Here is a 113,197-nt window from a genome sequence, read left to right on the forward strand (position 1 = left end):
GATGATGGAGCGCTGCACGCCCGGCATGACATCGCGCTGAACCGTGGTCTCGAAGGCAACAAAGCGCGCGCCGGATTGCACGCCGACCTTGGCCAACACCTCGGACAACTGCACGCCATTCCACGGCACCACCATCGACCACGCCTCGACACAGCGGAACCGATAGATGCGCTCTTCCACGCTCAGACCATCCAACAGGTCCGCCAAAGAATAGGTGCCGGGGCGATCGACCATGCCATCCACGGTGATCGACCAGGGGCTGGTGACCATTGCGGCCGCATGGGCGGCGGGGTCGTCCTTGTTCCAGCCGAATTCGTAGAAGTTATTATAGGTGGAGATTTGCTCCAAGGTGTTCGGCTCCAGCGCCTGCGCCGAGGCTTGACGGCCCAACACGCTGGCAGCGCCCAGCCCCCCCAACCCCGCCAACACGGCACGGCGGTTCAGGAATACGCTTTTTGGCGTCACATCGTCTCGGGTCAGGTCGTTGGTCCAGCGAAAGGCCATGTCAAACTCTCCTTGCAGCACCAGAGGCGCGGTTGTGGGTGGGGGGCATCGCCCCTGCCCGGTTGGGGCTTCATGTAACGTTACGCGGCCAAACGGCAAAAGTTTCACGGTTCCGGCGCTCAGCAGCCTCATTTTCCATAAACTGTTTGTGACTTGAAAAATTTTCGGCGCGTGGCTTAGGCCGGATTTCGCGGGTTTCAAGGCCGATCCAGCCCGCTAGGACGATGATCCAACCCGGCACGTCCTGCGTTTCCTCTGTGATGCTGACACAAGCATCCTCAACCTCAGAGGACACACCATGTTTCGCACGACCACACTTGCTTTGATCACCTCGACCGCCCTTGTTGGCACCGCCTTCGCCGACGGTCATTCCTCGGCCCCAACGATGGATATCGTGGATACCGCCGTTGCAAACGGAAATTTTACCACGTTGGTTGCCGCGGTTTCCGCCGCTGGTCTCGTTGACACGCTCAAGGGTGATGGCCCCTTCACCGTGTTCGCACCCACGGACGCGGCCTTTGCCGCCCTGCCCGAAGGCACCGTCGAGGCTTTGTTGAATGACATCCCGACCCTGACCGGCATTCTGACCTATCACGTCGTCCCCGGTGCCGTAATGTCGTCGGATCTGACCGAGGGCATGACGGCACAAACCGTCAACGGCCAGTCGGTCACCTTCACGCTGGACGGTGGCGCGATGATCAATGGAGCGCATATCACCATGGCCGATATCGAAGCCTCGAATGGCGTCATCCACGTCATCGACGCGGTGATCCTGCCGGAATAAGTCAGGCTCTCTCCCAAGCTTGGCTTCCACTCGGGTGGCGCGGACAATCGCGCCACCCTTTTCTATGCGCGTCCGGGCATCGCGGCCCCGGCCGCCATCAGATGCCGCCTCAGCGCCGCCACGCCACGATTTCGCGCCTGCGCATTGGTGCTGATCGCGACATAGCCGCGCGGCAGCGCCTCACCCACGCCGCCGATGCAGCGCAAACGCCCGGTCGCCAGATCATCCGCCGCCAGGTGATCCGGGATCAAGGCCACGCCCAAGCCCGCCCGCGCGGCGGCGGCGGCCAGCGCCGTTGTGCCCACCCTCAGGCCAACCGATTGATCCGGCACACGCCGCACCCCCTGCCCGGCAAAATGCTGCGCCCAATCTGGCTGCACGCCATAATCGCGCCCCCAATCGGTCTGAATCAGCAACTCGTCCGGCAGCGCGGGCAGAGTGGCCTCTGGCCTCCAGTCAAAGGCCGCGACTGCAACCAGCCGATCCACAAACAGGGGTTCCACAACATGATCCGGGTAATATTGCGCGCCATAGGTCAGCCGCACATCAACCCCGTCCCGCGCGAGGTCCACCGGATCATCCTCGATACGGATATCCAGCTGCGCGCGCCCGGCAAAGTCCCGCAAATTCGGGATCAGCCAGAGTTCAGCCAAGGACGGCAGAACCGAAACCAGCAAGCGCGCGCGCCGGGGGGCGGCCTGCAACGCGCGGGTTGCTGTGCGCAATTCACTCAGCGCATTTTCCACGCTGGGATACAGGGTGCGCCCTGCATCCGTCAGCATGATCCGGTTGCCTTGCCGCAAGAACAATTGCCGCCCCAAGCGGCCCTCCAGCAGCTTCACCTGCTGACTGACAGCGGCGGCGCTGACGCCAAGCTCTCGCCCGGCATTCACGAAACTCCCGGCGCGGGCGGCAACCTCGAAGGCTTGCAATGCGTTGAACGGCAGGTGATCGGGTTTCAGCATAAGTTTTCCTATGGGGTCCCCAAAATCTAGACCCGTTGCTTTCCCGCTGTCCAGTGCCCGATACTGCGCGACAGGAGGAATGCACATATGCGCTACATCTTAAATCTCGACACTTATCCTCTGGACAAACCGCGCAGCGCCGAATGGCAAGCGCTGGTCGCGCGCTGCCGCGCGGATCTGGCGGCGCATGGCATGTTCAACCTGCCGGGCTTCATGCATCCGAACGTGGCGAAAGACGCCGCGCAAAGCCTGACGCTAAAGTTTCAGACCGAGGCCTTTCGCCATGAGCGCGCGCACAACATCTACTTTCTGAAATCCATCCCCGAATTGCCAGACGATCACCCGGCGCTGACGCTGTGCAAGACGTCAAACGACACGCTTTGCCTGGATCAAATCACCGACAGCCCGATGGCGCAGCTTTACGCCTGGCCCGAATTCGCCGAATTTCTGGCCGCGACGATGGAGAAACCCGCACTCTATACAATGGCCGACCCCTTGGCGGGCGTGAATGTCATGTCCTACCGTGAGGGCCAGTCGCTGAACTGGCATTTTGACCGGTCCGAATTCACCACGACCTTGCTGCTGCAAGCGCCCCAAAAAGGCGGCGACTTCATCTACCGCACGGATTTGCGGCGCGACGATGATCCGAATTATGACGGTGTGGCGCGGCTTCTGACAGGCCAGGACCCCGACGTGCGCAGCCTGACCTTGACGCCGGGCACCCTGAACGTCTTTCGCGGCAAGAACACTCCGCACCGGGTCGGCGATGTGAAGGGGCCCGTGTCACGGGTCATCTCGGTCTATTCCTTCTTTGAACGCCCCGGCGTGGCGTTTTCCGAAGACGAACGCCTCGGCTTTTACGGGCGCGCACAATGAGCGTGGCCGTTTTCAAAGACGATCGCAAAGCGACCTATCTGAACGCCGAGGGGGCCGACCGCCCGCTCTTGTCGCCGATCCCCGACGATGTGCTGCACCGCGCGCGGATGTATCGTCTGGGCCGATTGCGCGCGCAGATGGCGCGTGACGATGTGGCGGCGCTGCTGCTCTATGACCCGGTGAATATCCGCTACGCGTTTGATTGCTCCAACATGCAGGTCTGGACCGCGCATAACCCGATGCGCTACGCGCTGATCCTCGCCGATGGCCCGGCGATCATGTTCGAGTTCAAAAGCTGCGAGCACCTCAACATCGGCTTGCCCGGCATCGACGAAATCCGCACCGCAATCACCTATATGTTCATGGCCCGCGGCGATAAGGCCGAAAGCTACACCGAGGATTGGGCCAACGAGATCGCCGATCTGGTCAAAACCCACGGCGGCGGGAACAAACGTTTGGCCGCCGACAAACTCGACACCTTCGCCTGTCAGGCGCTGGCATCGCGCGGTATCACGGTGGTCGAGGGCACGCCGCTGACCGAAGTGGCGCGCGCGATCAAATCCGACGACGAAATCGCGTTGATGCGCTGGACAATCCGGGTCTGCGAGGCCGGCATGGCGCGGATTTACGATCACTCCACCCCGGGCGTGACGGAACGCGAGTTATGGGCGCATCTGCACTTTGAAAACGCGCGCTCGGGCGGGGATTGGCTGGAAACCAAGCTGCTGACCGCCGGGCCGAACACCAACCCCTGGTACAAGGAATGCAGCGACCGCCCGGTGCAGGCGGGCGAGATGATCAGCTTTGATACCGATATGATCGGCCCCTACGGCTATTGCGCCGACCTCTCGCGCAGTTGGGTCTGCGGCTATGGACCGATGAACGACACGCAAAAGCGCCTGTATGCGACGGCGCTGGACCAGATCAACCATAACCTGACATTGGTGCAGCCGGGTCTGGAGTTTGCCGAGTTCAACGCGAAAAGCTGGCGCATTCCTGAACAACATGTCGACTATCGCTATTCCTTGGCAGCGCATGGCGTGGGCATGGCTGACGAGTGGCCGGTGATCCCGTTGCATGTGGATTGGGACAACCGCAGTATGTCAGGACGGCTGGAACCGGGGATGGTGGTCTGCATTGAATCGCTGATTGGCGAGGCCGGGTCCGAGTTCGATCAAACTGGAAACGCAGGTTCTGGTTACGGAAAACGGCTCGGAGCGCCTTGACAGCTTTCCATGGGAAAAGGTCTAGCCCCGCGCCGCCGCCACCGCATCGAGGGCGGCCTCCACATCGGCCGCCGTGGTGCGGTGGTTGGCGATGGCGGCGCGCAAACAGGTCACGCCACCGATGATCGTTGTCGAAAACACCGCCGTGCCATCCAGTTGCAAGCTTTGCGCAATGCGGGTGTTCAGCGCGCTCTGGTCTGCCACAGACCGGCTCGCATCCGCGGTGAACACGCATAGATTCGAGATCACCGGGGCCAGCAGTGTCATCGGCGCACGCGCCTGAACCCCCTGCCCCATGATCGAGGCCATGCGGCACGTCCGGGAAATCGCAGCGCCCAACCCCTCGGCACCGTGGGTCTTGATCGCGGCCCAAACCTTGAGCGCCCGGTTGCCGCGTGACAGGTCGAGGCCGTAATCGCAAAACCACGGCTCTCCACCGCCAAGCCCGGCGTCTTGCGCGGCCAGATAGGACGGGCGCGCCGCAAAGGTCGCGCGGTGCTCGGCCTCGTTGCGGATCAGGACCAGACCCGCATCATAGGGCACGAACATCCATTTGTGGAAATCACAGGCGATGGAATCGGCGCGCTCGATCCCGTCACTCAGCGCGCGCCACGGCGCTTCGGCCAAGCGGGTCCAGGCCCCGTACGCCCCATCCACATGCAGCCAGACCCCGGCCTCAGCCGCCAGATCGGCCATCGCGTTCAGGTCGTCGAAATGCCCCGTATCCACCGACCCCGCCGTCGCGATCAGGGCAAAGGGCGTGAAGCCGGCGGCGCGATCCTCGGCCAATAGTTGTTCAAGCGCGGCCCTGTCGCCGCTCGGCACCAGCCGCAGCGCCTCATGCCCGAGGCCCAGCACCTCCATCGCTTTTCGAGCCGCATTGTGAAGCCCGTCAAAGGCATAGGCCGTCAGCCGTGCCCCGCCCTGCCCCTTGGCGCGCACCTCGGCCCCCAAGGCCCGCACCCGTGCGCAAGCCAGGGCGATCAGCGTGGCTTGCGACGTGCCCGCAACCAGAACCCCGCTTGCCCCCGGTGCAAACCCCATCACGCCGCGCGCCCAGTCGATCACCGCGCGCTCCATCTCGACCGCGCCATGTGCGCGACCGCCCAGATTGGCGTTCATCGTCGCCGCCACCATTTCCGACATCAGCCCGCTGGCCAGGCCTGTGCCATGAACCCAGCCCCAGAACCGGGGATGCGTGTTGCCCGTGCCATAGGGCAGCACCGTATCGCGCAAGATCGGCGTCAGGGCTGCGACATCGCCCAAAGGCGCACCGGTCAGCGCGTAACCCGCGCGGATCTCGTCGGGCACCGGCTGCCAAGGGTGCTCGGCGGCCTGTTCCAGACGATCCACGCAGGCATCCAGCAACTCATGCGCGGCGCGGCGAAACGCATCCCAATCGGCGGGATCAAGGGCGGAGCGGGTCATAACCCTTTCACCGCCGTATACGCCGCGCGATAGCGGGCATGGGTGTCGGCGAAGGCTGCGCGCAAACGTTGATCCGGCTCGATGCGGCGCGCAATATCGGGCGGCGTGGCAATCTCGGCCCGCGCACCCGTTGCCGCCATGATCGCCAGCCGCGCCGCGCCCAGGGCCGCGCCGAATTCGCCCTGCGCCGGAACATCCAGCGGAAAGCCCAGCGCGGTTGCCAGAACGTGCAGCCAGTATGCCGAGCGCGCGCCGCCGCCGATGGCAAGGCAGCGCTGGATTGTCGTCCCGGTCGCCGCCAAGGCGTCGCGGCAATCGGCAAAGGCAAACGCCACCCCCTCAAGCACCGCGCGCGTTGCGGCCTGTGCGTCGGTTGCATGTTCCAGATTCAGGAACTGCCCGCGAATTTGCGCGTCGTTATGCGGCGTGCGCTCGCCACCCAGATAGGGCAGGAACAAGGTCCGCGACGGGGCCCGCAAGTCGCCGAGATCTGCGGTCAATTCTGCCGCCGACCGCCCCGTCAGGCGCGAGAGCCATTGCAGCGCATCCGACGCCGCCAGAATCACGCCCATCTGGTGCCATGTCCCCGGCAGCGCGTGGCAGAAGGTATGCACCGCAGTGGCCGGGTCCGGACGATAGCCGTCATTGGCGGCAAACAACACACCGGATGTCCCGAGGCTCAGAAACGCCGTTCCATCCTGCACCACACCCGCGCCGATCGCCGCCGCCGCGTTATCGCCGCCACCCCCGGCCACGACGACGGGCGGCAGGCCCAGCGCCTGCGCCAAGGCACCCCGCAACCGGCCAGAGGGTTCCGACCCCTCGACCAGGCGCGGCATCTGATCTCGGGTGAGGTGGCTCTTGGACAACAAGACCTGCGACCAGTCGCGCCCGCGTGTGTCCAGCCAGCAGGTTCCGGCGGCGTCCGACATTTCGGCGACATAGTCGCCCGTCAAGAAGAACCGCAGATAATCCTTGGGCAGCAACACCTTGGCAATGCGCGCAAAAATCTCGGGCTCGTGGCGGCGCACCCACTCGACTTTGGGGGCGGTGAAGCCGGGAAAGACGATGTTGCCGGTGATATCGCGAAACGCCGGGTCGGCGTCAAAGGCCTGGGCCTCGGCAAAGCTGCGGGTGTCGTTCCAGAGCATACAGGGGCGCAGCACTTGTCCGTCGGCATCCAGCAATGTCGCGCCGTGCATATGCCCTGACAGGCCGATCCCCGTGAGGGTTCGGCAGTCATTCTGCGCCCGAATGGCGCGCAGCGCGTCCCTTGCGGCTTGCACCCACGCGGCCGGGTCTTGCTCGGACCAACCGTCGTGGCGGCGCTGAACCGTCAGCGGAACGGTATGCTCGGCCAGCAGCCGCTGGCGCTCATCAATCAAGATCGCCTTGAGCGACGAGGTTCCCAGATCAAGACCGATAAACATGTCAGGCCGCCGTGTGTTCACTGCATTTTCGTAACGCCAGCCTAGCCGATTTGCCGCCGCCCGAAACCTCATTCACGCGTCATAAACCCGATATCAGCGCCAAAACCACGCTGATCGTCACACAAGAGGCCGTCGTGCTGGCCAAAAGCGCCGTTGACGTCACGGCGCTCAGCCCAAAGGGGGCCGAAAGGATCGGATAAATCGTCACCATCGGCATTGCGGCGAACAGTATGCCAATCGGGATCAGCGTCGGCGGGACGCCCGGCACGAGCATCAGCATGAGCGCAACCAGTGCTGGATGCACAATCAACTTGCCAACCGAAACCGCACCCGAGCGCCGCCAATGCCCACTGAACGACATGCGCGCGACGGTCCCGCCGATGATGAACAAGGCCAGCGGTGCGGCGACCCCCGCCAGCATCCCCACGGCTTTCTCCACGGGCTCTGCCACCGGCACTCCGGATATCCGGATCAAAACCGCGACACCGACCGCAATGATCAGTGGATTGCGCAGGATCGCCAACACGGCGTTGCGCAGCAATTCTGACAGGCGCGCCGGTTTGTCACCGGCGGCACTGGCGGCGATCATCGGCAAGGGAATCGTGACCGCGCATTCAATGACCACCGTCATGGCAAACACGACCGCCGCGTCAGCGCCAAAGAACAGGCTGGCAACCGGAAACCCCATATATCCACTGTTGGAATTCGCCATCCCCATCGACAGGATCCAGGAATCTGGACGGCTTTGGCGCAACAAGAGCCGAACTGCGGTGACCCCCAGCAGCAAGGTTGCAACCGACCCCAGCAAATACGCCCCGAAAAACGACAGATCGAGCGCCGTCTCGGTGCGCGGGAAGGCAATGGCCGAGATGATCAAGGCAGGCATACAGATTTTCAACGCAAACTGGCCAAGCCCGGCGATATGAGCGCCGTCGATATACCCCCAGCGCACCGCCACGACCCCCAGCAGGATCAGCAGGTAAATCGGAAATGTCGTGCTCAGAATATTCAGCATGATCCGCCCTGTGATCCTGATTGTTTTATAGCCCGTCGCAAGCGGATGACCTTGACGGTTTATGCCATGGGTTTAAGGCTGACAACAACACCCCGAACCGAAAGCGCGCCGCATGGATTTTCTGACATTGATCGCCCCCACCGAGCTGGGCGGCGCGCTGACAGTGGCACTTCTGGCCGCCAGTTTCGCCGGGTCGTTCATCACCATCGCCTTTGGCATTGGCGGCGGCGTCATGTTGCTGGCGATCATGGCCAGCCTGATGCCTCCGGCGGCGCTGATCCCGGTTCACGGCGTCGTGCAACTGGGTTCCAACACCGGGCGCGCCTCGGCCATGTTTCGCCACATCCATTGGCCCGCGTTGGGCTGGTTTGGCGTCGGCGCTTTGGCGGGTGTGGCGCTGGGATCGGCGCTGGTCGTGAACATTCCCGCCGCCTTGGTGCAGATCGGCGTCGGCGTTTTCGTCATCTGGTCGGTGATTTCCAGACCGCCCGCATGGATGAAACGATGGCCGGTGATCACCGGGGCGCTGACCTCGTTCCTGACAATGTTTTTCGGCGCGACCGGCCCGTTTGTCGCCACCTACACCCGCGCGCTGAACCTTGGGCGCCACGGCTACGCCGCCACCCAGGCGAGCCTGATGGTCATGCAGCACAGCCTGAAATCACTGGCCTTCGGGTTTCTGGGGTTTGCCTTTGCCCACTGGGTCTGGTTTTGCACGGCCATGATCCTCGCCGGCTTGGCGGGCACATTCACCGGCCGCCTGGTTCTGGACCGAATGACAGACGCCCGGTTTCAAAAATTCCTGAACGCAATCCTGATTCTGATAGCCCTGCGCCTGATCTGGTCGGGCTTTCACGCACTTTGATTGCCAATCCAAAGACGCGGGCCGTGTTGGCCCGCCTCAGGTGCGATTGCTCGGTGCCTCAGAACGGCAGCCCGACGTAATTTTCTGCCGCTGAACTCAGGGCCGCGTCGGAACTGAACAGATACCCGATTTCCGCCGAGCGCAGCTTTTGATCAAACGCGGTCGTGTCGGGGAACGTGTGCAACAGCGAGGTCATCCACCAGCTGAAGCGCTGCGCTTTCCAGACCCGCGCCAAGGCCTTTTCGGAATAGCTTTCCAACCCGGAACCATCGCCTTTCAGATAATGATCCAGCATCCCGTGATAGAGATAGTAGATATCCGACGCGGCGGTGTTCAAACCCTTGGCGCCGGTTGGCGGCACGATATGCGCGGCGTCACCGGCCAGGAACAGATTGCCATAGCGCATCGGTTCAGCCACGAAAGACCGCAAGGGTGCAATGGATTTCTCGATCGACGGCCCGGTTTCCAGGCGCGCGGCGACATCGTCCGGCAGACGGGTTTTCAACTCATCCCAGAAGGCATCATCCGACCAATCCTCGACCTGATCGGTCAGCGGCACCTGGATATAATAGCGGCTCAACACCTGACTGCGCAGCGAGCACAGCGCAAATCCACGGTCGCTGCTGGCATAGATCAGCTCTGGGTTCACCGGTTTCGTGCGGCTCAACACGCCCAGCCAGCCGAACGGATACACCTTCTCGTATTCGCGCAGCACATCCTTGGGAATCGCCTTGCGGCTGGGCCCGTGGAACCCGTCCGCACCAATCACGAAATCGCAATCAATGCGCACGATGTCATCGCCGCTGCGATAGGTCACATAGGGCGGCGTTGCCTCGTTGAGGTTGTGCAGCGCCACATCCTCGACGTTGTGAATGACCTTGCCATTCATCTTGTCGCGGGCCTCATACAGGTCGCGGGTCAATTCGGTCTGGCCATACACCACAACCGACGAACCGCCGGTGTGTTTCTCCAGATCAACCAGCCGCATTGTGCCGTTGTCCGAGATGTAAAATCCGTGATGAATCTCGCCTTCCGCATCCATGCGCTCACCGCATTGAGCCTCGCGCATCAACTCCACAAAGCCGCGCTCCAACACGCCCGCGCGGATCCGGCCCAGCACATATTCGCGACTTTGGCGCTCCAGAACGATGGTCTCGATCCCCTTGAGATGCAGCAATTGCGAAAGCATCAAGCCCGAGGGACCGCCGCCAATGATACAGACCTGAGTTTTCATTCGTTCCTCCGAAAGTTGCCGTGAGTCAGCATGAGCATGTTGCGGGCAATAGGATACCCGGTACGGCTGGTTGTATAGGGATGGCCACGATCAATCCTGACACTCCAGCAGCAATGTCCCCGCCGCCGTGTTTGAAATCGGGATATGATAATTGCGCGTGATCTCGGTGACGTTGTCGCCCAGCGCGCCGCGCATCATCATCCACATCAGGAATTCGGTGCCCTGCGCACCGGCCTTTTCGACCAGTTCCATGCGGGTGATCTTGGTCAGCACCTCGGGGTTGTGCACGATATTTTCCAGGCAATACTGGTCGAAGTCCTTGTTGATGAAGCCCGCGCGTTGCCCATCAAGCTGATGGCTCAAGCCCCCGGTGCCCAGGACGACAATCTTGGCATCTTCGGGAAAGGACCGCAGCGCCTTGCCCAAGGATCGCCCGAAATCCAGCGCGCGTTTCAGCGTCGGAATCGGGTGCTGCACCGTGTTGGCCGAAATCGGCACGGCGCGCGGCATGTCGGGGTTGTGCGGCGCGCCGGGCCAGAACAGTTGCATCGGCACGACAAACCCGTGATCCACCGCCAGTTCCTGACACGAGGTGATGTCGAATTCATCGGCTACCATCGATTCAATGATATGCCAGCTCAGTTCCGGCGCGCCGGGGAACGGATCGAGTTCCGGCAGGCCCCAACCCTCATCCTCGCCCTTGTATTCATGCGCCGCCCCGATCGCGAAAGTCGGCATCTTGTCGAGGAAAAACCCCAACCCGTGATCATTATAGATGTTGATCACATAGTCGGGCTTGTTCGCCTTGATCCATTCGTGAATCTTCGGGTAACCATCGAAAAACGGCTTCCAATACGGGTCATCTTGCAGGTTGCGCTGAATTGCATTGCCCACTGCGGGAATGTGGGAGGTTGTGATACCGCCAAGAATTTTCGCCATTAACAGTCCCTCCTCACGCTTGTTTTTGCAGGAAATCTTTGAATTCTTCGGTCGTCATGCCGGTCTGCATGCCGCCCACATCCTGCACGCCCAGCTTGAAAATTCCGGCGAATTTGGCGAGGTAATAGATGTTTCCCCCCGCCGCGATCATGCCCAGAATGTTGCGGTCGCGGATTGCGGTTTTCTGTTCATCGTTCAGGCCGAATTTCGCCATGTAGCCCCCTTCATCGGCGACAAAGGCGTCACGGCAATCCTTGCGATTGAAGGAATAGCACATCTTGTTCAGCGCATAGCCCTTCATGGCCTGCGTGCCGTCAAAAATCGTGGTGCCGGGAATATGGGTGTGGTGGTCAAGGCCGGGCGAGTCGTGCATGGCGTCCTCCTGCTATTGCGCCCAATACAGACGCATGGGGTTGTCCACGAGAAGCTTGCGCTGCTGCTCGGGGGTTCGCGCGATTTTCGGGATGAAATCGACCAAAGCACCGTCATCGGGCATGTGGGATTTCAGGTTCGGGTGTGGCCAGTCGGTGCCCCAGAGCACGCGGTCCGGGAAGGCCTCGACAATGGCCTGCGCAAAGGGAATCACATCGTCATAGGGCGGCCCGGCGACGGTCAGACGCTCTGGGCAGGTGACCTTGCTCCAGATCCGTGCGTTGTTGGCCATCAGGTCGATGAAGCGCTGGAAATCCGGGTGATCAACGCCCTTGCGCACATCGGGGCGGCCCATGTGATCGACGACAATGATCCCCGGCAACGTGTTCAGGAACGGCACCAGCCGTTCGAGATCGGCGGCCTCGAAATAGACCACCGTGGACCAGCCGAATTCCTGGATCTTGTCGGCAATGCCCAGAAACACCTCGGGCGGAGTGGCATCGACCAGACGTTTGACAAAGTTGAAGCGCACGCCGCGGATCCCGGCCTCGTGCATCTCGGCCAGTTCCGCGCGGGTGATGTCGGCACCGACACTGGCAATGCCGCGCGCCAGGTCGCCCGCCGTGCGACAGGCATCCATCACCGCACGGTTGTCCTTGCCGTGGCACGTCGCCTGCACGATCACATTGCGCGCGAATCCCAGATGATCGCGCAACGCAAACAACTTGTCCTTGCCCTGATCGCCGGGGGTGTATTTGCGCTCGGGCGCATAGGGGAACTGGGCGCTGGGGCCGAACACATGGCAATGGGCATCAACCGACCCGGCCGGCAGAACGAAATCCGGCACCTTGGGGTTGGGATGAACGACAAGCCAGTCGGCATCCATTGGCTGCGGCTGATTGGTCATGGTGGGCACCCTTTTCGATACGTCGCGCATTTTACGGGCAGGCCAAACCGGTTTGGCGTCCGGTCACCGTTGTGCATGCCCCTCTGACGCAGCATCATGCGGCAGGTCGCCGGGTTTGCCTATTCCGTTCTGAGGCTCTAGAATAAGTTTTTTCTATTTGGGTGTGTTCCGTGACCCCTGATTTACCCAACATCCGCCATATGCGTGTTTTTCTGGAAACCGTTCGAACGGGCTCCGTGTCGCTCGCGGCGGACCTGTGTTCGCTGTCGCAACCCGCGGCGACGCAGGCCCTCGGTCGGCTTGAGGCAGAGGTTGGAACACCGCTGCTGACCCGGCGTGCGCGGCGTTTCTGCGTGACCCGGTGCGGTGATTTGTTCTTGCAGCGCGTCGCGGCAGCGCTTGAGCATTTGCACACCGGCGCGCGCCTATCGCTCAGGGGGCCGCGTGACGGTGGCGCCCGGCGGATGCCCTATGATCACCGTGTGACCTCGGCGCAGCTTCGCACCTTGATCGCGGTGGCCAATGCCGGCAGCTTCACGATTGCCGCGCGCGCGCTTGGCCTGTCGCAACCCACCGTGCACCGCGCCGCGCGCAGCCTCGAAGACGTCGCCGGAGTCCCGTTCTTTCAAGCCACCGCATCGGGCGTCGAGTTGACCGCGGCGGCGCAAGCCTTTGCGATGGGGGCCAAGCTGGCGCTGGCCGAAATCCGGCAAGGGTTCGAGGAAATCAGCAAGGAATTGGGCCATGATCGCGGCACCTTCATCTTGGGCTCGTTGCCCTTGGCGCGCACCACAATCGTGCCGCGTGCCATCCACGCCCTGATCTCCGGCACGACGGGCGTGCAGGTGCAGGTCATTGATGGTCGCTATCCAGAGCTGCTGCGCAGCCTGCGCGAAGGCGATCTGGATTGCCTTATCGGCGCCTTGCGCCACCCCGCGCCCGCCGATGACGTGACCCAAGAGCCCTTGTTTGACGACGAACTTGCCATTGTCGCGCACCCTGGCCATCCGCTTGCGGGCAAACGCGGCCTGACTTTGGCCGATACCCTGGCCTATCCTTGGGTCGCGCCGCCGAAATCCACGCCCGCCGGCACCTATCTGTTCGAAACCCTGCGCATCGAGCAACAGCCACAAACCCCGGTCCGGGTGGTCTCCTCGTCGTTGGTCACGCTGCGCGGAATTCTGGCCGCAGGAGAGTATGTCTCGATCATCTCGCGCCATCAGATCAGCGTTGAGGAAGCCGACCGCCATATCGTGCCGCTGGATGTGCCATTGGCCAACAGTCACCGGACAATCGGCCTGGCGTACCGCAGCAGTTGGCGGCCGACCGAAACCCAGTCCCAGATGCTGCAGCACCTGCGCGAACAGGGGGCGGCGGCGGCACAAAAGATGCACAACGGATGAAGAATAGCTTTTTTCAATGACACCCGGCCCAATTCAATTGGCCAGATCCGCCACCGCGCCTGTATAAACACCGCAGACTGTGGGCCGATTGCGAACCATCTTGGATTTCAACTGGCAAGGCGCAAACAACAGGGACCCCCATGACCGACAAAGATTACGAAGACATTCCGGGCACATTCGTGTTTGACGCAGACCGCTCGCGCGAAGGTTATCACCTGAATCAATTCTGCATTTCGCTGCGTTTGCAAAAGAACCGCGATGCGTTCAATGCGAACCAGGAGGCGTATCTTGACAGCTACCCGATGACGCCAGAGCAGCGCGCCGCCGTGCTGGCCCGCGACTGGAACCTGCTGCTCGAACTGGGCGGGAACATCTATTACACCTCGAAACTGGCCGCGAATGACGGGATCAATTTCCAGAACCTCGCGGGGCTGATGACCGGCATGGGCGTTGACGCCTACCGCGAGATGATGCTGAACGGGGGCCGCTCGATCGAGGGCAATCGCTACAAATCCGAATGGGAGAAGAAATAATGGCGCGTATCACCGCAGGCGTCGGGGTCAGCCATGTGCCCGCCATCGGCGTCGCCATGGACACCGGCATCACCGAACAACCCTATTGGCAGCCGGTGTTCAAAGGCTTTGAATTCTCACGCAAATGGATCGCCGAGAAGAAACCGGACGTGGTGTTTCTGGTCTATAACGACCACTGCACCGCGTTTGACGCCTCGTGCATTCCCACCTTCGCGCTGGGGGCCGCCGCTGAATTCCAACCCGCCGACGAGGGTTGGGGCCCGCGCCCGGTGCCGGTGGTCAAGAACCACCAGAAACTCGCCAGCCATATCGCGCAATCGCTGGTGCTGGATGAATTCGACATGACCATCATGAACGAGATGGAGGTGGATCACGGCCTGACCGTGCCACTGTCGATCATGTACGGCGAGCGCGCCCCGGACGACGAATGGCCCTGTCTGGTCATCCCGCTGGCGGTCAACGTGGTGCAATACCCCGCCCCCACCGGCAACCGCTGCTACCAGCTTGGCAAGGCGATCCGCCGCGCGATCGAGAGTTTCCCCGAGGATCTGAATGTGATCATTTTCGGCACCGGCGGCATGAGCCACCAGTTGCAATACAAGCGCGCCGGCCTGATCAACCCGGAATTTGACACGATGTTCCTGGACAAGCTGACCTCGGATCCCGTCGGCCTCAGCAAGATGCCGCATGTGGATTATCTGCGCGAAGCCGGGTCCGAGGGTGTCGAGATGGTGATGTGGCATGTGATGCGCGGCGCGTTGGACGAGGACGCCGTCGAGGTGCATCGCCATTACCATGTGCCCGCCTCTAACACGGCCGTGGGCCATATCATCCTTGAGAATAAAACGAAGTAAGGGAGGCAGATCATGCGGATTTGTGTTGCAGGCGCTTACGGGGCCTTTGGTATCAAACATCTGGACGCGCTCTCGGCGATTGAAGGCGTCACCGTCACCTCGGTCATGGGGCCGACCCGCGCCAAGATCGACGCAATGGCCGCGCAGCGCGGCATTGGCCATGCGGCGACCGATCTGGCCGAATGTCTGGCGCGCGATGACGTCGACGCGGTGATCCTGGCGACGCCGACCCAGTTACACGCCGAGCAGGCGATTGCCTGTATGCGCGCGGGCAAGCCGGTGCTGATCGAAATCCCGATGGCCGACAGTCTTGCGGACAGTCAGGAAATCGCCCGCGTGCAGACCGAAACCGGGGTGCTGGCGATGGCGGGTCAGGTGCGCCGCTTCAACCCCTCGCATCAGTGGATTCACAACAAGATCAAGGCGGGTGAGCTGAAAATCCAGCAGATGGATGTGCAGACCTATTTCTTCCGCCGCTCGAACATGAACGCCAAGGGCGAGGCGCGGTCCTGGACCGACCACCTTCTATGGCACCACGCTTGTCACACGGTTGACCTGTTCCAATACCAGACCGGCGAAGTCGCATCGCAGTGCTTCGGGCTTGAAGGCCCGCACCACCCGGAACTCGGCATCGCGATGGACATGGCAATCGGCATGAAAACCCCATCCGGTGCGATCTGCACCCTGTCGCTGTCCTTCAACAACGACGGCCCGTTCGGCACGTTCTTTCGCTATATCTGTGATAACGGCACCTATCTGGCACGCTATGATGACCTGTTCGACGGCAATGAGACCCCGATCGACCTGTCCGGCGTCGCGATCTCGAACAATGGGATCGAGTTGATCGACCGCGAGTTCATCAGCGCCATTCAAGAGGGCCGCACGCCCAACGGATCGGTTCACGAGGTTCTGGCGGCGATGGAAACCCTGGATCGGATCGAGAAAAGCTTCACCTGATGCACTTCACCTGTTAAGGAAAGGGCGCTCCCCATAGGGCGGCGCCTTTTCCATGGGCGCATCCAGGAAAGAACATGCGCCTATGACCACCCACCCCTCCGCCCGTGCAACACTCGCATTGCTGCCGATCATTGGCATTCCGGTTTTCCTCGCCTTTGCCAATCAGACGATGGTCTCGGTGGCCTTGCCAGAAATCGGCAGCGATCTGGGCCAATTGCGCCGCCTGCCGTGGCTGGTGATGGGGTATCTGATGGCGCTGACGGTTGCCGGGCCGTTGTATGGCGTGCTGGGCGACACCTACGGGCGCGCGCGGATGCTGCAATCGGCGCTGCTGGTCTATATAGCGGGTTCGCTGGCCTGTGCTTTGGCAAGTGATCTGACGGTGCTCTCGTTTGGCCGCGTGATCCAGGGGCTTGGCGGTGGCGGGCTGATGTCGCTGGCGCAAGCCTTGATCGCCGATGCTGTCCCGCCGCGCGAACGTGGCCGCGCGCAGGGCTATGTGGCGATGATCAGCATTCTGGCCTCGACCGCCGGGCCTCTGGTCGGCGCGTTGATGGTCGAAACCCTGGGCTGGCGCAGCTTGTTCCTGGTGACCATCCCGCTGGCTGGCCTGGCGATGTTCCTGCTGCATCGTCGCAAGATCCCGCGCGGTGAGGTGCGCAACGCCCGGTTTGACAGCAAAGGGTTCTTTGCCCTTCTGGCGCTGGTGATCGGCGGAACGGGTGCCATTGAAATGGGGTCCGAGGCGGGCTTGAGCCTTGTCGTCGTGGCCTGTGCCGTTTTGGGGCTCGTCGGGCTCATCACCTTGTTCCCCACGCAAAAACGAGCCGCCAACCCGCTGTTTCCACCAGAGCTTTTCGCCATTCCGGCGGTGCTGAGGGCGGCGCTGATGTCCGCCTTTCACGGCGCCGCGCTGGTCGGGTTGATCACCATCATCCCGCTGTTCCATGCGATCATGCGGTCGGATGGCGCTTTTGAAACGGCGATGTCGATGCTGGCGCTGACCATGACCCTGGGGCTTTCGGGGTTCGTGACCGGCAACCTGATCACCGCAACCGGACGCACGGCGCTTTTCCCCTCGATCTCGCTGATTGTCGCCATCGCCGCGATCATCTTTCTGGCGGTGTTTGGGGCCGACCTCAGCCGATGGCTCCTGCTGGCAACCTATTCGGTTCTTGGCCTGTCGTTTGGCACTGTCATGGTTGTCGTCAACACCACGATCCAACAAGAAGCGCCAGACAAACATCGCGGCAGGGGCGGCCGGAACGGTGACCTTCTTTCGGTCCATTGGAGCGGTGATCGGCACATCCTTGTCAACGTCGGTCCTGTTCCTGCTGGCCCCGTTCGAGACGGGACGCGGCGCAGGCGCGGTTTTGTCAGGCTCCATCACGCTCAATCCCGAGGTCACGCACGCCTGGCAATTTGCCTTTGCCGCCGGGTTCGGCAGTATCGCTTGCTTTGTCCTGGGCTCTTGGTTCATGGCGCTCACGACGCCCTCGCGGCGCGTCGAGTGGCAATAGGGCCAAATCACTCCCGCCCGCATAGCGGCAAAGGACCGCAGCCCAAGATGGCTCGACAACACGGCGCGGTTTGACTACCCAAACCCCGAAATACACGATGAAACTCAGGGAGCAGACAATGCCACATTTTCACAGCTCGGACTATCAGGTCAGCTTCGGTGACTGTGATCCTGCGGGAATTGCCTATTATCCCAATATGTTCCGCTGGGTGGACAAGACCTATCACGACTGGCTGCGCGGGTTTGGCGGTCACGCCCATCTGTGCGCCGAACTTGGCGCCGTCGGTCTGGGGCTGATCGACCTCAAGGCGCAATTTCGCTCGCCATTGCGCGACGGCGATCACCTGCAGGTCGTGATGATCGGCATGGATTGGGGCACACGCTCACTTTTGATTTCCTATCAGGGCCTTGTCGGCGAACGACTGGCCTTTGAAGCGCAGGAAACGCGCGGCGTGTTCGTGCAAAAAGACGGCCGCCTGTCCGCCGCGCCAATGGCGGCCTTGCGCGCGCTGGCGGGGCAGTAAACCACCCCCGCCGCGCTGCCCGCGCACGTCTTTTTGCGGCGAACAAAGACTGGTCAGTCTGCCCGACTTGTTCCACACTACCGCTCAAAGTGAGGAGGCATCGCATGACCCATTCCCCCGCGACAAACGGCACCGGCTGCCCCATTCACGCAGGCGCATCGACTTGCCCGGTCTCTGAGTTGGCCGCAGATTTCGATCCGTTCGGCGATCTCTATCAGGCCGATCCCGGCGAGGCGCTGCGCTGGTCGCGCGATCAGCTCCCGGTTTTTTACGCCCCGAAACTCGGGTATTGGGTCGTCAGCCGCTATGATGACATCAAAGCCGTGTTTCGCGACAACCGGGTCTATTCGCCGCGCAACGTTCTGGAAAAGATCACCCCCGCGACACCTGAGGCGATGAAAATCCTGCAAAGCTACGGTTTCGCCCTGAACCGCACCCTGGTCAACGAGGACGAGCCCGCCCATATGGAGCGCCGCCGTGCGCTGATGGATCACTTCCTGCCGGAGAATCTGGAACCCAAGCAAGAGATGGTCCGCCGCCTGACCCGCGAAAAAATGGACGCGTTCATCGAGTCGGGCCGCGTCGATCTGGTTCAGGCGATGCTTTATGACGTGCCGCTGAACGTGGCGCTGCATTTTCTGGGCGTGCCGGATGACGAAATCGCCAAGATGAAAAGCTTCTCGGTCGCCCATGCAGTCAACACCTGGGGGCGCCCGACGCCGGAACAGCAAATCGGCGTGGCACATGGGGTCGGCAAATTCTGGCAATACGCGGGCAAGATCATCGAAAGGATGCGCGCCGAGCCCGATGGTCAAGGCTGGATGCACCACACGATCCGCATGAACGCGAAAATCCCCGAGGTTGTCACCGACAGCTATGTGCACTCCATGATGATGGCGATCATCGTGGCGGCGCATGAAACCACCTCGCTGGCCTCAGCGAATATGGTCAAAACGATGCTCAGCCACCCGCAGGCCTGGGCTGATGTGTGCGCTGATCCCTCGCTGATCCCCAACGCGGTCGAGGAATGCCTGCGCTATCGCGGCTCGGCGATTGCCTGGCGGCGCGAGACCACCTGTGCCACGCGATTGGGCGGCGTCGATCTGCCCGCTGGGGCCAAATTGTTGATCGTGCAAGCCTCGGGCAATCAGGACGAGCGGCATTTCGAGGATGGCGACACCTTCGATATCTACCGCGACAATGCGCAGGATCACCTGACTTTCGGCTATGGCAGTCACCAGTGCATGGGCAAGAATATCGGCCGAATGGAGATGCGGATCTTCCTCGAGGAACTGACCCGCCGCCTGCCCCATCTGAAACTTGCCGATCAAGAGTTTCGCTACCTGCCGACAACCTCGTTCTGGGGGCCTGAAAAGGTCGTGGTCGAATGGGATCCGGCGCAGAACCCCGAGCGCACCAACCCCGACCTTCGCACCATCCACCGGCACTTTCCGGTCGGTGCCCCGGTGCGCAAGGACATTGCGCGGCGCGTGACGGTTGACGCGGTGCGGCACGAGGCCGAGGGCATTCTGGGCCTCAGCCTGCGCGGAGCCGATGGCCGCGCCCTGCCGAAATGGAGCGCGGGCGCGCATGTGGAACTGGTGGTCGATGGCTTTGACCGCAAATACTCGCTGTGCGGCGCGCCCGATGCAAAGGGCTACGATCTGGCCATTCTGCGCGAGGACGCCGGACGCGGCGGATCGCGCCATATCCACGAAGTCGTGAAACCGGGCGCGGCGCTGAAACTGCGTGGCCCCAGCAACCTGTTTCGGCTCGATCCTGACGCATCGCACTATGATCTGGTTGCGGGCGGCATCGGCATCACGCCGATCCTTGCGCTGGCGGATCAACTGCGGTCCCTGGGGCGCGCGTATGCGATCCACTACGCCGGGCGCACCCGCGCGACGATGGCTTTCCTGGACCGGCTTGCGCGCGATCATGGTGATCACCTGACGGTGTATGCCGGCGACGAAGGCCAGCGCGCCGACCTTGCCGCCCTGGTTGCGGGCCTGCCCGCGGGCGGTCACATTTACGCCTGTGGCCCCGAGCGCATGATCACCATGCTGGAGGATCTGACCGCCGATCACCCCGAAGGCACGCTGCATTTTGAGCATTTCTCGACGCAGGTGACAGGCCTCAACCCCACCAAGGAAACCGCGTTCGAGGTTGATCTGGTCGATTCGGATCTGACCGTCTCTGTGGCCGCCGACACCACCTTGCTGGATGCGCTGCGCGCCGTGGGGATAGATATCGCCAGCGACTGTTGCGAAGGGCTGTGCGGCAGTTGCGAAGTGACGGTTCTCGAGGGCGACATCGACCATCGCGACATGGTGCTGACCCGCGCCGAACGGGCGGAAAACGCACGCATGATGGCCTGCTGTTCGCGCAGCAAGGCGGGCTGGCGGATCAAGCTGGCGCTTTAGCGCGGGCGGGCGCAAGCGAAGGCCACGATCATGCGTGTTTATGAGAATATCATCAGCGACCGGGGCTCTAAATATGCGGTGTCCGGCGGCGTCTGCACCTCAGGCGACGAGGCTGCGGATTTCGTGAAAGCCTTGAAACGCAACAAAAAGTTCAACAAGGCGACGCATAACACCTGGGGGCTGTTGACCTGCGACGGCCCCCTCAAGAATGACGACGGCGAAAGCGGCGCGGGCATGGTCATCGTGCGGATGCTCGAACGCGAGGGCCTGCAAAACCACATCATTGTCGTGACGCGCTGGTATGGCGGCAAACATCTGGGTGGCGACCGGTTTCGGCATGTGCAGGACGCCGTGCGTCACTACCTGTCCACGCTCACCCCGACGCCACCGTCCTAAGCGCCAAGCTCGCCCATCCGCGTCAGCACGCGTCTGCGCGCGGCGGCGCTGTCATGATCGCCGACCGCCACCAGCGGGGCCAGACGGCGCATCAACGCGTCCTCATCCGGGGCGCGTTGATGGTCTACCAGCACCACATGCCAGAGCGCCTCCATCAACGTGATGCGTTCTTCCTCGGACATGGCGTTCTTGATCACCCGCGTGAAGCGCACGCTGTCGGCGGCTTGCTGCTGGATCGCATCGGCTTCGTCATGCAGGGTCTGTGCCTGTGCCGACGACAGGGTGAACATATCCTGCAACAGCCGCAAGACGGCGCGTCGTTCGTCCTGGTCATAAATATCATCGGCGCGCGCGGCTTCAATCAGCAGCGCCGCCACGGCAACTTCCAACGACACGTCGGCTCGCGGCGCTTCATGCGTTCGGAACAGGTTTCTGAGTACATCAATCATGGCGCGCAATATGTCGCCAAAACCACGCGGCGTCCAGCGCGCAGAGCCAAGGTGCGCCGCGTGTGCCGGAGCGAAAGTCAGAAAACATGCGCGCGCCCGCCGCCAACCAACCGTTTGTCGGCTTCCGTCACGCCTGATTGGTCGCCAGAATGGACCGATCCCGGAACGCCAATTGCGTCTGCGCCAACAAGAACAGCATGTCGGCCTTTTTGCCCAGAACCGCAGAGTCCGGGCTTGCCCAGAGATTGTTCACTTCGTGCGGGTCGGCGGTCAGATCATACAATTCGCCCAGCGATGATTGCTCGAAGATGCTCAGACGCCAGCCGTCATGGACCAGCGTCCTGATGCTCGTTCTGGCGTCGGGATCGCGGTAAACTCCCATACCCGGATCCTCGATCAGCACCGGCACGTTGCCCCGCGCCGCATCAAACAAATCGCCGCCTTGCATGCCAACCGGCACTTTCAGACCGGCCCGTTGCAGAATGGTCGGCGCGAAATCAATGGCGCTGCCCTGAAGCGTGGTGGTCTTTCCGGGCGGCATTGCCGGATCACGCCAGATGAACGGCACTCGAATCGCACCTTCGCTGTGAACGCCGTGTTTCAGAACCGTTCCATGATCGCCCATATAATCGCCGTGGTCGGACATGAAACAGATGACGGTCTCGTTGTTCAGGCCTTTCGCGGTCAGGGTCTCCATGATCTTTCCAACCGCATCATCGACCATCGAAATCGAGCCATAGTTCAACGCGAGCATCCGCCTCATGTGCTCGGCGTCGGGGTGGAACGGCCAATAGGCGTCAGGCTGCGCGTCGCCAATCGCATAGGCCTCCAGCATTTCCGCCGGCAAGTCATTGCGATCTCGGGTTTTATTCTCAAACGAGGGCGGCAGGGGCATGTCGGCCGGGTCATACATGTCAAAGTATTTGCCGGGCGGCGTGAAGGGATGATGCGGGTCGGGGAACGACACCACCAGCAGGAAAGGCGCGTCATCCGCCTGCTCCAGAAACGCGGTTGCCTCATCCTGAATATAGGCGGTGGGGTAGAGCGCTTCGGGCAATGCGGTCCGCCAGATCTGCGGCTGAGCGTCGGCGCCGTCCACGGCATTCGCCCGACCGCGAGGATCAGGTGCGCCATGCAAGTGGTCGCGCAACCAGCCCGAATAGTGCCCTTCGACCTGATCGCCATGACCGATGCACAGCCGCACATGGTCGAATCCGTAATAGGGCAGCGGCAGGGTTTGGTCCGGGTTCTTGGCCCAGGACGCGCGCACTTCGCGGCGATAGTCCGGTCCGGCGCGTTGTGTTCTGAGCGCCAGCATGACCGAGTCAGGCAGTTCCGCCCCCTGCCCCGTCGGATTGCGCGGCGGCGTCGGAATATCGGTGACATTCTGGAAATGCGCCTTGCCAACCAACGCTGTCCGATACCCCGCCGCGCGCAGCACATCCGCATAGGTCGTGCTGTCCAGCCCCATCGGGATACCGTTCTGGCGGCAGCCGTTCACCGAGGTCATCTGCCCGGTCATCAATGCCGCGCGGTTCGGCTGGCAAATGGGGGTGGTGACATAAAACTGATCAAACCGCGTACCGGTGGCCGCCAAGCTGTCGATATGCGGTGTGCGCACGATCGGATTGCCATAGCAGCCCAGATGGTCGGCGCGCTGTTGATCCGTCATGAAAACGATGAAATTCGGGCGTTTCTGTTGTGTCATCTGATCAGGTTCCGAAACTCTGCGACCGGTTTCTTGGGGCCCCACATCCGGGCCGCAAAGCGATGCTCGCCCGCGATATAGATGTCCGACGCACGCAAGGCGTCAAACCACGCCTCGACCCGTGGCAGGCCGCGAAAACAGCCGTCTTCCTCGAGATACACCAACCGGTCAAAAATGCCCGCCAGCGCGATTTCCGCAAGGGTCAGACGCGCACCGCAAATCCACGGCCCGTCAAACAGGCCAAGATCCTGCTCCAGCCGCTCAAGGAATACCCGCAGACCCCGGCGGGCGGCGGCGTCCTTTGCGTCATCGCGCGGGGCGGTCAGGCGGCGCAGATAATCCTGCGCCTTCTGCTGGTCGGGGTGGCGATGCGACCACTGCGTCAACTGCGCCAACCCGAACCCTTCAACGCGCAGTTTCATCATCGAGTTGAAACTGAGCGTCACGATATGGCCAAACAGGTGGTCTTGCTCGATGAACATCCATTTGCGCATGATCGACGCCTGATAGGCATCCTCGGGGCGCAAAGGTGGCTCGGGATAGGCATCATCGAGGTATTCAAGGATGACATTGGACTGCGTCACAACCCGGCCGCCATCGACCAGTGTCGGCACGATGCCATCGGGGTTGAGGGCCAGATACGCGGGCTGAAAATGGTCGAATTTCCAGCTTTCGATAAACACCTCATCCCACGGCAATGCCTTTGCCGCCAGCGCCATGCGAACCTTCATGCAACAGGGGCTGTCACCGAATTGATGGAGCTGGCGGGTGGTCATCGGAACATATACGCGACCGGCCATGTCACCAGTTGCGGCACAAAGAACAGGATCAGGATCGCCGCAAGGTCACACAGGATGAACGGCATCGCCGCGCGGTAGATCTCGTTCATCGTCGTGCCGACGGGGGCCACGGCCTTCATCACGAACAGCGCACCGCCCAGTGGCGGCGAGGTGGAGCCGGTCTCGATCGCCACCAGATACATCGCCGCAAACCAGATCGGATCAAAGCCGAATTGCAGGACAACCGGAATGAAGATCGGCAGCGTGATCAGCATGATCGGCAATGGCCCCATGAACATGCCCAGAAAGATCACCGCGCCGATCATCGTCAGCACAATGGCGCTGGGGCTGATATCGAGCGAAATGATCGCATCGACCATGCCAAAGGTCGCCCCGGTATAGGCCAGAAGCTGCGTGAAGGTGACCGCGCCCGACACGATCAGCAGCACCATGACCGAGATATTGGCGCTGCCGAGGATGGACTTCGAGAACACATCCCAGGTCAAGCGCCGCTTGGCGGCGGCCAGCGCCAGGGTGGCAAAGGCACCGGTCGCCGCGGCCTCGCTCGGCGTTGCCCAGCCAAGGAAAATCACGCCGACCACCGAAAACACGACAAAGCCCAGCGGCAGGATATTGACCGCCGTCGCATGCAGTTTTTCTGCCATCGGAACCGGCTTCACGTCGAAAGGCGGTGCAAGATGCGGCTGAATTGTCACGCGGATATAGATGTAGAGCACATAGAGCAGCGCCATCAGCAGACCCGGCACGATGATGCCGATCAGCACACGCCCGATGGACAGTTCCGCCACCACGCCCAGAACCACGGCCAGAGAGCTTGGCGGGATCATGATCGCCAGACCCGCAGAGCCCAGAATGGGACCCAGCGACATCGGCTTCTTGTAGCCGCGTTTCTCCATCTCGGGCACCAGCGACGAGCCCAGCAGGGCAATTGCGCCCATCGAGTTGCCGGTCAGCGACGAGAACAACACGCCCCCGCCCACGGCCATGAAGGCCAGCCGCCCGCGCAGCTTGCCGAACCATTTGTCCAGCGTGTCCATCAGGTCGATGGCGATGCGGGACTGGAACATCCCCTCGCCCATGATCATGAACAACGCGACCGGGACAAGCGTGAAGCTGGTCAAGGCGTCGATGGTGTTCATCACCACCTGCCGCACCCCGGATTCGCCTCCCAGCAGCAGAAAGGCACCGACAATGTTCACCGCAAGAAACGAAAACGCGACCGGAAGGCCAAGCATCATCAGGAACAGCAACGGGCCCACGATGATGGCGATGACGTAATACCATTCTAGCATTAGAGACCCTTTCGCCGGATCGCGCCGACACCCTGAAACAGAAATTGAACCGCCATCAGAAACATGCCGAGCGGCAGCGCCGGGGTAATCCAGTAGCGTGGCGGCGCCATAACGGTTGTCGCGCGAACACCGGTGTCGATCTGGTCGAGCATCACGTCGATGCCGATCTTCGTCAGCACCACGCAGATGGCAAAGCCGATCACCGAATTGATCACGCGCAAAATCGCCTGCCAGCCCAGCGACAGGCTGAGATGCAGCAGATCCAGTGTGACATGCATGTTCTTTTCGAGCAGGTAAGGTGCCCCAAGGAAGGTGATATACAAGAGCGAGTATTCGCTGACCTCGATCACCCACAGGCGCGAGGTTCCGACCACCGCCCGCGAGACGACCTCGAAGAAGATGATCGACGCGGCGAAGAACAGGATACCCGCGCCCAGGATCGCCAGCCAAAGGTTCACCCGACTGAAGAACCGTACGACACTGTCATAGGCAGAGGGCATCTGAAGGTCTCCTTATGAAAAGATGGGGCCAGGTCTTTGGCCCCATCATTGGAGTTTGGAACAGCAGGATCAGTCGACCAGCATGCCGCGCAGTTCGGCGGCAACGTCCTCGCCGGCTTCGGTGGCAATGACCGACCAGGCGGAGTCGAGTGCGATCTCGCGCAATTGTGCCGAATCCTCGTCGGACAACTGGATGACCTCGAAACCGGCGGCCTCCATCTCGACGACACCCTGTGCGACATCGGTCGCCCAGATCTCATCAATCCGCGGTGCCAGATCGTCGCGCACGAAGGCGATGATGCGGGTTTGCAGGTCGGCGGGCAGCTCGTTCCAGGCATCCTGATTCACCAGGATCGGGAAGCCTGCGCGGTAGACGCCCGGATAGACGACATGCGTCACCACACCCTCGAATTGTGCGGCCCAGCCGACGGTGCCGCGCATGAACCCGTCAATCGCGCCGCGCTCCATGGCGGTGTAAATCTCGCCCATCGGCAGAACCAGCGGCTCTGCGCCCAGCGCATTCACCAGCGGCAACAGGGTCGGGAAAACGCGAATGCGCAGGCCCTGGATATCTGCCAGCGTTTCAATGGGGGTGTTCAGGAACAGATGGAACGCAAGGTCGGTGGCCGGAACTTCGCCCAGAAACACCAGATTCCGCTCGGCGTGCAATTCCGTCATCCGCTCGTAATAACCGGTTGTGCGGATCTCGTTGTAATCCTTGAACGACAGGTTCATCGTCGAGGATGCCGGAACCAGACCGGAATAGTAGCTCGGGCTGGTGAAGGTCATGTCCATCGCGCCGTTGCGCACCGCTTCGGCCTGACCGAACGGCGGCATGACCTCGGGGCCACCGCGCCAGTTGATCTGGAATTCGCCGTCGAATTCTTCATTGATCTCGTCGATGAACATCGCGAACCCGCGCGAGATATCAGCCTGACGTGGGGACAATGTCACCGCGTTCATCGTGTATTCTTCGGCAATCGCGGCCCCACCGATCATGGTGATTCCAGCCGCAACAACGGCGGATTTCAAAAACTGTTTCATAGTCTCTCCCTTGGTAATTTCTTCAGCCCAACGCGACGGACCAGGCATCATAGCCATAGACCCAATCCGCGTTACCACCTTTTTTCAGCCAATCATTGGCCAATGAGTTTGCCTGCACTTGCGCCGTGCGCGGTTTGCGAGCAGCCTCATACCGCGCAAAGGCCGCTTCAACGCCGTCCGGTGTGACACCGTCCAACGCGCGGGCCAGAACGACAGCATCCTCAATTGCCATGCAGGCCCCTTGTGCCATGAACGGTACCATCGGGTGTGCGGCGTCTCCCAAAATCGTGGCCCGGCCTTTTGACCAGGTGTCCATCGGCTCACGCACATGCAGCGCCGACTTGGTGACCTCGTCACAGGCCTCAAGAAGCGCGCGCGCATCGGGGTGGAAATTGCTGTATTCGGCGCGCAATTCCTCGACATCGCCAGGCAGCGTCCAGCCCTCTTCGGTCCAGCCCTGCTGCGGCGTGGTTGCAAAAACAAAGATTTCTTCGCCAAGAGTCAACGGAAAAGTCACGATCTGCTTCTCGGGCACCTCGCCCCACCATTTGGTGAAGGCATCGGTGTCGGACAGGCCAGCCGCCTTGCTGCGCGGGAAGACCGAGCGGTAGGACACGATGCCGGTAAATTTCGGGTCATCCTTGCCGAACAGCGCCGTGCGCACGGCGGAATGGATACCATCAGCGCCGATGACAACATCAAACTCCTGGCGCGAGCCATCGTCAAAAATTATCGTCGCGCCGTCATCGGTCAGCTCGACGCTTTTGGCCGACATTCCGGGGTGAACGCAGTTTTCGGGCAATTGGCCCTGCAGCGCTTTCAGCAGATCGGCACGGTGAATGGTCAGCTGCGGTGCGCCGTATTTCTCTTCAGCGGCGGTGCTCATCGGCAGGCGCGAGGTTTCCTCGCCGGTCACGCCGTCGCGGCTGATGCGAAAGGTCGGGCGTGCGGCGGTCTTGCGCAGGTATTCACCGACGCCAAGCTGATCGAGTGCAAAAACCGCATTCGGCGTCAGGTTGATATCGGCCCCGACCCGGTTGAATGCGGGTGCTCGTTCAAAGACCTGCACATCGTGCCCGGACTTGCGCAACGCAATGGCGGCACTGAAACCGCCAATCCCGCCCCCACAAACTCCAATTTTCAACACACCCATTCCCAGCTCCTTGTTCTTTTATGAACGATATGTTCAAATATTATCGTAGGGATCCGCGTGGGTCAAGAAAATGGTTGCGAAATCGGTTGCACTTGCTGGCTTTCGTGTGTTTGTCCATAAAAACAGTATGTTGAACTTGCTTGAACACGCTAAGACATTGATGTCCAAGTGACGTTAGGGGGAACATGGTGGTCGATCCACAGAAAACAGAATCAGCGCTGTATTCCGTTCCGCCCGTCGAACGCGCCCTGAGCTTGCTACGCCACATCGGCGACGGTCACAGATGTCGCAACCTGAACCGGACATCTGCGGAACTCGGCATCAATCGTACCACGCTGATCCGTCTGATTCATACGCTGGTGGCCAATCGCATGATCGAAGAGATCGACGAAGGTGCGGGATATCGGCTTGGACCCGGCCTGATCAGCCTCGCGGCGCAGGCTATTCACGGTCGCGATATCGTACAGGTCTGCCAGCCACTGTTGGCGGAACTGGCGCACAAGACCGGCATGTCCGCCCATCTTGGCATCCTGGATGGCACAGACCTTGTGTATCTCAGCCGCGAAACGCCCAACACACACCTGATCAGCAACATGCGCCCCGGCTCACGTTTGCCCGCATATACATCTTCCGCGGGACGCGCCATTCTGGCCGAGATGACCGACGACGCCATTCGCGCGCTCTTTTCGGGTGTGGATCTTGAGCGGGTTACGGCAAAGACACCGCAGTCTGTCGAGGCCATTCTGGCGCAAGCCCGGCAGGACAGGCAGGCGGGCTTTGCCTGGAGCGAGGGCGGGTTCGAAGCCGGAATCGGCGCCTGCGGGGCGGTGGTGCTGGACCATCGCGCACGACCCGTCGGGGCGATCAATGTCGCCGGCCCGGAAAATCGCTTTGTCGAGGAGGGAAATGACCGCCCGGGGCCGATCAGGGACGCCGTGCGTTCGGTCGCGAGACAGGCGTCGATGGGCCTCGGCTATGTCGTGGGGGTACAATGAAACCTGCGCGCCCATGCACTCACCACCCCTGACGGCCGGTTTCGCCCGGATAACGCGCTGACAGGTTATCCCGTCAACGCGCGTATCCGGTGATGCGGTTCAGCGCTTCAGTTTCGAAACAGGGTGATCATCGGGGTAAGTCGGCGTGACGGGCTTCGGGTTGCCAATCATCACGCACATCAGCGCCTCTTCGATGCCCTCATTGCGCAGGCCGCGATAAACCCCCGGCGGCACCGAGATCAGGTCGCGCTCGGTCAACACGGTTTCGACTTTCTCGCCGTTGTGCTCGACAAAGAGGCGGATCTTGTGGCCCTTGAGAATGAAGAACACCTCTTCCGCATCGCGGTGAATGTGCAGCGGGCCTTCGCAGCCAGCCGGAAGCACCATGGTCGAAAAGGTGAAATTCCCAGCGGGAACCACGTTGTCATCGCTCGCAACACCCGTTGCACCCGTGCCGATATAGCGCATTTGAGCGCGCTTGTATTTCGGATCGTAATCGGCCTGAAACTTCAGCGCGTTCCAGTCCAGCGTGCGGGTCTCGTAGCGCGCAACACGGCTCTCGACCCACTCACCCAGCGACTTTCCCGCCGGAATCTCGACATCGCTTGGCTCGATGGTGGGGAATTTCTGTGGCGTTGTCATGGTACTCTCCAATGAAAGTTCATATATGAACGTTGTGTTCAAAATGATGTTTGCAGCTTTTGCAGACCAAGTCAAGTGACAGCACGTCACCGCCGCAAAAGGCGATCAGCAGGGATTGTCAGCCCGACCGATCCGGTCCGGCAATTGATCCGAAAGGGTCAACATCAGCCAGAGGGACAAGGCTGGAAACCTTGGACCTTTCAAACGCCAGCGGGATCGTTACTCTGGAATCCGCCCAGCGTTTTGCGCCGCAAGCAGGGGCAAGAGACAGCCCTGTGAAAACGCAGGGATTGCCGTGTGCGATGAAGCCGCCGTCATCGACCCGCACGCATCACGCCTGTCGCCAACGCGATCAAGCCTCATGGAGGGGCGCTGACGGTTTGCGCGGCCGCGAAGCACGGTGAGCGGGGCCTGTCGCTGTTGGTCACGCAAGGTCATCGTCTGCACCAAAACAGCGCAGGGTTTTCTGACCACAGGACGGCCGTTCAGCCCGCGGATGCAAGACCCTTGCCAGACCATTCCGCACCCGCCGGGCCGCGCACAAAGCCATCGGACAACCGCCCGCCCGGCACCCTTGGCGCAAGCAGCGCTTCGAGATCGGCCGCCGTCAGGTCACCCGTGAGGCGCGCGGCATAGGCCTCGCAGATCTCCAGGAAATGCGTGCTTTGCGGCGACAGACGCAGCGCATTGACACCGGCCTCGCGCAGCACCTCGATCTGATAGGCCATGCTGGCGGTGCTCTGGCTCAGGGTCTGCACGCCGTTGACCACCAGAAATTTTTGCCCGTCCAGGGTCTCCACATCGCGCCCATCGGGGTCCAGCCCGCAGACAAACTGGCAGCTATCCTTGGCGTGGTCGTGCAGTCGTGCGTGATAACACCGCCCCGAGATCGCCAGAGGCAAGCGGCCATGCCCCCAGACCTCGATGGCGACACCCAATTCGGCACCCAGCCGCGCCAGAACGGCAATCAACTCCAGCGGCAGCTCGGGCGGCAGGCAGACCCGCTGTGCCCCGCGCCCGGCCAGCCAGCGCAACGTGCCCTCGTTGTAGACGTTGATCAGCGGGCCCACCCAGAACGGTGTCTTGGCGGGCAAAGCGTGCAGCCCGGTCAAGTCGTTCACCTCGATCGGCAGGCCGATTTCCCGCAAGGCGGCCGTGGCCTTGCGCTCGCGTTTCAGGGTGACCAAGGCCAGCGTCGTGATCGCCACCGCCTTGCCCGCCGCCAACAGACCCTCGACTGCTGGCGCGATTTCGTCTTGCCAGAACGGCAGGCGTTTGGAGCAGACGACCTCGCCCAGAACCACGCGAGAGACGGGAGCCGCGGCGAGGCTGTCGTAAAAGCTGCGCACCACGGGCGCGTCCCAGAAAAACGGGTTGGGGCCGACTGTCAGATCCATAGCGGGTCTCATCTCCATGTCTTGGCATAGGCGCCGGTCGTGGCGGCCTGACCTTCGCTGAGACTGGCCATGACACCCTCGGGCATCGGACGACCGGCCGGCATGGGCCTCGATCGCCGCGCGGAAATTGCGCACCACTTCGGCGACATAGGCGCGGCTGCGCTGGCGGCCTTCGATCTTGAGCGCCGTCACCCCGGCCTTGGCCAGCGCCGGGATCAACGTTGTCGCATCCAGACTGACCGGATCCTCGAACACATGCCCGGTTTGCTCGCCCGAGGTGAAACACCCCTTGCACAGCGTCGGATAGGGCGCGGGCTGATCCTTGGCGGTGCGGTGAATGGTGAACCCGCCCAGACGCGCGGTCAGGCCGCCGGGTTCCTCGGCATAGTCGACATGGCTGGCCGGTGAACAGACGCCGTTCATGTTCGGGGATTTCCCGGTGGCATAGGACGACAACGAGCACCGGCCCTCGGCCATCACGCACAAGCCGCCGAACACGAACACCTCGGTTTCGACGTCGATTTCGCGGTTGATCGCGGCGATTTCTGGCACCGACAGGACGCGCGGCAACACCACCCGTTTCACCCCAAAGGTTTCGGCGTAAAAGTTGATCGCATCGGGGTTGGCCGCGGCGGCTTGCACCGACAGGTGACGGCGCAGCTTTGGGTGATGCTCGGCGGCATGGGCCAGCAGGCCGATATCGGCCAGGATCACCGCATCGGCCCCGGCGGTTTCGGCATCGGCAATCGCGCGATGCCACAGGGTTTCCGACCCGGCATGCGGAAAGGTGTTGATCGCCACCAACACCTTCGAGCCGCGCGCATGGGCGTAGGCGACGCCCGCCGCCATTTCCCCACGGTCGAAATTCAGGCCGGGAAAGTTGCGCGCATTGGTTTCATCAGCAAAGCCACAATAGATCGTCTGCGCCCCGGCCTCGACGGCAGAGCGCAAGGCGGCGGGGGTGCCGGCGGGGCATACCAGTTCCATCATGGCGCGGCTCCTGCGGGATTATCCATGCGATGCAGCGCCAATCCGCTAAGGCGTTCGGCCAATCGCCAGCAGCCGGGTGATCAGCGGCGCCAGAGGCTTGAGCAGAACCGCCATCTCGACCGTCAGATCCAGTTCGGCGTTGTCGATGGCGTTGCGCAGTGCCAGCCCGGCTGCGGTATCGCCCTCGATCACCAGATCGCGCGAAAAGAACAGCGCGTCACCGTCAAGACTGCCGTGCAACATGCCCAGAAACGCCGCGGTCAGGCCCGCGATTCGCGTGTCATGGCGTGGCGGAGAGCGGCGCGCATGGGCCGTCACGCGTGGCCGCGAGGTGCCCGGCTCCAACAGCAGCAGGAACGGAAGGTCGGTCAGGTCCAGCAGGAAACGGCGCGAGGCATAGTCGCCAAGCCGCCGTTGCAAACCGGGGTGGCGCTGCATCAATTGTCGCGTCAAGGACGTCAGCAGAGTACTGATCGGGGCCAGTGGCAACGACCGCACGGCCAGCGCCAAGGGGCGCGGCATAGGGGGCAAAACAGGCGTGCTCATCATGTCCTCATGCAAGTCAATGGCGGCAGACTAGAAGACCGCTGCGTCGTCGGGATTGATCTATATCAAGTCATATCCATTTCCGGACTGCTATCGGTCGCAAACACGCCGCTGCACCGCCGATGGAGGCCCCTATTCGTTCCTTGCCCGCCTTCGCAGATTTGCGCGCCTTTCTGGCGTGGGTGGAGCAGCAGGGCGATCTGCTGCGTATCGGCGATCCTGTGGCGCTGCGCCATCAGATGACAGCGGTGCAACAGGCCGCCCTGCGCCGCAACGGCCCGGTGCTGCGGTTTGACGCGGCGACGCAGCCGGACGGCACAAGGGCGGCAATGCCGGTGGTGGCCAATCTGTTCGGAACACAAGACCGGGTCGCCGCCGGTCTCGGCCTGACCCGTGCACAGATCCCCGAATTCGGCGAATTTCTGGCCTCATTGCGCAGCCCGGCCCCGGTGGAGGGGATGCGCGATGCCATGTCGCGCTGGCCGATGCTGCGCGCCGCCTTGTTGACCCGGCCCCATGTTGCGCGCAACGCCGTGGTGCAGCAGGTCACCGCCGAGCCCGACCTGACCCGCTTGCCCGTGCAAACGCCCTGGCCGGGCGATGCCGGGCCGCTGATCACCTGGCCGGTGGTGGTGACGCGCCCGCATGACAGCACCCCGGCGCAGCTTGCGCGCTATAATCTGGGTGTATACCGCGCGCAGGTGCTGGGGCCGGACCGTCTGATCCTGCGCTGGCTGGCGCATCGCGGCGGGGCGGCCCATGCCCGCACATGGGCGCGCGCCGGTGAGCCGATGCCGGTGGCGATTGCACTGGGCGCGGACCCCGCGACACTTCTCTCCGCCGCGCTGCCGCTGCCCGAAACCGTGTCCGAGATCACCTTTTCCGGCGTGTTGCGCGGCGCGCGTGCCGAATTGGTCCCCGCCCGCACTGTGCCGCTGATGGTGCCCGCCAACGCCGAAATCATGCTCGAAGGCTGGGTGCACCCCGATGACACCGCGCCCGAAGGCCCCTTTGGCGACCACACCGGCTATTACAATTCGGTCGAGCCCTTCCCGGTGATGCGCATTTCCGCCATCACCCATCGCCGCGACCCGCTCTATCTGTCCACCGTCACCGGCCGCCCGCCGGATGAACCCTCGGTCATCGGTGAGGTGTTCAACGATCTGGCCCTGCCGGTGATCCGCGCGCAAATCCCCGAGGTGCGCGACGTCTGGCTGCCGCCCGCCGCCTGTTCCTATCGCATGGCCGTGGTCAGCATCGACAAACGCTATCCGGGCCAGGCGCGCCGGGTGATGATGGCGCTGTGGGGGATGCTGGCGCAGTTCAGTTACACCAAGATGGTGATTGTCGTCGATGCCGACATCGACGCGCGCAATTGGGATGACATCGCCTGGGCGCTGGCCACGCGCATGGACCCGGCGCGCGACGTGATGGTGCTCGACAACACGCCGATGGATTACCTCGATTTCGCCAGCCCGCGTGAAGGGTTGGCGGGCAAGCTCGGCATTGACGCGACCACCAAGATCGGCGCGGAAACGACGCGCGACTGGGGGCAAGTCATGGCGCTCGACCCCAGGGACGAGGCCTTTGCCGCAGACCTTCTGGCCCGCCTCGCGCCGGTGACACCATGAGCGCGCGGGTGATCCTTGGGGTTTCGGGCGCGTCGGGGGCGATCCTTGCCTTGGAATGCGCGCGCATTCTGGCGCGCCTTGACGTGGCAATCGACCTGACCTTGTCGCCGATGGCCGAGCGAACCTTGCTCTTGGAAATCGGCCCCGAGGCACAGGCCGAGTTGGAGGCCCTTGTCACCCACATCCACCCGATCCGCGATCTGGGGGCCAGCATTGCCTCGGGCTCGTATCCGGTGGCCGGGATGATCGTCGCCCCCTGCTCGATGCGCAGCCTTGCGGCGATTGCCCACGGGCTTGACGACAACCTGCTGACCCGCGCGGCGGGCGTGCAGCTGAAGGAACGCCGCCCGCTGATCCTGCTGGCACGAGAGGCTCCGCTCACGCTGGCCCATCTGCGCAACATGACCGCCGCAACCGAGATGGGCGGCACCATCCTGCCCCCCGTGCCGGCCTTTTACCTGAATCCGCAAACCACGCTCGACATCGCCCGGCAAATCGCCGCCCGCGCGGTGGATTTGCTGCGTCTTGCGCCGCCACAGGCCACCGCCTGGGCCACCCCGGACCCCGATACTTCCCGCTGAAAGGACCCCTGAAATGACCCCGCTTTCCCACGATATGACGGTCGGAACGATTGCCGCCGAACTCCCCGGCGCCGCAGAATTGTTCCGCGCGAAAGGCATCAGCTTTTGCTGTGGCGGCACGGTTGCCCTGTCCGAGGCGGCGCTGAATGCCGGGCTTCTCCCCGACCGTTTGCTGACGGATTTGCAGGCGCTGTCCGATGCCGCAGGCCGTGAAGCGCCCGAGAGCACGGCCGACCTGATCGCCTATATCCTGAGCCGCTATCACGAGACCCACCGCACCGAACTGGACTTTCTGATCCCGCTGTCGCAAAAGGTCGAGCGCGTGCACGGTGCCAAGGAAAACGCGCCCCTTGGGCTGGCCGAAGCCTTGATTGCGCTCAAGGATGAACTCGATGACCATATGGCCAAGGAAGAGGCCGTGCTGTTCCCGCTGATGCTGCGCGGCGGTCATCCGATGATCGTGCACCCCATCACCCAGATGCGCCACGAGCATGACGAGGCCACGGAACTGCTCGTCAAGATCGAACACGTCACAAACGGGCTGACCTTGCCAGCGGGGGCCTGTGGATCGTGGACGGCGCTGTATACCGGGGTGCGCAAATTTGCCGATGATCTGGTGGCGCATATCCATCTGGAGAACACCGTGTTGTTCCCGCGATTCGAGCACGCCGCCGCCTGACGCCCGGTGCGCAAGCTACTGGCTCTGTTTGGCGCCTCTCATCCGCTCTGGCGCGCGCCACACCGCCCGCTGTTTTTCTGCGCAGGGCTTTGGGCGCTGATTGCCCCGACGGTCTGGCTCTGGCCAGAGGGGATGATCGTCGATCCCGTGGCCTGGCATCTGCGCGCACTGCTGTTCGGCATGGGCGGGGCAGCGGTCGGCGGGTATCTGCTGACCGCGCTGCCAAGCTGGACGGGCTCACCGCCGACCTCGCCTCAGGCCGTCAGGGCGCTGACCCTGCTTTGGGCCGCAGCACAGCTTGCAGGGCTTGCCATACCCGGTTTGCCCGACGCGCTGCACCTGCTGCCAAGCCTCGCATTCTTCGGCCTTCTCGCCGTGATCCTGGCACGCGGGTTGATCGCCGCGCGGGTTTTTTCGAAACTCTGGTCCGTGGTGGCCGTGCTCGGCTTGGCGCTGGGCGACGCTGTTTCGCTGTGCGGTGGCGTCGGCGAACCTTGGGCCACCAGAGCCCCGCTGGCGATGGTGTTCCTCTTTGCGGCCCTGATTGGCGTCATCGGCGGCCGCGCTGTGCCAGCTTTCACCGCCAGCTGGATGCAGCACACATCCTCAAGGCTCAGGCCGCGCAAATGGCCGGTCTTGTCGCCACTCGCGCTGATCGCAACGCTGCTGGGGGCTGGTTTGACACTGGCCAACCACACCCTCGCGGCGGGCCTGTGCCTGTTGATTGCCGGTGTTGTGCAGCTTGCTCGGCTTCTGGGTTGGTACAGTTGGCAGTCTCGGCACTACCCCGCGCTGTTGGTGTTGCATCTCGCGTGGGTCTGGCTGCCCGTCGGATTGATCCTGCTGGGCCTCGCCACCTTGCGCCCCGATGTGCTGGCGCAAGGCACCGCCCTGCACGCGCTGACCATGGGCGCGATGGGGAGCATGATCATCGCCATCGCGGGGCGGGCGGCAATGGCGCGCCGGGGCAACCTGCTGATCGTCGGCGGTGGCCTGGGCGCGGCATTCGGCCTTGTCTGGTCGGCGGCACTCCTGCGCGTGGCGTCGCCGCGCGTGACCGGACCAGGGTTCGACGGAATTACCGCTTCCGCCCTCCTCTGGATGCTCGGTTGGGCGCTGTTCCTGTGGGCGTATCGCCCGGCGCTTTCCGGCGACATACCCTGGCCGATCCTCAGCGCAAGGCGGGCCGCGTCGCAACAGGTTGGGCAGGTCACTACACCCTCCCAAAACCCCGCAAATCCCGAATCGCGCTGACCTCGATGGAACCCGTGCCGAGTTTGTCGCAACACCCTTGCGGAATGTGCTTAATTTGCCCGCGTTTTCGTCTATCAGAAGAAAAGCGCGACAGGAGCAAGCCTCAATGACCGATACGATCCACGTTTACCAATCCATCGCCCGGGCCGTCCGCGACCACGGGGTCGAGACGATGTTCGGCCTGATGGGCGACGCCAACCTCTTTATGGTCGACAGCTTCGTTCGCGATTGTGGCGGGCGCTTCATCCCCTCCGCGCATGAGGGCAGCTCGGTGCTGATGGCGCTGGCTTACGCGCATGTCGCCGGAAAAGTGGGCGTTGCCACGGTCACCCATGGCCCGGCCCTGACCAATTGCATGACGGCCCTGACCGAGGGCGTGCGCGGGCATATTCCGATGGTCCTGCTGGCTGGGGATACGCCCGTGTCAAACCCGCGCCACCTGCAAGGAATCGACCAGCGCGAGGTGGTCAAGGCGACGGGTGCGGGTTTCGAGCAATTGCGCGCGCCCGATACCGTCGGCATGGACGTGGCGCGGGCGTTTTACCGCGCACAGGTGGAACGCCGGCCGATTGTCCTGAACATGCCCGCCGATTTCATGTGGCAAGAGGCAAGCCACGCGCACAAGGTCCTCGATGTGTTCACCGCACCCGGAGGCGTGGCCCAGGGCGACATTCTCGATCAGGCAATCGGCATGATTGCCTCGGCGCGCCGTCCGTTAATTCTGGCGGGGGGCGGCGCGGTTGCAGCGCGCGCGCAGTTGATCACACTCGCCGACCGGCTCGAGGCTCCGCTGGCCACGACGCTGAAGGCCAAGGGTCTGTTCAACGACCACCCCTATAACATCGACATATTCGGCACCCTCTCGACGCCTGCCGCCTATGACCTGATCGCCCAGTCTGATTGCATTGTCTGCTTCGGGACCGGGTTGCACGATTTCACCACCGATCGCGGCAAGCTGATGAAGGACAAGCGCATCATTCAGGTGGACATCGAACCAACCGCGATTGGCGGCGGGCTGCACCCGGACGCAGCCCTCGTCGCCGATGCGGGCCTGACCGCCGAGACCATCCTGTATTGGCTCGACGAGGCCGAAATCGCACCCAGCGGCTTCACCCGCGAGCTGAATATCGACGTCCTCACCGCGCACCCCACGGGGCCGGACAAAAGCGCCGAGGGTTATGTGAATTATGTTCAGGCGCTTGAACGTCTTGAGGCGGCGCTGCCAAAAGACCGGGTTCTGGTCACCGATGGCGGCCGGTTCATGACCGAAGTCTGGTGCCGGATTTCCGCACCAGACCCGCAGAGCTTTGTTGTCACAGCGAATTTCGGCTCCATCGGGCTGGGTCTGCCCGAAGCCATCGGTGCCGGACTGGCAGCACCCGGCAGGCCGGTGGTGGTGTTCAGCGGTGACGGCGGCTTCATGATGGGCGGGATCAATGAATTCAATACCGCCGTGCGTCTGGGGCTGGACCTCATCGTCATCGTCGCCAACGATTCCGCCTATGGTGCCGAACATATCCAGTTTCTCGACCGGCAAATGGACCCCAGCCTCACCGTCTTCCACTGGCCGTCCTTCGCCGAGATCGCCATCTCGCTGGGGGGGCAAGGGCTTGAGGTACGCTCAATGGCAGAGCTGGAAACCGCGCTCACCGCGCTGGAAACACGCAAAGGCCCGATCCTGATCGAGCTGCGGCTCGACCCGCATGACGTGCCGCGGATGCGGATCTGATACGCGCATGGTCGGGGTGAATTGGCCAACGGCCAAGAGGGGGTGAAACCCCCTGCGCGGAACGCGCCGAACCGAAGGGGCTCGATGCCCCTGAGTTTCGGCTTCACTCAAGGTGTGTCGCCGGTCTTTGTTTTGCCGCCATCATGTCAGCCGAATGGGCCCACGCGGCACCAGATCCGCACGCCCGTTCAGGCCAACAAGGCCTGAACCCCCGCGCCCTGCCGCTCAAGACGGTGGCGCATCTTCTCAAGCGCTGCGGCCTCGATCTGGCGCACACGTTCCTTCGACAACCGCAACTCGCCGCCCAGCGCCTCCAGCGTGCGCGGCGCATCAGACATCTTGCGCGCGGTCACGATCAGGCGTTCACGGTCGGTCAAACTGTCCAGCGCCTCCGCCAGCCAGCCCTGCAACGCAAGCTGATCATGTTTCGCCGCCACGGTTTCCTCGGCCCCCGGCGCGTCATCCGCCAGCGTCTCGACCCACTCGCGCCCCTCATCCTCGCCCGATTGCCGCGCATTCAACGACATGTCCCCACCCGACAATCGCCCACTCATCATCTCGACTTCCGCGACCGACACCCCGATCTGCTGCGCAACCCGCTCGCGAAGCTGATGCTCATCCAGGCGCTCGCCCATGTCACCCGCTTCGCGCCGCAATTGCGCCTCGACCCGCCGCAGATTGAAAAACAACGCCTTCTGGCTGCTGGTCGAGCCGGTGCGCACCATCGACCAATTGCGCATCACATGATCCTGAATCGAGGCCTTGATCCACCACATCGCGTAAGTCGAGAATCTCACACCGCGATCCGGATCGAATTTTTCGGCGGCCTTCATCAGCCCAAGGCTCGCCTCTTGGATCAGATCGCCCAGCGGCGCGCCGTATTTGCGAAATTTCGACGCCATCGAGATCGCCAACCGCATATAGGCGGTGATCAACCGATGCAGCGCGGCCTCGTCCCGGTGGTCGCGCCAGGCAATCGCCAACGCCCGTTCCGTTTCCGCATCCAGCATTTCCGCCCGCATCATGGTTCGCGTGAAGTGGCGCGATTCAGGGGTATCGAAGGCCATGTTGTTTCTCCGCTGTTTCCTTTCCTACGGCTGAGACGCGAAATGGTTCACTTTTCATGTCTGTTTTCGATGGATTCGCCCACAAATGCTGATTGGTCAGTTGGCGTGAATTGCGGCAAGGTCACCGAAACATCAGGGGGAATACATGACCTACGACCTCGTCATCGGCGATCGCGCATATTCCAGTTGGTCGCTGCGGGGCTGGCTTTTGTTCGACGCGTTCGGTCTTGCCGCAAAACTCACCCGCGTCCGCTTCTATGAACCCGCCTTTGCCGAGACCTTGGCGCAGTTCTTTCCGGCCCGCACTGTGCCCGCCCTGCGCCTGCCCGAAGGCGTGGTGGTCAGTGACAGTCTCGCCATTGCCGAAGAATTGGCGACCCGGCATCCAGAGGCCGGCCTCTGGCCCTCGGACCCCAAAGCCCGGGCCATCGCCCGCGCACTGGCGGCCGAGATGCATTCGTCCTTCACCGCGCTGCGCAGCCATTGCCCGATGAATCTCCGTGTCAGCTACCAGACCTGCGAGCCCCCGCCAGCCGTGCTCGAAGACTTGGCGCGGCTCGAAACCCTCTGGGCTTGGGCGCGCGCGGAAACTGGCAGCACCGGGCCTTGGCTTTGCGGCGCGTATTGCGCGGCGGATGCGTTTTTTCGCCCCGGTGGCGGCCCGCATCGCGGGATACAATTTACCGGTGTCAAAGGCTGCCGCCGCCTATGTCGCAGCGCATCTTGCGCACCCCCGGTTTCGCCGCTGGCGCGCCATGAGCCTGCATGACGGGGCCGATCAACCCGTTTACCAGCGCGACGGACCAACCCGCGTCTGGCCCGGCCCCGCGCCCTTGCCCGCGGATCGTTGCGACGGGCCGTCGATCAACGCGGCCTGCCCCTATTCCGGCTTGCCCGTCACCGATTTCCTGCGGGTCAACGATCAGGTGTTGGGTTTCTGCAACCCGTTCTGCCGCGACAAGACCCTCAGCGATCCGCAGGCCTGGCCCGAGGCCATGGCCCTGTTACAAGCGTGACAGCGCCCACCGGGCGGCCTCGGCAACCACCGGGTCGGGGTCGTGCACCAAGGGTCGTGCGGCCGAGGCCAGACCGGAAAGACCCGAGTTGCCAATGGCATACAACACATTGCGCACGAACCGATCGCGCCCGATCCGCTTGACCGGCGAGCCCGAAAACCTCTCGCGAAACGCCGCATCATCAAGGCCGACCAACTCCGCCAGATCCGGCGCCACCAGATCCGGGCGCGCGGCATATTTCACCTCTGACGCCGTGGCGGCAAACTTGTTCCACGGACAGGCCGCAAGACAATCATCGCAGCCATAAATATGGTTCCCCATCAACACCCGCAATTCAGGGTCGATCTCCCCCTTGTGCTCAATGGTCAGATAGGAAATGCAACGCCGCGCATCCAGTTGAAAGGGCGCGGGAAAGGCATCGGTCGGACAGGCATCCAGACAGGCCCTGCAACTGCCGCAGTTCTCGACCGCGGGCGCATCGACTGGCATCTCCAGCGTGGTGAAAATTGCGCCGAGGAAAAACCAGCTTCCCAACTCACGGCTCAAAACATTGGTGTGCTTGCCCTGCCAGCCCAGACCCGCCGCCGCCGCCAGAGGTTTTTCCATCACCGGAGCGGTATCCACGAACACCTTGATTTCGCCGCCCGCCTCCTCGATCAGCCAACGCCCCAACCGCTTCAGGCGCTTTTTCACGATGTCATGGTAATCGCGATTCTGCGCATAAACCGAAATCGCCCCTTTTTCGGGCTGCCCCAGAACATCGCGCGGGTCATGCTCGGGCGAATACACCTCCGCCAACATGATCACCGACTTCGCCTCGGGCCACAGCGCCGCAGGGTTGCCACGCCACGCCATGCGCTCGGCCATCCACGCCATCTGCCCATGCCGCCCCGCGTCGACATAAGCCGCCAACCGCCCCGCCGACTCGGGAATGGCGTCCGGCCGCGTCACCCGCGCCGCCGAAAACCCTTCGGCCAAAGCCTGCTCGACAACCAGGGCTTTCAGCGCGACACCGTCCATCATGCCTGTCCTCTTTGTTCCAAAAATATCCTGGTGGGAGGCCGCAGGCCGTGGGAGGTGAAACCTCCCGGCGGGGCGAGGCCCCTCGATGGGGCCGAGAAACGCGCCCCCTCAAACCTCAGAAATCAAGGTCGGCATAGCGCCGGGGCGGTGGAAACCCGGGCACTTGGTCCGACAGCAGCGACCGGAACGCCGGGCGGGATTTGATCGTCGCGTACCAGGATTTCACCGCTGGCGCGCGCTCCCAATCGACGTCGTTGATGTAATCGAGACAGGACAGATGCGCCGCCGCCGTGAAATCGGCCAGCGTCATCGCATTGCCCGCCAGCCAGCGGCGATGCTCCAACAGCCAGCTCATGTAATCGAGGTGATATTTGATCCGCGATGATCCGGTTTTCACCTTTTGCGAATCCGGATAGCCGCGCCCCATGATTTTCTTGGTCACCCGCTCATACAGCAGGTTTGCCGTCACTTCCGAGTGAAACGTATCGTCGAACCAGGCGCACAAACGGCGCACTTCATAGCGGCTCGACGGATCCTTGGGGATCAAGGGCGGCTCGGGGTGAACCTCATCGAGGAACTCACAAATCGCCTGGCTTTCCGCCAGCATGCGCCCTTCATAGCGCAGAATCGGCACTTTCCCCGCCGGATTGCGGCGCAGGAATTCCGTGCCAGCCTCCCAATAGCGCTCGTCGATCAGCTCGACTTCCAGCCGTTTTTCGGCAAGCGTCAGGCGGACTTTGCGACAAAAGGGCGAGAGGGGAACGTGGAAAAGGCTGAGCATGAGACTCTGCAGTGTTGGCGGTGCGCGCGATCAAGTTACAGCCCTTGCTTTGCACCGGGCGCGATCAAAGTTCAACCGTCCAAACCGTTAACGTGCGAAACAAGCCGCGCGATCATCGCGTGATATCGTCGCAGCGCCGTCCAGAATCGCATTTGCGCGGCGCACCAACCGCCCTGACGGATCACCCGCGTCGCGCGATTGTGGCGCGGGCAGCACCGCCGCCAGCAAAGCCGCTTGCCGCGCAGTCAACGCTCCCGCATCGCGGTTGAAGTGATGTTGCGCCGCCGCCTGCACCCCGAAAACGCCTTCTCCGAACTCGGCGATGTTCAGATAAACCTCAAGGATGCGCCGCTTGGACCACATCACCTCCATCACCGGGGTGATCACCGCTTCCAGCGCCTTGCGTAGCCAACTGCGCCCTTGCCACAGGAACACGTTTTTCACGACCTGCTGGCTGATCGTCGAGGCACCCCGCCCGGCCCCCTCGGCCAAGGCGATGCGAATTGCGGCCACATCGAACCCCCAATGGCGGCAGAAATTCACGTCCTCGGCGGCGACCACGGATTGCGCCATTGCCGGTGCGATGGCCTCCATATCGACCCATTCATACTGGATCGACCCCAACCGCCATTGCTCTTGCCACATATAGATGCCCCCCGGCGGATCGACGAATCGATAGAGCGCAATCCAGGCGAGCAGCAGCACCACGACGCCCGCAAGCGCCAGCATCAGCCAGCGAAACAGCCGCCGCAGACCGGCGGCGATCCGGTCCATCAGCCGCGGTTTCTTGTTTTTGCGTGGTCTCGGTTTTGCCATGCGCGCACCGTAATGGCCCCGCCCCCCAAGCTTCAAGCACTCAGTGTCATGCGAACAGGAATGGACACCAATTGGCAACGTGCTAGCGTACCCATGAATCTTCGCACTGCCAGAAAGGGCCCCGCACATGATGGTTCTGCATCACAGTCCCGCCTCGCCATTCGTTCGCAAGATCGTGGTTCTCCTCGATGAAGCCGGGCAAAAAGACACCGTCAGGCTGGCCCCCGCCACCGGGTCTCCGGTTGACCCCGGAACCATGCCACTCGGCGCGAATCCCCTGGGTAAAATCCCGGCGCTGGAGCGCCCCGACGGCTGCACATTGTACGACAGCCGCGTCATCACTCGCTTTCTGGCAACGCAGGTTCCCGCCGGCAGCCCGGCCTTCTACCCGGACGGCCCACGTCTGTGGGAGGTTCTGACCCTCGAAGCAACCGCAGATGGAATCGTCGATGCGGCGATCCTGATGCGGTATGAAACGGCGCTGCGCGCACCAGAGAAGCAGTCCACGGCTTGGATCGAGGGCCAGTGGGCCAAGATCTCACGCGCGCTCGATGCGCTGGAATCGCGCTGGATGGCGCATTTGGCGGGCCCGCTGGATATGGGACAAATCGCCGTGGGCTGCGCGTTGGGTTATCTCGATTTCCGCTTTGCAGATCGCAATTGGCGTGCGCAAGCCCCGACTCTGGCGGCCTGGTATGCGGATTTCGTGCAACGGCCCTCCATGCAGGCCACCCTTCCGGGCTGACCTGACGGCACACGGCACATCGGCCTCGTTTCGCAACAGACTGTCGTGACACGAGGCCGGATGGCAGGGGAATCAACCTGTTCTTGCGTTGACTTTGGCGCAGTGCACGCGCCGTTTCGGCGTTCGTTGGCGAACACGCGCGAATTTTCCCGTAAAGATCTGTTTTTCGGCGCTGTGGCGCTGGGGACGCTTGGGTCAGAAGCCGGTTCACGCTGTATCTCCGCGCTGATCGCGGCGCTTCGCCACCGCTAAATGCCCCAAGTGTGGCATATTTCCTCCTTTTCGCGGCTGGACGGAAGTTCAAATCGCCGTTAAACAACCGCCTTGGAGGCTACAGTTTACTGTGGCTCGTTTTGGCGTATCCGCCGAACCCGTGACCTTGAAATGGAGAATGCTCGTGTCCCACGCAGACGACAACGCAGGCACTCGCCGAGATTTTCTGTACTACGCGACCGCAGGCGCTGGCGTAGTCACAACCGGGGCCGCCGTCTGGCCACTGGTGAACCAGATGAATCCCTCGGCTGACGTGCAAGCCCTGTCTTCGATTTTCGTCGACATCAGTGGCGTGGCGGTTGGCACGCAGTTGACCGTCAACTTCTTGGGCAAGCCGGTGTTTATTCGCCGCCGCACCGAAGAAGAGATCGAGGCTGCGCGCGCTGTGCCGCTCGAAGATCTGATGGATCAGAATTCGGAAAACCCGAACAAGCCGAACACCGACGCTTCGGATGAAAACCGCGCAACCGACGAATCCGGCGAGTGGCTCATCATGACAGGCGTTTGCACGCACCTTGGCTGCGTGCCGCTGGGTGATGGGGCGGGTGATTTCGGCGGTTGGTTCTGCCCATGCCACGGCTCGCACTATGATACCGCTGGCCGTATTCGCCGGGGTCCTGCACCGCAGAACCTGCACATTCCCGTCGTCAGCTTCGTCGACGAATCCACCATTCAGCTCGGCTAAGGGAGACGAGGCATGTCCGGCATTCCCCACGACCATTACGAGCCCAAGACTGGCATTGAAAAGTGGCTTGACCGCCGCCTGCCGATCGTAGGGCTTCTTTACGGCACCCTGATGATCCCCACCCCCAAGAACCTGAACTGGTGGTGGATCTGGGGCATCGTCCTCGCTTTTTGCCTTGTGTTGCAGATTGTTACCGGCATCGTGCTGGTGATGCATTTCACGCCGCACGCCGATATGGCGTTCAATTCCGTCGAGCATATCATGCGCAACGTGAACGGCGGCTATATGCTGCGCTATCTGCACATGAACGGCGCGTCGCTGTTCTTCTTTGCGGTCTATATCCACATCTTCCGCGGCCTCTATTACGGCTCGTACAAAGCCCCGCGTGAAGTGACCTGGATCATCGGCATGTTGATCTATCTGGCGATGATGGCGACCGGCTTCATGGGCTATGTTCTGCCTTGGGGTCAGATGTCGTTCTGGGGTGCCACGGTGATCACCGGCCTGTTCGGCGCAATCCCGGGCATTGGCGAGCCGATCCAGACCTGGCTGCTGGGCGGGCCCGCAGTGGGCAGCCCGACGCTGACACGTTTCTTCTCGTTGCACTATCTGCTGCCGTTCGTGATTGCGGCCCTGGTGATCGTGCACATCTGGGCGTTCCACACCACCGGCAACAACAACCCGACGGGTGTCGAGGTGCGTCGCGGGTCCAAGGAAGAAGTCGAGAAAGACACCCTGCCCTTCTGGCCCTATTTCGTGATCAAGGACCTGTTCGCGCTGGTTCTGGTGCTGCTGGTGTTCTGGGCCATCGTCGGCTTCATGCCGAACTTCCTGGGCCACCCGGACAACTACCGCATGGCGGACCCGCTGGTGACGCCCGCGCATATCGTTCCGGAATGGTACTTCTTGCCGTTCTACGCGATCCTGCGCGCCTTCACCGCTGACGTTTGGGTGGTGATCGCGGCGAACTGGCTGTCCTTCGGGATCATCGACGCCAAGTTCTTCGGCGTTCTGGCGATGTTCGGCGCAATTGCCGTCATGGCCCTGACCCCGTGGCTGGATACCTCGTCGGTGCGTTCGGGTCGCAACCGTCCGATGTTCAAGTGGTATTTCTGGCTTCTGGTCGTGGATTTCGTCGTCCTGATGTGGGCCGGCGCCATGCCAGCCGAGCCGCCGTATTCGACGATCTCCTTGATCGGTTCGGCGTATTGGTTTGCCTACTTCCTGGTCATCCTGCCGCTGCTTGGCGTGCTGGAACGTCCGACAGCGCCACCGGCAACCATCGAAGCAGACTTCAAAGCCACTGTAAAAGCCAAGGCTGCCAAGGGCAAAGTCGCCCCTGAGCAGATCCCCGGTCAGTGAGCGAAAGGAAGAGAGTGATATTATGATCAGGAAACTTGCCCTTTCGGCCCTGATGGCTTTGACCCTTGGCGGCGCCGCTCCGGCGTTGGCCGCGGGATCAGGCGGGCACATCACCGACTATGCGTTCTCGTTCGAGGGGCCATTCGGCACCTACGACCGGGCACAGCTTCAGCGTGGCTTGCAGGTCTACACCGAGGTGTGCTCGGCCTGTCACGGTCTGGAACTGGTGGCCTTCCGCACGCTGGCGGATGAGACCGGCCTGGGTCTCGATGCCGAAACGGTGCGGACCTATGCTGCAACCTTCGAAGTCGATGACGGCGACGGTGGTTATCGTGCTGCCGGCACGCCTGACCACTTCCCGGGCTCGTCCATGGAAACCGCACCCGACCTGAGCCTGATGGCCAAGGCGCGCGCCGGCTTCCACGGCCCCTACGGGCTGGGCATCAACCAGTTGCTGCGCGGAATGGGCGGCGCGGAATATATCGCGTCGTTCCTGATGGGCTTCAACGGCGAGGAATCCGAGCAAGGTGGCGCGGTATTCTATTACAACGAAGCCTTTGGCGGCAACGTGTCGATGGCACCGCAGCTGTTTGACGACCTCGTGGAATATTCGGATGGCACCCAAGCCACCGAAGAGCAGATGGCACAAGACGTCGCTGCCTTCCTGATGTGGGCCGCCGAGCCGCGCCAGACCGAGCGCAAGATGTGGGGCCTGATTGGCGTCATTTTCCTGACGTTGCTGGCGTCGCTGCTGTATCTGACCAACAAACGCCTCTGGGCACCGATCAAAGATCAAGCCAAACGCGGCTGATCGTTTTTGATCCTCACAGACCCGTGAAACGCGCCCTTTGGGGCGCGTTTTGCCTGTCGGGGGTCTGGCCTCGGCCCCTTGTGGTGGCTAATCTCCACGGCCAAACCGCCCGTAAGTCGAAGAACCCGCATGTCTCAGTCCCCCCGCCGTCTCGCCACCCTGTCAGCCCTAGCCGTTTTGATCGGCTCGTCGATGCCCGCATCCGCGCAATGGATCGCTTCTGGTCGCTGGGGAACCGAGGCGAACTGGCAGTATGTCGTGCCCGGCACCTGGCTGATCCTACGCAGCGACAACGCCGCGCAGCCCGTGTCGATCCATGCCGAAGGGGCGAACCACGTCGGCCGCATCGCCCTGTGGTGCGATCCCCAAACCCAAACCAGCACGCTGCGCTTTGACGCCTATCGCGGTTTGGCGCTGAACCCGGCGCCCACCCCCGAACCCGTCACCTTCGAGATCGACGGCCAGAACTTTGAACGCACCTTCCTCTATGATCCCGCGCAAAGCGTCTGGGTTGCCGACGGGGCGCTCGACGCGACGTTCCTCGACGCCTTCTCATGGGGCAGCCGGTTGCAGTTGCGCAATGCGGCGGGTGAGGAGATCACCAGCTATCGCCTGAACGGCAGCAGCCGCGCCCGAGAGGCCTTGCGCCAGACCTGCCAATTCTAACCGAGATAGGCCGCCAACGCAGGCGGCGGTGTCTGCAGCAGCGCGTGAGTGTCAGCGGGTGCATCTGCCTGCCCCTCGGCGACCACCACGGTTTGCGGGCACAACCGCAACGCATCCGCCGGGTCGTGGGTGATCATCAGCACCGTCGCCCCGTTCTTTGCCGCGATACGCGCGACCAGATCCAGCATGGCGATTTTCAGCGCCGGACCAAGCGCCGCAAAGGGTTCATCCAGCAAAACCAAAGGCCGGGCCCGCAACAACACCCGCGCCAACCCTGCCCGGCTGATCTGTCCGCCCGACAATTGCGCGGGCTTGCGCCCCTCCAGCCCGGTCAAACCCGTCTCATCAAGCGCCTGCATCACCGCAACCCGGTCCGATTTACTTAGCCGCAATGCCGGATTGATCCCCAGCGCGACATTGTCGAACACGCTCATATGCGGCAGCAAATTGTGGTCCTGGAACAGAATGCTCATCGGCCGTTGCGCGGGTGGCAGTCTGTCGATCCGAGCCCCGTCCCAGCGAATCATCCCGGCGGTCAGCGGCACAAACCCGGCGATGGCCCCGATCAACGTGGATTTCCCCGCCCCCGACGGCCCCAGCACCGCGACCTGCGCGCCGGTGGGAACGCTGAAATCCGCCGTCAGGCTGAAGTCATCCTGAACGATCCTCACGCCATCAAGTTCCAGCATTCTTCCCCCCGATCATGCGCTCGACACTGACAAACGCCGCCAATGCCACCACCAATAGCACCAAAGCTGCCCCCGCCGCGTCGTCGCTGCGATAGGCCCCCATCAAGCGCTGCACCTGCATTGGCAGGGTCTCGCCGCCGGTCTGCGCAAACAGCACAATCACCCCCAGATCGCCCAACGACAACGCCGCCCCCAGCCCCAGCGCAAAGCCGAACGGGTGCCGCAACCGAGGCCACAGAATCAGCCGGAAATGCGCCCAGCCCCCCAGCCCCAGCGATGCCGAAAGCTGGGCAAAATCTCCCTCGGCCCGGCGCGCGGCGGGCAGGACGGCGCGCAAGGCGAACGGCAGCGCCATCGCCGCATTGACCAAAGCCGTGACCGACAAAGCCCAATGCACCGGGTCCGACACGGGGTGAATCACGATGAACAAGCCGGTGCCGATCACCAGGGGCGACGAGACCAGCGCCACCATGCCGACCCCTTCAGGCCAGCGCCGCGCCAGCGCCGCCATCGTCAAGGCCCCGGTCATCACCGCCAGCAAACCGACTGACAATGCCGCCACCTTGAGCGATTGCCCCAACGCCAGCCAAACCGGCGCAGGCAAATCCCGAACATGCGGCACACCGCGCAGAATGACCATTCCCAGCGGGATCAACAGGAACGCCGCCGCAAGCCCGATCGCGCTGGCGTCCACCGCCCGCGACAGGCCGCCCGGCGGGGTTGGTGCAACGCGGTCAAGGCCGGTCATGCCGGTGTCCGGCAGCGTGAACCGCGCCAGCAGCAGCAAAGCCGCGATACCGATTGCCGCCTGAAGCAACGCCAGCAAGGCCGCCCGGCCAAGGTCGAAATCAAACCGAAACGCCTGATAGATTGCCAACTCAAGGGTCGTGGCGCGTGGCCCGCCGCCCAGCGTCAACGCCACCGCAAACGAGGTCAGGCAGATCAGGAACACCACCGCCAAAGCCCCCGGCACCACCCGCACCAGCATCGGCACCTCGATGTGCCGCAACCGCGCCCAGCCGCCAAAGCCCAGCGCCGACGCCAGGCGCAAGTGCTCATTGGGAACCCGCGCCCAGCCTTGCAGCAGCAGCCGGACACAGAGCGGCAGGTTGAAAAACACATGCGCCAAAACGACGCCCTGAAAGCCGTAAACCGTGAACGGCGGCACGCCCATCAGCGCCAGGACATCGTTGACCATCCCGTTACGGCCAAACACCGCCAGCAAGCCGATCACCGCAACCAGCACCGGCAGGATAAAGGGTGCCCCCATCAGCACGATTAACACCGAGCGCCCAGCGAACCGCCGCCGCGCCAAAGCCCGCGCCACCGGGATCGCCAAGGCCACCGAGATCAGCGCGGAAACCGTGGCTTGCAACACCGTGAACCGCGCCGCGGCCCAATCGGCGGGGCCAAGCCGCGCGCCCAATTCGGCCCGCCACAGCACGGCTGCCAGCGCGCCAAAATTCAACAGCAGAAGGGCCGCCGCCACAAGGACAGCGGCCCACCAGAGCGCGCGTGGTTCAGCGCGCAAGAGCATCCCGCCACTCGCTCAACGCCGCATCCCGCAGCGCGGCCGCCTCATCGCCACGGAACAACAGCGAGGTTTCGGGCTGGTGCAGCGTCTCGAACCCCGCCGGCAAGCCGCCTTCGGGGGTCACGGCCGGGTACATCCAGTTGGTCGTCGGAATCACCGATTGGAACGCGTCGGACACCATGAACGCCATGAACGCCCGCGCCAGTTCCGGCTGGTCGGTATTCGCCACGATCCCGGCAACCTCGATCTGAAGATAGTGCCCCTCATCAAACAGAGCCGCCGCCTTGCTGGCGTCCTCCTCGGCAATCAGGTGATAGGCGGGCGAGGTCGTGTAGCTCAACACCATATCGGCCTCGCCCTCAAGGAACAGGCCATAGGCCTCGGACCAACCGGGCGTGACCGTCAGGATGCGCGGCGCCAGGCCTTGCCAGATTTCGGCGGCCCGGTCGCCGTAAGCCGCCTTGACCCACATCAGCAGGCCCAAACCGGGGGTCGATGAGCGGGGGTCCTGAATCACGATGCTCAGATCCGACGCGATCAGCTCAGGGAAACTGGTGGGCGGGGTCGGCGTGCGGTTCACGTCATGGACAAAGGCGAACCAGCCCCAATCATAGGGCAGGAACAACGGGTCATCCCAGGCGATCGGCAAATCCAACGCAGGCGACACCCCATGCGGCGCGATCAGGCCCGAGGCCGACGCCGCCGCCGTCAAGTTGGTATCGAGGCCCAAGACGATATCCGCCTCGGTGCGCGCGCCGGTCAGCATCAGCCGCGCCAACATCGCGGCCCCGTCACCGGCCGATTCGAAGACCAGATCGCAGCCGCATGTGGCCTCGAACGCGGCTTCGATGGCCGGGCCGGGGCCCCAATCCGACACAAAACTGTCATAGGTCAGCACCCTGAGTTCAGGGGTCTGCGCGTGGGCTGGAATTGCCAAAGCCGAAGCCAAAAACAATCCCGCAGCAAGTTCAGAAACTCTCATTGCATCCTCCATTTGCGACGGGCGGGGTCGGGGTGGAGGAATACATATCCGTCACCTTCCCTCCGCCGGTCCTAACCGGTTCAGGTTCAACGGGTCACGGGTTCAACCGTTTCTCAGCCAGCGCGTACGCAGGCACCCCGAGGTACGCGACAACATAACCCTTTGCACCGGCGCGACAAGGGGGCAGGATAGTGGCAACAGACGGAGGATTCCCATGACGCTTGCCATCACCACCGATTTCACCGGCCAGACCGTGGTCTCGACGTTCGAGATGACCCCCGGCACCTGCACCGATGTGCTGGACGCCCTGACCGACGCCTATGACAAGGTGATCCGCCATCAGCCCGGCTTTCTGGGCGGCGCGATCCATGTGAACGACGCGCAAACCCGCATTTCCACCTATTCGCGCTGGGTCAAGCGCGAGGACTTCCAGGCCATGCTGCGCACCCCTGAAATGCGCGAGCGCAACCGGGCCATTGCGGCGATGTGTTCGCGATTCGAGCCGGTAATGTATGAGGTCTCAGCCGTTTTCTAGACCTGCCACACAGTTTGGAAAAGAACCGCTCATGCCGAAAAACCTGTACGAAAAAGACGGGCGAATCGCCCGGATCACCCTCAATCGCCCCGAGGTGATGAACGCCATCGACGATGAGATGCCGGGCCTGTTGGCGCAGGCTGTGGAACAGGCAGATGCCGATCCGGATATCCATGTGATGATCTTGTCCCGTGCCGGGCGCGCATTTTGTGCAGGTTATGATCTGACCTACTATGCGCAGGCCAGTACCGGCGGCGGCAACCAAGTCACGCAACCAATGCCCTGGGATCCGATCAAGGATTATGCGTTCATGTGGCGCAATACCCAGGCATTCATGGCGCCGTGGCGTGCCCTGAAGCCTGTCTTGTGCAAAATCCACGGCTTTGCCGTCGCCGGAGGGTCGGACATCGCGCTGTGTTGCGACATGGTGTTCATGGGCGAGAGCGCCGAAATCGGCTACATGCCCGCCCGGGTCTGGGGCTGCCCGACGACGGCGATGTGGGTGTACCGCCTCGGGGCAGAACGCGCCAAACGCCTGATGTTTACCGGCGATAAAATCACCGGACGCGAGGCCGAGGACATGGGGCTGATCCTCAAGGCCGTGCCCGATGCCGACCTTGATGACGCCGTCGAGGCGATGGCGGCACGGATGGCTTCGGTGCCGGTGAACCAATTGGCGATGCAGAAAATGGTGATCAATCAAGCCATTGAGGCCACCGGCATCATGAACACCCAACGCCTCGCGACGGTGTTTGACGGGATTACCCGGCATTCGCCCGAAGGTCTCAACTTCAAGGCCCGCAGCGAAGCGGTTGGTTGGAAACAAGCCGTCAAAGAGCGCGACACCGGCACATGGGACTGGACCCTGAACCAGCCATTGCCCCCCTCAAATCGCTGAGGGGGGGGGCGTGGCTCGGGGCCATCGAGGCCCCTCGCCCCGCGCGGGGGCGCTGCCCCCATCGGCGCTATGCGCCGCCCCCGGAGTATTTTCGACAAGATGAAGCTGTCATGCGGGCTTGAGAGCGGCGCAGGGGGCGTTTAGACGGGGGCCAAAGGGAGATCGCGCATGTCGTTCAACAGCTTTGGCCATCTGTTCCGCGTCACCACCTGGGGCGAAAGCCACGGACCCGCGCTTGGGGCAACCGTTGACGGCTGCCCACCCGGCATCGCGCTGACCGAGGCCGACATCCAACCCTGGCTGGACCGCCGCAAGCCCGGTCAAAACCGCTTCACCACCCAGCGCCGCGAAGCCGATGCGGTCGAAATCCTGTCCGGCGTCTACGAGGGCAAGACCACCGGCACGCCGATTCAGTTGTTGATCCGCAACACAGACCAGCGCTCCAAGGATTATTCCGAAATTGCAAAGACGTTCCGGCCCGGCCATGCCGACATCACCTATCACCAGAAATACGGCATCCGAGACCCACGCGGCGGCGGGCGTTCCAGTGCGCGCGAAACCGCAGCCCGCGTGGCGGCGGGCGGTGTGGCGCGGCAGGTCTTGGCGCAGCTGCTGCCGGACCTGATCATCACCGGCTATATGGTGCAGATGGGCCCGCGCCGTATCGACCGCACGCGGTTTGCGTGGGGCACGATTGCCGAAAACCCGTTCTGGAGCCCCGACGCAGCAACCGCGGACCTCTGGGCCGACGACCTCGACGCGCTGCGCAAGGCCGGCAATTCGGTGGGCGCGGTGATCGAGGTCACGGCGCGCGGCGTCCCCGCCGGACTGGGCGCGCCGATCTATGCCAAGCTCGACAGCGAACTGGCCTCGGCGATGATGACGATCAACGCGGTCAAGGGTGTTGAAATCGGCGCAGGCTTTGGCGCGGCGGCGCTGACAGGCGTTGAAAACGCAGATGAAATCTTCATGGGCAACGAGGGCAAGCCGGTCTATTCCTCGAACCATGCGGGCGGCATTCTGGGCGGCATTTCCTCGGGTCAGGATGTCGTGGTGCGCTTCGCCGTCAAGCCGACCTCATCGATCCTGACGCCGCGCGCCTCGGTGACCACCGACGGGCAAAATACCGAAGTTGTCACCAAGGGCCGCCACGACCCCTGCGTCGGCATTCGCGCGGTGCCGGTCGGCGAGGCGATGATGGCCTGTGTGCTGCTCGATCAACTGATGCTGCACCGCGCACAAATGGGCGACACCCCGGGCGGCATGATCGGATAATCCCCGCCCGTCTTTGTTCCTTCAATATCCTGGGGGGTGAATTTGCGCAGCAAAGAGGGGGGCAAAGCCCCCCTTCCCCGTCGCGACATCAAAACCAACCTCAGATGCTCAGGCAAATGTATTTCAGCTCGAGGAAATCCTCGATGCCGAAATGCGAGCCTTCGCGGCCAAGGCCCGATTGCTTCACACCACCAAACGGCGCCACCTCGGTGGAGATGATGCCGGTGTTCACGCCGACGATCCCGTATTCCAGCGCCTCTTGCACCCGCGTCACGCGGCCCACGTTCTGCGCGTAGAAATAGCACGCCAGCCCGAAGATCGTGTCGTTGGCATAGCCGATCGCCTCTTCCTCGGTGTCGAATTTGAACAGTGGGGCCAGCGGGCCAAAGGTCTCTTCTTGCGCGACCTTCATGGATTGAGTGACGCCGGTCACGATGGTCGGCTGGAAGAACGAGCCGCCCAGCGCATGTCGGCTGCCGCCAGTCATCAAGGAGCCGCCGTGGTCCAACACGTCCTTGATGTGTTCCTCGACCTTGGTCAAGGCCGCGTTGTTGATCAACGGGCCGGTTGTCACGCCCGCCTCCAACCCGTCACCGACATTCAGCTTTTCCACCGCCACGCGCAGCTTTTCGGCAAAAGCGTCATAAACGCCCGCCTGCACATAGATACGATTCGCGCAGACGCAGGTTTGCCCGTTGTTGCGGAATTTCGACATCATCGCGCCCTCGACCGCCGCATCCAGATCGGCGTCGTCAAACACGATGAACGGCGCGTTACCGCCCAGTTCCATCGAACATTTCATCACCTGGTCGGCGGCTTGCTTGAGCAAGATGCGTCCGACTTCGGTGCTGCCGGTAAAGGTCAATTTGCGCACGATCGGGTTTTCGCAGAATTCCTTGCCGATATCCGACGAACGCGACGAGGTGACGACCGAGAACAGCCCCTTGGGCACACCGGCCCGCTCGGCCAGAACCGCCATGGCAAGCGCCGACAGCGGCGTTTCGGCCGCCGGGCGCGCGACAAAGCCACAGCCCGCGGCCAATGCGGGCGCAACCTTGCGGGCGATCATCGCGTTCGGAAAATTCCACGGCGTGATCGACGCGCAAACGCCAATCGGCTGCTTGAGCACGGTGATCCGCTTGTCGCGCAGGTGGCCGGGGATGGTCTCGCCGTAGATGCGCTTGGCCTCTTCGCCGAACCATTCGACGAACGCCGCGCCATACAGCACCTCGCCCTTGGCCTCGGCCAGTGGCTTGCCCATTTCCGCGGTCAGGATCGTGCCCAGATCATCGGCATTGGCGACCATCAGATCGTACCATTTGCGCAAGACGGCGGCGCGTTCCTTGCCGGTCCGGGCGGCCCAATCCTTCATCGCGATATTCGCGGCCTCGATGGCGCGCGCCACTTCGGCCCGCGACAGATCCGCGACCTGGGCAATCACATCACCGCGGGCCGGGTTGGTGACCGCAAAGGTCTTGCCGTCATCCGCGCCAATCCAGGCGCCCGCCACATAGGCGCGGGTTTCCAAAAGGGTCTTGTCTTTGAGCAAGCTGCGCAGGTCTGTGGGGTGATCGAGCATGATATCCTCATTGTCGGGGTTGCCGTGCGGCACGGTTTGCGCAAGTTTGATCATAATCGCACGTTGATGACAAGGAACTGGCCCCGCATGACAGACGACCTCACTCTCGCCTATGAGAACCAGTCCTTTGTCCCCGGCTTCGATGCGATTTCCGCCAATTGGACGGTCGAGGCCGAGGCGCTGCGCCGCCGCCTTGGCGACCGCGCGCAGACCGGGCTGCGCTATGGGCAAGCGCCGCGCCAAACCTTTGATCTGTTCCTGCCCGACGTGACACACCCGGTCGGGTTGATGGTGTTCATCCACGGCGGCTACTGGCTGGCCACGTCGCCCTCAACCTGGTCGCATCTGGCCGCCGGTGCGCTGGCACGCGACTGGGCGGTGGCGATGCCCGGCTACACCTTGGCGCCCGAGGCCCGTATCCACACGATCACCAACGAGGTTGAAACGGCAATCTTTGCCGCCGCACAAATTGTCACAGGGCCAATCGTCGTTACCGGGCATTCCGCCGGCGGGCATCTGAGCGCGCGCATGGCCTGTACGGATCGCACGCCAGACTGGGCCGCCCGGCTGGTGCGCGTGGTGCCGATTTCTCCGGTCTCCGATCTGGCCCCCCTGAGGCATACCGCGATGAACGCGACCCTCAAGATCGACGCGGCCGAAGCCGCCACCGAGAGCCCCGCGCGCCTGACCAAACGCGACGATGTTGACTGTACGATCTGGGTTGGCGGCCAGGAGCGCCCCGCCTTCTTGTGGCAAGCGCGCCTGCTGTCCGAAAACTGGGATTGCCCATGGCACGTCGATCCCGGCAAACACCATTTTGACGTCATTGACGCGCTGAAGGATGCCGAAAGCCCGCTGATCCAGACCCTGTTGGACTAGATACATGCGCTATCGCATCACCAAGGCACGGCGTTCGGGAGTCGTGATTGCCGCTGCCCCATCTCTCGCCAAACGCAACCGGGTCTTGGCATGACCCGATAGGGCAATCACAGCTTGGACGAAATCACGCCCGTGTTGAACCCGCCCATCCGGAGTTCGCCGAAAAGCCGTTGATATTCGATCTTCGGGCAGCGGTTCTGAATGAAATTCACCCCCCGTTCCGCGCAGATCGCCTGGGCTTCGGGGCTGAAAACACCAATCTGCAACCAGACGGTTTTCAGGTTTGGCAGCGCCGTCATCGCCTCGATGACAATCGGCAAGACATGCTCGGAGCGGCGAAAAATATCGATCGTGTCCACCTCGGGCGGGCACTCCGCCACGGTGGCCACAACCGGCTCGCCCAGCAAAACCTGCCCCGCCAGACCGGGATTGACCGGAATCACCCGCTTCCCGCGCAGCCCCAGATAGCGCGCCACGAAATAGCTGGGCCGAATCGTGTTGGCCGAGACTCCAATCACCGCAACCATGCGCATGGATTGCAAGATCCGGCGCAGAGCAGCATCATCAGGGGCGTCGGGCATCATCATTCCTTTGCAATCACCTTGTCTCAGCCTTGTGCCGCGGACAATTGTCAATAAAAAGCGCCCGGCGGGGGTGCCGGGCGCAAGGTGGGAACGAGGGACAGTGAAGAAAACGCGAGAGTTCCGCTCAACGTTTCATGTAACAATATGGACACTCTTGGCATAAAAGAAAGAGGGGTCGCGACTTTGTGATGAAGCCGGGACGGAGCAGTTACCGAGCGGTTGTTGCCGCATACAGCGATACCGCTGCGGCATTCGACACGTTCAACGAGCCAAACGCGCCACCAAAGGGAATCCGCACCAGTTGATCACAGGTCTCGCGGGTTTTCTCGCGCAGCCCCGGCCCCTCGGCCCCCATCACCAGCGCAATAGGCCGTGTGCCCGCCGCCACGATACCTTGTTGCAGCGTGGCCTCGGCATCGCCGTCCAACCCCAGCAGCACAAACCCCATGCGTTTCAGCGTTTCCATCGCATCCGCCAGATTCGTGACCCGCAAATAGGGCTGACGTTCCAGTGCGCCGCTGGCGGTTTTCGCCAAGGCCCCGGTTTCGGGCACCGCGTGCTGCCGCGTGGCGATCACCGCCCGCGCGCCGAACACCTCGGCCGAGCGCAGGATCGCGCCGACGTTATGCGGGTCTGTCACCCGGTCGAGCATCACCACCAATGGCGCGCCCGCCCCCGTGGCGCAGACATCCTCGAACTTGCCCCAATCCAGCGGCTTGACCTCTAGTGCCGCCCCCTGATGCACCGATTCCGCCGCCAAAGGGGCCGAGAATTTGCGCGCGTCCTCGATCTCGGGTGCCATCCCCGAGGCTTCGATCGCCTCAGCCAGCTTGTCGGCGGCGTTCTTGGTCACCAACAGCCGCAGTTTTTGCCGCGCCGGGTTCATCAACGCATCGCGCACCGCGTGCAAGCCAAACAACCAGACGGTCTCATTCGCGGCACTGCGCTTGGCGCGTTCTTTTTCGACCACCCAGGTGGGTTTCTTCATGGTTTTGCCCCTCGATTTCGGCGCGCAGAATGCGCCGAGGCGGGTCTGGGCGCAAGGGCCAGCGCAGACCGTTCAGCCCTCGAAATCAGAACCCTCTTCGCGCAAGATCGCCTTGAGCTCGCGCAGATGCGCCTCGGCAAAGCCGGGATAGGCCTCCCATTCCTGCGCGGTCTTTTCGGCAATCTCATCCGGCATGACCCGCAACGCCTGCCCGGTTTGCAACGCCCGGATATAGGTTTCCGCCGCGCGTTCGAAATAATAAAGCCGATGAAATGCCTCGGCCACGCTGTTCCCGATCACCAGAACCCCATGATTGCCCATCACCATTGTGGTCATTTTCGGGTCCGCTAGAAGCGTTGCACAGCGCGCCCCCTCCTCGCCCTGCGCCATTCCGCCGTAGCCATCGTCAACCACATGGCGATTGAAAAACATGGCGCTGTTCTGGTCGATGGGCGGCAGGCGCGAGTTGGCAAGACTGGCCAGAACCGTCGCATGAATGGAATGCACATGCATCACGCAGCGCGCATGGCGACAGGCCCGGTGAATGCCGCCATGCAGGCCCCAGGCGGTCGGATCGGGCGCGCCGGGGCGGTCCATCGTGTTCGGATCATCTGCATCCAGCAGGATCAGATCGCGCGCGCTGATCCGAGAGAAATGCCGCCCGTTCGGATTGATCAGGAATTGCCGCGCCGCGTCATCCACCGCCAATGAGAAATGATTGGCGACCGATTCATGCATAGTCAGCCGCGCCGTCCAGCGAAACGCCGCCGCCAGGTCGCTGCGCGCCTCGGTCATGACATTGTCCAACATCCCCGTCTCCTTGCCCCTGATTCGCAGGATTTCATCTTGCCTGAAAATACTCTGCGGGGGTGAATTCGCCGCAGGCGAAGAGGGGGCGCAAAGCCCCCTTTTCCGACGTTTTCGACTCTTGACGCGCCTCACCCGCTTCGGTATCCACGCCGCAGCAATGGGCGACATGCTTCAAGGTGAGGCAGCGGACTGTAACTCCGCCGGGGAGACCCACGCCTGGTTCGATTCCAGGGTCGCCCACCATCTCCCCTACATATACCACGACAAGAAGCGACACAGGCCCTTCGATGTGTAGATTTCCACGCGGAAGTGAGCCGGGTTTTCCATCGAGAAGTGAGCCACCTCTAGGTTATGTTTCGGGTTTCAGGCTTTGGTCAATACGTGATTGTCCTCCCTCTTTTTCTGCGCCGCGGTGGCTGCACTGGTTTTGAAGCGGAAGCTGTCGTTGCCGGTCTCGAGGATGTGGCAACGATGGGTCAGGCGGTCGAGGAGTGCGGTCGTCATCTTGGGATCGCCGAAGACGGTGGCCCATTCGCTGAAGCTCAGGTTTGTGGTGATGACGACGCTGGTGCGTTCGTAAAGTTTGCTGAGCAGATGGAAGAGCAGCGCACCGCCTGATGCACTGAACGGCAGGTAGCCGAGCTCGTCGAGGATCACGAGATCCAGGCGGACGAGGCTTTCGGCAAGCTGTCCGGCTTTGCCTTTGGCCTTCTCCTGTTCGAGCGTATTGACGAGCTCGATGGTCGAGAAGAAGCGAACCTTGCGGCGGTGATGCTCGACAGCCTGCACGCCAAGGGCTGTCGCGACATGCGTTTTGCCAGTCCCAGGGCCCCCGATCAGCACAACGTTCTGGGCACCGTCCATGAACTCGCCCCGATGAAGTTGGCGCACCGTGGCCTCATTGATCTCACTGGCCGCGAAGTCGAAGGCGGTCAGATCCTTGTAAGCCGGGAAGCGAGCGGCCTTCATGTGATAGGCAATGGACCGGACCTCCCGCTCGGCCACTTCGGCCTTCAGCAATTGAGCGAGCATCGGCACCGCAGCATCAAAGGCTGGTGCGCCTTGTTCCATGAGGTCGGTGACGGCTTGGGCCATGCCATGCATCTTCAAACTGCGCAGCATGATGATGATGGCACCGCTGGCGGGATCATGACGCATGGCGGCCTCCGGCGGTCCGGGCCCGCAGGCCGTCATAGCGTTCGACATTCGCCTTTGGCTCACTGCGCAAAGCCAGTGCCTGTGGTGTTTCGATGTCCGGCCCACCAATCGTCTTTCCGTCAATAAGACGGTGCAGAAGGTTCAGAACGTGAGTTTTGGTTGCCACGCCCTCAGCCAAGGCCATTTCCACGGCGACGAGCACGGCCTGTTCGTCGTGATGCAGAACCAGCGCCAAGATATCAACCATCTCTCTGTCACCGCCAGGCTTGCGCAACATAAGGTCTTGCAGCCGCTTGAAGGCCGGAGGGAATTCCACGAAGGGCGCGCCGTTCCTGAGCGCACCCGGCTTACGCTGAAGGACGGCCAGATAATGGCGCCAATCGTAAATCGTGCGTGGCGGGAGTTGGTGGCTGCGCTCAATCACCCGCACATGCTCGCACAGGATCTGACCCTCGGCAGCGACCACCAAACGCTCTGGATAAACCCGCAAGCTCACAGGCCGGTTCGCAAACGACGCTGGAACACTGTAGCGGTTGCGCTCGAAGCTGATTAGGCAGGTCGGGGACACCCGTTTGCTATGCTCGACAAAGCCATCGAAGGCGGGCGGCAATGGCATCAGCACGGGGTGTTCTGCGGCCCAGACGTCAGCAACATTCCCCGGCAGTGCTGCATGAGGAATCTCATTCCACAACGCCACACAGCGCTGTTCCAGCCAATCATTCAGGGCCGCGAGATCGGGGAAGTCCGGCATGGGTTGCCACAGACGGTGCCTGGCATCCTGCACATTCTTCTCGATCTGCCCCTTCTCCCAGCCGGCGGCAGGATTGCAGAACGCTGGCTCGAACACGTAATGGTTGGCCATTGCGAGGAAGCGCATGTTGACCTGCCGCTCCTTCCCACGACCGACGCGGTCAACAGCGGTGCGCATATTGTCGTAAATTCCACGCCCTGGAACGCCGCCGAAGACCCGGAACCCGTGCCAGTGAGCGTCGAACAGCATCTCGTGCGTTTGCAGCAGATACGCCCGAACCAGAAAGGCCCGGCTATACGACAGCTTGATATGGGCGACTTGTAGCTTGACGCGCTCGCCGCCCAAAACGGCAAAATCCTCGCTCCAGTCAAACTGGAATGCCTCGCCCGGACGAAACGACAGCGGCACGAAGATGCCGCGCCCTGTTGCCTGCTGCTCTCGCTGCCGATCTGCCCGCCAGTCACGCGCAAAAGCCGCGACCCGACCGTAAGACCCATCAAAGCCAAGCACCACCAGATCGGCATGCAGCTGCTTCAGCGTTCCGCGCCCCAGAGTGCGACGAGGGCTGCCTCCAGGCCGGGCGCGCCATCGACGATGACAAATTCCGGTTTTTTTAGACCGCGCGCATCGAGATCACCGAGGAACATGCCCCATGCAGCTTTGCTCTCACCGCCCATATTCATGATGGAAAGCAACACCTTCTGTCCGTCTCAGTGCACGCCTATGGCCGCCAGCACCGAGATATTCGTCGCCTTTCGATCCAATCGGGTCTTGATGACTGTGCCGTCCAGAATGAGCCGGACGATGTCCTCATTGGCCAAGTCGCGCGCCGCCCAGACGTCCCAGTCGACCTTTACCTTGCGCCATGCGCGGCTGACCACGTCCTTGCTGACCGCCCCTTCGAACAGCCCATACAGCGCCCGCTTCACCCGCCGCGGGTTGGTCCGGGCCAGATAGACCGAGGCAATGAGGGCCTCAGCCTTATTGGTCAGCCGCTGGTAGCGCGGCAGCGCCTTTGATCGCCATTCCGTAGTCTTGCCGACCTCATCGACGCTGCGGGCGCGCAGAACGCTTATCGTCTCTGCCCCAAACGTGCCGATCAACTGACGCTCTCGGTGACCGTGCCGGTAGCCTGTGCGTTTGCCCGTGCTGCGGTCATAGCGGCAGCGCCCCAAAAACGCGTCCAGTTCCTCTTCGAAAACCGCCTCGATCGTGGCACGAATATTGTCTCGCAGACGATCCTCGATCAGATAGTAGCCCGCTTCATTGGCCAGTAGCGAAAGCGCAGCAGTATCAATATTGTTCTTCATGGCGTGATCTCCCTGGCGGTTGCTGCCGCCGGTTGGGTGAGTTCAAGTCACCCGGAGAGTGCGCCACCTTCATATTTCCACCACCTTCGCGACACGACCTCAGATCCGTCCGGGTCAAACTGATCTATACTGGCTGCTCGCAAGATATCGGCGGCTAGGGCTGAATCAATGGCGTGGCGCTTCAGATGATCTGACAGCCAACGGGTGTTGTGCAAATGCTCTTTGAGGCCCATGACAATCACACGCTCAATCTCGTCCGCTGGCAACCGCTCAATCGCGGAATTTTCCTCCGAGCCCTGCACGGTCGATGTGTAATACCAGTATCGCGTGAGCCTGGTCGCTCCGCCCTGAAGCACGGATTTGCTGGCGTAGGTCGTGCGCATCGCGCGGGCCTTGGAATCAAACAAGATACCATCCAACAGGCGCTTGGTAGGCCGGCGGTTCGTACTGATCCTTTTGCCACCATGATCCGCCAGTTGCGCTTGAACCCTTTGCCATGTGGCGTCGTCGATGATCGCATCATGGAGCCCCTCGTGCAGGTCCTCCTTATGGCGGACCTTGCCGATGTAGGTCGCATTGCGCAGGATGTTGTTGAGCGCACCGCGCGAGAATGGGTCTCCTCCAGTGATGCGCCCATGCCGATCCGTCCGTCGCTTGCTGACGATTCCTGATTCGGCCAATGTTTCTGGAAGCTTACGCACGGACCCAACCGCCAGATACACGGCAAAGATCTTCTGGACTGAGGCGGCTTCGCCAGGGTTCACCACCGGCGCCTTGTCCACTACATCATAGCTAAAGGGCACGGCGCCGCCCATCCACATGCCTTTGCACTTGGAAGCTGCAATCTTGTCGCGGATCCGCTCGGCGGTCACCTCGCGCTCAAACTGTGCGAAGGACAACAGCACATTCAGGGTGAGGCGCCCCGTGGACGAGGTTGTGTTGAACGCTTGCGTGACCGACACAAACGACACGCCTGATCCGTCAAACACATCGACCATCCGCGCGAAATCGGTCAGAGACCGCGTCAACCGGTCCACCTTATAGACGACGATGACATCGATCCGCTACCAGTCCATTCGACCGCCCGAGACCGAACTGCGCAAGCGGCTGCGGGATCTGGCCAATGAACGCCGCCGGTTTGGTTATCGACGGCTATTCGTGCTGCTGCGCCGCGTGGCGAGCCGTCAGGCATCAACCGCATCTATCGGCTGTATCGAGAAGAAGGGCTCACCGTGCGCAGACGCCGCGCCAGACGCAAGGCCGTGGGAACCCGTGCCCCGATCCTGGTTGAGGCCCGCCCAAACGCAAGGTGGTCGCTGGATTTCGTCGATGACCAACTCGCCTGTGGTCGGCGGTTTCGTATTCTCAACGTCATGGACGATGTGACACGGGAATGCCTGGCGGCCATTCCAGACACCTCGATCTCTGGGCGGCGTGTCGCGCGGGAGTTAACGGCCCTGATCGAGCGGCGCGGCAAGCCGGACATGATTGTCAGTGACAATGGGACCGAACTGACCAGCAACGCGATCTTAACCTTTGCCACGGAACGCAAGATCGAATGGCATTACATCGCGCCGGGTAAGCCCATGCAGAACGGTTTCGTCGAGAGTTTCAACGGTCGCATGCGCGATGAGCTTTTGAATGAGACCATGTTCCGGAGCATGGCCCATGCCCGTGCCGTGATCCGGGCATGGGCTGCTGACTTCAACGAAACACGTCCGCATTCGGCACTTGGCTACCAGACGCCCAACGCATTCGCCGAACGCATCACCACCGCAACCGACACCCGCGCTGCGCCACATGTAAGCTCCGCGCGGATGTCGATTGCTCAACGCGCGCCAATCGGCGTATCAACCCAGAGGACTCTGGTTCCGGCTGGATGAAAGTTCAGTGGCAGGTCAGTCGTGCCTCGAAGTACGAGATGCGGAGCAATGCCCATTCTTGGCGCTCCCACTGTAACAGGTGTCTGTAGCAGGGGCCGGATTTGCCAGTAACGCTCTCGGAAAAACCGTTTATGACCAGTGGATTACAGGTCAAGTGGCGGAGACGAAGGGATTCGAACCCTCGAGACGGTTTCCCGTCTGCGCCCTTAGCAGGGGCGTGCCTTCGACCACTCGGCCACGTCTCCACTTGCGGCAATACAAGGGAACCGTTGGGGGACACAAGAGGCAAAGCGTGATTTTTTATTGACCCTTGGATCCAACGCACTGTCGATACCGCCCTCCGGTGTTTGGGACTGTGCCCGGCATCGGCACAAGGTTGGGCGCGCAAATCACGGGACGCGAATCCAACGCGCCTCGTCGGCGCCCGACTTGGTCTCGCAAAGTAGGCGGGCGTGCCAGAATGCACCCCGCAAAAGGGCCGTAGCGCGCAATTTGCACGCCAGAGGGGTTCGATACGGATTACCCTTGATTGACCACCTTTACTCATGTGGCGCGACCCCGACAACGATCAACCAAACGGTGGCGCGCGTGGCCAGGTGTCTTCAGGTCACGATCCCTCACACACGTTCACCTTCGCTTGAGGGTGTGTTTCTCTGTTTGCACTGCCTGAGAATGCTCCTACATTCAGCGCAGAATCCGAGAACGGCCGCGCTTGGGTATTTGGGTTTGATCAAGGAAAACAACCATGACGCATCATCAACGGGGCGCCTCGAGGGCGCGTGTTGCTGCACTCCCTGCCCCAACCAGGCTGGCTCTGCGTTGGCTTTCAGTCGTCGGCATGCTGCTACTGATCCTCGCGATGGCCATGCCACTGAACGCACAGGATCGGCCTGTCAGCTTTGCCGATCTCGCCGAGCGGGTCAGCCCGGCGGTGGTCAATATCACCACCTCGACCACAGTTACCGCACAGCTTGATCCCAACCAGCCGCGCCTGCCCGATGGCGCGCCCTTCGAGGATTTCTTCAACGATTTCTTCAATCGTGACGGCCAGCGCCAACCGCGCCCGCGGCAAAGTCAGGCGCTGGGATCGGGCTTCGTGATCTCGGCGGATGGCTATATCGTCACCAACAACCACGTCATCGAGGGCGCGGATGAGATCGAGGTCGAGCTGTTCACCGGCGAACGCTATGACGCCGTACTGGTCGGCACCGACCCGGCAACCGACATCGCTCTGCTGAAAGTCGAAGCACCAACGGATATGATCTATGTGCCGTTTGGCGATAGCGAAGTTGCCCGTGTTGGCGACTGGGTTCTGGCCGTCGGCAACCCGCTGGGTCAGGGCTTCTCGGTGTCGGCGGGCATCATTTCGGCCCGCGGTCGCGCGTTGCAGGGCAATTATGACGATTTCATCCAGACCGACGCGGCGATCAACCGGGGCAACTCGGGTGGGCCGCTGTTCAACATGGATGGCGAAGTGGTTGGTGTGAACACGGCGATCCTGTCGCCCAACGGCGGCTCGATCGGTATCGGCTTTGCCATGTCGTCGCATGTCGTGGAGCGCGTCGTCTTCCAACTGCGCGAGTATGGCGAAACGCGTCGCGGCTGGTTGGGCGTGCGCATTCAGGATGTGACCGCCGATGTCGCCGACTCGCTGACCCTGCCCGAGGCCAAGGGTGCCTTGGTGACGGAAGTCATGGAAGGCCCGTCGCGCGATGCCGGAATGCAGTCGGGCGACGTGATCACCAGCTTTGACGGCGGCAATGTGGCGGATACACGCGATCTGGTGCGCCGCGTCGCGGATGCGGGCGTTGGCCGTCAGGTCGAGGTTGTCGTGTTCCGCGATGGTGCCGAGGAAACGCTGTTTGTCACCTTGGGGCTGCGCGACGATGATCAGCTTGCAAGCTCGTCCAGTCAAGGAGCCGCACCGGCAACGCCAGAGCAGATTCTGGGGCTGGAAGTGATCGAATTGACGGATCAGATGCGCACGGATATGGGGCTGGAACCCGGCCTGACGGGCGTGCTGGTGCGCGGTGTCGAGCCCGGGTCGGATGCCGAATCCAAAGGTCTGCGCGCGGGCGATGTGATCACCGAAGCCGGACAGGAACCCGTGAGCACCGTCGCTGATTTGCAGGCCCGTCTGGATGCGGCGCGCGAGGCCGGGCGTCGTACGCTCTTGCTGATGGTGCGTTCTGGCGGCGATCCGCGCTTTGTGGCGCTGTCGATCGAATAAGTGATCACCTGAAAAATTGAAAAGGCCGGGCCGTCGTGTGCCCGGCCTTTTTCATGCCCCCTGAAGCGCGGTTCCAGTGCCAGCTGCAAGGGGCAATGGTCCGACAACGCGGGCGCGCGGATCACTGCCGGAACACACCATCCCACAAGACGCCCTGCGCCGTCGGGCTGACCATGGCCCATGGGTCGCGCAAAACGGCGCAAGTCTCGGAAAACAGTTGCGCGCGCTGCGGCATGCTGGCCTTACCCGCGTTTCGGCACCACGCCCAGCGCGCGCAATTGGTCATCCACAAAGCCGCGCTCGCTGGCGCTGAGGCGTTGGTGGCGCGGATAGATCGGCGCGGCGCGGTCGTCACGCACCGGGGTTTCCCAACCGTCGGTCGTGTTGAAAAATGCCAGCGCGCCCGCCTCGCCGAATTCGCGCAAATAGCCCTGGATCACCACGTCCAGATAGCTCAACAGAATGGGCGCGCGTTGTTCCGGGTAGACCATGCTGGCCGGCGGCACGGCATAGATCTGCGCGCTGATCGGATGGTTTGCCTCATGCGCCAACCCGTCGCCGATCAGGTGCCGGCCGTACCCTTCTTCGCGCAAATCCAACGCCGCCCAATTGGCGCCGGGCACCAAGGCCACCAGCCCGTCGATTTCCGACTTGGCGCAGGGCACGCCTGTCAGAAACGGCACTGCACGCCCCCGGGTATGCCGCCACGCGCGCCGCCAGCCTTTCAACCGGGCGCGAAAGGCATAGTCATAGTCATGCGTGTCGCGGTTCACCAAGGAACCGTAGCCAAAGAAAAAAGGGTCCGTCATGCTCAGCCTCTGCGCACCTCAGCCGCTTGAACTTGCCCAAACTGCACGCCTTGCACAAGCCTCCACACCCCCTTGCCAGCCCCGCCCTCGGGCTGCTATCCAAATTGATGTGAACACGGGAGAATCTGCAGCGTGCCCCGCACGTTGCAGTGCCGAAGGAGCAACCGCCCCGGTAAACTCTCAGGCAAAAGGACCGCGTTCACAGTGGAACTCTGGAGAGTGGTGCACCGCACCCGCCGAAGGGATAACGATCTCAGGCGCCCGGTTGGGTACAGACAGAGGGGGCACCAACGGCGCATCCGCGCCTGTCTTTGGTGCCGGTTGTCCGGCCAAACAACACGGGGACTGCCCTAATGACTGACCTGCTCCGAACCCCACTTTACGATCTGCATGTCGAACTGGGGGCCAAGCTCGTGCCCTTCGCCGGGTACGAGATGCCGGTGCAATACCCGATGGGCGTGATGGCCGAGCACCAGCACACCCGCACCAAGGCCGGGTTGTTTGACGTCTCACATATGGGGCAGGTGTTGCTGCACGGCGAAGGTGCGGCGGCAGCGCTTGAGGCTCTGGTTCCGGTCGATATTCAGGGCCTGGCCGAGGGGCGGCAGCGCTATGCGATGTTCACCAATGACGCAGGCGGCATCATGGACGACCTGATGGTCGCCAACCGCGGCGATCACCTGTATCTGGTGGTCAACGCGGGCTGCAAGACTGCCGATATCGCCCATCTGCAAGCCCATTTGCCCGGCGTTGAGCCCATCACCGACCGCGCCCTGATCGCGCTGCAAGGCCCCGAGGCCGAGACCGCGCTGGCGCGTCTGGTGCCGGGTGTTGTGGATATGCGGTTCATGGATGTCGCGACGCTGGATTGGGATGGCGCTGCGCTGTGGATTTCGCGCTCGGGCTATACCGGCGAGGACGGGTTCGAGATTTCCCTGCCCGAGGCCCGCGCCGAAGCCTTTTGCCGCGCCCTGCTGGCGATGGACGAAGTCGCGCCCATCGGCCTTGGCGCCCGCGATTCGCTGCGGCTGGAATCCGGCCTATGCCTCTATGGCCATGATATTGATGCACAAACCACACCCATCGAGGCCGCTCTGAACTGGGCGATCCAGAAGGTGCGCCGCACAGGTGGCGCGCGCGAAGGCGGCTTTCCCGGCGCAGATCGCATCCTGGCGGAACTGACCAACGGTGCCGCCCGCACGCGGGTTGGCCTGCGGCCGGAAACCCGCGCCCCAATGCGCGAGGGCACCCAGATTTTCGCCTCGGCCGAGGCCACCGACCCGATTGGCGCCATCACCTCGGGCGGCTTTGGCCCGACCGTCGGCACACCAATTTCGATGGGCTATGTGCCCCGCGATCTTGCCACCGTGGATACAATCGTTTTTGGTGATGTACGCGGCAAACGCCTGCCCGCACGCATTGTCGCTCTGCCGTTCCGTCCTTCCACTTATCGTAAATGAGGCTCTGACATGAAATACACCGAAGACCACGAATGGCTGCGGGTTGATGGCGATCTGATCGTCGTCGGCATCACCGAACACGCCGCCGAGCAACTGGGCGATGTTGTGTTCGTCGAACTGCCCGAGCTGGAAACCCAGGCCGCCCGTGGCGACGAGGTTTGCGTCATTGAATCCGTCAAGGCAGCCTCGGACATTCTGGCCCCGCTCGAGGGTGAAATCGTCGAAGTGAACGACGCCCTGACCGCCAACCCCAGCCTGGTCAACGAAGACCCCGAGGGCGACGCGTGGTTCTTCAAACTCAAGATCGACGACATGGCCGCCCTCGATGAGTTCATGACTGAAGACGAATACAAGGATTTCATCAGCTGATGTCCCGGGTGCCCGCGCCGGGCACCCCCTCCCCCCTGCTGCGCCCCCTCCCTCGTTGTGCCGGAGCCATCATGACCTATTCGCCCACCGACTATAACCCCTACGACTTTGCCAACCGCCGCCACATCGGCCCCTCACCGTCTGAAATGGCCGAGATGTTGCAGGTTGTGGGCGTCCCCACCCTCGAGGCGCTGATCGACGAGACCGTGCCCGCCTCCATCCGGCAGGAAAAGCCGCTGCTGTGGGCGCCGCTCTCCGAGGGCGCGTTGCTGGCGAAAATGCGCAAGGTGGCCGACAAGAACACCGTGATGACCTCGCTGATCGGTCAAGGCTACTACGGCACCATCACCCCGCCCGCGATCCAGCGCAATATCCTTGAGAATCCGGCGTGGTACACCGCGTATACCCCCTATCAGCCCGAAATCGCGCAGGGGCGGCTCGAGGCGTTGCTGAACTATCAGACCATGGTCGCCGACCTGACCGGATTGCCCTTTGCCAACGCCTCCCTGCTCGACGAATCCACCGCCTGCGCCGAGGCGATGGCGATGGCCCAGCGCGTTGCCAAATCCAAGGCCAAGGGGTTCTTCATCGACGAGAACTGCCACCCGCAGAACATCGCGGTGATGCAGACCCGCGCCGCGCCCTTGGATATCGAGGTCATCGTCGGCAAACCCGCCGATCTGGACCCGACCAAGGTTTTCGGCGCGATTTTCCAGTACCCCGGCACCTATGGCCATGTGCAGGATTTCACTGACACCATCACCGCCCTGCAGGATGCCAAGGCCATCGCCATCATGGCCACCGACCTGCTGGCGCTGTGCATGCTCAAGGAGCCGGGCGCGATGGGGGCGGATATCGCCGTCGGCTCGTCGCAACGCTTTGGCGTGCCGATGGGCTATGGCGGCCCGCACGCCGCCTTCATGTCCTGCGCCGATGCGCATAAACGCCAGATGCCCGGTCGCATCGTCGGTGTGTCGATCGACTCACGCGGCAACAAGGCCTACCGCTTGGCGCTGCAAACCCGCGAGCAACATATCCGCCGCGAGAAAGCCACCTCGAACGTCTGCACCGCACAGGCGCTGCTGGCCGTCATGGCCTCGATGTACGCGGTATTCCACGGCCCCGAGGGGCTGCGCGCCATTGCCGAGCGCGTGCATTCGATGGCCGAACGCCTGTCGCGCGCGCTCAAGGCCGCCGGTGCCCGTGTGGAACCAGACGCCTTCTTTGACACGATCACCGTCGAGGTTGGCGTGGGGCAAGCGGGCATCCTCGCCGCCGCCCGCCACGAGGGGCTGAACTTTCGCAAGATCGGCACCCGCCACGTTGGCATCTCCCTGGATGAAACCGCCGACGAGGCCGTCTTGCAACGCGTGCTGATCGCCTTCGGCATCAATGGTGTCCCGCCGCATCGCACGCATCTGGGCTTCCCCGCCACGCTGCTGCGCAAGTCCGACTACATGACGCACCCGATCTTCCACATGAACCGCGCCGAATCCGAGATGATGCGCTACATGCGCCGCCTCTCGGACCGCGATCTGGCGCTGGACCGGGCGATGATCCCGCTGGGCTCCTGCACCATGAAGCTGAACGCCGCGGCCGAGATGATGCCCATCTCGTTCCCCAAATTCGCCAGCCTGCACCCGTTCTGCCCGCCCGATCAGGCGGCGGGTTATGCCGAGATGCTCGAGGACCTCAGCGCCAAGCTGTGCGAAATCACCGGCTATGCCGCGATGTCGATGCAGCCCAACTCGGGCGCGCAGGGCGAATACGCGGGGCTGTTGACGATCAAGGCCTATCACGAGTCACGCGGCGACACAGAGCGCGACATCTGCCTCATCCCGATGTCGGCGCATGGCACCAACCCGGCCTCGGCGCAAATGGCCGGCATGAAAGTGGTGGCGGTCAAATCCGCCCCCAATGGCGACGTCGATGTCGAGGATTTCCGCGACAAGGCCACCAAGGCGGGCGACCGTCTGGCGGCCTGCATGATCACCTACCCCTCGACCCACGGCGTGTTCGAGGAGGCCGTGCGCGAGGTCTGCAAGATCACCCATGAGTTCGGCGGTCAGGTCTATATCGACGGCGCGAACATGAACGCCATGGTCGGGCTGGTGAAACCCGGCGAAATCGGCGGTGACGTCAGCCACCTGAACCTGCACAAGACCTTCGCCATTCCGCATGGCGGCGGCGGCCCCGGCATGGGGCCAATCGGTGTGGGCGCGCATCTGGCACCATTCCTGCCCGGCCACCCGGAAACCGGCGGCCAAACCGGCCCGGTCAGCGCCGCCCCCTATGGCTCGGCCTCGATTCTGCTGATTTCCTGGGCCTATTGCCTGATGATGGGCGGCCCCGGCCTGACCCAGGCGACCCGCGTGGCGATCCTCAACGCCAACTACATCGCCGCCCGTCTGCGTGGGGCCTATCCGGTGCTGTTCATCGGCAACCGGGGCCGCGTGGCGCATGAGTGCATCCTCGACACCCGCCCCTTCGCCGAGTTCGGCGTCACCGTCGATGACATCGCCAAACGCCTGATGGACTGCGGCTTCCACGCGCCCACCATGAGCTTCCCGGTGGCTGGTACGCTGATGGTCGAACCGACGGAATCCGAAACCAAGGCGGAAATCGACCGCTTCATCACTGCCCTTCTGGCGATCCGCGAGGAAATCAAGGCCGTCGAAGCGGGCGAGATCACCGCCGAGGACAGCCCCCTGCGCCACGCTCCGCACACCGTCGAAGACCTCGTCGCCGATTGGGATCGCGCCTATGGCCGCGAACAGGGCTGCTTCCCGCCCGGTTCCTTCCGCGTCGACAAATACTGGCCACCCGTGGGCCGCGTCGACAACGTCTGGGGCGACCGCAACCTGTCCTGCGTCTGCCCGCCGATGTCGGATTACGTGCACGGCACCGAATGACGTCACAACGCATCGCGATCATGGGAGCGGGCGCCGTCGGCTGCTATCATGGCGCAATGCTGGCGCGGGCGGGCGAGCAGGTCACCCTGATCGGCCGCCCCGCGCTGGAACAGGCGGTCGCGACTCACGGGTTGCGCCTGGAAAAGGACGGCGCGGTTGAAACGACATCCGTCCGCGCCACCACAGACCCCGCAGCCGTCGCCGGGTGCGATCTGGTGTTCCTCGCGGTGAAATCCCGCAACACCCGCACCGCCGCCCGCGCGATTGCCCCGCACCTTGCCGCCAATGCCACGGTTGTCAGCCTGCAAAACGGCATCTCGAACGCCGCGATCCTGGCCGAAGAGCTGCCCCGCCCCACCCTGCCCGCCGTGGTCTATGTCGCCGTCAGCATGCCCACCCCCGGCCAGGTCATCCACCGCGGCGGCGGCAAGCTCTTGCTCGGCGACGGCCCCGGCGCCGCGGCCACCGCCAAACGCCTCAACGCCGCGCAAATCCCGACCGAGGTCTCACCCGACGTCGAAACGGCCCTCTGGACCAAACTCACCATCAACTGCGCCCTCAACGCCCTTTCCGCCCTGACCCGCCAACCCTATGCCACGATCCGCGCCCACCCGGACGCCACCGCCACCTTCACCGCAATCGTCCAGGAATGCACCGCCGTGGCCCAGGCCAGCGGCATCACCCTGCCCCGCGATATCCTCGATCAGGTCCTGACCATCACGCACACGATGCCCGGCCAATTGTCGTCAACCGCGCAAGACCTCATCGCCGGAAAACCCACCGAAATCGACCATCTCAACGGCGAGATCACCCGCCGCGCCGACGCGCTCGGCCTGCCTGCCCCCCTCAACCGCGCCCTCGCCCTATTGGTCACGCTGAATACCAGCCCCTGACATCATCTTGCCGAAAATACTCTGGGGGTGAATGGCCAACGGCCAGAGGGGGCAACGCCCCCTTTCTTCTTTCCCTCGCCTTGGCTAAACATCGCGCAAACGCTCGCCCAACCGCCCCGAGGGATATCCGCATGACCATGGACAAGACTTTCAACGCTGCCGAGGCCGAGGCCCGCATTGCCGCCGCCTGGGACACCTCCAAGGCGTTCCGCGCCGGGGCCAACGCCAGCCGCGATGAAACCTTCTGCATCATGATCCCGCCGCCCAACGTCACCGGCAGCCTGCACATGGGCCATGCGTTCAACAACACCTTGCAGGATATCCTCGTGCGCTGGCACCGGATGCGCGGCTTTGACACGCTCTGGCAGCCCGGTCAGGATCACGCCGGCATCGCCACGCAGATGGTGGTCGAGCGTGAATTGGCCAAGTCCGGCAATCAATCCCGCCGCGAGATGGGTCGCGAGGCCTTCACCGCGAAGATCTGGGAATGGAAGGCACAATCCGGCAACACGATCATCAACCAGTTGAAACGCCTCGGCGCCTCCTGCGACTGGGACCGCAACGCCTTCACCATGTCCGGCGCGGACGGTGCTCCCAAAGGCGAAGAGGGCAATTTCCACGACGCCGTGATCAAGGTGTTCGTCGACCTCTACAACAAAGGCTACATCTATCGCGGCCAGCGGCTGGTCAACTGGGACCCGCATTTCGAAACCGCGATTTCCGATCTCGAGGTCGAGAATATCGAGGTCGACGGCCACATGTGGCACTTCAAATACCCGCTCGCGGGCGGTGCGACCTATGAATATGTCGAGCGTGACGAGGACGGAAACGTCACCCTGCGCGAGACCCGCAACTACATCGCCATCGCCACCACCCGCCCCGAAACCATGCTCGGTGACGGGGCCGTGGCGGTGCACACCGATGACGAACGCTACAAGCCGATTGTCGGCATGCTCTGCGAAATCCCCGTCGGGCCCAAGGAACACCGCCGCCTGATCCCGATCATCACCGACGACTACCCCGATCCGAACTTCGGCTCAGGTGCGGTGAAGATCACCGGCGCGCATGATTTCAACGACTACGCCGTCGCCCAGCGCAACAACATCCCGCTCTATAACCTCATGGACACCAAGGCCCGGATGCGCACCGATGGCCTGTCCTATGAGGACAGCGCGACCATCGCCAAAGCCATCGCCGAGGGTCGCACCGATCCCAAATCGGTGGACGTGACCACGGTCAATCTGGTGCCCGAAGACCTGCGCGGCCTCGACCGCTTTGAAGCCCGCGCCAAGGTCATCGACGCCATCAACCACGAGGCTCTGGCGGTCACGGTCCTGGTCAAGACCAAAGATCCCGAAACCAACTCCGAGCATCTGGACCTCAAGCCGCTGGTCGAAGACAAGAAGATCATGCAACCCTTCGGTGACCGCTCCAAGGTGGTGATCGAGCCGTTCCTGACCGACCAATGGTTCGTCGACGCCGAAAAAATCGTCGGCCCGGCGCTGGACGTGGTCCGCGATGGCACGGTGAAAATCATGCCGGAATCGGGCGAGAAAACCTATTACCACTGGCTGGAAAACATCGAACCCTGGTGCATCTCGCGCCAACTCTGGTGGGGCCATCAGATCCCGGTTTGGTATGATGAGAACGGCAAGCAATATTGCGCCGCCTCCGAGGCTGACGCGCAAGCGCAAGCCCCCGGAAAAACCCTGACCCGCGACTCCGACGTCCTCGACACCTGGTTTTCCTCCGGCCTTTGGCCGCTCGGCACCCTCGGCTGGCCGGAACAAACCCCGGAACTGCAAAAATACTTCCCCACCGATGTGCTGGTGACCGGCCAAGACATCCTGTTCTTCTGGGTTGCCCGCATGATGATGATGCAGCTTGCCGTGGTCGGGGAAATCCCCTTTCACACCGTGTACCTGCATGGCCTCGTGCGCGACGCCAAGGGCAAGAAGATGTCGAAATCCCTCGGCAACGTCGTTGACCCGCTGGAGATCATCGACGAATTCGGCGCCGACGCGCTCAGGTTCACCAACGCCGCCATGGCCTCCCTCGGCGGCGTGCTGAAAATGGACACCCAGCGCATCACCGGCTACCGCAACTTCACCACCAAACTGTGGAACGCCACCCGCTTTGCCGAAATGAACGGCGTCTTTGACGGCCCCGCGTCCGAGGGCATCCCGCAGCCCAAGGCCACCACCAACCGCTGGATCATCGGCGAAACCGCCCGCACTCTGGCCGCCGTGGACGAAGCCCTTGCCGCCTACCGCTTCAACGACGCCGCCAACGCGCTTTACACCTTCGTCTGGGGCAAGGTCTGCGACTGGTACGTCGAATTCGCCAAGCCGCTGTTCGACGGCGATCAGGCCCAGGAAACCCGCGCCACCATGCGCTGGGTGCTCGACCAGTGCTTCCTGCTGCTGCACCCGATCATGCCCTTCATCACCGAAGAACTCTGGTCCCTGACCGGCACCCGCGCCAAGATGCTGGTGCACGGCGACTGGCCGACCTACGGCGTTGACATCGCCGACTCGGACGCCGACCGCGAAATGTCCTGGGTGATCAACCTGATCGAATCCGTGCGCTCCAGCCGCGCGCAAATGCGCGTGCCGGCCGGGTTGAAACTGCCGATGCTGGCGCTGGACCAGGACGAAGCCGCCCAGGCCGCCTTTATCCGCAACCAGCCGCTGATCGAACGCCTCGCACGCCTCGATGGGTTGACCCCGGCCGCCACCCTGCCCAAAGGCGCGCTGACCGTCGCCGTCGAAGGCGCAACCTATGCCCTGCCGCTCGAGGGGGTGATCGACATCGCCGGCGAAACCGACCGCCTGTCCAAGTCGCTGGAAAAGCTGGAAAAGGACATGGGCGGCCTCAAGGGAAGGCTGAACAACCCCAAATTCATCGAGAACGCGGGCGAGGAGGTCGTCGAGGAAACCCGCGCGCAACTGGCCGAGAAAGTCGACGAGGCCGACCGCCTGCGCGAAGCCATCGCCAAACTCAAGGCCATGGCATGAAACGCCTCGCCCTGATCCTGTCGCTGTCCCTCACAACCCCGGCCCTTGCCGACGAGGCGGTGATCGACGGCATGCTGGACTACATGGAATTCGCCGAGTACGAGGCCGGGATCATCCTGCCCGCGCAACTCGACGAGTCGGTGTTCGACGCTGTGACCTTCATCGACACCCGCGACGCCGGGCAATTCGAACAGGCCACGATCCCCGGTGCGCGCAACATCGAGTGGCGCGAAACCCTCACCCGCATGGATGAAATCCCCGCCACCGGCCTGGTCGTCCTGTTTTGCAACACCGGCACCCTGTCGGCGCAGGCCACATTCGCCCTGCGCGTCGCGGGCCGCGAGAATGTCGTGGTGCTGCAAACCGGCTTCCTCGGCTGGCTCGAAACCGCCGCCTACCGCCCCTGAGCCAAAAAAAGCGCAGGGATACCCAAAGGCCCCTGCGCTTTCATCTTGCTATAAATACTCATCTTTTCACGGTCAAAGCCCGCGAAAGACCTCAGCCCTCGTGGCGCTGTCCGCCACTGGCTTTGCGGCGCTGCGCTCCACCACCGGGCCCCCGACGCCGCGCCTTGTCACCGCCGAATTCCTCGGCATAGGCCGGATGCACGCGGGGTTTGCCCGGTTTGGCAGGCTTGCCACCGACCACCGGTTTCCCAGCGCCCGACCCCGGCTTGCCCTTGGCACCCGCCGCGCTTCCTTTGCCCCCCCCGGGACGGCCACCACCCGGGCGCCCCCCCGGACGGCCACCGCCACCGCCACCACCGCGCGCGGATTTGCGCGCCAGGGTGCGGGCCTCATCAGCCATCGCCTCGGGCCAGACATCGCCGCCCAGAACCTTGATCGGCTGTTTCATCAATGCTTCGATGGCGCGCAGGTCGGCAACCTCGGCGGGCGCACAGAAGGCCACGGCGCGACCCTCGCGACCGGCGCGGGCAGTGCGGCCAATCCGGTGGATGTAATTCTCGGGCACGTTCGGCAAATCGAGGTTATAGACATGCCGCACCAGCGGAATGTCCAGCCCGCGCGCCGCCACATCGGTCGCCACCAGAACCTTGGTTTCGCCCGAGCGAAAGCCCGCCAAAGCCCGCTCACGCTGGCCCTGGCTTTTGTTGCCGTGGATCGAGGCGACCGAAAATCCCCAGCTTGCCAGCAACCGCGACAGCTTTTCCGCGCCGTGCTTGGTGCGCGAAAACACCAGCGCCAGCTCGTCGGGATGCTCTTTCAGATAGCCTTCCAGCAGCTTCGGCTTGTCGCCTTGCGCCACGAAATGCACGGCCTGCTCGATCTTTTCGGCGGCCTTGCCCGGAGGGGCGACCTGCACCTTGATCGGGTTGTTCAGATAGGCCTCGGCAATCTCCGACATCTGCTTTGGCATCGTCGCCGAGAAACACAGCGTCTGGCGCTGCTGCGGCAGATACCGCACGATCTTGCGCAGCGCATGGATGAACCCCAGGTCGAGCATCTGGTCAGCCTCGTCCAGCACCAGGATCTGCACCTGTTGCAAGGTCACCGCGCGACGCTCCAGCAGGTCGATCAACCGGCCCGGTGTCGCAACCAGAATATCGCAGCCGCGCGCCAGACGGTCAGTCTGCCGGTTCAGCGAGGCGCCGCCCACCACCTTGACGACGTTGGTTTGCAACCCTTTGGTCAATTCGGTCAGCGTGTCGGCGATCTGATTCACCAACTCGCGCGTCGGCGCCAGAATCAGCGATCGTGCGCTTTTCGGCTCGGGCTTGCCCGCGCCATCCAGCGCATTCACAATCGGCAAGCCAAAGGCCAGCGTCTTGCCGGTGCCGGTCTGCGCCAGACCCAGCAGATCGCGCCCTTCCATGATTGGCGGGATCGAGCGCGCCTGAATCGGCGTCGGCTCGGTGAGGTCCAGGCGGATAAGCGCGTTGTTGAGTGCCGGAATCAATCCGAGCATGGAGAAGTCGGTCATACATGTCCTTTCGGGTGACAAGGTGACATGTACGGCGCGAGAGTGGCGGTCCATGTCGTGGCTGAGAACGCGCAAACACTGCGCCAGCCGATTAAGTGCGCCCAATGCGCCGGAACCCACCCAAAGTCAAGCGAATCCCGCTGACACGTGGGCAAAAACACACTGTGGTCTTGATTATTCCAGGAAACATGGCAGTATTTGCGCAGTGACAACCGACCTATCTGCGCCCGCCCGCCTACTTTCAGGCAGCCCGCAAGACCCAAGGCTGGCTGCACGGCCCCCAATGGCAATCTCGCCAGCGGGAAACGAAGAAGTAGAAGGATACGGATATGGCCACCGGCACCGTAAAATGGTTCAACGCCACCAAGGGTTTTGGCTTCATTGCCCCCGATGATGGCGGCAAGGATGTTTTCGTCCACATCTCGGCGGTTGAGCGCGCCGGTTTGACAGGTCTGCAAGACAACCAGAAAATCGCGTTCGAGATGCAGTCAGGCCGCGACGGTCGCGCATCGGCAAGCGATCTCAAGCTGCTTTAAGGCAGATATCGTGCGCCGCGGCGCGTTTGACAGGATTGACCCCCTCCGGCCCGCTCGGTGGGGTTTTTGTTTGCCTCAACCGAGGTGCGACACCACGAACGCGACCCGTTCAACGGTTGGCGCTTTGGGCAGGGTGATGACCTTGTAGCCAAAGCGCGGATAAATCTTGCAGAGCCGCTCATATTCCGCGACCGCCTCGGAAAACCCATGCTGGCGCTCTGTATCCGTCACATAGATCTCAGGCCAGGGCGGCACGAGGAAAACCGGGCTGTCATAGCGGGAGCCCAACCCTTCGGCCTCGGGTGGCGTGATGTTTGTGGCATGAACAAAAGCCGCGACCGCATCCACCAAGCCGCGATCAAAGAACACGCGGCCCTCACGTGCCTGCGCCTGCTGCCAATCGGTCATCGACACATCCATTGCGTGGCGCGCGAACGCTTCCGGACCCAACGGCGTCGCAGCTCTGGCAACAATCCGACGCCCCGGTTCGGGCACGGTGGCAAAACCCAGCGCCGCCAACGCCTCCAGCAAGGTCGATTTTCCGCCGCCTGAACACCCGGATAGAACCGTGAACCGGCGCATCAGATCATTCCACGCCCAACGCCGCCCGCACGTCGGCCTTCCACCCAAGAAAGGTCTGCCCACCCGCCTGAATGACCGGCCGCTTCATCAGCGTCGGATACGCGGCCAGCAAGTCGGCGACATCGCGCGCGCGCTCAGCCACCGACATGCCGCGCCATGTAGTCGAAGCTCGGTTGACGATAGCGTCGGGAAATTCGGCAACCAAAGCGGCGATCTCTCCGGCTGATAACGGGGCCTCCCGGACATCGCGCAGGGTTGCACCCGGAAGCGATTTCAACGCCTTGCGACAGGTATCACAGCTGCGTAACCCCCAGATTTCAAACGCCATTCCCGTCTCCTCTATCGTCGCCATACCCGGATGCCCGTCATCACGATCAGCACCGCAGCCACCGCGCAAAGCGCCCAAACCAGCACCGCAAACCAACCTCGGTACGCCGCCAGGGCACCACTCGGCGGGGCCAACCATACCGCAACGATCACCACGACCGCTGTCAGCCATAACCCCGATCCGCGGAAACGTTGCGTCATGCCAAGCTCCTTCCGTCGGCAGCATAGCCACCCGTCCGCACCGCACAAGGGCGCAAAATCGGGCAATTGCATCCTGATTCACACCGGGCTAAACCGCGCGCATCCAAACAGGAGCCTGCGATGATCCTCTATCCCGCGATCGACCTGAAAGACGGCCAATGCGTGCGCTTGTTCAAGGGCGCGATGGAGCAAGCGACGGTTTTCAGCGATGACCCCGCCGCCCAGGCCCGCGCCTTTGTCGATCAAGGGGCCGAATGGCTGCATCTCGTGGATCTGAACGGCGCCTTTGCGGGCAAGCCTGTAAACGCGGCGGCGGTCGAGAGCATCCTGGCCGCGGTCCGCGTACCCTGCCAACTCGGCGGCGGCATTCGCGACATGGCCACCATCGAAGCCTGGCTCGCCAAGGGCCTGCGCCGCGTCATTCTGGGCACCGTCGCGGTTGAAAACCCGGATCTCGTGCGTGAGGCCGCCCGCGCCTTTCCCGGTCAGGTCGCCGTCGGCATCGATGCGCGCGCGGGCCGCGTCGCCACCAAGGGTTGGGCCGAAGAAACCGACGTGCAGGTCACGGATCTCGCCAAAGCCTTTGAGGATGCGGGCGTTGCCGCGATCATCTACACCGACATTGACCGCGACGGCGCCATGCAGGGGCCAAATATTGCGGCAACAGCGGCGCTGGCCCACGCCACCTCGATCCCGGTGATCGCCTCGGGTGGCGTCTCGTCGCTCCAAGATCTCCTCGCCCTGCGCGACAGCGGCGCACCCTTGGACGGCGCGATCTCAGGCCGTGCTCTCTACGACGGCAAACTCGACCTGGCCGCGGCGCTCAAAGCCCTCAAGCCCTGACCCGGTCTTTGTTCCGCCAAATATCCTCGGGAGGGTCCGGGAGGGGGTGAACCCCCTCCCGGTCCGCCGCGGTCCGAAAACCGCCGGCGCGCGGGGGGCTCGATGCCCCCCAAGCGCCGCCACCCCCAGCAACGCCACCCCCAAAACGCCACCCAAAACGCCACCCAAAACGCCACCCAAAACGCCACCCAAAACGCCACCCAAAACGCCAAAGGGCCGCCCAACCCGGGCGGCCCTTTGCCTTGCAACGCGTGACCCGTCAGGCCGCGAACAGAACCTTCGCCTCGGCCCCGTTCAGCACCGGCCGCGCCGGGGCAAACCCGTCCTTGCCCAGGTCCGGGAACAGCCCCAGCAACTCCGCGCGGGTTGCCGCGTCCAGCGCATTCAGCACCGCCGCCGCAGGTTGGAAACTCTCCGTCCAGGACCCTTCGGCGCGGATGATCTGATGCGCGTCGCACATCACATGGACATAGCTCACATCGCCGACCGCCTCTTGCGAGACCCCCGGCAAACCCAGCAGATCGGCCGCCGTGACCAGCACTTCGCGCTCGCCGAACATCAGTTCCGCGCGGGCACCCGTCACCAGCATCCGGTGGCGGGGCGAGACGATCAGATCACGCTCGGGCAGGTTCACCCCCAGCGATCCCGCCGCAATCCGCACCGGTGCCGGCCGCCGGGCAGGTCGCCAGTTCGGCCGCCGTCAGGTCACGCCGCCCGACCCAGGCCAGCGACTGATAGCCGTGGTCGCGGGTCAGCACCTTGTCACCCGGCACCAGCGTTTCCACCGCCACCTTGCCGCGCAACGTGTCGATCAGGGTCCCCGGCGTGAAGCAGATGATTTCCTCGAAATTCTCGAAATCCATCCGCGAGCCGTCGTCGAAATCAACGTAGCCCGAATAGGTAAAGGTTCCGTCACCATTGTCGATCGTGTTGGTGATCGTCACATTCGGTGGCGTCTCACCGGGCAGCGGATCGGGCAGAACCAGCGTGTCAAAACCGTCCGAGCCATTCACCGTGCCGGACGTCGAGGTCAGGATCTCGACCCGGTCATCGCCAGACCCGAGGTCCAAACGCTCGATCTCGGTAAAGTTCGCGGTCCCGCTGCCGTCGGTGATCGTCCCGGATTCGTCACCGGTATAGATCACCGAAACATCATCACTCAGCGCGCCGGCATTGAGCGTATCGCCCTCCGTTTCGCCGGTTTCACCGCCGACAATCGTATGGTTTCCGAAACCGTCAAAGATCCGGAATTCATCATCGCCCGAACCGCCATAGGCTTCGTCATTGCCGGCATCCAGCACCAGCGTATCATTGCCAAAACCCGGCTCGGCTGGGTCGGACGGATCCATCCCGCCGCGATCGCCCGGATTGAGATCCCCGACCAAGACATCATCGCCCGCGCCACCGGTGATCAGATCATCGCCCGCGCCACCAATAAGCTTGTCGTCGCCCTCGTTGCCCCAGAGCGTGTCCTGACCCTGATCGCCCCAAACGGAATCGTCGCCGATCCCACCTGCAACGGAATCATTACCCTCACCGGCAAAGAGAACATCGGCACCCTCGCCACCGTCGATGGTATCGTCTCCATAGCCGGCATAGACGGTGTCGTCGCCGCCGTTGCCAAGGATGTGCGAGCCATCGTTGGTGATCTGGTCACCATCGGCATCCGTGTAAAGGCCGCCCATCACCTCACCGGTGTCGAGGCCATCCACGATTCCCGAAGTACCTTGGGCTTCTATTTCATCTGGGTTTATCACTCTTGGCGGCATTTGCGTTTCTCCTGGCTTCCGCAACAGCGGACCATCGTTAAAATAGGACTGCGCCGCGAATACGACGCTCGATAATATTGCCTTGGATCACTCCAGCGGCGGCTGAAAGCTGCTAATGAGTCAGGGGCGGACGCGCGGCAAGCGCCACGATATGGTCACAATTCAAACACCCCGGAATACAGCTGGCAGCATTCCCCCAGACTACCCCCATAGCCTGCAACCCTTTTCAGGGCTTGGTTCACTATATCAAGTTCCGTTGGAAAACAAAAAGAAATCCGTGATCAAGATCACAATCACACGCGCAAAACAGACCGTCAGAACTCACCCTGAGCACTCCGCGTTTCCAATAAGGAAACGCAGATTGCCCGAGTTTCGCCGCATTTTCGTCGAATCCAAGCCAGTTTTCCGCCACCTTTGCATGAAATCTTAACGATTTCCGAGAACGGCGCTGTGCATTGTTCCGAAACAAGAACCAAAAGATAAAACTCCCGTGACTCTTGCAAAACGCCTGCATTCGAGCGCCCAAAGGTTCGATCACGCATCAATCCCGGCCATGCCTCGCTAATTGTTTCGACTTTGGAAACAAAAGTGATTCGCGAGTCGCAGGCGCATCTTTTCGAATGCGCCGCACCATGATCGCCCCCCGGACAGCACCAGAATGGCGCTCCCCGCGACTTCCTCGTGCCAGAAGGTGCCTGCATTTTTGCAAAACCATCCCTCTTGGTTCTGTCCAGGTCACGTGCCGCGAAACCACATTTCCGCGAACCCCAACGACTCCGATGACGCGCGGCCACTCCACATTCGATCGCGCCGTCAGGCAGCGCTGCCCCACGTTAGAGGGCAAATATTCAAGGTCCAAACCCGGTCTGGCCGGGCGGCGAGGTGCGGCATATCAAACCCGTTGATTCGGCAACCAGCACGCCCGTGATCCGCTCGCATGGCCGCGCCTTGGCTGGCGACAATCCCCGCGCAAAGCGCCGAACAGGCTGTGTTTCAGAACATCCGGAGGAAAATGGTGCCCGAGGTGAGATTCGAACTCACACACCCGCAAAGGCGGAGGATTTTGAATCCTCTGCGTCTACCGTTCCGCCACTCGGGCACAGCAGCGATTTAGCGCGGTCACGCGGCACGGTCAACGGGTGACTTTCACCGCAGACGCCTTGACGCGCTTATCGGCGTCGGGCAAGCCCTCGCCAACAGCAACAGGAACCATCATGCTCAGATCGCTCTACGATTGGACCCTCTCCTTGGCGGCACATCCTCGGGCGATGTGGGCGCTTGCCATCGTGGCGTTCATCGAGGCGTCGGTATTTCCAATTCCGCCGGATGTGTTGATGATCGCCATGATCGTCGCCATACCGACCCGCGCGTTTCGAATCGCGGCGGTCGCCACGGTGGCGTCGGTCTTGGGCGGGTTGCTGGGCTACGCCATTGGCGCCCTGGCCTTTGAGCAAATCGGCCAACCGATCCTGGCCAGCCTGGGCAAGGAAGACGCGGTCCTGGCCTTCAATGACCGGTTCAACAGCTTCGACTTCTGGCCCGTCCTCATCGCCGGCCTCACGCCCTTCCCGTATAAAGTGATCACCATCATGTCGGGCTGGACGGGCCTGCCGCTGGGCACTTTCATCATCACCTCGATCATCGCCCGCGCGGGCCGGTTCTTTTTGGTCGCCTGGCTCTTGAATCGCTACGGCGCACCGATTCGTGACTTCATCGAGCGTCGCTTGGGGTTGATGACCATCCTGTTCGTCGTTCTACTGGCGGGTGGATTTTACGCGGTGAGGTTCCTGTGAAAGACTTGTCTTTGGCGTTTTGGGCGGGTCTCGGCTCTGCGGCGATGCTGGGCGGCGCGTTTTTCTTTCAGTATGTCATGGGTCTGGCCCCGTGCGAGATGTGCATCTGGCAACGCTGGCCGCATGGCATCGCCTTTGTGCTTGGCCTGATCGCGCTGGGTCTGCCCACGGCGTGGGTCAAGGCCGCGGGCGCCGTGACGATGGCGGTGTCGACTGGTCTCGGCCTCTATCACACGGGCGTCGAGCGCCACTGGTGGGCGGGCCCGGACAGCTGTTCCGGCGGCGGCAACATCAGCAGCCTCAGCCCCGAGGATCTGCTCAATCAGATCCTCGCCGCCCCGGTCGTGCGCTGCACCGATGTCGCCTGGGAGATGTTCGGCCTGTCGATGGCCAGCTGGAACGGCATCGCCTCGCTGGGGCTCCTGGCCTTGTGGCTGATCGCGATGCGCCGCGCCTAACCCAGTGCCGGGTCGGCCGCGACACGGATCGCGGAGGTCAACGCGCCAAGGCTCTGTCGCTGCCGACCCGCTGCATCAAAATTCGCCGGGTCCAGCCAGATTTCATACGCCGATTTCAGCGCCGGCCATTCGCGGTCAATCGCCGCAAACCACGCCGTGTCACGATTGCGCCCTTTGACAATTCCGGCTTGACGAAACACACCTTCAAAGCTGAAGCCGAACCGCTGTGCGGCGCGACGTGACGGGAGGTTGGCGGCGTCGCATTTCCACTCGAACCGCCGATATCCCGCCTCAAACGCCCATTCCATCATGCGATACACCGCCTCGGTCGCCTCGCGCGTGCGCTGCAATCGAGGGGCAAAGGTCAACCAGCCCGTCTCGATACTGCCCGCGCGGGGATCAATGCGCATCAAACTCAACGTCCCGCCAAGCTGCCCATCAGCCATGCGTACGGCGAAATGCAACGGATCAAACACCAACCGCGCCGCATCCAGCCACACCCCATAACTCGCCGCATCGGCAAAGGGCCCGGTCGGCAAAATAGCGCCACATCTCCCCCGCGGCATCCTCGGCATACGCCCGGAACAGATCGTCACGGTGGCCCGGATCAAGTGGCTCCAGCGTCACATATCGCCCTTGGATCACCGCGCGTGGCGGCAATTGCGGCGGTGTCCAAGCCCCAAGATCCATACGGCCCCTCTCCCTACATCATCTTGCCGGAAATACTCACGGGGTGTCCAGAGGGGGGCGTGCCCCCCTTTGGCGAGGGGAGCGCGAGGGGGCGAGAAGCCCCCTCGCCCCCCCCCTCGAAACCTTATGCCTCGGGTGGCAACACCCGCAGCCGCAATTCGCGCAACTGCTCGTTGCTGGCGTCCGAAGGCGCGTTCATCATCAGGTCTTCGGCGCGCTGGTTCATCGGGAACATGATGACTTCGCGGATGTTGGCGGTATCGGCCAGCAGCATGACGATCCGGTCAATCCCCGCCGCACAGCCGCCGTGGGGTGGCGCGCCGTATTTGAACGCCTTGACCATGCCGCCGAACCGCTTGTCGACCTCGGACGCCGGATAGCCGGCCAGTTCAAACGCTTTATACATGATCTCGGGCTTGTGGTTGCGGATCGCGCCCGACACCAGTTCATAGCCGTTGCACGCAAGATCATACTGATAGCCCAACGCCTTCAAGGGATCACCCTGCAACGCCGCCATCCCGCCCTGCGGCATGGAGAACGGGTTGTGCGAGAAGTCGATTTTTCCGTCGTCGTCTTTTTCGTACAGCGGGAAATCGACGATCCAGGCAAAGCGGAAGGTGTCGGTTTCACTCAGGCCAAGCGCCGTGCCGATTTCGTTGCGCGCACGACCGGCGACGGCCTCGAAATTTTCTGGCTTGCCGCCCAGGAAAAAGGCGGCATCCCCCTCGCCCAGGTTCAACTGCACGCGGATCGCCTCGGTGCGCTCGGGTCCAATGTTCTTGGCCAGCGGACCGGCGGCCTCCATCGTGCCATCCTCGCCCTTGCGCCAGAAGATATACCCCATTCCCGGCAGGCCCTGCGCCTGGGCAAAGGCGTTCATCCGGTCGCAGAATTTGCGGCTGCCGCCGGTCGGCGCGGGGATAGCGCGGATCTCGGTGCCGTCTTGTTCCAGCAATTTGGCAAAGATCGCAAAGCCAGACCCACGGAAATGATCGCTGACAACCTGCATCTTGATCGGGTTGCGCAGGTCGGGCTTGTCGCTGCCATACCATGCCAGCGAATCCGCATAAGAAATCAACGGCCAGTCAGAATCGACTTTCTTGCCGCCGCCGAATTCCTCGAACACGCCCTGAATGACCGGTTGCACGGCGTTGAACACGTCCTGCTGCTCGACAAACGACATCTCGACGTCCAGCTGGTAAAAGTCGGTCGGGGAACGGTCGGCGCGCGGGTCCTCGTCGCGGAAACAGGGCGCGATCTGGAAATATTTGTCAAAGCCCGACACCATGATCAACTGCTTGAACTGCTGCGGGGCCTGCGGCAGGGCATAGAATTTGCCGGGGTGCAGACGCGAAGGCACCAGGAAATCGCGCGCGCCCTCGGGGCTGCTGGCGGTGATGATCGGCGTCTGGAATTCGTTGAAGCCCGCGTCCCACATCCGGTTGCGGATCGAGCGCACCACGTTCGAGCGCAGCATCATGTTCTCGTGCAGCGTGTCGCGGCGCAGGTCGAGGAAGCGATAGGTCAGGCGGGTTTCTTCGGGGTAATCCGGCTCGCCGAACACTGGCAGCGGCAATTCGGCGGATTCGCCCAAGACGCGCATCTCGCGGATATAGACCTCGACCTCGCCGGTCGGGATTTTGCTGTTGACCAGCGCCGCGTCGCGCGCCTTGACGGTGCCGTCGATGGAAATCACCCACTCGGCACGGACCTTTTCCAGCGCCTTGAACGCCGGGCTGTCGCTGTCGGCCAGGATCTGTGTGATGCCGTAATGGTCGCGCAGGTCGATGAACAACACGCCGCCGTGGTCTCGGACGCGGTGGACCCAGCCCGCAAGGCGAATGGTCTCGCCGACATGCGCAAGATTGAGGTCGGCGCAAGTATGGCTGCGATAAACGTGCATCACGGACTCCGTGCAGGGACAAAAGGATTTTCCCGGATACACAGGTTAGGCGGCACGAAGTCAAGCCCGCGCCCCGGTTTGCACCCTGTCTGGCCGCGATTATGCGTCGGGAAAGCCGCCCGCGCCAAAAAACACGCCGTCGTTCAGGACCTGCTGCACCACGTCCCGTTTCACCATCTTGAGATCCGCTGCAAACGCATAGGTCAGTGCCAGATCACAAAGCTGATTGATCAATCGGGGCGTGCCCTGCGTGGTCTCGTAGATCAGCTCGGCAGCTTGTCGGCTGAAAATGCCCGGATTGCCGCCCGCATGCCGAATACGCGAGGCGATATACCCCGCCGTCCCCGCCGGATCGAGGCGCGGCAGGTGATAGCTGGCCGCCACGCGTTGCGCGAATTGCACAAGATCGGGGCGACGCACGGTGGTGCGCAATTCTGGCTGCCCGACCAGCAGCAATTGCAGCACCTCGTCCCGGCCCGCATTGATGTTGGTCAGCATCCGCAGGTCTTCCAACGCGTTGCGGTTGAGGTTTTGCGCCTCGTCGATCACCAGCAGAACGCGTTTGCCTATGGCGTGTTGCGCCAGCAGAAATGTCTGGATCACCGCAAAAAGGTCGGAGCTGTCCAGATCCTTTTCAAGGTCGAGGCTCAATGCCGCACACACCCGCCGCAGCACGTCATTCACGCCGGGCCGCGCGTTCGAAATCATCCCGATGGTGACCTCATCATCCAGCCCGTCGATGAAATGATGTACCAGGGTGGTTTTCCCCGAGCCGATTTCGCCCGTCAGCAACGTGATCGGCGCGCGCGTGCTCAGGCCATAGTCGAGCATCGCATAGGCCCCGCGATGCTCAGGCGACCAGAAGATGAACTCTGGGTCTGGCGCCAGCGCAAACGGCCGCTCGCGCAGTCCGAAATGGTCCAGATAATAGCCTAGTGCCTGCGACATACTCAGCCTGTTTTGTGTCTGCTTACCCCTGCGGCGCAAAGAGGGACAGTTCTGTTCCATCAGGGATATAGGTCAACTTTGACAAGAATACCAAATTCATGCGGCGCTTTCGGGGCAGTTATGACGCAATGCGGGGCCATGATGATTCGGAATCACTCAATCCAAGCGTGCATTCTACGGCATTACGCCACCTACGGGAGTTTAATCACTTCAGAACCAACGACGCCTTTGACAGTCCACTGTTTCCCAAATCGCAACAGTCCATATCAATCCGCCTAATCTTCGCAAAATGCACTGCAAATTGACACCTATTCTTGTGTTACAAGTTTGGAAACAAACAATTTACCGTCAATTTGTCCTGAACTTTGCTCAATTTGTTTCTCTCTGGGCGCGAACAAGGCTAAAACATGGCATAAGTTTGTTCGGTACGGCACCTGGGGGGGTGTTAGCCGATCCCGGAACATCTGGGGTGCTGCTATGACTCTGCATTATCGTGCTCTCCCGGATCTGACTGGTGTCGATCTGGGTCCGCTCCCCACCATAGGTGATCTACCTGTGTGGGACCAACCGCTCCTGGTCGCCCACCCGCGTGGAGCGACCCCGATTGCGCTTGCGACACCGCCAACGGTGCTGCCGCGCCTCAAGGACCGCTATGCGCTCTTTGGCAAGCGGCTGTTCGACATCATTCTCTCGGCAACGGCCCTGATTCTGGCGGCGCCTCTCTTGGTGCTGCTGTCGGTTGCCTTGTGGCTCGAAAGCGGAAATCCGTTTTACACGCAAGAACGGCTGGGCCTGAATGGCCGCCGGTTCCGCATGTTCAAGCTGCGCTCGATGGTGCGCGGGGCCGACGCGCAACTTGAGCTGTGTTTTGATCGCGATCCCGCCCTGCGCGAAGAATGGGAAAGCACGCAGAAACTCAAGCGTGATCCCCGGATCACGCCGCTGGGGCGTCTTTTGCGCAAGACCTCGCTGGACGAACTACCGCAGATCTTCAACGTGCTGATCGGTGACATGAGCCTTGTCGGACCGCGCCCGATGTTGCCCGAGCAACTGCCGATGTACCGCAACCCGCATGCTTATCTGGGGGTGCGGCGGGAATCACCGGGCTGTGGCAGGTTACCGCCCGCAACGAGGAATCCTTTGATCTGCGGGCAATCCTGGACTTGCGCTATGTCCAGCACATCAGCCTGAAGACCGACGCAAAGATCATCGCGGCGACCTTCGGTGTCGTTTGGCGCGCGACGGGGTATTGAGGTTGCGTTCAGGCTTGCGAAGCCCCGCAAGCGCTGCCATTCCAGTGCCATGAACGCACCTCTTCGCCCACCCGCACCGCGCCATGCGCCCGTCCTGTTGTGGATCGTGGCGATCTGCGCGGGGCTGGAATTGCTTTTCACGCTGCTGGACACCCCTTTCCTGTCGCTTTCCGGGCCGCGCAACTTTGCCATCATCCACGGCGCATTCTGGCCCCGGCTGCTGGTCGATTGGTCCCCGCTTTTCCCCGGCCAGCGCGTCACCATGTTCATCACCTATGCGTTCTTGCATGGCGGCTTCATGCACATGCTGTTCAACATGTTGATGTTGTTGCACTTGGGCCGCGAAACCGTAATCCGGCTGGGGCAACGCGGCTTTCTCCTGGCGTTTGTTGTCACGTCGGCGGGCGGCGCGGGGGCCTATGCACTGCTTGCCAGCGTTGACGCGCCGATGCTGGGCGCATCGGGGGCGGTGTTTGGTCTTTTTGGCACAACGATGTACTGGGATTTTCAACGCCGGCGTGCCTTGCGTGCCAGCCTCGAACCCGTATGGCGTTTGCTGATCGGCTTGGTGGTCATGAACGTGGCGTTGTATTTCCTGGTCGGCGGGATGCTGGCATGGCAAACCCACTTGGGTGGATTTGTGACCGGCGTGGCCTTTGCCTGGATCACGACTCCGACGCTGACCCATCGCTATCGCCATCATGCGCCAAAACCGCGGCGCGCGCCAAAGCCGTGACGCGACGCGACTCTGACGTTGCAATTTGGCGCAAGATGCGTCCTACTGTCGAATATGATCAAAAAATTATCGAGAGCCTTGTGACCTCATCCTCCAGCCCGTCGGCAGCCCCGTTTGCCCCCGTCATCGAAATTCAGGGCTTGCACAAAGCCTATGGTGCGCTTGAAGTCCTCAAGGGCGTGACTGTGGTGGCGCATCCGGGGCAAGTGATCTCGCTCATCGGGTCGTCGGGTTCGGGGAAATCGACCTTGTTGCGGTGCTGCAATCTGTTGGAGGACAGCCAGCAAGGTGAGATCCTCTTTGAAGGTGAGGCCGTTCGCTGGAAAGGCACCGGGCTGAACCGGCAGCCCGCCGACCGGGCGCAGGTCGCGCGCATTCGCACGAACCTGTCGATGGTGTTCCAGAACTTCAACCTGTGGGCGCATATGACGGTGTTGCAAAATGTCATGGAAGCCCCACTGACCGCGCTGAAGCAAAAGCGCCCGGCGGTCGAGGCGCGCGCGCGTGAATTGCTGGACAAGGTGGGCATTGGCGACAAGGCCGACGTCTACCCGGCGCAAATGTCAGGCGGTCAACAACAGCGCGCCGCCATCGCTCGCGCCCTGTGCATGGAGCCACGCGCGATCTTGTTCGATGAACCCACCTCAGCGCTGGACCCAGAGCTGGAGCAAGAGGTGGTGCGCGTCATCAAGGCGCTGGCCGATGAGGGCCGGACAATGATAATCGTCACGCATGACATGCGCATGGCGGCGGATGTCTCGGACCATGTCATCTTCCTGCATCAAGGTCTGATCGAGGAACAGGGCCCGCCAGACGACCTCTTTGGCGCACCGAAGTCCGAGCGCCTTCAACAATTCCTCAGCGCCACGCAATCGGCCTGAGGCGACGACCCGGACGATTGCCTCAACGATCGTTCGTAACTTTTTCAGGCGTGGCCGTGCGTTGCAAACGCGTCCTACGCCGCAAACATTCAGGTGTCCTATGCGTGATTGGCTGCGCCATCACCCGACCGTCAAGACCATCCGTGTTGCCGCCGCTGACCTGAACGGTCAGGCCCGTGGCAAGCGTATTCCCGTGCGTTTTGCGGATAAAGTGGTCAAGGAAGGCACGCGCTTTCCATATTCCGTCATGAACCTCGATATCTGGGGCGAAGACATCGAGGACAGCCCACTGGTCTTTGCCTCGGGCGATGCCGATGGCGTGCTGAAGCCCACGGATCGCGGGTTTCTGCCGATGCCGTGGCTCGAGGCGCCAACCGCGCTGTTGCCGCTGTGGATGTTCCACGACGATGGCACCCCGTTCGATGGCGACCCGCGTCACGCGCTGGCCAGTGTGGTCAAGCGCTTCCATGATCGCGGGCTGTATCCGGTCTGCGCGACCGAGCTGGAGTTTTATCTGATCGACGATTTCGGGCCGCGAATTTCGCGTGCCGCCGTCGCCCCGCTCGGGCAAACGCCGTCCGGGTGCCGATACCCTGGCGCTGGGGGCGTTGGATGCCTTCGACCGGTTCTTCACCGAGTTGTATGACGCCTGCGAAGCCATGGACATCGACGCCGACACGGCAATCTCCGAAGCCGGGATCGGCCAGTTCGAGATCAACCTGCTGCATTCCGACAACGTGCTGAAAATCGCCGACGACACCTGGCTGTTCAAGCTTCTGGTGCGCGGGATTGCCCGCAAACACGGATTTGCCGCCAGCTTCATGGCGAAACCGTATGACTCGTGGCCCGGCAACGGGATGCACATGCATTTCTCGATGAATGATGCCGACGGCGACAACATGTTCAATGACGGCTCGGCCGAAGGATCACCGCTCATGCTGAACGCGGTCGCGGGCTGCATACGGGCCATGCCCGGCTCCATGCTGTTGCTGGCCCCCCATGCCAACAGCTACGAACGGTTCGTGCCCGGCAACCATGCGCCCAGCGGCATCAGCTGGGCCTATGAAAACCGCACCTCGGCGCTGCGCATCCCGTCGGGCAACCGCCGCGCGCGCCGTATCGAACACCGCGTCGCAGGCGGCGATATCAACCCCTATCTGATGATGGCGGGCGTGCTGGGATCGGCGCTGCTGGGCATCGAAGACGGGCTGACCCCGCCGCCGCCAGTCACCGGCAACGCCTATGCGCTCGATCTGCCGCAACTGCCGATCACCTGGCCCGATGCGGTGACCGCATTCGAGACAAGCCCGGATATGGCGCGCATTTTCTCCAAACGCCTGATTGAGAACCTCGTCCGCACCAAGCGTCAGGAAATCCGCTACATGGAGGAACTGGAGCCGGAAGAAGTGCTCGATCTTTATCTCGATACCGTTTGAGGCAAACATGAAAATCGGCATTCTACAGACCGGCTACGCTCCCGACGCTCTGATTGAGGCGGGCGACTACCCGGATATGTTCGAAACCTTGCTGGCTGGGCATGGTTTCACGTTTGAAACCTACCGCGTGGTTGACATGGAGTTCCCAAAGTCGCCGCGCGACTGCGACGGCTATGTGATCACCGGCTCGAAACATGGCGTCTACGAGGATCATCCGTTCATTGCGCCGCTGGAACAGTTTATCCGCGACGCTTTTGACGCCGATGTTCCGGTGGCGGGCATCTGCTTTGGCCATCAGATCATGGCTCAGGCGCTTGGCGGCAAGGTCGAGAAATTCGCGGGCGGTTGGTCGGTTGGGCCAACCGAATACAAGTTTGGCGACGATACCGTGCGGCTGAATGCCTGGCATCAGGATCAGGTCGTCACGCCCCCCCCGGGCGCGACCACCATCGCCTCGACTTCGTTTTGCGAACATGCCGCGCTGGCCTATGGCAACAAGGGCTGGTCCGTGCAGCCGCACCCCGAATTCGCCAACCCATTTGTCGAGAAGTTGATCGAACAACGCGGGCGTGGCGTCGTCCCGGACCCGCTGCTCGACAAGGCGCTCGCGCAGATCGAACAGCCCGTCGATGGCAAGCGCATCGCCGACCAAATCGCATCCTTCCTGAAAGCGGCCCATGCCAACGCCTGACGACCATACAAAGGGGTCTCCCCATGAGTAATACCTGGTTAAGCAAAATTCCGGACTCTGCCCGCGACTATATCGCCGGGCGACGGCTGGACGAAATTGAGTGCATCCTGCCCGATATCGCGGGCGTGGCGCGCGGCAAGGCGATGCCCGCGTTCAAGTTTGACAAACAGACGCATTTCTACCTGCCAACCTCGATTTTCCTGCAAACGATCACCGGCGAATGGGCAAACGCCCCCGGCGGCGAGGAAGAATACAAAGAGCCGGACATGACGCTGGTGCCCGACCTCTCGACCGCGACGGCCGCCCCCTGGACCGCCGATATCACGCTGCAAATCATCCATGACGCGCTGAACCAAAAGGGCGAGCCGCACCCGACCGCACCGCGCAACGTGTTGAAACGGGTGCTGGATCTCTACGCCGCCGAAGGGTTGAAACCCGTTGTCGCGCCGGAAATGGAGTTCTACTTTGTCGCCCGCAACATCGACCCCAACCAGCCGATCCAGCCGCCGATGGGGCGCTCGGGCCGGGTTGCGGCCGCGAAACAGGCATATTCCATGTCGGCGGTCGATGAATACGGCAAGGTGATCGACGATATCTATGATTTCGCCGAGGCGATGGGTCTGGAAATCGACGGCATCCTGCAAGAGGGTGGCGCGGGTCAGGTGGAAATCAACCTCGCGCATGGCGACCCGGTGGATCTGGCCGACCACATCTTTTTCTTCAAGCGGATGATCCGCGAGGCGGCGCTGCGCCATGATTGTTACGCCACCTTCATGGCCAAACCGATCGAGGGTGAGCCGGGGTCGGCGATGCATATCCACCACTCGATCGTGGATATCAAAACCGGCAAGAACATCTTCTCGGACGCCAATGGCGAAGAAACCCCTGCCTTTTTGCATTTCATCGCGGGGATGCAAAACCACCTGCCGGGCGCGGTTGCCCTGCTGGCCCCCTATGTGAACAGCTACCGGCGCTATGTCCCTGATTTTGCAGCGCCCATCAATCTGGAATGGGGTCGCGACAACCGCACCACCGGGCTGCGCATTCCCATCTCGGGCCCCGAAGCGCGCCGCGTTGAAAACCGTCTGGCGGGGATGGATTGCAACCCCTATCTGGGCTTTGCCGCGTCGCTGGCCTGCGGGTTGCTGGGCTTGAAAGAGCAAAAAAACCCGCGTCCGGAATGCCAGATCAACGCCTATATGGGCGAGGACGAACTGCCGTTGACGCTGGGTGCGGCCATCGACGCCTTCGAAGAGGATCAAGCGCTGATTGATGTTCTGGGCGCCGATTTCGCAGCGCTCTATGCCGCCGTGAAACGCCATGAATACACCGAGTTTCAAGCGGTTATCAGCCCGTGGGAGCGCGAGCACCTGTTGATGAACGTCTGAGCAGACGGGGCTCAGGCACGGGTTTGCACCGTGATCCGAGCCTCGGCGGCGTGCAAATCCCCGTCCAGACGATCCACCCGCAACAGTGCCAACCCCTGCCCGTCGGCTTGTGTATAAAGCGTGCCGACCTCTTTGCCATCGGCATTGAGCACCGCCGTTCCGGGCGGCACCGGCGACGACACAGACACCTGCATCAAGCCGCGCCGCAGCTCGGTCTTGTGGTGCATCCGCGCCGTGACCTCTTGGCCGACGTAGCACCCTTTGCGGAAATCGACGCCGTTCAGACGCTCGAAATCCAGCTCCAGAATAAAGCTGCTGCCCGGTTGCAACTCGGCCCCGGATTCGGGAACGCAGGCCGCCACCCGAACCGCCGCCCAGTCAATTGATGCGCCTTGCGTCACGGCCACGCCGTAAAGCCGCCAGCCCAGCGCAGGGTCGCGCGGATCGGCCAGTGCCCCCTCGGGCGCCGGGCCAAGACCGCAAGTGATCGGCATGTCCTCGCGCGCGATCACCACCTTGGAGCGCAGCTTGAACATGGTGAGCCGTTGCAACAGGCCGTCGGCAAGTGCCTCGGCCACATCGACCAGAACCGCATCATCCGCCTTGACCATCAGGAAATCGGCAATCAATTTCCCCTGCGGCGTCAACATCGCACCGTAAGCGATGCCGTCGCGGATCACCCGGTCGATATCTTGCGTGACCTGCCCTTGCAGGAACGCCAGACGGTCCTCGCCCGTAACGCGCAAAACCGCACGTCCCGGCATCGGCGCACAGCGGGTTTCGGGGGAAAGAACGGTGTCTGACATAATGGCCTCCATGCCCTTCGATATAGGCCGCACGCAGCGGTTTGCACAGTCCCCGGCGCGCATTCATCGCGACTGATTGACGCGCAGTTTTCCCGCGCATAAGGTTTTTTCAAATCTGCACATGTTCAGGAGTTACCCCATGTCGCTCGCCAACGGCCGCCGGTATCTGGCGATCCCCGGTCCCTCGGTCATGCCCGACCGCGTGCTGAACGCCATGCACCAGGCCGCGCCGAATATCTACGAGGGCAACTTGCTGGACGTGACCGCCAGCCTCTGGCCAGACCTCAAGGCGATTGCCGGAACGCAGCACAATGCGGCGATCTATATCGGCAACGGCCACGCCGCATGGGAAGCCGCAAACACCAACGTGTTTCGCCGGGACGATACGGCGATTGTCCTGACGACGGGTCGGTTCGGGCATGGCTGGGCCGAGCACGCCCGGCAGTTGGGCGTACGCGTGGTGATCACCGATTTCGGCAAATCCGCCCCCATCGACATGGCCCGCGCCGAGCAAGCCCTGCGCGCCGAACCCAACGCGCGCGCCGTCCTGATCACCCATGTCGATACCGCCTCCAGTGCCAAGAACGACGTTCTCGCGCTGCGCCGCTTGATGGATGATCTGGGGCATCCGGGCTTGCTCATGGTGGATTGCATCGCCTCCTTTGCCTGCGACGAATTCCACATGGATGACTGGGGCGTCGATGTCATGGTTGCCGCCAGCCAAAAAGGGTTGATGACCCCGCCGGGCCTGGGGCTGGTGTTTTTCTCGGACAAGGCGCGCGACGTCTCGAAATCCGCCGATATGCGCACCCCCTATTGGGATTGGTTGCCGCGCGTCGATGCCAATCATTTCTATATGCATTTCTATGGCACCGCGCCGACCCACCATCTGCTCGGGTTGCGGGCCGCCGTCAGCATGATCATGGACGAGGGCATCGAGGCCGTCTGGAATCGGCACGCCAGACTTGCCCGCGCGGTTTGGTCGGCGGGCGAGGCTTGGGGCCAGGAGGGGGCGTTTGCGCTGAACATGAAGGACCCGGCGCATCGCGGGCATTCGGTCACCGCGATGCGCCTGTCAGGTCAGGACGGCACGCGGTTGCGGCAGTGGTGCGAGCATGAAGCAGGCGTCACGCTGGGCGTAGGCCTGGGCATGGCCGAGCCGGATTCGCCCGAGGCCGGGGCATTTTTCCGCTTGGCGCATATGGGTCATGTGAACGCACATATGACGCTGGGCGCGCTGGCCGTGATGGACACGGCGATGAAAGCCCTCAACATCCCGCACGGGTCCGGTGCGCTTGACGCCGCGGCACGCTCACTTGCCGGCAATTGAGCGCCGCGCGACACCCCGTCAAACGCAGCCCCCGAAGCACCAGATTTGACCATGCCAAACTGACGTGCGCGCCTCTGTCACCGCCCTGCCCTTTTGGCTGTTTCTGGCCTGCGCCCTGTTTGCATTTGTGGTGGGCGGAACACGATCTGCCTCTGCTGGGGTCAATGATCCCGGTGTTTCACGATCCACGCTCCGGGCGGGGCTGGTGGCAGGGAGATTTCTGAACGCCTGAGCGCCCCCGAAATCCCGCGAATGGACCACCTGACCCCTTGCTCCTGTGGTCTGTCCGGCTATCCTGCCCGCTGAACTGACAAGAGGATACCCAATGCGCGCGTTCGGACAATCGCAGGGCGTCAAGCGCCACGAAGACCTCCGCTTTCTGACCGGCGCTGGGCGCTATATCGCGGATGAACTGCCCGAAAATGCGCTGCATGCCGTGTTCCTGCGCGCGCCGGTTGCGCATGCCACGCTGACCGGCCTCGACATTGCCGAGGCACAGGAGATGCCCGGTGTCGTCGGCATTTTCACCGCCGAGCATCTGACTGCCGCCCAGGTCACCACGCCGATGTGGTCTGTCCCGGCGCGCGATCAACGCGGCAAGAAAGGCGCCACGCCCAATCGTTTCGCGCTGGCCGATGCAACGATCCGCTATGTCGGCGAACCAATGGCCCTGATCGTCGCCGAGACCCGCGCTCAGGCCCTCGATGCCGCCGAGGCTATTGTCATGGATTACGACGAACTGCCGCCGTCGATGGACTTGGCGGTCGGCGGCCCTTCGCTCCACGCCGATGCGCCGGGCAATCTGGCCTATGACTGGATGCTGGGCGACGAGGAGGCGGTCACCGCAGCCTTTGCCAAAGCCGCCCATGTCACCACCTTGACGGTGCGCCAGAACCGGGTTGCGGTGGCCAGCCTTGAACCGCGCGCGGCCTATGCCGAGTGGGACGGCAAGCGCCTGCATTTCGCCTTCAACAGCCAAGGCGTGTGGCACGCCAAACGCGAGTTGGCCCGCACGCTGAACCTTGCCGAGGACGATGTGCGCGTGACGACCCCCGACGTGGGCGGCGGGTTCGGCATGAAAAGCATGAACTACCCCGAGCATTTTGCCGTGGCCCATGCCGCGCGCGCGCTCAATCGCCCGGTCGGATGGGTGTCAGATCGTGGCGAGGCGATGCAATCCGACACCGCCGCGCGCGATCTGACCAGCACCGCCGAACTGGCCTTTGACGCCGACAATCGCCTGCTGGCCTACCGGGTGAACACGCTGTCAAACCTTGGGGCCTACAATTCGCAGTTTGCCCAGCAAATCCAGTCCGAACTGTTCTCCAAGGTGTTGACCGGCGTTTACGACATCCCCTGCGCCCTGCTGCATGTCAAAGGCATCTACACAAACACCACCCCGGTTGACGCCTATCGCGGTGCCGGTCGGCCCGAGGCGATCACCTTGCTGGAACGCACAATGGATATGGCGGCGCGCGAACTGGGTGTCTCGCCTTTCGATCTGCGCACCAGAAATTTCATTCCGCCCGCCAGCTTCCCCTACACGACGCCCTCGAAAGTCACCTATGACGTCGGCGATTTCGCGCGGGTTCAAACGCGTGCGCAAGAGTTGGGCGATGTGGCCGGGTTTGCCGCACGCAAGGCCCAAAGCGCGGCCAAGGGTCTGCTGCGCGGTTTGGGATATGCCTATTATATTGAATCCATTCTGGGCGAGGACGAAGAAGGCGCGGGCATCGACTTTTCCGAGGATGGGCGCGTCACCTTGTTGGTTGGCACACAATCCAACGGTCAGGGCCATGAAACCGTGTATACGCAATACCTTGCCGACCTGACCGGCCTGCCGTTCGACGCCATCGACGTGGTACAGGGCGACAGCGACCGCATCGCGCGCGGTGGCGGAACGGGCGGCTCGCGGTCGGTCACCGTGCAAACCTTTGCCACCCACGCCACCGCCGCGCAGATGGTCGCGGATTTCGCCACCTTCCTCGAGGCCGAGATCGACGCCGCCCCCTTTGTCTTTGAGGACGGCATCTTTTCCGCCCCCGGCTCGAACCAACGGCTGACCTTGCTCGAGGCCGCCGATCTGGCCCGCGCGCGCCGCCGCACCGACCTGCTGACCCACCACAAACGCGCCAAGCTGCCGGCCCGCTCGTTTCCCAATGGCGCGCATCTGTGCGAGATCGAGATCGACCCCGAAACCGGCGCACTGACCCTTGATCGCTACTTGGCGGTGGATGATTTCGGTACGCTTTTGCACCCGACGCTGGCCGAGGGTCAGGTCCACGGCGGCGTCGCGCAGGGATATGGTCAGGCGGTGATCGAGGACACGGTGTACGACGCCGACGGCCAGCTTTTGACCGGCAGTTTCATGGATTACGCCATGCCGCGCGCCTCGGATGTGCCGATGGTCCGTTTTTTCAGCGAGCCGACACCGTCGAAAAACAACCCGATCGGCATGAAGGGCTGCGGCGAGGCGGGAACCGTGGGGTCGCTGGCGGCGATCAGCAACGCCGCGCTTGATGCGCTGTGGGATCGCGGCGTGCGCCACATCGACATGCCGCTGACCCCGCAACGCATCTGGTCCTGGCTGAACGAGGCCGCGCAATGACCGGCCCCCGCTATACCCGGCTGATCGACAGCTTGCCCGCGACCGTGCCTTTTGTCGGCCCCGAAACCCTGGAACGCCGACGCGGCGCACCCTACGAGGCCCGCCTGGGGGCCAATGAAAACGGCTTTGGCCCCTCGCCCCGCGCCATCGCGGCGATGGAGGCTGCGGCCCCCGATCAATGGAAATACGCCGACCCCGAAAGCCATCGGCTGCGCGCGGTGATTGCTGCACGCCTTGGCATCACGCCCGACCATATCGTCGTCGGCGAAGGGATCGACGGCTTGCTGGGCTATCTCGTGCGGCTGGTGGTGGATCAGGGCGACCCGGTCGTGACCTCGGACGGGGCCTATCCGACGTTCAATTTCCACGTCGCGGGCTATGGCGGTGTGCTGCACAAAGTGCCGTATCTGGGCGACCACGAGGACCCCGCCGCGCTGATTCAGAAGGCGCGCGAGGTGGGTGCAAAGCTGATCTATATCGCCAACCCCGACAACCCGATGGGCAGTTGGCACAAGGCCGATGTGATCGCGGAAATGATCGCCCAAGTCCCCGACGGTACGCTGTTGGTGCTTGACGAGGCCTATGTCGAATTCGCCCCTGACGGCACCGCGCCACCGATTGACGCCGATGATCCGCGCGTCATTCGGATGCGCACGTTCTCCAAGGGTTACGGGTTGGCGGGCGCGCGGGTCGGCTATGCCATCGCCGCCCCCGCGCTGATTGCCGCCTTCGACAAGGTGCGCAACCATTTCGGCATGAACCGTGCCGCGCAAATCGCCGCCGTCGCCGCATTCCAGGACACTGAATATCTGGCGAAAACCGTGGCGCAAGTCGCCGCGGCGCGCAAACGCTTGGCCGAGATCGCCGTCGATAACGGCTTGCGGGCGCTGTCCTCGGCCACAAATTTCGTGACCATTGATTGCGGCGCGGACGGCGATTTCGCGCGGCACGTCCTCGCGGGGATCGTCAAGCGCGGCGTGTTCATCCGAATGCCCTTTGTCGCGCCGCATGACCGCTGCATTCGCGTCAGTGTCGGCCCGGACATCGAACTCGACGCCTTCGCCAAAGCCTTGCCCGAGGCGCTGGCAGACGCGCGCGCCGAAACTTTCGCCGGGTGAAACCGCATAAAACGGAGGCCCCTGTGCCCGAACAATACGTCGCCCAAACGCCACAAGACCTGCCCGACCTGCAAACCCTGCTCTCGATGTCCGGGCTTGAGATGATGACCGCGATCCAGAACGGCGACATGCCCGGCGCGCCGATTGCCGGGCTGATGGGGTTTTACCTCCACAGCGTCGCAAAGGGCCAGGTGGCGTTTCGCGGCGCACCTGCGTTTGCGCATTTGAACCCGATGGGCGGCGTGCATGGCGGCTGGTATGGCACGATCCTCGACAGCGCCCTGGGCTGCGCAGTGGCAACCACGCTGGCCCGGGGGTCTCATTACACAACGTTGGAATACAAGGTAAATCTGACCCGCGCGCTCAAGCCGGGCACGGTGGTGGAATGCGCCGCGCGGGTGCAACACGCCGGGCGTTCGACGGCGGTGGCCGAGGCCACGATCATCGGCGTCGAGGACGGCAAGCTTTACGCCACCGGCTCGACCACCTGCATCATCATGACCCCCTGACGGGTCATGCTATTCGGGCTTGCGCGCCACGAAATCAATCAAGGCAGAATGCCCGGAATGCGCACGCCCTTCTTGAACCTCGCGCTCATAGGCCGCCAATCGCTCGATGTGCCAGCCGGGAAAAGACTGCCGCAGCAGGTCTTCGGTATAGAGGTTATCGGCGCACCCCGGCCCGCCTGTCCCCAGTTTGATCTGCTCGGGCGTGTAGCCATGCAGCAGCAAACGCCCGCCGGGGCGCAGCGCCTGCGCCAGATCGCGGAACTGTTGCACACGCTTTTCGGGCGGCATGAATTGAACGAAGATCGCCGCCACAAGGTCAAAACTCTGGCGCCAGTCCCAAGCGTCCCACGTCGAGACCTGTGTTGCGATGCGCACGCCATGCTTTGCCGCCAGCTCTTGCGCCCGCGCAACCGCGGTCGGGGCCATATCAAAGGCCGTCACCTGCATCCCGGCGCGGGCCAAATGCACGGCGTTGCGCCCCTCGCCATCCGCCACGCACAAAGCCCGCGCACCGGGCATCACAACCCAGGGGTTTTCGGTCAGAAACAGCGCGGGCGCTTGGCCAAACAAATACTCATCGCTGGATTTATAACGATCTTCCCACATTCCATAGCCTCTCACAGTCGTTGTCTGGTTACCAAAAGCTTTGCGGATCAATATCGACCGAAAGCCGGAAATCATTGGGCAGTTTGACCTGCGCCACCCAAGCGCGGATCGCCTGTTGCAACGGCGCGCCCTTGCCCGCCTTGACCAACAAGCGCACCCGGTGCCGCCCCCTGACACGCGCAATCGGCGCGGGTGCCGGGCCGAACACCTGCGCACCGATCTTATGCAACGGTTCGGTGCGAGCAGCCAGCGCGTTGCCGATCTCGAACGCCTGCTCCAGATTTGGCGACGACAGGATGATCCCCGCCAAGCGCCCGAACGGCGGCATGCCCAGCGCCTGACGCTCGGCGGCCTCGGCGCGCCAGAAGCCTTCGTCGTCGCCCGACAGGATCGCCTTGATCACCGCGTGATCGGGCTGATGCGTCTGCACCAAGGCCAGCCCGCGACGCTCGGCGCGACCGGCACGACCCGCCACCTGCCGGATCAACTGAAAGGTCCGTTCAGCGGCGCGCAGATCGCCGCCTTGCAGGCCCAGATCGGCGTCGATCACGCCAACCAGTGTCAGCAGCGGAAAATTATGCCCCTTGGCCACCAGTTGCGTGCCGACGATGATATCCGCCGCCCCCGCCGCAATCGCCGCGATCTGCGCCTTGAGCGCGCGCGCCGAGCCGAACAGATCGGACGACAGCACCGCCACCCGCGCCTCGGGCCACAACTCGCGCACCTCCTCCTCCATGCGCTCGACACCCGGCCCGACCGGGTGCATCGTGCCCTCTTTCTGGCACGAGGGGCAAGCCGTGGGGATCGGCGCGGTTTCGCCGCATTGGTGGCACATCAGGCGCTTCAGGAACCGATGCTCGACCAACCGCGCGTCGCAGTGTTCGCATTGCATCTGATGCCCGCAGGCGCGGCAGATCGTGACCGGGGCATAGCCGCGCCGGTTGAGGAACAGCAGCGCCTGCTCACCCGCCTCGATCCGCGCATCGACTTCGGCCTTCAGCGTCGGCGAGATCCAGCGCCCATGCGGCACCACCTCGTCGCGCATGTCGATGGCGCGCATATCGGGCAGTTCCGCCACGCCGAACCGGGCCAGCAGATCAAGGCGCTTGTACTTGCCGGTGCCCGCGTTGACCCAGGTTTCCAGACTGGGCGTTGCCGACGCCAAAACAACCTGCGCACCCGCCAAGGACGCCCGCAGCACCGCCATGTCGCGCGCGTTGTACAGCACGCCGTCCTCTTGTTTGTAACTGCTGTCATGCTCCTCATCGACAACGATCAGCCCCAGATCACGGTACGGCAAAAACAACGCCGAGCGCGCGCCGACCACCAGTTGCACGCCGCCCTCGCCGGCCATGCGCCATAGCCGCCGCCGCTCCGTCACCGTGACGCCCGAGTGCCACTCGCCGGGGCGCGCGCCAAACCGGGCCTCGACACGCTCCAAAAACCCCTCGGTCAGGCCGATTTCCGGCAACAGGACCAGGGCCTGCCTCCCCTTGCGCAGACATTCCGCGACCGCCTCAAGGTACACTTCGGTTTTCCCCGACCCGGTAACGCCCTTGAGCAAGGTCACGCCGAACTCCCCTGCGCTGGCCTGCAAGACCTGCGCCGCCGCGGCCTGATCCTCGGACAGGTCCTTGCTGGGTCGCGAGGGGTCGAGACGCGGGTAGGGTTGATCCCTCGGCGCCTCACCTTCGATCAACGCGCCTTGCGCGGCCATCGTATGCACGACACTGCCGGTCACGCTGGCCGCGCGGGTGATCTCGCCGACGGTCAAGGCCGCGCCTGCAAAATTCTCGAACACGTCCAACACCCGCTGCCGGGCCTCGGTCATGCGCGTAGGCGTGGTGCCGGGGCGGTACACGCGGATCATCGCCGGACCCTGAAACAGCCCCGGCGCACGGGTGGCCAGAAACAGCATCAGCGACAAGGGCGTCAGCGTATACTCGGCGGCACGCAGCAGAAAATTGCGCAACTCCTCGCGCATGGGTGGCACATCGAGCACCCGCAGCACCGTGCGCAGCTTTGGAAACGCGCCCTCGGCCTCGCCCCAGACCACGCCCAGCACCTTGCGCGGCCCCAAGGGCACCTCGACAAAATCGCCAATCCTCGCGCCGCCTTCGGGCGCACGATAATCCAGCAACCGATCCAGCGGTTGCGTGGTCAGAACGGCAAGCGGCTGACCCGGTGCAAAGGCGAAGGATGCGGCATCCATGCGGGCAAAGGGCCTTTCCGGTGAGTGTGCAATAGGGTATGACCCGAGCAAAGCCCTTCCGCAACCGCAAGAGACCGTGATGAAATTCTTTGTCGATACCGCAGACGTTACCGCAATCCGCGAACTGAATGATCTTGGCATGGTGGATGGCGTGACGACCAACCCGTCGCTGATCCTGAAATCGGGGCGCGACATCATCGAAGTCACCCGCGAGATCTGCTCGATCGTCGAGGGGCCCGTGTTGGCCGAAGTCGTCGCCCTCGAGGCCGAGGCGATGATCAACGAGGGCCGCCGCCTGGCCGAGATCGCCTCGAATATCGCGGTCAAGCTGCCGTTGACCTGGGACGGGCTGAAAGCCTGCAAGGTGTTGACCGGCGAAGGAAAAATGGTCAACGTGACGCTGTGTTTCAGCGCCAATCAGGCGCTGCTGGCCGCCAAGGCCGGTGCCACCTTCATCAGCCCGTTCATCGGCCGTCTGGATGATATCGACCTCGATGGCATGGACCTGATCCACGACATCCGCCAGATCTATGACAACTATGATTTCGAGACCGAGATTCTGGCGGCCTCGATCCGCACGGTGAACCATGTCACACAGGCCGCGCTGGCTGGCTCGGACGTGATGACCGCCCCGCCCGAGGTGATCCGCAAACTGGCGATGCACCCGCTGACCGATGCCGGCTTGGCACAGTTCATGAAGGACTGGGAAAAAACCGGTCAGAAAATTCTCTGACTTGGTGTAGGATCGGCGCAACGGCAGCAAGATCGAGGCAGATATGGCAGTGACCGGACCCGCACAGGAACCCGGAACGCAGGATGAATGGCGTCGGCGCGCGCTGGCTGATCCGGGCATTGTGCTTGACGATGCCGAGCTGATGCGCGCCTTGGTGCTGACATCCGAGCGGGCGATGGGCGGCAATGTCGTCGATCTGCGCGGTATGGCGATGGAGCGGCTGGAATCCCGGCTGGATCGGCTGGAGGAAACCCACCGCGCCGTGATCGCTGCCGCCTATGAAAACCTGTCCTCGACCAACCAGATTCACCGCGCCCTGCTGCGTCTGCTGGATGCCGAGAAGTTCGAAAGTTTTGTGCTGACGCTGGGCGGCGAGGTCGCGGAAATCCTGCGCGTCGATAGCCTGCGGCTGGTTCTGGAAAGCCCCGACGGCGAGGGCGGCAGCCTTGGGGCGCTGGATTCCGTGCTGCGCGTCAAGCCGCCCGGCTATGTCGAACAGTACATGAGCGCCGGTCGCGCCGCGCCGCCGCGCCCCATCGTGCTGCGCCAAGGTGTACCGCCGGCCAGCGGTCCTTACGGCGACATCGGCGCTGATCTGCGCTCCGAGGCCCTGATGCGCCTTGATATGGGCAAGGGTCGATTGCCGGGCATGTTGGCCATGGGGGCCGAAGACCCGCACCGTTTCAAGCCCGGCCAAGGCACTGATTTGATCGGCTTTTTCACCGGCACCTTCGAACGAGTCCTGCGCCGCTGGCTGGCATGACCGGCCCGGCGCCCTCTGATGTGCGCACCGGAGGTCTGGCGATAAGCCCGGCGCTGCGCGATGCGCTGGGCCTGTGGCTCGATCACCTCGCGGCGCTGAACGAAGCCTCGCGGCACACGATTGATGCCTATCGCGCGGATGTGGCGGAATTTCTCGATTTTATCGCCCATCATCACGGCGGTGCCGCGGGTCTCCAGCAACTGCGCGAGGTCGGCACCCGCGACATGCGCGCGTGGATGGCCTCGGCGCGGGCGCGCGGGCGTGGTGCCCGGTCGCTGGCGCGGGCCTTGTCGGCGCTCAAGGGGTTTTCGCGTTGGCTCGCGGATCATCACGATGATTTCGACGCCACCGCGATCCTGTCAGCCCGCGCGCCGCGCCATCAACGCCCCCTGCCCCGCCCGCTGGACGAAGACGCCGCCCGAACCGTCACCGAAACGATCAGCGACGACAAATCCGAGGCCTGGGTCCGCGCGCGCGATGTCGCCGTGACCACGTTGCTCTATGGCAGCGGCTTGCGGATCTCCGAGGCGCTGGGCCTGACCGGGCGCGACGCTGAAATCGCCACCGCCGAGAACAGCAGCCTGCGCATTCTGGGCAAGGGCGGCAAAGAGCGTCTGGTGCCGGTCATCCCGGCCGCCGCGCAGGCCATCCGCACCTATCTGCGGCTCTGCCCCTGGCCGATGGACCCCGACGGCCCGTTGTTTCGCGGTCTGCGCGGCGGCCCGTTGAACCCGCGCCTGATCACCCGCGCAATGGAAAACGTGCGCCACCGGCTTGGCTTGCCGGCCACCGCGACGCCCCACGCGCTGCGCCACTCCTTTGCCACGCATCTTCTGTCGCCGGCGGCGATTTGCGCGCCATCCAGGAACTGCTGGGCCACGCCAATCTCTCTACAACGCAAGTCTATACCGCAGTTGACACCGCCCGCTTGATGGAAGTCTACCGCACCGCCCATCCCCGCGCGAAAACCGCGCCGTAACCGCGGATTTCGAACCCTCGTCCGCCGAGCCGCGCCCTTTAGCCTCTCGCCTGATCTGCTTACAGCCTGTCGCTCAGGGTTGGGCCAGCGTCACGCCCGGGCTATGCCCCTGCGCAACCCGCCCCCAACCGCGGTTGTTGCGTTTTGCGCGGTTCTGACCAAAACTTGGTGTTGCTTCGCGTGTTTTTTCGCGTCAGAAGACGCCATGCAAGAGACATTCCGCGCGTATTTCGTCCATATGTTCACCGCCACCGGCGCGGTGTTCTCCATGCTGGCCATGATGGCCGCCGTCGAAGCCGAATGGAGCCTGATGTTCCTCTGGCTCGTCGTCGCCTTTGTGGTGGACGGGATCGACGGGCCGATGGCGCGAAAATATGACGTGAAAACAAAGGCTCCGATCATCGACGGCGTGCTTCTGGACCTGATCATCGACTATCTGACCTATGTGTTCATCCCCGCCTTTGCGCTGTTCAATTCCGGGCTGATGCCCGGCTGGGCGGGATGGATTGCCGTGATTGTCATCACCTTTGGCAGCGTCCTGTATTTTGCCGACACGCGGATGAAGACCAAGGACAACTCGTTTTCCGGTTTTCCGGGGTGTTGGAACATGTTTGCCGTGGTGATTTTCGCCGCACGACCCGAGTTCTGGGTGATTCTGGGTCTGGTGGTGATCTTGTCGATCACCATGTTCTTGCGGGTCAAATTCGTCCACCCTGTCCGCACCCAGCGTTGGCGGATGATTACGCTGCCGGTGGCGCTGGCGTGGGTTGGGCTGGCGACATGGGCGGCATGGCTTGACTTTGCCCAGCCACGCCCCGTGACAATCGCCCTGATCCTCACCTCCCTCTATTTGCTGCTCGCCGGGTTCGTGCAGCAGGTCCTGTCACGAGAGCGGCTTTAGACCCGCGTCAGGATCACGCCGCTGACAATCAGCAGCGCCGCGATGGCTTTGGCCCGGTCCATGCGTTCGCCAAAGAACAGCCAGCCCATCAAGACCGCAAACAGGATCGAGGTTTCGCGCAGCGCGCCCACCAGCGCGATGGGGGCCAGCGTCATCGCCCAGACCGCAATCGCATAGGCCCCGAACGAGGCCGCCGCCGCGATCATGCCGAACCCCCAGGCCCGCACATTGGCCCGCAGCACGGCCCGCCCCTTGAGGGCCACCACGGCAGGCGTGAAAAACACCGCCGACAGGATCATCAGCCACGCCACATAGGCTATCGGCTCGCCCGAGACCCGCGCGCCCAGCCCATCGGTCAGCGTATAACCCGCCGTCGCCACCGCCGAACCCAGCGCGAAGGGCAGCAAGCGGCGCGACTCGCCATTGGTCAGCACGCCGCGCGCCATCACGGCAATGCCTGCGCCCAGCACCAGAATGCCCCAGACCTCGTGTCCGTCCAGCGTATCGGACAGAAACAACAGGCTGACGATCAAGACAATCATCGGCGCAGTCCCGCGCGCGATCGGATAGACGCGGCTCAGGTCGCCCTGTTCATAGGCGTAGGCGAGGAACATCTGATACGCCATGTGGATCAACCCAGAGGCCAGCAACCACGGCCAGGCCTCGGGCACCGGCAAAGGGTAGAACAGGGCAACACAAATACCCAACAACGCGTGACCGAATGACAGCAGAAACATCGACGTTTGCTTGCTGAGACCGGTTTTGACGATGGCGTTCCAGCTTGCATGCAGCAGCGCCGCGAGCATCACCGCCAGAAATACCGTAAGGGTCACTCGCTACCTCATCTGTCGCGCGTTTCCTGTGAGAGACCACAGTTTACCCGCGCCGCCAAGGGGGCCTCAGATCAACACGCCGCCCGCTTTTTCGTGGCGCAGCAGCCAGACCTTGGCCTCGATGCCGCCGGGGGCCGAGAACCCGCCCAGTGTGCTGGCCCCCAGAATGCGGTGACAGGGCACGATGATCGGGATCGGATTACCGCCGCACAATTGCCCGACCGCTTGTGCGCTCAGGGTCAACACCCGTGCCAGATCGCCATAGGTGCGGGTTTCACCCATCGGGATGGCCAGCATCGCGGCGCAAACCGCCTGTTGCGCGGCGCTGGCGTTGATCCTGATCGGCAGGTCAAAATGGCGGCGTTCCCCGGCGAAATACGCGGTCAGTTGGATTTCCGCCGCGCGCAAAACTGGTGTGTCATCGGCCGCGCCGCGCGCCCAATCCAGCCGGACAATCGCGCCATCCGCCTCATGGACGGTGACGGGGCCAAGCGGTGTGTCGAAGCTGCGGGCGGGCATAGGGGGTCCAATACAAAGGGGGGCAAGTTGCCCTGCCCCCCAGTCACTACTGTGTCAACGGCATCGCCTCAACCCAAGGCGTCGCTGCACCGGGCGCAGGTCGCTGCGTGTTTATGCGTGCCGACATCAGGCAGGATTTTCCAGCAGCGTTGGCATTTCTCCCCCTCGGCGTGGCGGAAGGTCACCGCGACGCCCGGCACATCGTCCATCGTGAAGGCCTCGGCCGGGGCCGGGTCGGTGGTCAGGGTCAGCGACGAGGTGATGCACAGCGTCGCAAACGTTGCCGGGTCGGTGATCAGTTTCGCCAGGTCGGGCGACAGATGCACCACGGGCGAGGCCTCCAGACTGGCGCCGATGGTCTTGGCGCGGCGCTCGACCTCCAGCGCACCGGTGACGACGCGGCGTGCAGCGCGGACCTTGATCGACCGGGCGTGCAGATCCTTGTCGAGCCATGCGGCCGGGGTCTCGACAAAGTCGTGCAAATGCACCGAGTCCCCCTCGGACGGGAAGCGCGACAGCCAGACGTCCTCCATCGTGAAGGGCAGGATCGGGGCCAGCCAAGTTGTCAGACGTTCGAACACCGCATCAATCACCGTCAGGCAGGATTGGCGCAGCACGGAGTCTGACGGATCGCAGTAAAGTGCATCTTTGCGAACGTCAAAGTAGAAAGCCGACAGGTCTGTTGTTGCAAAAGTGAAAAGCGCCTGGAACACGCCCTGGAAATCATAAGCCTTGTAACCCGCGCGCACGACGCTGTCCAACTCGGCCAGACGATGCAGGATCAGTTGCTCCAGTTCCGGCATCTGATCACGCGGGATGGTGTTGGCCGGGTCAAACCCGCTCAACGCGCCCAGCATATAGCGCAGCGTATTGCGCAGGCGACGATAGCTGTCGGCCACCCCTTTCAGGATTTCCGGCCCGATCCGCTGGTCGGCGGTGAAATCGACCTGCGCCACCCAGAGCCGCAGGATATCCGCACCGTATTGCTTGACGACTTCCTCGGGCACGATGGTGTTGCCGATGGATTTGGACATCTTCATGCCCTTTTCATCCAGCGTAAACCCATGCGTCACCACCGCCCGATACGGCGCGCGGCCCTTGGTGCCACAGGCTTGCAGCATCGACGAATGGAACCAGCCACGGTGCTGGTCGGTGCCCTCGAGATACACATCCGCGATACCGTCCGGCGCACCGTCCGCGCGGTCGCGCAGCACGAAGGCGTGGGTCGAGCCGGAGTCGAACCACACATCCAGAATGTCAAAAACCTGATCATAGACCTCTGGATCATGCAGGTCTTTCAGCACGCGTTCCTTGAATCCTTGCACATACCAGACATCCGCGCCCTCGGCTTCGAATGCCTGACAAATACGCGCATTGACCGCCGGATCGCGCAGCAGGAAGTCCGGGTCGGTGGGTTTCGCGCCCTTTTTGACAAAACAGGTCAGCGGCACGCCCCAGGCGCGCTGGCGGGACAGCACCCAGTCGGGGCGGTTCTCGATCATCGAATACAGCCGGTTGCGCCCGGTCTGCGGCGTCCATGTCACCAACTGATCAATCGAGGTCAGCGCCCGCGTGCGGACCGTATCGCCATAGGTGCCCATGCCGTCATCCAGCGGTTTGTCGATGGCGACGAACCACTGCGGCGTGTTGCGGAAGATCACCGGCGCCTTGGAGCGCCACGAATGCGGGTACGAGTGTTTCAGCACGCCACGCGCCAGCAGACCGCCAACCTCGACCAGCTTGTTGATCACGGCGGTGTTCGCGTCGCCCTCCCACGGGTTGGCCTTGTTCTTCTTGTTCGGCGCATCGCGCAGGATCGCCGTGCCGCCAAAGAACGGCAGATCGTCGCGGAAACGCCCGTCCGGCATCACGTTATAGGTGATGACCTGCTCCAGCATCCCGAGGTCACGGTAGAGTTCGAATTCTTCCATGCCGTGGCTGGGCGCGCAATGCACAAAGCCGGTGCCCTCGTCATCGGTGACGAAATCAGCGGCGCGGAAATCGCGCAGGTCGTCCCATTCGCCATTGCCGCCCTCGGCCCCGGCCAGCGGGTGCGCCAAGGCATCAATCTGCGCCGGGTCCACGTCGCCAACCCGCCGCCACATCCCATCCTCAAGCCGTGCCTTGGTCAGAACCCCGGCGGCCAGCTTGTCCGACAGGATGAAACGGTCGCCGACGTTGGCCCAGGATTGCTCGGGCGTGCCGGTCACCTCGTAAAGCCCGTAAGAAATCCCCTCGCCATAGACCACCCCCTTGTTGGAGGGCATGGTCCAGGGCGTCGTGGTCCAGATCACCACATGCGCGCCCAGCAGATCCGCGGCGCTATCGCCGACCACCTTGAATTTTACCCAGACCGTAAAGCTTTCCTTGTCGTGATATTCGACCTCGGCCTCGGCCAGCGCGGTTTCCTCGACCGGCGACCACATCACCGGCTTCGAGCCTTGATACAGCGAGCCGTTCATCAGAAATTTCTGGAACTCCTCGGCGATCACCGCCTCGGCGTGGTAGTTCATCGTCAGATAGGGGTCATCCCAGGTGCCCTGCACGCCCAGACGCTTGAATTCCTCGCGCTGCACATCGACCCAGCCCTCGGCGAATTTGCGGCATTCCTGACGGAAGGCGACGATATCCACGTCGTCCTTGTCCAACCCCTTGGCACGGTATTGCTCTTCGATCTTCCATTCGATCGGCAGACCGTGGCAATCCCAGCCCGGCACATAACGCGCGTCAAAGCCCAGCATCTGCCGGCTGCGCACGATGAAATCCTTGAGCACCTTGTTCAGCGCGTGGCCGATATGCAGATGACCGTTCGCATAGGGCGGGCCATCGTGCAGGATGAACGGCGCGCGGCCCTCTTTTTCGCGCAACCGGTCATAGATGCCGATCTTTTCCCAGCGCGCCAGCCACTCAGGCTCACGCTGCGGCAGACCCGCGCGCATCGGGAAATCGGTTTCAGGCAGGAACAGGGTGTCTTTGTAGTCAGGGGTATCGGCACACATGGCGTGAGCTCCGGTCATCAAGGATTTGGAAAGGGATTAGCAAAACGCGGCGCCGGTCACCAGACGCCATTGTCCCGGCAACTCTGGATCAGAGCGCCGGGCTGCTAATTCGAATGATGATCGCGAAGGGGTGCATCATGAGGGGGGGTATAGCCAATGATGCAATTGCGGTAAAGCGGCTAGGCCCACCACTCGACGACAAGATTTTCCACGCGAACCTGTGGCAAGGTTATCAAGGCGCCCAAAGCATCCTTTTTCGTCCAGCGATAGGCCAACCACTGATAATCCCCGCCCCAGGGGCCGATTTGAAACGTGTAGACAGAGGAGTTTTCGAAGGCCAACAGCCGAATGGCTTGCGCACCCGGGTGGTTGAGCCTGACCCAGGCCTTTGCGTATTCCGTGCATTCCGTCAGGATTGACGCGGCAAGGCTTGAGAGCCTCTTGTTATTGGGCTCATGGGCGAAAAACACCGTGTCTCTCACTTCCACAAAGGTGCCATCGACAAAATCATGCCGGATCTGGTCGGGGGCCTTGATGGTCTCGGTGTAATAGCTTGGTCTGCGCGGCAGGTCATGGTCATTACCAGTGCCAACTCCCCCTCCAGCTGTACCGGACCCTTCGCCCGCCGCCTTGGGCGTCAGGACAAATGTCACCATGGCATTGCCATCCGATGAAAAATGCACCGGCGTTTTGGAGACCTGTTTTCCCGTGGCGCTTTCGTAGAGATTGGCCCATGTCGTCGTGCTGGTCATGCGCACAAAGAACGACTTTCCCTGAGAATCCCCGGGGTCGATCTGGGCGCATTTTGTCAGCCAAGGTCTGTCGTGAATCTGAAGTTGCGCGGAAAACCCGGGCACAATTTTGCCGCCATAGTCCCGAACAAGGATGTGTATCAGCCGACAATCCAGAACCAGGTTATTGGTAAAATCAGGCTGGCCCTGTGTCCCCGCGGTCTGCATCAACGGGTCAACGTGCTCGCCTTCGGGATGGGGGTCCGGTTCGATCTCATCCACCTCGCCACCGCCTTGCACCGGGCCCGCGGCGACTGGCTTATTACACAAGGAGAGCTCGTCATACAGATCCGCCGTCGGACAGGGGGGCAGGATGAAATCAATTGCGCCGCCGGTGCGTCGAAAGAGGTAGATTTCATGCTGGTAATTCTTGATGTCCGGACGCGCCGGGTCTGCCGGGCCGCACAGGACGAGGCGCGGTGAATCCCCTCCATAGGACCTGTGTGGACAATCAAATTCAAGGGGTTGGCCATCCGGTCCGGCTTGCAGCGGTGTTTCCTTCAAAACCGGGTCGCCGCCCTTTTTCCAAGGCGGGACACGGATCGTGAAATCGGGCACGATGCTGCCATCCGGCCGTTTGAGCGTCACGGTATAGGTCACCTTTTTCATCGGTGCCTGCGTGGCTCTGTCTGATGTCGTCATGCGCTCCTCCCGCACTTGTATTCCCAAGGTAACACGTTTTCGGAAGTCTCCCTAAAACTAATGCTGCGCGCCAAAGCGAACAACTTGTCGGGATCCGGTTCAACGTGTCGCCATCGGGCACCGGCAAACGTAAGGCATTTTTCCTCTTGCGTTCTTCCTGTCCCTCATGACTATTACCGTATGAAAACACACGCCGCCGATACACTGTCTCAGCCCTCTGATCCGATCCCGTCGGGTCGCGAATATTATGAACGCTCGCTGACCGTGGCGCTGCTCAGGGCGCGCGAATCGACGATGCGGCGCTTCAAGCGCTATGCCGACGCCGAGTCCCTGACCTTGCCGCAGTGGCGGGTGTTGCGGGCACTGGCTGATGGCGAGCCGTTGGATGCCGGAACCTTGTGCCAGCGCTGCGTCATCTTGCCGCCCTCGTTGACGCGGATCTTGCGCGCGCTGGCCGAGCGTGGGTTGATCTTGCAGGTGCCGTGCTCAGATGCACGGCGGCATATGGTCAAGCTGACCGAGCCGGGCAAGGCGCTGTTCGATGATCTGGTCGTGCAGTCCGAGGACACGCGGCGCGAGATTGACCAGGCCTTTGGCGAAGACAAGATGCAGACGTTGCTGGATCTGCTGAATGAGCTGCGCGAGATCACCGAGGCCCTGCCAAATCCGGAGTGACCGGCAACTACGCGCGCCCGGCCACCGCCGACAGGCTTAGCGGATCAACGCCCATGGATTTCAGCGCCTCTCGCCACTGGTGCTCGCCGGGCTCGCGGTCAAACAGCAGCCCCGGCGGCACGGCACAGGTCAGCCAGGCATTCTGCCCGATCTCCTGCTCCAGCTGACCCGGCCCCCAGCCAGAATATCCCAGCGCCAGCAACCAGTTATCCGGGCCTTCGCCCATGTTGATCGACTTCAGGATATCCGTTGACGCGCTCAGCACCAGCCCGCCGGGCAGCGATTGACCCGACGGATCATCCCCGACCTTGCCCGAATGCAGGACAAATCCGCGCTGGGTTTCGACCGGGCCGCCCGACAGCACGGGAAAGCGCCCGATGGTGCCCTCATCCGTGATGCCGATCTGCGCCAGCACATCGGCCATTGTCAGGCGCGGCACCGGGCGGTTGAGGACCAGGCCAAA

General features: G+C 62.7%; 102 protein-coding genes, 3 tRNA genes, 7 pseudogenes and 2 riboswitches (2 of these 114 running past the window's edge). Of the genes and pseudogenes, 57 read left to right on the forward strand and 55 right to left on the reverse strand.

All coding sequences use genetic code 11. The features are described from left to right. Positions 1 to 504, reverse strand: partial view of a protein-methionine-sulfoxide reductase catalytic subunit MsrP gene (gene msrP, locus VDQ28_RS20760; protein WP_323037745.1) — the 5' portion only. Its footprint begins 399 nt before the window's first position; 504 of the gene's 903 nt are visible here — the first part of the coding sequence; it begins with the start codon at positions 502 to 504; its stop codon lies off the left edge, out of view. A gap of 298 nt (positions 505 to 802) precedes the next feature. Here msrP and VDQ28_RS20765 point away from each other — a divergent pair, with 298 nt between their 5' ends. Further along, the gene (locus tag VDQ28_RS20765) at positions 803 to 1,288 is read left to right on the forward strand and encodes a fasciclin domain-containing protein (protein ID WP_323037746.1); all 486 of its coding nucleotides are present in this window, start codon (positions 803 to 805) and stop codon (positions 1,286 to 1,288) included. A gap of 62 nt (positions 1,289 to 1,350) precedes the next feature. On the opposite strand, the gene VDQ28_RS20770 is transcribed toward VDQ28_RS20765, so the two are convergent. Continuing rightward, positions 1,351 to 2,253 (reverse strand): LysR substrate-binding domain-containing protein, encoded by a 903-nt coding sequence (locus VDQ28_RS20770; RefSeq protein ID WP_323037747.1) that lies wholly within the window; start codon positions 2,251 to 2,253, stop codon positions 1,351 to 1,353. Between the two features lie 87 nt (positions 2,254 to 2,340). On the opposite strand from VDQ28_RS20770, the gene VDQ28_RS20775 reads away from it, so the two are divergent. After that, positions 2,341 to 3,129 (forward strand): 2OG-Fe(II) oxygenase, encoded by a 789-nt coding sequence (locus tag VDQ28_RS20775; RefSeq protein ID WP_323037748.1) that lies wholly within the window; start codon positions 2,341 to 2,343, stop codon positions 3,127 to 3,129. Beyond that, positions 3,126 to 4,355: a Xaa-Pro peptidase family protein gene (locus tag VDQ28_RS20780; RefSeq protein ID WP_323037749.1), complete on the forward strand. Its 1,230-nt coding sequence runs from the start codon at positions 3,126 to 3,128 to the stop codon at positions 4,353 to 4,355. Before VDQ28_RS20775 ends, VDQ28_RS20780 begins: the two co-directional genes overlap by 4 nt. A 21-nt stretch (positions 4,356 to 4,376) precedes the next feature. Here the strand turns inward: VDQ28_RS20780 and VDQ28_RS20785 are convergent, their stop codons facing one another. From VDQ28_RS20785 to VDQ28_RS20795, 3 genes are all read right to left on the reverse strand, one after another. Continuing rightward, the gene (locus tag VDQ28_RS20785; RefSeq protein ID WP_323037750.1) at positions 4,377 to 5,783 is read right to left on the reverse strand and encodes a pyridoxal phosphate-dependent decarboxylase family protein; all 1,407 of its coding nucleotides are present in this window, start codon (positions 5,781 to 5,783) and stop codon (positions 4,377 to 4,379) included. Next, positions 5,780 to 7,213, reverse strand: coding sequence for a xylulokinase (xylB, locus tag VDQ28_RS20790; protein WP_323037751.1), 1,434 nt, complete (start codon positions 7,211 to 7,213; stop codon positions 5,780 to 5,782). The genes VDQ28_RS20785 and xylB overlap by 4 nt, the downstream gene beginning before the upstream one ends. 79 nt (positions 7,214 to 7,292) lie before the next feature. Continuing rightward, complete coding sequence (locus VDQ28_RS20795) at positions 7,293 to 8,228, reverse strand: AEC family transporter (RefSeq protein ID WP_323037752.1); 936 nt, start codon at positions 8,226 to 8,228, stop codon at positions 7,293 to 7,295. Positions 8,229 to 8,340: 112 nt separating this feature from the next. Here VDQ28_RS20795 and VDQ28_RS20800 point away from each other — a divergent pair, with 112 nt between their 5' ends. Further along, entirely contained in the window at positions 8,341 to 9,093 is a 753-nt protein-coding gene (locus VDQ28_RS20800; RefSeq protein ID WP_323037753.1) for a sulfite exporter TauE/SafE family protein, read from the forward strand. A 58-nt stretch (positions 9,094 to 9,151) separates the two neighbouring features. Here the strand turns inward: VDQ28_RS20800 and pobA are convergent, their stop codons facing one another. The 4 genes from pobA to VDQ28_RS20820 form a co-directional block, all read right to left on the reverse strand. Beyond that, entirely contained in the window at positions 9,152 to 10,327 is a 1,176-nt protein-coding gene (gene pobA, locus VDQ28_RS20805) for a 4-hydroxybenzoate 3-monooxygenase (RefSeq protein WP_323037754.1), read from the reverse strand. 90 nt (positions 10,328 to 10,417) lie between these two features. Beyond that, the gene (locus VDQ28_RS20810; protein WP_323037755.1) at positions 10,418 to 11,266 is read right to left on the reverse strand and encodes a class III extradiol dioxygenase family protein; all 849 of its coding nucleotides are present in this window, start codon (positions 11,264 to 11,266) and stop codon (positions 10,418 to 10,420) included. A 13-nt stretch (positions 11,267 to 11,279) separates the two neighbouring features. After that, on the reverse strand, positions 11,280 to 11,639 hold the full coding sequence (locus tag VDQ28_RS20815) for a protocatechuate 4,5-dioxygenase subunit alpha (protein WP_323037756.1): 360 nt from the start codon (positions 11,637 to 11,639) through the stop codon (positions 11,280 to 11,282). Positions 11,640 to 11,651: 12 nt separating this feature from the next. Beyond that, the gene (locus tag VDQ28_RS20820) at positions 11,652 to 12,545 is read right to left on the reverse strand and encodes an amidohydrolase family protein (protein ID WP_323037757.1); all 894 of its coding nucleotides are present in this window, start codon (positions 12,543 to 12,545) and stop codon (positions 11,652 to 11,654) included. Positions 12,546 to 12,715: 170 nt separating this feature from the next. Here VDQ28_RS20820 and VDQ28_RS20825 point away from each other — a divergent pair, with 170 nt between their 5' ends. From VDQ28_RS20825 to VDQ28_RS20860, 8 genes are all read left to right on the forward strand, one after another. After that, on the forward strand, positions 12,716 to 13,948 hold the full coding sequence (locus VDQ28_RS20825) for a LysR family transcriptional regulator (protein WP_323037758.1): 1,233 nt from the start codon (positions 12,716 to 12,718) through the stop codon (positions 13,946 to 13,948). Positions 13,949 to 14,088: 140 nt separating this feature from the next. Then, entirely contained in the window at positions 14,089 to 14,481 is a 393-nt protein-coding gene (ligA, locus tag VDQ28_RS20830; RefSeq protein ID WP_323037759.1) for a protocatechuate 4,5-dioxygenase subunit alpha, read from the forward strand. Further along, positions 14,481 to 15,335, forward strand: a complete 855-nt coding sequence (locus VDQ28_RS20835; protein ID WP_323037760.1) for a class III extradiol dioxygenase subunit beta — start codon at positions 14,481 to 14,483, stop codon at positions 15,333 to 15,335. Before ligA ends, VDQ28_RS20835 begins: the two co-directional genes overlap by 1 nt. A gap of 12 nt (positions 15,336 to 15,347) precedes the next feature. Continuing rightward, positions 15,348 to 16,292 carry a Gfo/Idh/MocA family oxidoreductase gene (locus VDQ28_RS20840; protein WP_323037761.1) on the forward strand — a complete coding sequence of 315 codons (945 nt, stop codon included), beginning with the start codon at positions 15,348 to 15,350 and terminating at the stop codon, positions 16,290 to 16,292. An 82-nt stretch (positions 16,293 to 16,374) separates the two neighbouring features. Continuing rightward, positions 16,375 to 17,886 carry an MFS transporter gene (locus tag VDQ28_RS20845; RefSeq protein WP_323037762.1) on the forward strand — a complete coding sequence of 504 codons (1,512 nt, stop codon included), beginning with the start codon at positions 16,375 to 16,377 and terminating at the stop codon, positions 17,884 to 17,886. Positions 17,887 to 17,930: 44 nt separating this feature from the next. Further along, entirely contained in the window at positions 17,931 to 18,335 is a 405-nt protein-coding gene (locus VDQ28_RS20850) for an acyl-CoA thioesterase (RefSeq protein ID WP_323037763.1), read from the forward strand. 104 nt (positions 18,336 to 18,439) lie between these two features. Then, positions 18,440 to 20,758 (forward strand): cytochrome P450/oxidoreductase, encoded by a 2,319-nt coding sequence (locus tag VDQ28_RS20855; RefSeq protein ID WP_323037764.1) that lies wholly within the window; start codon positions 18,440 to 18,442, stop codon positions 20,756 to 20,758. Between the two features lie 30 nt (positions 20,759 to 20,788). After that, positions 20,789 to 21,154, forward strand: a complete 366-nt coding sequence (locus VDQ28_RS20860) for a YigZ family protein (RefSeq protein WP_323037765.1) — start codon at positions 20,789 to 20,791, stop codon at positions 21,152 to 21,154. Here the strand turns inward: VDQ28_RS20860 and VDQ28_RS20865 are convergent. From VDQ28_RS20865 to VDQ28_RS20895, 7 genes are all read right to left on the reverse strand, one after another. After that, positions 21,151 to 21,603, reverse strand: coding sequence for a TerB family tellurite resistance protein (locus VDQ28_RS20865; RefSeq protein ID WP_323037766.1), 453 nt, complete (start codon positions 21,601 to 21,603; stop codon positions 21,151 to 21,153). The genes VDQ28_RS20860 and VDQ28_RS20865 overlap by 4 nt on opposite strands. 127 nt (positions 21,604 to 21,730) lie before the next feature. Beyond that, positions 21,731 to 23,311, reverse strand: coding sequence for a sulfatase (locus tag VDQ28_RS20870; protein ID WP_323037767.1), 1,581 nt, complete (start codon positions 23,309 to 23,311; stop codon positions 21,731 to 21,733). Beyond that, positions 23,308 to 24,111, reverse strand: a complete 804-nt coding sequence (locus VDQ28_RS20875; protein ID WP_323037768.1) for a glutathione S-transferase family protein — start codon at positions 24,109 to 24,111, stop codon at positions 23,308 to 23,310. Before VDQ28_RS20875 ends, VDQ28_RS20870 begins: the two co-directional genes overlap by 4 nt. Then, positions 24,084 to 25,403, reverse strand: coding sequence for a TRAP transporter large permease (locus tag VDQ28_RS20880; RefSeq protein WP_323037769.1), 1,320 nt, complete (start codon positions 25,401 to 25,403; stop codon positions 24,084 to 24,086). The genes VDQ28_RS20875 and VDQ28_RS20880 overlap by 28 nt, the downstream gene beginning before the upstream one ends. After that, entirely contained in the window at positions 25,403 to 25,903 is a 501-nt protein-coding gene (locus VDQ28_RS20885) for a TRAP transporter small permease (protein WP_323037770.1), read from the reverse strand. The genes VDQ28_RS20880 and VDQ28_RS20885 overlap by 1 nt, the downstream gene beginning before the upstream one ends. 69 nt (positions 25,904 to 25,972) lie before the next feature. After that, complete coding sequence (locus VDQ28_RS20890) at positions 25,973 to 26,947, reverse strand: TRAP transporter substrate-binding protein DctP (RefSeq protein ID WP_323037771.1); 975 nt, start codon at positions 26,945 to 26,947, stop codon at positions 25,973 to 25,975. A gap of 22 nt (positions 26,948 to 26,969) precedes the next feature. After that, positions 26,970 to 28,100 (reverse strand): FAD-dependent monooxygenase, encoded by a 1,131-nt coding sequence (locus VDQ28_RS20895; RefSeq protein ID WP_323037772.1) that lies wholly within the window; start codon positions 28,098 to 28,100, stop codon positions 26,970 to 26,972. Between the two features lie 185 nt (positions 28,101 to 28,285). Between VDQ28_RS20895 and VDQ28_RS20900 the strand changes: the two genes are divergently transcribed. Beyond that, positions 28,286 to 29,095: an IclR family transcriptional regulator gene (locus VDQ28_RS20900; protein ID WP_323037773.1), complete on the forward strand. Its 810-nt coding sequence runs from the start codon at positions 28,286 to 28,288 to the stop codon at positions 29,093 to 29,095. A gap of 99 nt (positions 29,096 to 29,194) precedes the next feature. Here VDQ28_RS20900 and VDQ28_RS20905 read toward each other — a convergent pair whose 3' ends face one another. From VDQ28_RS20905 to ubiT, 4 genes and pseudogenes are all read right to left on the reverse strand, one after another. Beyond that, a complete protein-coding gene (locus VDQ28_RS20905) occupies positions 29,195 to 29,737 on the reverse strand; it encodes a cupin domain-containing protein (protein WP_323037774.1) in 543 nt (180 codons plus the stop codon). Positions 29,738 to 30,222: 485 nt separating this feature from the next. Further along, complete coding sequence (ubiV, locus tag VDQ28_RS20910; protein ID WP_323037775.1) at positions 30,223 to 31,134, reverse strand: ubiquinone anaerobic biosynthesis protein UbiV; 912 nt, start codon at positions 31,132 to 31,134, stop codon at positions 30,223 to 30,225. Positions 31,135 to 31,142: 8 nt separating this feature from the next. Further along, positions 31,143 to 32,121 (reverse strand): annotated as a pseudogene (gene ubiU, locus VDQ28_RS20915) (ubiquinone anaerobic biosynthesis protein UbiU). A 48-nt stretch (positions 32,122 to 32,169) separates the two neighbouring features. Further along, positions 32,170 to 32,670, reverse strand: coding sequence for a ubiquinone anaerobic biosynthesis accessory factor UbiT (gene ubiT, locus VDQ28_RS20920; protein WP_323037776.1), 501 nt, complete (start codon positions 32,668 to 32,670; stop codon positions 32,170 to 32,172). Between the two features lie 134 nt (positions 32,671 to 32,804). On the opposite strand from ubiT, the gene VDQ28_RS20925 reads away from it, so the two are divergent. The 5 genes from VDQ28_RS20925 (at position 32,805) to VDQ28_RS20945 (ending at position 38,544) form a co-directional block, all read left to right on the forward strand. Beyond that, positions 32,805 to 34,301: a UbiD family decarboxylase gene (locus VDQ28_RS20925; protein WP_323038170.1), complete on the forward strand. Its 1,497-nt coding sequence runs from the start codon at positions 32,805 to 32,807 to the stop codon at positions 34,299 to 34,301. Beyond that, positions 34,298 to 34,882, forward strand: a complete 585-nt coding sequence (locus VDQ28_RS20930; protein WP_323037777.1) for a UbiX family flavin prenyltransferase — start codon at positions 34,298 to 34,300, stop codon at positions 34,880 to 34,882. Before VDQ28_RS20925 ends, VDQ28_RS20930 begins: the two co-directional genes overlap by 4 nt. 13 nt (positions 34,883 to 34,895) lie before the next feature. Beyond that, positions 34,896 to 35,561, forward strand: coding sequence for an iron-sulfur cluster repair di-iron protein (gene ric / locus VDQ28_RS20935; protein ID WP_323037778.1), 666 nt, complete (start codon positions 34,896 to 34,898; stop codon positions 35,559 to 35,561). Positions 35,562 to 35,567: 6 nt separating this feature from the next. Then, entirely contained in the window at positions 35,568 to 36,815 is a 1,248-nt protein-coding gene (locus VDQ28_RS20940) for an NnrS family protein (RefSeq protein WP_323037779.1), read from the forward strand. A gap of 106 nt (positions 36,816 to 36,921) precedes the next feature. Continuing rightward, a complete protein-coding gene (locus tag VDQ28_RS20945) occupies positions 36,922 to 38,544 on the forward strand; it encodes a thiamine pyrophosphate-binding protein (protein ID WP_323037780.1) in 1,623 nt (540 codons plus the stop codon). A 188-nt stretch (positions 38,545 to 38,732) separates the two neighbouring features. On the opposite strand, the gene VDQ28_RS20950 is transcribed toward VDQ28_RS20945, so the two are convergent. Continuing rightward, on the reverse strand, positions 38,733 to 39,611 hold the full coding sequence (locus VDQ28_RS20950) for an RNA polymerase factor sigma-32 (RefSeq protein WP_323037781.1): 879 nt from the start codon (positions 39,609 to 39,611) through the stop codon (positions 38,733 to 38,735). A gap of 145 nt (positions 39,612 to 39,756) precedes the next feature. Between VDQ28_RS20950 and VDQ28_RS20955 the strand changes: the two are divergent. Beyond that, positions 39,757 to 40,627, forward strand: a pseudogene (locus tag VDQ28_RS20955) (glutathione S-transferase N-terminal domain-containing protein). Here VDQ28_RS20955 and queG read toward each other — a convergent pair. The 3 genes from queG to mtgA all read right to left on the reverse strand — a co-directional run bounded on the left by queG (position 40,616) and on the right by mtgA (position 43,205). Further along, entirely contained in the window at positions 40,616 to 41,650 is a 1,035-nt protein-coding gene (gene queG / locus VDQ28_RS20960; protein WP_323037782.1) for a tRNA epoxyqueuosine(34) reductase QueG, read from the reverse strand. The pseudogene VDQ28_RS20955 and the gene queG overlap by 12 nt on opposite strands. 115 nt (positions 41,651 to 41,765) lie before the next feature. Next, on the reverse strand, positions 41,766 to 42,431 hold the full coding sequence (locus VDQ28_RS20965) for a glutathione S-transferase family protein (protein WP_323037783.1): 666 nt from the start codon (positions 42,429 to 42,431) through the stop codon (positions 41,766 to 41,768). 87 nt (positions 42,432 to 42,518) lie between these two features. Beyond that, positions 42,519 to 43,205: a monofunctional biosynthetic peptidoglycan transglycosylase gene (gene mtgA / locus VDQ28_RS20970; protein ID WP_323037784.1), complete on the reverse strand. Its 687-nt coding sequence runs from the start codon at positions 43,203 to 43,205 to the stop codon at positions 42,519 to 42,521. A 172-nt stretch (positions 43,206 to 43,377) separates the two neighbouring features. Between mtgA and VDQ28_RS20975 the strand changes: the two genes are divergently transcribed. The 5 genes from VDQ28_RS20975 (at position 43,378) to VDQ28_RS20995 (ending at position 47,789) form a co-directional block, all read left to right on the forward strand. Next, positions 43,378 to 43,992: a glutathione S-transferase family protein gene (locus VDQ28_RS20975; RefSeq protein ID WP_323038171.1), complete on the forward strand. Its 615-nt coding sequence runs from the start codon at positions 43,378 to 43,380 to the stop codon at positions 43,990 to 43,992. Between the two features lie 397 nt (positions 43,993 to 44,389). Further along, on the forward strand, positions 44,390 to 44,950 hold the full coding sequence (gene petA / locus VDQ28_RS20980) for a ubiquinol-cytochrome c reductase iron-sulfur subunit (RefSeq protein WP_323038172.1): 561 nt from the start codon (positions 44,390 to 44,392) through the stop codon (positions 44,948 to 44,950). Between the two features lie 12 nt (positions 44,951 to 44,962). Then, the gene (gene petB, locus VDQ28_RS20985; RefSeq protein WP_323037785.1) at positions 44,963 to 46,312 is read left to right on the forward strand and encodes a cytochrome b; all 1,350 of its coding nucleotides are present in this window, start codon (positions 44,963 to 44,965) and stop codon (positions 46,310 to 46,312) included. 22 nt (positions 46,313 to 46,334) lie between these two features. Next, entirely contained in the window at positions 46,335 to 47,123 is a 789-nt protein-coding gene (locus VDQ28_RS20990) for a cytochrome c1 (protein ID WP_323037786.1), read from the forward strand. A gap of 129 nt (positions 47,124 to 47,252) precedes the next feature. Continuing rightward, positions 47,253 to 47,789 carry a hypothetical protein gene (locus tag VDQ28_RS20995; protein ID WP_323037787.1) on the forward strand — a complete coding sequence of 179 codons (537 nt, stop codon included), beginning with the start codon at positions 47,253 to 47,255 and terminating at the stop codon, positions 47,787 to 47,789. On the opposite strand, the gene VDQ28_RS21000 is transcribed toward VDQ28_RS20995, so the two are convergent. The 3 genes from VDQ28_RS21000 to thiB are packed head-to-tail and all read right to left on the reverse strand — an operon-like array spanning position 47,786 to position 50,994. Continuing rightward, positions 47,786 to 48,478, reverse strand: a complete 693-nt coding sequence (locus VDQ28_RS21000) for an ATP-binding cassette domain-containing protein (protein ID WP_323037788.1) — start codon at positions 48,476 to 48,478, stop codon at positions 47,786 to 47,788. The two genes, VDQ28_RS20995 and VDQ28_RS21000, sit on opposite strands and share 4 nt — an antisense overlap. Continuing rightward, entirely contained in the window at positions 48,465 to 50,015 is a 1,551-nt protein-coding gene (locus VDQ28_RS21005) for an ABC transporter permease subunit (protein ID WP_323037789.1), read from the reverse strand. The genes VDQ28_RS21000 and VDQ28_RS21005 overlap by 14 nt, the downstream gene beginning before the upstream one ends. After that, positions 49,999 to 50,994 (reverse strand): thiamine ABC transporter substrate binding subunit, encoded by a 996-nt coding sequence (gene thiB, locus VDQ28_RS21010; RefSeq protein WP_323037790.1) that lies wholly within the window; start codon positions 50,992 to 50,994, stop codon positions 49,999 to 50,001. Before thiB ends, VDQ28_RS21005 begins: the two co-directional genes overlap by 17 nt. Before the next feature lie 40 nt (positions 50,995 to 51,034). Next, positions 51,035 to 51,144, reverse strand: a riboswitch (TPP riboswitch). Between the two features lie 64 nt (positions 51,145 to 51,208). On the opposite strand from thiB, the gene VDQ28_RS21015 reads away from it, so the two are divergent. The 3 genes from VDQ28_RS21015 to aroC all read left to right on the forward strand — a co-directional run bounded on the left by VDQ28_RS21015 (position 51,209) and on the right by aroC (position 53,702). After that, entirely contained in the window at positions 51,209 to 51,529 is a 321-nt protein-coding gene (locus VDQ28_RS21015) for an antibiotic biosynthesis monooxygenase family protein (RefSeq protein ID WP_323037791.1), read from the forward strand. Between the two features lie 31 nt (positions 51,530 to 51,560). Further along, the gene (locus tag VDQ28_RS21020; protein WP_323037792.1) at positions 51,561 to 52,427 is read left to right on the forward strand and encodes a crotonase/enoyl-CoA hydratase family protein; all 867 of its coding nucleotides are present in this window, start codon (positions 51,561 to 51,563) and stop codon (positions 52,425 to 52,427) included. A gap of 168 nt (positions 52,428 to 52,595) precedes the next feature. Then, positions 52,596 to 53,702, forward strand: coding sequence for a chorismate synthase (gene aroC / locus VDQ28_RS21025; RefSeq protein ID WP_323037793.1), 1,107 nt, complete (start codon positions 52,596 to 52,598; stop codon positions 53,700 to 53,702). Between the two features lie 100 nt (positions 53,703 to 53,802). Here the strand turns inward: aroC and VDQ28_RS21030 are convergent, their stop codons facing one another. Next, positions 53,803 to 55,281, reverse strand: coding sequence for an NAD-dependent succinate-semialdehyde dehydrogenase (locus VDQ28_RS21030; RefSeq protein ID WP_323038173.1), 1,479 nt, complete (start codon positions 55,279 to 55,281; stop codon positions 53,803 to 53,805). A gap of 87 nt (positions 55,282 to 55,368) precedes the next feature. Between VDQ28_RS21030 and VDQ28_RS21035 the strand changes: the two genes are divergently transcribed. After that, a complete protein-coding gene (locus tag VDQ28_RS21035; protein WP_323037794.1) occupies positions 55,369 to 56,160 on the forward strand; it encodes an alpha/beta hydrolase in 792 nt (263 codons plus the stop codon). 107 nt (positions 56,161 to 56,267) lie between these two features. On the opposite strand, the gene VDQ28_RS21040 is transcribed toward VDQ28_RS21035, so the two are convergent. The 3 genes from VDQ28_RS21040 to VDQ28_RS21050 form a co-directional block, all read right to left on the reverse strand. Then, on the reverse strand, positions 56,268 to 56,747 hold the full coding sequence (locus tag VDQ28_RS21040) for a CoA-binding protein (protein ID WP_416349411.1): 480 nt from the start codon (positions 56,745 to 56,747) through the stop codon (positions 56,268 to 56,270). 205 nt (positions 56,748 to 56,952) lie between these two features. Then, positions 56,953 to 57,732 (reverse strand): 23S rRNA (guanosine(2251)-2'-O)-methyltransferase RlmB, encoded by a 780-nt coding sequence (gene rlmB, locus VDQ28_RS21045; protein ID WP_323037796.1) that lies wholly within the window; start codon positions 57,730 to 57,732, stop codon positions 56,953 to 56,955. A gap of 72 nt (positions 57,733 to 57,804) precedes the next feature. Next, a complete protein-coding gene (locus VDQ28_RS21050) occupies positions 57,805 to 58,542 on the reverse strand; it encodes a class II aldolase and adducin N-terminal domain-containing protein (RefSeq protein WP_323037797.1) in 738 nt (245 codons plus the stop codon). Positions 58,543 to 58,701: 159 nt separating this feature from the next. On the opposite strand from VDQ28_RS21050, the gene VDQ28_RS21055 reads away from it, so the two are divergent. Continuing rightward, a tRNA-Tyr gene (locus VDQ28_RS21055) sits at positions 58,702 to 58,785 on the forward strand. Positions 58,786 to 58,905: 120 nt separating this feature from the next. On the opposite strand, the gene istB is transcribed toward VDQ28_RS21055, so the two are convergent. The 4 genes and pseudogenes from istB to VDQ28_RS21075 all read right to left on the reverse strand — a co-directional run bounded on the left by istB (position 58,906) and on the right by VDQ28_RS21075 (position 62,798). Continuing rightward, on the reverse strand, positions 58,906 to 59,700 hold the full coding sequence (gene istB / locus VDQ28_RS21060) for an IS21-like element helper ATPase IstB (RefSeq protein WP_323034836.1): 795 nt from the start codon (positions 59,698 to 59,700) through the stop codon (positions 58,906 to 58,908). Then, positions 59,690 to 60,997 (reverse strand): annotated as a pseudogene (gene istA / locus VDQ28_RS21065) (IS21 family transposase); the annotation flags it as partial. The gene istB and the pseudogene istA, both read right to left, overlap by 11 nt. Then, positions 60,991 to 61,761: pseudogene (locus VDQ28_RS21070) on the reverse strand (transposase); the annotation flags it as partial. The pseudogenes istA and VDQ28_RS21070, both read right to left, overlap by 7 nt. 47 nt (positions 61,762 to 61,808) lie before the next feature. Next, complete coding sequence (locus VDQ28_RS21075; RefSeq protein WP_323037798.1) at positions 61,809 to 62,798, reverse strand: recombinase family protein; 990 nt, start codon at positions 62,796 to 62,798, stop codon at positions 61,809 to 61,811. A 22-nt stretch (positions 62,799 to 62,820) separates the two neighbouring features. Here VDQ28_RS21075 and VDQ28_RS21080 point away from each other — a divergent pair. Beyond that, positions 62,821 to 63,644, forward strand: a pseudogene (locus tag VDQ28_RS21080) (IS3 family transposase); the annotation flags it as partial. A 155-nt stretch (positions 63,645 to 63,799) separates the two neighbouring features. Here the strand turns inward: VDQ28_RS21080 and VDQ28_RS21085 are convergent. Continuing rightward, positions 63,800 to 63,889: transfer RNA gene (locus tag VDQ28_RS21085), tRNA-Ser, on the reverse strand. A gap of 500 nt (positions 63,890 to 64,389) precedes the next feature. Between VDQ28_RS21085 and VDQ28_RS21090 the strand changes: the two genes are divergently transcribed. Then, entirely contained in the window at positions 64,390 to 65,874 is a 1,485-nt protein-coding gene (locus VDQ28_RS21090) for a Do family serine endopeptidase (protein ID WP_416349412.1), read from the forward strand. Positions 65,875 to 66,116: 242 nt separating this feature from the next. Here VDQ28_RS21090 and VDQ28_RS21095 read toward each other — a convergent pair whose 3' ends face one another. Further along, positions 66,117 to 66,683 (reverse strand): gamma-glutamylcyclotransferase family protein, encoded by a 567-nt coding sequence (locus VDQ28_RS21095; protein ID WP_323037800.1) that lies wholly within the window; start codon positions 66,681 to 66,683, stop codon positions 66,117 to 66,119. 106 nt (positions 66,684 to 66,789) lie between these two features. Then, a riboswitch (glycine riboswitch) is annotated at positions 66,790 to 66,889 on the forward strand. Between the two features lie 147 nt (positions 66,890 to 67,036). Between VDQ28_RS21095 and gcvT the strand changes: the two genes are divergently transcribed. From gcvT to VDQ28_RS21125, 6 genes are all read left to right on the forward strand, one after another. After that, a complete protein-coding gene (gene gcvT / locus VDQ28_RS21100; RefSeq protein ID WP_323037801.1) occupies positions 67,037 to 68,143 on the forward strand; it encodes a glycine cleavage system aminomethyltransferase GcvT in 1,107 nt (368 codons plus the stop codon). Positions 68,144 to 68,152: 9 nt separating this feature from the next. Further along, on the forward strand, positions 68,153 to 68,512 hold the full coding sequence (gcvH, locus tag VDQ28_RS21105; RefSeq protein ID WP_323037802.1) for a glycine cleavage system protein GcvH: 360 nt from the start codon (positions 68,153 to 68,155) through the stop codon (positions 68,510 to 68,512). Between the two features lie 71 nt (positions 68,513 to 68,583). Beyond that, on the forward strand, positions 68,584 to 71,424 hold the full coding sequence (gene gcvP / locus VDQ28_RS21110; protein WP_323037803.1) for an aminomethyl-transferring glycine dehydrogenase: 2,841 nt from the start codon (positions 68,584 to 68,586) through the stop codon (positions 71,422 to 71,424). Next, on the forward strand, positions 71,421 to 72,317 hold the full coding sequence (locus VDQ28_RS21115) for a 2-dehydropantoate 2-reductase (RefSeq protein ID WP_323037804.1): 897 nt from the start codon (positions 71,421 to 71,423) through the stop codon (positions 72,315 to 72,317). The genes gcvP and VDQ28_RS21115 overlap by 4 nt, the downstream gene beginning before the upstream one ends. Before the next feature lie 131 nt (positions 72,318 to 72,448). Then, positions 72,449 to 75,334 (forward strand): valine--tRNA ligase, encoded by a 2,886-nt coding sequence (locus VDQ28_RS21120; RefSeq protein ID WP_323037805.1) that lies wholly within the window; start codon positions 72,449 to 72,451, stop codon positions 75,332 to 75,334. Then, entirely contained in the window at positions 75,331 to 75,741 is a 411-nt protein-coding gene (locus VDQ28_RS21125; protein WP_323037806.1) for a rhodanese-like domain-containing protein, read from the forward strand. Before VDQ28_RS21120 ends, VDQ28_RS21125 begins: the two co-directional genes overlap by 4 nt. Positions 75,742 to 75,832: 91 nt before the next feature. Here VDQ28_RS21125 and VDQ28_RS21130 read toward each other — a convergent pair whose 3' ends face one another. Further along, positions 75,833 to 77,275, reverse strand: a complete 1,443-nt coding sequence (locus VDQ28_RS21130) for a DEAD/DEAH box helicase (protein WP_323037807.1) — start codon at positions 77,273 to 77,275, stop codon at positions 75,833 to 75,835. A gap of 329 nt (positions 77,276 to 77,604) precedes the next feature. Here VDQ28_RS21130 and VDQ28_RS21135 point away from each other — a divergent pair, with 329 nt between their 5' ends. Further along, positions 77,605 to 77,811 (forward strand): cold-shock protein, encoded by a 207-nt coding sequence (locus tag VDQ28_RS21135; RefSeq protein WP_323037808.1) that lies wholly within the window; start codon positions 77,605 to 77,607, stop codon positions 77,809 to 77,811. Positions 77,812 to 77,886: 75 nt separating this feature from the next. Here VDQ28_RS21135 and VDQ28_RS21140 read toward each other — a convergent pair whose 3' ends face one another. The 3 genes from VDQ28_RS21140 to VDQ28_RS21150 are packed head-to-tail and all read right to left on the reverse strand — an operon-like array spanning position 77,887 to position 78,921. Continuing rightward, a complete protein-coding gene (locus tag VDQ28_RS21140) occupies positions 77,887 to 78,393 on the reverse strand; it encodes an AAA family ATPase (protein ID WP_323037809.1) in 507 nt (168 codons plus the stop codon). Positions 78,394 to 78,397: 4 nt separating this feature from the next. Beyond that, entirely contained in the window at positions 78,398 to 78,721 is a 324-nt protein-coding gene (locus VDQ28_RS21145) for an arsenate reductase family protein (RefSeq protein ID WP_323037810.1), read from the reverse strand. 11 nt (positions 78,722 to 78,732) lie between these two features. After that, the gene (locus VDQ28_RS21150; protein ID WP_323037811.1) at positions 78,733 to 78,921 is read right to left on the reverse strand and encodes a hypothetical protein; all 189 of its coding nucleotides are present in this window, start codon (positions 78,919 to 78,921) and stop codon (positions 78,733 to 78,735) included. Positions 78,922 to 79,041: 120 nt separating this feature from the next. On the opposite strand from VDQ28_RS21150, the gene hisA reads away from it, so the two are divergent. Next, entirely contained in the window at positions 79,042 to 79,764 is a 723-nt protein-coding gene (gene hisA / locus VDQ28_RS21155; protein WP_323037812.1) for a 1-(5-phosphoribosyl)-5-[(5-phosphoribosylamino)methylideneamino]imidazole-4-carboxamide isomerase, read from the forward strand. A 259-nt stretch (positions 79,765 to 80,023) separates the two neighbouring features. On the opposite strand, the gene VDQ28_RS21160 is transcribed toward hisA, so the two are convergent. The 3 genes from VDQ28_RS21160 to VDQ28_RS21170 form a co-directional block, all read right to left on the reverse strand. Continuing rightward, complete coding sequence (locus VDQ28_RS21160; protein ID WP_323035893.1) at positions 80,024 to 80,398, reverse strand: Hint domain-containing protein; 375 nt, start codon at positions 80,396 to 80,398, stop codon at positions 80,024 to 80,026. Further along, entirely contained in the window at positions 80,379 to 81,533 is a 1,155-nt protein-coding gene (locus VDQ28_RS21165) for a Hint domain-containing protein (protein ID WP_323037813.1), read from the reverse strand. The genes VDQ28_RS21160 and VDQ28_RS21165 overlap by 20 nt, the downstream gene beginning before the upstream one ends. A 1,013-nt stretch (positions 81,534 to 82,546) precedes the next feature. Continuing rightward, positions 82,547 to 82,632: transfer RNA gene (locus VDQ28_RS21170), tRNA-Leu, on the reverse strand. 115 nt (positions 82,633 to 82,747) lie between these two features. Here VDQ28_RS21170 and VDQ28_RS21175 point away from each other — a divergent pair. Continuing rightward, on the forward strand, positions 82,748 to 83,326 hold the full coding sequence (locus VDQ28_RS21175) for a YqaA family protein (protein ID WP_323037814.1): 579 nt from the start codon (positions 82,748 to 82,750) through the stop codon (positions 83,324 to 83,326). After that, on the forward strand, positions 83,323 to 83,784 hold the full coding sequence (locus VDQ28_RS21180) for a disulfide bond formation protein B (RefSeq protein ID WP_323037815.1): 462 nt from the start codon (positions 83,323 to 83,325) through the stop codon (positions 83,782 to 83,784). Before VDQ28_RS21175 ends, VDQ28_RS21180 begins: the two co-directional genes overlap by 4 nt. Here VDQ28_RS21180 and VDQ28_RS21185 read toward each other — a convergent pair. The 3 genes from VDQ28_RS21185 to VDQ28_RS21195 form a co-directional block, all read right to left on the reverse strand. Next, the gene (locus VDQ28_RS21185) at positions 83,781 to 84,323 is read right to left on the reverse strand and encodes a GNAT family protein (RefSeq protein ID WP_323037816.1); all 543 of its coding nucleotides are present in this window, start codon (positions 84,321 to 84,323) and stop codon (positions 83,781 to 83,783) included. The genes VDQ28_RS21180 and VDQ28_RS21185 overlap by 4 nt on opposite strands. Positions 84,324 to 84,598: 275 nt before the next feature. Next, entirely contained in the window at positions 84,599 to 86,377 is a 1,779-nt protein-coding gene (gene aspS / locus VDQ28_RS21190; protein ID WP_323037817.1) for an aspartate--tRNA ligase, read from the reverse strand. A gap of 99 nt (positions 86,378 to 86,476) precedes the next feature. Next, positions 86,477 to 87,325, reverse strand: coding sequence for an ExeA family protein (locus tag VDQ28_RS21195; RefSeq protein WP_323037818.1), 849 nt, complete (start codon positions 87,323 to 87,325; stop codon positions 86,477 to 86,479). Between the two features lie 477 nt (positions 87,326 to 87,802). Here VDQ28_RS21195 and VDQ28_RS21200 point away from each other — a divergent pair, with 477 nt between their 5' ends. From VDQ28_RS21200 to VDQ28_RS21230, 7 genes and pseudogenes are all read left to right on the forward strand, one after another. Further along, on the forward strand, positions 87,803 to 88,516 hold the full coding sequence (locus VDQ28_RS21200) for a sugar transferase (protein WP_323037819.1): 714 nt from the start codon (positions 87,803 to 87,805) through the stop codon (positions 88,514 to 88,516). Next, the gene (locus tag VDQ28_RS21205) at positions 88,471 to 88,578 is read left to right on the forward strand and encodes a hypothetical protein (RefSeq protein ID WP_323038174.1); all 108 of its coding nucleotides are present in this window, start codon (positions 88,471 to 88,473) and stop codon (positions 88,576 to 88,578) included. Before VDQ28_RS21200 ends, VDQ28_RS21205 begins: the two co-directional genes overlap by 46 nt. Positions 88,579 to 88,627: 49 nt before the next feature. Further along, positions 88,628 to 89,314, forward strand: a complete 687-nt coding sequence (locus VDQ28_RS21210; protein WP_323037820.1) for a rhomboid family intramembrane serine protease — start codon at positions 88,628 to 88,630, stop codon at positions 89,312 to 89,314. Positions 89,315 to 89,394: 80 nt separating this feature from the next. Continuing rightward, entirely contained in the window at positions 89,395 to 90,195 is an 801-nt protein-coding gene (locus VDQ28_RS21215) for an ABC transporter ATP-binding protein (RefSeq protein ID WP_323037821.1), read from the forward strand. Between the two features lie 100 nt (positions 90,196 to 90,295). Further along, positions 90,296 to 91,631 (forward strand): annotated as a pseudogene (locus VDQ28_RS21220) (glutamine synthetase family protein). 7 nt (positions 91,632 to 91,638) lie between these two features. Further along, positions 91,639 to 92,322: a type 1 glutamine amidotransferase gene (locus tag VDQ28_RS21225; protein WP_323037822.1), complete on the forward strand. Its 684-nt coding sequence runs from the start codon at positions 91,639 to 91,641 to the stop codon at positions 92,320 to 92,322. 23 nt (positions 92,323 to 92,345) lie between these two features. Beyond that, positions 92,346 to 93,710: a glutamine synthetase family protein gene (locus VDQ28_RS21230; RefSeq protein WP_323037823.1), complete on the forward strand. Its 1,365-nt coding sequence runs from the start codon at positions 92,346 to 92,348 to the stop codon at positions 93,708 to 93,710. 11 nt (positions 93,711 to 93,721) lie between these two features. Here VDQ28_RS21230 and VDQ28_RS21235 read toward each other — a convergent pair whose 3' ends face one another. Next, complete coding sequence (locus tag VDQ28_RS21235; protein WP_323037824.1) at positions 93,722 to 94,516, reverse strand: folate-binding protein; 795 nt, start codon at positions 94,514 to 94,516, stop codon at positions 93,722 to 93,724. A 139-nt stretch (positions 94,517 to 94,655) separates the two neighbouring features. On the opposite strand from VDQ28_RS21235, the gene VDQ28_RS21240 reads away from it, so the two are divergent. From VDQ28_RS21240 to VDQ28_RS21255, 4 genes are all read left to right on the forward strand, one after another. Continuing rightward, positions 94,656 to 95,846, forward strand: coding sequence for a pyridoxal-phosphate-dependent aminotransferase family protein (locus VDQ28_RS21240; RefSeq protein WP_323037825.1), 1,191 nt, complete (start codon positions 94,656 to 94,658; stop codon positions 95,844 to 95,846). A 325-nt stretch (positions 95,847 to 96,171) separates the two neighbouring features. Next, a complete protein-coding gene (locus VDQ28_RS21245) occupies positions 96,172 to 98,454 on the forward strand; it encodes a xanthine dehydrogenase family protein molybdopterin-binding subunit (RefSeq protein WP_323037826.1) in 2,283 nt (760 codons plus the stop codon). Beyond that, positions 98,451 to 99,572 (forward strand): pyridoxal phosphate-dependent aminotransferase, encoded by a 1,122-nt coding sequence (locus tag VDQ28_RS21250; protein ID WP_323037827.1) that lies wholly within the window; start codon positions 98,451 to 98,453, stop codon positions 99,570 to 99,572. Before VDQ28_RS21245 ends, VDQ28_RS21250 begins: the two co-directional genes overlap by 4 nt. An 86-nt stretch (positions 99,573 to 99,658) precedes the next feature. Further along, on the forward strand, positions 99,659 to 100,081 hold the full coding sequence (locus VDQ28_RS21255) for a PaaI family thioesterase (RefSeq protein WP_323038175.1): 423 nt from the start codon (positions 99,659 to 99,661) through the stop codon (positions 100,079 to 100,081). Positions 100,082 to 100,090: 9 nt separating this feature from the next. On the opposite strand, the gene VDQ28_RS21260 is transcribed toward VDQ28_RS21255, so the two are convergent. Then, positions 100,091 to 100,687 carry a class I SAM-dependent methyltransferase gene (locus VDQ28_RS21260; RefSeq protein ID WP_323037828.1) on the reverse strand — a complete coding sequence of 199 codons (597 nt, stop codon included), beginning with the start codon at positions 100,685 to 100,687 and terminating at the stop codon, positions 100,091 to 100,093. Positions 100,688 to 100,715: 28 nt separating this feature from the next. Continuing rightward, positions 100,716 to 102,899, reverse strand: coding sequence for a primosomal protein N' (locus tag VDQ28_RS21265; RefSeq protein ID WP_323037829.1), 2,184 nt, complete (start codon positions 102,897 to 102,899; stop codon positions 100,716 to 100,718). A 79-nt stretch (positions 102,900 to 102,978) separates the two neighbouring features. Between VDQ28_RS21265 and fsa the strand changes: the two genes are divergently transcribed. The 4 genes and pseudogenes from fsa to VDQ28_RS21285 all read left to right on the forward strand — a co-directional run bounded on the left by fsa (position 102,979) and on the right by VDQ28_RS21285 (position 106,275). Next, the gene (gene fsa / locus VDQ28_RS21270; RefSeq protein ID WP_323037830.1) at positions 102,979 to 103,632 is read left to right on the forward strand and encodes a fructose-6-phosphate aldolase; all 654 of its coding nucleotides are present in this window, start codon (positions 102,979 to 102,981) and stop codon (positions 103,630 to 103,632) included. Between the two features lie 43 nt (positions 103,633 to 103,675). Then, positions 103,676 to 104,395: a DUF484 family protein gene (locus VDQ28_RS21275; protein WP_323037831.1), complete on the forward strand. Its 720-nt coding sequence runs from the start codon at positions 103,676 to 103,678 to the stop codon at positions 104,393 to 104,395. Continuing rightward, a pseudogene (locus VDQ28_RS21280) lies at positions 104,392 to 105,374 on the forward strand (tyrosine recombinase XerC). Before VDQ28_RS21275 ends, VDQ28_RS21280 begins: the two are co-directional and overlap by 4 nt. Positions 105,375 to 105,579: 205 nt before the next feature. Further along, on the forward strand, positions 105,580 to 106,275 hold the full coding sequence (locus VDQ28_RS21285; RefSeq protein ID WP_323037832.1) for a phosphatidylcholine synthase: 696 nt from the start codon (positions 105,580 to 105,582) through the stop codon (positions 106,273 to 106,275). Here the strand turns inward: VDQ28_RS21285 and VDQ28_RS21290 are convergent. The 4 genes from VDQ28_RS21290 to VDQ28_RS21305 all read right to left on the reverse strand — a co-directional run bounded on the left by VDQ28_RS21290 (position 106,272) and on the right by VDQ28_RS21305 (position 112,059). Continuing rightward, on the reverse strand, positions 106,272 to 107,108 hold the full coding sequence (locus VDQ28_RS21290; protein WP_323037833.1) for a DMT family transporter: 837 nt from the start codon (positions 107,106 to 107,108) through the stop codon (positions 106,272 to 106,274). The two genes, VDQ28_RS21285 and VDQ28_RS21290, sit on opposite strands and share 4 nt — an antisense overlap. A gap of 66 nt (positions 107,109 to 107,174) precedes the next feature. After that, entirely contained in the window at positions 107,175 to 107,627 is a 453-nt protein-coding gene (locus VDQ28_RS21295; protein ID WP_323037834.1) for a methylated-DNA--[protein]-cysteine S-methyltransferase, read from the reverse strand. A 68-nt stretch (positions 107,628 to 107,695) separates the two neighbouring features. Next, positions 107,696 to 110,626 (reverse strand): isoleucine--tRNA ligase, encoded by a 2,931-nt coding sequence (gene ileS / locus VDQ28_RS21300; protein ID WP_323037835.1) that lies wholly within the window; start codon positions 110,624 to 110,626, stop codon positions 107,696 to 107,698. A 179-nt stretch (positions 110,627 to 110,805) separates the two neighbouring features. Further along, entirely contained in the window at positions 110,806 to 112,059 is a 1,254-nt protein-coding gene (locus VDQ28_RS21305; RefSeq protein ID WP_323037836.1) for a hypothetical protein, read from the reverse strand. A gap of 180 nt (positions 112,060 to 112,239) precedes the next feature. Here VDQ28_RS21305 and VDQ28_RS21310 point away from each other — a divergent pair, with 180 nt between their 5' ends. Then, positions 112,240 to 112,734, forward strand: a complete 495-nt coding sequence (locus VDQ28_RS21310; protein ID WP_323037837.1) for a MarR family transcriptional regulator — start codon at positions 112,240 to 112,242, stop codon at positions 112,732 to 112,734. A 7-nt stretch (positions 112,735 to 112,741) separates the two neighbouring features. Here the strand turns inward: VDQ28_RS21310 and VDQ28_RS21315 are convergent, their stop codons facing one another. After that, on the reverse strand, positions 112,742 to 113,197 hold the 3' portion of the coding sequence (locus VDQ28_RS21315; RefSeq protein WP_323037838.1) for a YqgE/AlgH family protein. The gene runs 108 nt beyond the window's last position; only the last 456 of its 564 coding nucleotides appear in the window; its start codon lies beyond the right edge, outside the window; the stop codon is at positions 112,742 to 112,744.

Origin of the sequence: Pararhodobacter sp. (genome assembly GCF_034676545.1) — a bacterium.
Lineage (GTDB): Bacteria > Pseudomonadota > Alphaproteobacteria > Rhodobacterales > Rhodobacteraceae > Pararhodobacter.

Bases quoted from the DNA above. Each gene is read 5' to 3' on its own strand.
- VDQ28_RS20765 (WP_323037746.1), top strand. From the start codon at position 803: ATGTTTCGCACGACCACACTTGCTTTGATCACCTCGACCGCCCTTGTT.
- VDQ28_RS20770 (WP_323037747.1), bottom strand. From the start codon at position 2,253: ATGCTGAAACCCGATCACCTGCCGTTCAACGCATTGCAAGCCTTCGAG.
- VDQ28_RS20775 (WP_323037748.1), top strand. From the start codon at position 2,341: ATGCGCTACATCTTAAATCTCGACACTTATCCTCTGGACAAACCGCGC.
- VDQ28_RS20780 (WP_323037749.1), top strand. From the start codon at position 3,126: ATGAGCGTGGCCGTTTTCAAAGACGATCGCAAAGCGACCTATCTGAAC.
- VDQ28_RS20785 (WP_323037750.1), bottom strand. From the start codon at position 5,783: ATGACCCGCTCCGCCCTTGATCCCGCCGATTGGGATGCGTTTCGCCGC.
- xylB (WP_323037751.1), bottom strand. From the start codon at position 7,213: ATGTTTATCGGTCTTGATCTGGGAACCTCGTCGCTCAAGGCGATCTTG.
- VDQ28_RS20795 (WP_323037752.1), bottom strand. From the start codon at position 8,228: ATGCTGAATATTCTGAGCACGACATTTCCGATTTACCTGCTGATCCTG.
- VDQ28_RS20800 (WP_323037753.1), top strand. From the start codon at position 8,341: ATGGATTTTCTGACATTGATCGCCCCCACCGAGCTGGGCGGCGCGCTG.
- pobA (WP_323037754.1), bottom strand. From the start codon at position 10,327: ATGAAAACTCAGGTCTGTATCATTGGCGGCGGTCCCTCGGGCTTGATG.
- VDQ28_RS20810 (WP_323037755.1), bottom strand. From the start codon at position 11,266: ATGGCGAAAATTCTTGGCGGTATCACAACCTCCCACATTCCCGCAGTG.
- VDQ28_RS20815 (WP_323037756.1), bottom strand. From the start codon at position 11,639: ATGCACGACTCGCCCGGCCTTGACCACCACACCCATATTCCCGGCACC.
- VDQ28_RS20820 (WP_323037757.1), bottom strand. From the start codon at position 12,545: ATGACCAATCAGCCGCAGCCAATGGATGCCGACTGGCTTGTCGTTCAT.
- ligA (WP_323037759.1), top strand. From the start codon at position 14,089: ATGACCGACAAAGATTACGAAGACATTCCGGGCACATTCGTGTTTGAC.
- VDQ28_RS20835 (WP_323037760.1), top strand. From the start codon at position 14,481: ATGGCGCGTATCACCGCAGGCGTCGGGGTCAGCCATGTGCCCGCCATC.
- VDQ28_RS20840 (WP_323037761.1), top strand. From the start codon at position 15,348: ATGCGGATTTGTGTTGCAGGCGCTTACGGGGCCTTTGGTATCAAACAT.
- VDQ28_RS20845 (WP_323037762.1), top strand. From the start codon at position 16,375: ATGACCACCCACCCCTCCGCCCGTGCAACACTCGCATTGCTGCCGATC.
- VDQ28_RS20850 (WP_323037763.1), top strand. From the start codon at position 17,931: ATGCCACATTTTCACAGCTCGGACTATCAGGTCAGCTTCGGTGACTGT.
- VDQ28_RS20855 (WP_323037764.1), top strand. From the start codon at position 18,440: ATGACCCATTCCCCCGCGACAAACGGCACCGGCTGCCCCATTCACGCA.
- VDQ28_RS20860 (WP_323037765.1), top strand. From the start codon at position 20,789: ATGCGTGTTTATGAGAATATCATCAGCGACCGGGGCTCTAAATATGCG.
- VDQ28_RS20865 (WP_323037766.1), bottom strand. From the start codon at position 21,603: ATGATTGATGTACTCAGAAACCTGTTCCGAACGCATGAAGCGCCGCGA.
- VDQ28_RS20870 (WP_323037767.1), bottom strand. From the start codon at position 23,311: ATGACACAACAGAAACGCCCGAATTTCATCGTTTTCATGACGGATCAA.
- VDQ28_RS20875 (WP_323037768.1), bottom strand. From the start codon at position 24,111: ATGGCCGGTCGCGTATATGTTCCGATGACCACCCGCCAGCTCCATCAA.
- VDQ28_RS20880 (WP_323037769.1), bottom strand. From the start codon at position 25,403: ATGCTAGAATGGTATTACGTCATCGCCATCATCGTGGGCCCGTTGCTG.
- VDQ28_RS20885 (WP_323037770.1), bottom strand. From the start codon at position 25,903: ATGCCCTCTGCCTATGACAGTGTCGTACGGTTCTTCAGTCGGGTGAAC.
- VDQ28_RS20890 (WP_323037771.1), bottom strand. From the start codon at position 26,947: ATGAAACAGTTTTTGAAATCCGCCGTTGTTGCGGCTGGAATCACCATG.
- VDQ28_RS20895 (WP_323037772.1), bottom strand. From the start codon at position 28,100: ATGGGTGTGTTGAAAATTGGAGTTTGTGGGGGCGGGATTGGCGGTTTC.
- VDQ28_RS20900 (WP_323037773.1), top strand. From the start codon at position 28,286: ATGGTGGTCGATCCACAGAAAACAGAATCAGCGCTGTATTCCGTTCCG.
- VDQ28_RS20905 (WP_323037774.1), bottom strand. From the start codon at position 29,737: ATGACAACGCCACAGAAATTCCCCACCATCGAGCCAAGCGATGTCGAG.
- ubiV (WP_323037775.1), bottom strand. From the start codon at position 31,134: ATGGATCTGACAGTCGGCCCCAACCCGTTTTTCTGGGACGCGCCCGTG.
- ubiT (WP_323037776.1), bottom strand. From the start codon at position 32,670: ATGAGCACGCCTGTTTTGCCCCCTATGCCGCGCCCCTTGGCGCTGGCC.
- VDQ28_RS20930 (WP_323037777.1), top strand. From the start codon at position 34,298: ATGAGCGCGCGGGTGATCCTTGGGGTTTCGGGCGCGTCGGGGGCGATC.
- ric (WP_323037778.1), top strand. From the start codon at position 34,896: ATGACCCCGCTTTCCCACGATATGACGGTCGGAACGATTGCCGCCGAA.
- VDQ28_RS20945 (WP_323037780.1), top strand. From the start codon at position 36,922: ATGACCGATACGATCCACGTTTACCAATCCATCGCCCGGGCCGTCCGC.
- VDQ28_RS20950 (WP_323037781.1), bottom strand. From the start codon at position 39,611: ATGGCCTTCGATACCCCTGAATCGCGCCACTTCACGCGAACCATGATG.
- queG (WP_323037782.1), bottom strand. From the start codon at position 41,650: ATGATGGACGGTGTCGCGCTGAAAGCCCTGGTTGTCGAGCAGGCTTTG.
- VDQ28_RS20965 (WP_323037783.1), bottom strand. From the start codon at position 42,431: ATGCTCAGCCTTTTCCACGTTCCCCTCTCGCCCTTTTGTCGCAAAGTC.
- mtgA (WP_323037784.1), bottom strand. From the start codon at position 43,205: ATGGACCGGATCGCCGCCGGTCTGCGGCGGCTGTTTCGCTGGCTGATG.
- VDQ28_RS20975 (WP_323038171.1), top strand. From the start codon at position 43,378: ATGGTTCTGCATCACAGTCCCGCCTCGCCATTCGTTCGCAAGATCGTG.
- petB (WP_323037785.1), top strand. From the start codon at position 44,963: ATGTCCGGCATTCCCCACGACCATTACGAGCCCAAGACTGGCATTGAA.
- VDQ28_RS20990 (WP_323037786.1), top strand. From the start codon at position 46,335: ATGATCAGGAAACTTGCCCTTTCGGCCCTGATGGCTTTGACCCTTGGC.
- VDQ28_RS20995 (WP_323037787.1), top strand. From the start codon at position 47,253: ATGTCTCAGTCCCCCCGCCGTCTCGCCACCCTGTCAGCCCTAGCCGTT.
- VDQ28_RS21000 (WP_323037788.1), bottom strand. From the start codon at position 48,478: ATGCTGGAACTTGATGGCGTGAGGATCGTTCAGGATGACTTCAGCCTG.
- VDQ28_RS21005 (WP_323037789.1), bottom strand. From the start codon at position 50,015: ATGCTCTTGCGCGCTGAACCACGCGCGCTCTGGTGGGCCGCTGTCCTT.
- thiB (WP_323037790.1), bottom strand. From the start codon at position 50,994: ATGAGAGTTTCTGAACTTGCTGCGGGATTGTTTTTGGCTTCGGCTTTG.
- VDQ28_RS21015 (WP_323037791.1), top strand. From the start codon at position 51,209: ATGACGCTTGCCATCACCACCGATTTCACCGGCCAGACCGTGGTCTCG.
- VDQ28_RS21020 (WP_323037792.1), top strand. From the start codon at position 51,561: ATGCCGAAAAACCTGTACGAAAAAGACGGGCGAATCGCCCGGATCACC.
- aroC (WP_323037793.1), top strand. From the start codon at position 52,596: ATGTCGTTCAACAGCTTTGGCCATCTGTTCCGCGTCACCACCTGGGGC.
- VDQ28_RS21030 (WP_323038173.1), bottom strand. From the start codon at position 55,281: ATGCTCGATCACCCCACAGACCTGCGCAGCTTGCTCAAAGACAAGACC.
- VDQ28_RS21035 (WP_323037794.1), top strand. From the start codon at position 55,369: ATGACAGACGACCTCACTCTCGCCTATGAGAACCAGTCCTTTGTCCCC.
- VDQ28_RS21040 (WP_416349411.1), bottom strand. From the start codon at position 56,747: ATGATGATGCCCGACGCCCCTGATGATGCTGCTCTGCGCCGGATCTTG.
- rlmB (WP_323037796.1), bottom strand. From the start codon at position 57,732: ATGAAGAAACCCACCTGGGTGGTCGAAAAAGAACGCGCCAAGCGCAGT.
- VDQ28_RS21050 (WP_323037797.1), bottom strand. From the start codon at position 58,542: ATGTTGGACAATGTCATGACCGAGGCGCGCAGCGACCTGGCGGCGGCG.
- istB (WP_323034836.1), bottom strand. From the start codon at position 59,700: ATGCGTCATGATCCCGCCAGCGGTGCCATCATCATCATGCTGCGCAGT.
- VDQ28_RS21090 (WP_416349412.1), top strand. From the start codon at position 64,390: ATGACGCATCATCAACGGGGCGCCTCGAGGGCGCGTGTTGCTGCACTC.
- VDQ28_RS21095 (WP_323037800.1), bottom strand. From the start codon at position 66,683: ATGACGGACCCTTTTTTCTTTGGCTACGGTTCCTTGGTGAACCGCGAC.
- gcvT (WP_323037801.1), top strand. From the start codon at position 67,037: ATGACTGACCTGCTCCGAACCCCACTTTACGATCTGCATGTCGAACTG.
- gcvH (WP_323037802.1), top strand. From the start codon at position 68,153: ATGAAATACACCGAAGACCACGAATGGCTGCGGGTTGATGGCGATCTG.
- gcvP (WP_323037803.1), top strand. From the start codon at position 68,584: ATGACCTATTCGCCCACCGACTATAACCCCTACGACTTTGCCAACCGC.
- VDQ28_RS21115 (WP_323037804.1), top strand. From the start codon at position 71,421: ATGACGTCACAACGCATCGCGATCATGGGAGCGGGCGCCGTCGGCTGC.
- VDQ28_RS21120 (WP_323037805.1), top strand. From the start codon at position 72,449: ATGACCATGGACAAGACTTTCAACGCTGCCGAGGCCGAGGCCCGCATT.
- VDQ28_RS21125 (WP_323037806.1), top strand. From the start codon at position 75,331: ATGAAACGCCTCGCCCTGATCCTGTCGCTGTCCCTCACAACCCCGGCC.
- VDQ28_RS21130 (WP_323037807.1), bottom strand. From the start codon at position 77,275: ATGACCGACTTCTCCATGCTCGGATTGATTCCGGCACTCAACAACGCG.
- VDQ28_RS21135 (WP_323037808.1), top strand. From the start codon at position 77,605: ATGGCCACCGGCACCGTAAAATGGTTCAACGCCACCAAGGGTTTTGGC.
- VDQ28_RS21140 (WP_323037809.1), bottom strand. From the start codon at position 78,393: ATGCGCCGGTTCACGGTTCTATCCGGGTGTTCAGGCGGCGGAAAATCG.
- VDQ28_RS21145 (WP_323037810.1), bottom strand. From the start codon at position 78,721: ATGGCGTTTGAAATCTGGGGGTTACGCAGCTGTGATACCTGTCGCAAG.
- VDQ28_RS21150 (WP_323037811.1), bottom strand. From the start codon at position 78,921: ATGACGCAACGTTTCCGCGGATCGGGGTTATGGCTGACAGCGGTCGTG.
- hisA (WP_323037812.1), top strand. From the start codon at position 79,042: ATGATCCTCTATCCCGCGATCGACCTGAAAGACGGCCAATGCGTGCGC.
- VDQ28_RS21165 (WP_323037813.1), bottom strand. From the start codon at position 81,533: ATGCCGCCAAGAGTGATAAACCCAGATGAAATAGAAGCCCAAGGTACT.
- VDQ28_RS21175 (WP_323037814.1), top strand. From the start codon at position 82,748: ATGCTCAGATCGCTCTACGATTGGACCCTCTCCTTGGCGGCACATCCT.
- aspS (WP_323037817.1), bottom strand. From the start codon at position 86,377: ATGCACGTTTATCGCAGCCATACTTGCGCCGACCTCAATCTTGCGCAT.
- VDQ28_RS21195 (WP_323037818.1), bottom strand. From the start codon at position 87,325: ATGTCGCAGGCACTAGGCTATTATCTGGACCATTTCGGACTGCGCGAG.
- VDQ28_RS21200 (WP_323037819.1), top strand. From the start codon at position 87,803: ATGACTCTGCATTATCGTGCTCTCCCGGATCTGACTGGTGTCGATCTG.
- VDQ28_RS21210 (WP_323037820.1), top strand. From the start codon at position 88,628: ATGAACGCACCTCTTCGCCCACCCGCACCGCGCCATGCGCCCGTCCTG.
- VDQ28_RS21225 (WP_323037822.1), top strand. From the start codon at position 91,639: ATGAAAATCGGCATTCTACAGACCGGCTACGCTCCCGACGCTCTGATT.
- VDQ28_RS21230 (WP_323037823.1), top strand. From the start codon at position 92,346: ATGAGTAATACCTGGTTAAGCAAAATTCCGGACTCTGCCCGCGACTAT.
- VDQ28_RS21235 (WP_323037824.1), bottom strand. From the start codon at position 94,516: ATGTCAGACACCGTTCTTTCCCCCGAAACCCGCTGTGCGCCGATGCCG.
- VDQ28_RS21240 (WP_323037825.1), top strand. From the start codon at position 94,656: ATGTCGCTCGCCAACGGCCGCCGGTATCTGGCGATCCCCGGTCCCTCG.
- VDQ28_RS21245 (WP_323037826.1), top strand. From the start codon at position 96,172: ATGCGCGCGTTCGGACAATCGCAGGGCGTCAAGCGCCACGAAGACCTC.
- VDQ28_RS21250 (WP_323037827.1), top strand. From the start codon at position 98,451: ATGACCGGCCCCCGCTATACCCGGCTGATCGACAGCTTGCCCGCGACC.
- VDQ28_RS21255 (WP_323038175.1), top strand. From the start codon at position 99,659: ATGTCCGGGCTTGAGATGATGACCGCGATCCAGAACGGCGACATGCCC.
- VDQ28_RS21260 (WP_323037828.1), bottom strand. From the start codon at position 100,687: ATGTGGGAAGATCGTTATAAATCCAGCGATGAGTATTTGTTTGGCCAA.
- VDQ28_RS21265 (WP_323037829.1), bottom strand. From the start codon at position 102,899: ATGGATGCCGCATCCTTCGCCTTTGCACCGGGTCAGCCGCTTGCCGTT.
- fsa (WP_323037830.1), top strand. From the start codon at position 102,979: ATGAAATTCTTTGTCGATACCGCAGACGTTACCGCAATCCGCGAACTG.
- VDQ28_RS21275 (WP_323037831.1), top strand. From the start codon at position 103,676: ATGGCAGTGACCGGACCCGCACAGGAACCCGGAACGCAGGATGAATGG.
- VDQ28_RS21285 (WP_323037832.1), top strand. From the start codon at position 105,580: ATGCAAGAGACATTCCGCGCGTATTTCGTCCATATGTTCACCGCCACC.
- VDQ28_RS21295 (WP_323037834.1), bottom strand. From the start codon at position 107,627: ATGCCCGCCCGCAGCTTCGACACACCGCTTGGCCCCGTCACCGTCCAT.
- ileS (WP_323037835.1), bottom strand. From the start codon at position 110,626: ATGTGTGCCGATACCCCTGACTACAAAGACACCCTGTTCCTGCCTGAA.
- VDQ28_RS21305 (WP_323037836.1), bottom strand. From the start codon at position 112,059: ATGACGACATCAGACAGAGCCACGCAGGCACCGATGAAAAAGGTGACC.
- VDQ28_RS21310 (WP_323037837.1), top strand. From the start codon at position 112,240: ATGAAAACACACGCCGCCGATACACTGTCTCAGCCCTCTGATCCGATC.